This is a genomic window from Kribbella sp. WER1 (assembly GCF_054189145.1).
On the sequence record NZ_CM135186.1, the window covers coordinates 3085406 to 3199232 of the forward strand.

The 113827-nt window shown below is 69.6% G+C and carries 104 protein-coding genes and 1 pseudogene (2 of these 105 cut by a window edge); 44 read left to right on the forward strand and 61 right to left on the reverse strand.

The window, feature by feature from the left end; all coding sequences use genetic code 11:
- On the reverse strand, positions 1-723 hold the 5' portion of the coding sequence (locus tag ACXJJ3_RS15025; protein WP_458170653.1) for an acyl-CoA dehydrogenase family protein. Its footprint begins 441 nt before the window's first position; only the first 723 of its 1164 coding nucleotides appear in the window; it begins with the start codon at positions 721-723; its stop codon lies off the left edge, out of view.
- Between the two features lie 53 nt (positions 724-776).
- On the opposite strand from ACXJJ3_RS15025, the gene ACXJJ3_RS15030 reads away from it, so the two are divergent.
- A complete protein-coding gene (locus ACXJJ3_RS15030; protein WP_458170654.1) occupies positions 777-1178 on the forward strand; it encodes a MerR family transcriptional regulator in 402 nt (133 codons plus the stop codon).
- A 1-nt stretch (position 1179) separates the two neighbouring features.
- Here the strand turns inward: ACXJJ3_RS15030 and ACXJJ3_RS15035 are convergent, their stop codons facing one another.
- The 10 genes from ACXJJ3_RS15035 to ACXJJ3_RS15080 are packed head-to-tail and all read right to left on the reverse strand — an operon-like array spanning position 1180 to position 12587.
- The gene (locus ACXJJ3_RS15035; protein WP_458170655.1) at positions 1180-1482 is read right to left on the reverse strand and encodes a hypothetical protein; all 303 of its coding nucleotides are present in this window, start codon (positions 1480-1482) and stop codon (positions 1180-1182) included.
- Between the two features lie 18 nt (positions 1483-1500).
- Positions 1501-2118 (reverse strand): DUF6891 domain-containing protein, encoded by a 618-nt coding sequence (locus ACXJJ3_RS15040; protein WP_458170656.1) that lies wholly within the window; start codon positions 2116-2118, stop codon positions 1501-1503.
- A 9-nt stretch (positions 2119-2127) separates the two neighbouring features.
- A complete protein-coding gene (locus ACXJJ3_RS15045; protein ID WP_458170657.1) occupies positions 2128-2556 on the reverse strand; it encodes an SRPBCC family protein in 429 nt (142 codons plus the stop codon).
- A 10-nt stretch (positions 2557-2566) separates the two neighbouring features.
- A complete protein-coding gene (locus ACXJJ3_RS15050; protein ID WP_458170658.1) occupies positions 2567-2800 on the reverse strand; it encodes a hypothetical protein in 234 nt (77 codons plus the stop codon).
- A complete protein-coding gene (locus ACXJJ3_RS15055) occupies positions 2775-3509 on the reverse strand; it encodes a sirohydrochlorin chelatase (protein WP_458170659.1) in 735 nt (244 codons plus the stop codon). The genes ACXJJ3_RS15050 and ACXJJ3_RS15055 overlap by 26 nt, the downstream gene beginning before the upstream one ends.
- Positions 3506-4633 (reverse strand): uroporphyrinogen-III synthase, encoded by a 1128-nt coding sequence (locus ACXJJ3_RS15060; RefSeq protein WP_458170660.1) that lies wholly within the window; start codon positions 4631-4633, stop codon positions 3506-3508. Before ACXJJ3_RS15060 ends, ACXJJ3_RS15055 begins: the two co-directional genes overlap by 4 nt.
- Positions 4623-4943, reverse strand: coding sequence for a nitrite reductase small subunit NirD (gene nirD, locus ACXJJ3_RS15065; RefSeq protein ID WP_458170661.1), 321 nt, complete (start codon positions 4941-4943; stop codon positions 4623-4625). Before nirD ends, ACXJJ3_RS15060 begins: the two co-directional genes overlap by 11 nt.
- Positions 4940-9040 carry a nitrite reductase large subunit NirB gene (nirB, locus tag ACXJJ3_RS15070; protein ID WP_458171894.1) on the reverse strand — a complete coding sequence of 1367 codons (4101 nt, stop codon included), beginning with the start codon at positions 9038-9040 and terminating at the stop codon, positions 4940-4942. Before nirB ends, nirD begins: the two co-directional genes overlap by 4 nt.
- A gap of 23 nt (positions 9041-9063) precedes the next feature.
- Complete coding sequence (locus ACXJJ3_RS15075) at positions 9064-11223, reverse strand: molybdopterin oxidoreductase family protein (RefSeq protein WP_458170662.1); 2160 nt, start codon at positions 11221-11223, stop codon at positions 9064-9066.
- Positions 11220-12587, reverse strand: a complete 1368-nt coding sequence (locus ACXJJ3_RS15080) for an MFS transporter (RefSeq protein WP_458170663.1) — start codon at positions 12585-12587, stop codon at positions 11220-11222. The genes ACXJJ3_RS15075 and ACXJJ3_RS15080 overlap by 4 nt, the downstream gene beginning before the upstream one ends.
- Positions 12588-12735: 148 nt before the next feature.
- Between ACXJJ3_RS15080 and ACXJJ3_RS15085 the strand changes: the two genes are divergently transcribed.
- Both ACXJJ3_RS15085 and ACXJJ3_RS15090 read left to right on the forward strand, forming a co-directional pair.
- Positions 12736-14856 carry an MMPL family transporter gene (locus ACXJJ3_RS15085; RefSeq protein ID WP_458170664.1) on the forward strand — a complete coding sequence of 707 codons (2121 nt, stop codon included), beginning with the start codon at positions 12736-12738 and terminating at the stop codon, positions 14854-14856.
- A 10-nt stretch (positions 14857-14866) separates the two neighbouring features.
- On the forward strand, positions 14867-15304 hold the full coding sequence (locus ACXJJ3_RS15090) for a YdeI/OmpD-associated family protein (protein ID WP_458170665.1): 438 nt from the start codon (positions 14867-14869) through the stop codon (positions 15302-15304).
- Here ACXJJ3_RS15090 and ACXJJ3_RS15095 read toward each other — a convergent pair.
- Entirely contained in the window at positions 15291-18293 is a 3003-nt protein-coding gene (locus ACXJJ3_RS15095; RefSeq protein WP_458170666.1) for a helix-turn-helix transcriptional regulator, read from the reverse strand. The genes ACXJJ3_RS15090 and ACXJJ3_RS15095 overlap by 14 nt on opposite strands.
- Positions 18294-18387: 94 nt before the next feature.
- Here ACXJJ3_RS15095 and ACXJJ3_RS15100 point away from each other — a divergent pair, with 94 nt between their 5' ends.
- Positions 18388-19824: an Nramp family divalent metal transporter gene (locus ACXJJ3_RS15100; protein WP_458170667.1), complete on the forward strand. Its 1437-nt coding sequence runs from the start codon at positions 18388-18390 to the stop codon at positions 19822-19824.
- Here ACXJJ3_RS15100 and ACXJJ3_RS15105 read toward each other — a convergent pair.
- The 3 genes from ACXJJ3_RS15105 to ACXJJ3_RS15115 all read right to left on the reverse strand — a co-directional run bounded on the left by ACXJJ3_RS15105 (position 19811) and on the right by ACXJJ3_RS15115 (position 22632).
- On the reverse strand, positions 19811-20578 hold the full coding sequence (locus ACXJJ3_RS15105) for an aminoglycoside 6-adenylyltransferase (RefSeq protein WP_458170668.1): 768 nt from the start codon (positions 20576-20578) through the stop codon (positions 19811-19813). The genes ACXJJ3_RS15100 and ACXJJ3_RS15105 overlap by 14 nt on opposite strands.
- Positions 20579-20650: 72 nt before the next feature.
- Positions 20651-21583 carry a hypothetical protein gene (locus ACXJJ3_RS15110; RefSeq protein WP_458170669.1) on the reverse strand — a complete coding sequence of 311 codons (933 nt, stop codon included), beginning with the start codon at positions 21581-21583 and terminating at the stop codon, positions 20651-20653.
- A gap of 119 nt (positions 21584-21702) precedes the next feature.
- Positions 21703-22632, reverse strand: a complete 930-nt coding sequence (locus ACXJJ3_RS15115) for an SMP-30/gluconolactonase/LRE family protein (protein ID WP_458170670.1) — start codon at positions 22630-22632, stop codon at positions 21703-21705.
- Between the two features lie 121 nt (positions 22633-22753).
- On the opposite strand from ACXJJ3_RS15115, the gene ACXJJ3_RS15120 reads away from it, so the two are divergent.
- Positions 22754-24208 carry a three-helix bundle dimerization domain-containing protein gene (locus ACXJJ3_RS15120; RefSeq protein WP_458170671.1) on the forward strand — a complete coding sequence of 485 codons (1455 nt, stop codon included), beginning with the start codon at positions 22754-22756 and terminating at the stop codon, positions 24206-24208.
- Here ACXJJ3_RS15120 and ACXJJ3_RS15125 read toward each other — a convergent pair.
- Positions 24199-25101: an SMP-30/gluconolactonase/LRE family protein gene (locus tag ACXJJ3_RS15125; RefSeq protein ID WP_458170672.1), complete on the reverse strand. Its 903-nt coding sequence runs from the start codon at positions 25099-25101 to the stop codon at positions 24199-24201. The two genes, ACXJJ3_RS15120 and ACXJJ3_RS15125, sit on opposite strands and share 10 nt — an antisense overlap.
- Positions 25102-25162: 61 nt before the next feature.
- Between ACXJJ3_RS15125 and ACXJJ3_RS15130 the strand changes: the two genes are divergently transcribed.
- The 5 genes from ACXJJ3_RS15130 (at position 25163) to ACXJJ3_RS15150 (ending at position 31595) form a co-directional block, all read left to right on the forward strand.
- A complete protein-coding gene (locus ACXJJ3_RS15130) occupies positions 25163-25612 on the forward strand; it encodes an Lrp/AsnC family transcriptional regulator (RefSeq protein WP_458170673.1) in 450 nt (149 codons plus the stop codon).
- A gap of 65 nt (positions 25613-25677) precedes the next feature.
- Positions 25678-27444, forward strand: a complete 1767-nt coding sequence (locus ACXJJ3_RS15135) for an acetyl/propionyl/methylcrotonyl-CoA carboxylase subunit alpha (RefSeq protein ID WP_458170674.1) — start codon at positions 25678-25680, stop codon at positions 27442-27444.
- Positions 27445-27509: 65 nt separating this feature from the next.
- Positions 27510-28022 carry a GNAT family N-acetyltransferase gene (locus ACXJJ3_RS15140; protein WP_458170675.1) on the forward strand — a complete coding sequence of 171 codons (513 nt, stop codon included), beginning with the start codon at positions 27510-27512 and terminating at the stop codon, positions 28020-28022.
- 800 nt (positions 28023-28822) lie between these two features.
- Positions 28823-30730: a CASTOR/POLLUX-related putative ion channel gene (locus ACXJJ3_RS15145; RefSeq protein ID WP_458170676.1), complete on the forward strand. Its 1908-nt coding sequence runs from the start codon at positions 28823-28825 to the stop codon at positions 30728-30730.
- Positions 30731-30743: 13 nt separating this feature from the next.
- Positions 30744-31595 carry a peptidylprolyl isomerase gene (locus ACXJJ3_RS15150; protein ID WP_458170677.1) on the forward strand — a complete coding sequence of 284 codons (852 nt, stop codon included), beginning with the start codon at positions 30744-30746 and terminating at the stop codon, positions 31593-31595.
- 549 nt (positions 31596-32144) lie between these two features.
- On the opposite strand, the gene ACXJJ3_RS15155 is transcribed toward ACXJJ3_RS15150, so the two are convergent.
- The 3 genes from ACXJJ3_RS15155 to ACXJJ3_RS15165 form a co-directional block, all read right to left on the reverse strand.
- Complete coding sequence (locus ACXJJ3_RS15155; protein WP_458170678.1) at positions 32145-33326, reverse strand: glycoside hydrolase family 76 protein; 1182 nt, start codon at positions 33324-33326, stop codon at positions 32145-32147.
- A 115-nt stretch (positions 33327-33441) separates the two neighbouring features.
- On the reverse strand, positions 33442-34638 hold the full coding sequence (locus tag ACXJJ3_RS15160; protein ID WP_458170679.1) for a SpoIID/LytB domain-containing protein: 1197 nt from the start codon (positions 34636-34638) through the stop codon (positions 33442-33444).
- On the reverse strand, positions 34635-36002 hold the full coding sequence (locus ACXJJ3_RS15165) for an N-acetylmuramoyl-L-alanine amidase (protein ID WP_458170680.1): 1368 nt from the start codon (positions 36000-36002) through the stop codon (positions 34635-34637). Before ACXJJ3_RS15165 ends, ACXJJ3_RS15160 begins: the two co-directional genes overlap by 4 nt.
- A gap of 161 nt (positions 36003-36163) precedes the next feature.
- On the opposite strand from ACXJJ3_RS15165, the gene ACXJJ3_RS15170 reads away from it, so the two are divergent.
- Positions 36164-37000 carry a hypothetical protein gene (locus tag ACXJJ3_RS15170; RefSeq protein ID WP_458170681.1) on the forward strand — a complete coding sequence of 279 codons (837 nt, stop codon included), beginning with the start codon at positions 36164-36166 and terminating at the stop codon, positions 36998-37000.
- A 55-nt stretch (positions 37001-37055) separates the two neighbouring features.
- Here ACXJJ3_RS15170 and ACXJJ3_RS15175 read toward each other — a convergent pair whose 3' ends face one another.
- On the reverse strand, positions 37056-37958 hold the full coding sequence (locus ACXJJ3_RS15175; RefSeq protein ID WP_458170682.1) for a hypothetical protein: 903 nt from the start codon (positions 37956-37958) through the stop codon (positions 37056-37058).
- Positions 37959-37965: 7 nt separating this feature from the next.
- Complete coding sequence (locus tag ACXJJ3_RS15180) at positions 37966-38838, reverse strand: hypothetical protein (protein ID WP_458170683.1); 873 nt, start codon at positions 38836-38838, stop codon at positions 37966-37968.
- A gap of 103 nt (positions 38839-38941) precedes the next feature.
- Between ACXJJ3_RS15180 and ACXJJ3_RS15185 the strand changes: the two genes are divergently transcribed.
- Positions 38942-39832, forward strand: a complete 891-nt coding sequence (locus tag ACXJJ3_RS15185; protein ID WP_458170684.1) for a hypothetical protein — start codon at positions 38942-38944, stop codon at positions 39830-39832.
- Position 39833: 1 nt separating this feature from the next.
- On the opposite strand, the gene ACXJJ3_RS15190 is transcribed toward ACXJJ3_RS15185, so the two are convergent.
- On the reverse strand, positions 39834-41213 hold the full coding sequence (locus ACXJJ3_RS15190; protein WP_458170685.1) for an NAD(P)H-quinone dehydrogenase: 1380 nt from the start codon (positions 41211-41213) through the stop codon (positions 39834-39836).
- 31 nt (positions 41214-41244) lie between these two features.
- On the opposite strand from ACXJJ3_RS15190, the gene ACXJJ3_RS15195 reads away from it, so the two are divergent.
- Both ACXJJ3_RS15195 and ACXJJ3_RS15200 read left to right on the forward strand, forming a co-directional pair.
- The gene (locus ACXJJ3_RS15195) at positions 41245-41706 is read left to right on the forward strand and encodes a gamma-glutamylcyclotransferase (protein ID WP_325035746.1); all 462 of its coding nucleotides are present in this window, start codon (positions 41245-41247) and stop codon (positions 41704-41706) included.
- Positions 41707-41896: 190 nt separating this feature from the next.
- Entirely contained in the window at positions 41897-43504 is a 1608-nt protein-coding gene (locus ACXJJ3_RS15200; protein ID WP_458171895.1) for a phospho-sugar mutase, read from the forward strand.
- Between the two features lie 30 nt (positions 43505-43534).
- Here the strand turns inward: ACXJJ3_RS15200 and ACXJJ3_RS15205 are convergent, their stop codons facing one another.
- From ACXJJ3_RS15205 to ACXJJ3_RS15220, 4 genes are all read right to left on the reverse strand, one after another.
- Entirely contained in the window at positions 43535-43984 is a 450-nt protein-coding gene (locus ACXJJ3_RS15205; RefSeq protein WP_458170686.1) for a hypothetical protein, read from the reverse strand.
- Between the two features lie 174 nt (positions 43985-44158).
- On the reverse strand, positions 44159-45112 hold the full coding sequence (locus tag ACXJJ3_RS15210; protein WP_458170687.1) for a neutral zinc metallopeptidase: 954 nt from the start codon (positions 45110-45112) through the stop codon (positions 44159-44161).
- Positions 45113-45236: 124 nt separating this feature from the next.
- Positions 45237-46046, reverse strand: coding sequence for an alpha/beta hydrolase (locus ACXJJ3_RS15215; protein ID WP_458170688.1), 810 nt, complete (start codon positions 46044-46046; stop codon positions 45237-45239).
- 79 nt (positions 46047-46125) lie between these two features.
- A complete protein-coding gene (locus ACXJJ3_RS15220) occupies positions 46126-46686 on the reverse strand; it encodes a PH domain-containing protein (protein ID WP_458170689.1) in 561 nt (186 codons plus the stop codon).
- 46 nt (positions 46687-46732) lie between these two features.
- Here ACXJJ3_RS15220 and deoC point away from each other — a divergent pair, with 46 nt between their 5' ends.
- Genes deoC through ACXJJ3_RS15240 form a run of 4 tightly spaced genes read left to right on the forward strand, consistent with a single transcriptional unit; the run spans position 46733 to position 51010 of the window.
- The gene (deoC, locus tag ACXJJ3_RS15225) at positions 46733-47689 is read left to right on the forward strand and encodes a deoxyribose-phosphate aldolase (protein WP_458170690.1); all 957 of its coding nucleotides are present in this window, start codon (positions 46733-46735) and stop codon (positions 47687-47689) included.
- Positions 47690-47694: 5 nt separating this feature from the next.
- Complete coding sequence (locus ACXJJ3_RS15230) at positions 47695-49131, forward strand: aldehyde dehydrogenase family protein (protein WP_458170691.1); 1437 nt, start codon at positions 47695-47697, stop codon at positions 49129-49131.
- A gap of 19 nt (positions 49132-49150) precedes the next feature.
- The gene (locus tag ACXJJ3_RS15235) at positions 49151-49996 is read left to right on the forward strand and encodes an aldehyde dehydrogenase family protein (protein ID WP_458170692.1); all 846 of its coding nucleotides are present in this window, start codon (positions 49151-49153) and stop codon (positions 49994-49996) included.
- Entirely contained in the window at positions 49997-51010 is a 1014-nt protein-coding gene (locus tag ACXJJ3_RS15240; protein ID WP_458170693.1) for a S66 family peptidase, read from the forward strand.
- 221 nt (positions 51011-51231) lie between these two features.
- Here the strand turns inward: ACXJJ3_RS15240 and ACXJJ3_RS15245 are convergent, their stop codons facing one another.
- A complete protein-coding gene (locus ACXJJ3_RS15245; protein WP_458170694.1) occupies positions 51232-51825 on the reverse strand; it encodes a hypothetical protein in 594 nt (197 codons plus the stop codon).
- 17 nt (positions 51826-51842) lie between these two features.
- Positions 51843-52853 carry a serine/threonine-protein kinase gene (locus tag ACXJJ3_RS15250; RefSeq protein ID WP_458170695.1) on the reverse strand — a complete coding sequence of 337 codons (1011 nt, stop codon included), beginning with the start codon at positions 52851-52853 and terminating at the stop codon, positions 51843-51845.
- Between the two features lie 41 nt (positions 52854-52894).
- On the opposite strand from ACXJJ3_RS15250, the gene ACXJJ3_RS15255 reads away from it, so the two are divergent.
- Positions 52895-53434 carry an RNA polymerase sigma factor gene (locus ACXJJ3_RS15255; protein ID WP_458170696.1) on the forward strand — a complete coding sequence of 180 codons (540 nt, stop codon included), beginning with the start codon at positions 52895-52897 and terminating at the stop codon, positions 53432-53434.
- Here the strand turns inward: ACXJJ3_RS15255 and pepN are convergent.
- The 3 genes from pepN to ACXJJ3_RS15270 are packed head-to-tail and all read right to left on the reverse strand — an operon-like array spanning position 53421 to position 57106.
- Positions 53421-55859, reverse strand: a complete 2439-nt coding sequence (gene pepN / locus ACXJJ3_RS15260) for an aminopeptidase N (protein WP_458170697.1) — start codon at positions 55857-55859, stop codon at positions 53421-53423. The two genes, ACXJJ3_RS15255 and pepN, sit on opposite strands and share 14 nt — an antisense overlap.
- A 3-nt stretch (positions 55860-55862) precedes the next feature.
- Complete coding sequence (locus tag ACXJJ3_RS15265; protein ID WP_458170698.1) at positions 55863-56228, reverse strand: hypothetical protein; 366 nt, start codon at positions 56226-56228, stop codon at positions 55863-55865.
- Positions 56225-57106, reverse strand: coding sequence for a LysR family transcriptional regulator (locus ACXJJ3_RS15270; RefSeq protein ID WP_458170699.1), 882 nt, complete (start codon positions 57104-57106; stop codon positions 56225-56227). The genes ACXJJ3_RS15265 and ACXJJ3_RS15270 overlap by 4 nt, the downstream gene beginning before the upstream one ends.
- 82 nt (positions 57107-57188) lie before the next feature.
- On the opposite strand from ACXJJ3_RS15270, the gene ACXJJ3_RS15275 reads away from it, so the two are divergent.
- Together ACXJJ3_RS15275 and ACXJJ3_RS15280 are read left to right on the forward strand one after the other, a co-directional pair.
- Positions 57189-57932: a sulfite exporter TauE/SafE family protein gene (locus ACXJJ3_RS15275; protein WP_458170700.1), complete on the forward strand. Its 744-nt coding sequence runs from the start codon at positions 57189-57191 to the stop codon at positions 57930-57932.
- Positions 57929-58186: a hypothetical protein gene (locus ACXJJ3_RS15280; protein ID WP_458170701.1), complete on the forward strand. Its 258-nt coding sequence runs from the start codon at positions 57929-57931 to the stop codon at positions 58184-58186. The genes ACXJJ3_RS15275 and ACXJJ3_RS15280 overlap by 4 nt, the downstream gene beginning before the upstream one ends.
- On the opposite strand, the gene ACXJJ3_RS15285 is transcribed toward ACXJJ3_RS15280, so the two are convergent.
- Positions 58170-58670 (reverse strand): YkvA family protein, encoded by a 501-nt coding sequence (locus ACXJJ3_RS15285; RefSeq protein ID WP_458170702.1) that lies wholly within the window; start codon positions 58668-58670, stop codon positions 58170-58172. The genes ACXJJ3_RS15280 and ACXJJ3_RS15285 overlap by 17 nt on opposite strands.
- 21 nt (positions 58671-58691) lie before the next feature.
- Positions 58692-59525: an aldo/keto reductase gene (locus tag ACXJJ3_RS15290; protein WP_458170703.1), complete on the reverse strand. Its 834-nt coding sequence runs from the start codon at positions 59523-59525 to the stop codon at positions 58692-58694.
- Positions 59526-59581: 56 nt separating this feature from the next.
- Between ACXJJ3_RS15290 and ACXJJ3_RS15295 the strand changes: the two genes are divergently transcribed.
- The gene (locus tag ACXJJ3_RS15295) at positions 59582-60628 is read left to right on the forward strand and encodes a DUF5937 family protein (RefSeq protein WP_458170704.1); all 1047 of its coding nucleotides are present in this window, start codon (positions 59582-59584) and stop codon (positions 60626-60628) included.
- On the opposite strand, the gene ACXJJ3_RS15300 is transcribed toward ACXJJ3_RS15295, so the two are convergent.
- From ACXJJ3_RS15300 to ACXJJ3_RS15325, 6 genes are all read right to left on the reverse strand, one after another.
- Positions 60612-61016 (reverse strand): DUF3592 domain-containing protein, encoded by a 405-nt coding sequence (locus tag ACXJJ3_RS15300; RefSeq protein WP_458170705.1) that lies wholly within the window; start codon positions 61014-61016, stop codon positions 60612-60614. The genes ACXJJ3_RS15295 and ACXJJ3_RS15300 overlap by 17 nt on opposite strands.
- Complete coding sequence (locus ACXJJ3_RS15305) at positions 61017-62519, reverse strand: FGGY family carbohydrate kinase (protein WP_458170706.1); 1503 nt, start codon at positions 62517-62519, stop codon at positions 61017-61019. It abuts the gene before it with no gap.
- Between the two features lie 9 nt (positions 62520-62528).
- Positions 62529-63989: a mannitol dehydrogenase family protein gene (locus ACXJJ3_RS15310; protein ID WP_458170707.1), complete on the reverse strand. Its 1461-nt coding sequence runs from the start codon at positions 63987-63989 to the stop codon at positions 62529-62531.
- Positions 63986-64831: a carbohydrate ABC transporter permease gene (locus ACXJJ3_RS15315; RefSeq protein WP_458170708.1), complete on the reverse strand. Its 846-nt coding sequence runs from the start codon at positions 64829-64831 to the stop codon at positions 63986-63988. Before ACXJJ3_RS15315 ends, ACXJJ3_RS15310 begins: the two co-directional genes overlap by 4 nt.
- Positions 64828-65772: a carbohydrate ABC transporter permease gene (locus ACXJJ3_RS15320; RefSeq protein WP_458170709.1), complete on the reverse strand. Its 945-nt coding sequence runs from the start codon at positions 65770-65772 to the stop codon at positions 64828-64830. Before ACXJJ3_RS15320 ends, ACXJJ3_RS15315 begins: the two co-directional genes overlap by 4 nt.
- 87 nt (positions 65773-65859) lie before the next feature.
- Positions 65860-67224, reverse strand: coding sequence for an ABC transporter substrate-binding protein (locus ACXJJ3_RS15325; protein ID WP_458170710.1), 1365 nt, complete (start codon positions 67222-67224; stop codon positions 65860-65862).
- 127 nt (positions 67225-67351) lie between these two features.
- Between ACXJJ3_RS15325 and ACXJJ3_RS15330 the strand changes: the two genes are divergently transcribed.
- Both ACXJJ3_RS15330 and ACXJJ3_RS15335 read left to right on the forward strand, forming a co-directional pair.
- A complete protein-coding gene (locus tag ACXJJ3_RS15330) occupies positions 67352-68299 on the forward strand; it encodes a sugar-binding transcriptional regulator (RefSeq protein WP_458170711.1) in 948 nt (315 codons plus the stop codon).
- A gap of 6 nt (positions 68300-68305) precedes the next feature.
- Positions 68306-69091: a phosphotransferase gene (locus ACXJJ3_RS15335; RefSeq protein WP_458170712.1), complete on the forward strand. Its 786-nt coding sequence runs from the start codon at positions 68306-68308 to the stop codon at positions 69089-69091.
- Here ACXJJ3_RS15335 and ACXJJ3_RS15340 read toward each other — a convergent pair.
- Positions 69048-69485 carry a hypothetical protein gene (locus ACXJJ3_RS15340; protein ID WP_458170713.1) on the reverse strand — a complete coding sequence of 146 codons (438 nt, stop codon included), beginning with the start codon at positions 69483-69485 and terminating at the stop codon, positions 69048-69050. The genes ACXJJ3_RS15335 and ACXJJ3_RS15340 overlap by 44 nt on opposite strands.
- Positions 69486-69544: 59 nt before the next feature.
- Between ACXJJ3_RS15340 and ACXJJ3_RS15345 the strand changes: the two genes are divergently transcribed.
- The 3 genes and pseudogenes from ACXJJ3_RS15345 to ACXJJ3_RS15355 all read left to right on the forward strand — a co-directional run.
- Positions 69545-70144: a uridine kinase family protein gene (locus ACXJJ3_RS15345; protein WP_458170714.1), complete on the forward strand. Its 600-nt coding sequence runs from the start codon at positions 69545-69547 to the stop codon at positions 70142-70144.
- A gap of 96 nt (positions 70145-70240) precedes the next feature.
- Entirely contained in the window at positions 70241-70906 is a 666-nt protein-coding gene (locus ACXJJ3_RS15350; protein WP_458170715.1) for a hypothetical protein, read from the forward strand.
- A gap of 81 nt (positions 70907-70987) precedes the next feature.
- Positions 70988-71407 (forward strand): annotated as a pseudogene (locus ACXJJ3_RS15355) (DUF998 domain-containing protein); the annotation flags it as partial.
- 57 nt (positions 71408-71464) lie between these two features.
- Here the strand turns inward: ACXJJ3_RS15355 and ACXJJ3_RS15360 are convergent.
- The 6 genes from ACXJJ3_RS15360 to ACXJJ3_RS15385 all read right to left on the reverse strand — a co-directional run bounded on the left by ACXJJ3_RS15360 (position 71465) and on the right by ACXJJ3_RS15385 (position 78353).
- Positions 71465-72742 (reverse strand): thymidine phosphorylase, encoded by a 1278-nt coding sequence (locus tag ACXJJ3_RS15360; protein ID WP_458170716.1) that lies wholly within the window; start codon positions 72740-72742, stop codon positions 71465-71467.
- A gap of 2 nt (positions 72743-72744) precedes the next feature.
- On the reverse strand, positions 72745-73152 hold the full coding sequence (locus ACXJJ3_RS15365) for a cytidine deaminase (RefSeq protein ID WP_458170717.1): 408 nt from the start codon (positions 73150-73152) through the stop codon (positions 72745-72747).
- Positions 73130-74431 (reverse strand): ABC transporter permease, encoded by a 1302-nt coding sequence (locus tag ACXJJ3_RS15370; protein ID WP_458170718.1) that lies wholly within the window; start codon positions 74429-74431, stop codon positions 73130-73132. The genes ACXJJ3_RS15365 and ACXJJ3_RS15370 overlap by 23 nt, the downstream gene beginning before the upstream one ends.
- Positions 74428-75627 (reverse strand): ABC transporter permease, encoded by a 1200-nt coding sequence (locus ACXJJ3_RS15375; protein WP_458170719.1) that lies wholly within the window; start codon positions 75625-75627, stop codon positions 74428-74430. The genes ACXJJ3_RS15370 and ACXJJ3_RS15375 overlap by 4 nt, the downstream gene beginning before the upstream one ends.
- Positions 75627-77177: an ABC transporter ATP-binding protein gene (locus tag ACXJJ3_RS15380; RefSeq protein WP_458170720.1), complete on the reverse strand. Its 1551-nt coding sequence runs from the start codon at positions 77175-77177 to the stop codon at positions 75627-75629. The genes ACXJJ3_RS15375 and ACXJJ3_RS15380 overlap by 1 nt, the downstream gene beginning before the upstream one ends.
- A gap of 96 nt (positions 77178-77273) precedes the next feature.
- Complete coding sequence (locus ACXJJ3_RS15385) at positions 77274-78353, reverse strand: BMP family lipoprotein (RefSeq protein ID WP_458170721.1); 1080 nt, start codon at positions 78351-78353, stop codon at positions 77274-77276.
- Between the two features lie 264 nt (positions 78354-78617).
- Between ACXJJ3_RS15385 and ACXJJ3_RS15390 the strand changes: the two genes are divergently transcribed.
- Positions 78618-79799: an amidohydrolase gene (locus ACXJJ3_RS15390; protein ID WP_458170722.1), complete on the forward strand. Its 1182-nt coding sequence runs from the start codon at positions 78618-78620 to the stop codon at positions 79797-79799.
- Between the two features lie 383 nt (positions 79800-80182).
- Here the strand turns inward: ACXJJ3_RS15390 and ACXJJ3_RS15395 are convergent, their stop codons facing one another.
- From ACXJJ3_RS15395 to ACXJJ3_RS15410, 4 genes are read right to left on the reverse strand one after another with little or no spacing between them, the layout of a single operon-like run.
- The gene (locus ACXJJ3_RS15395) at positions 80183-81757 is read right to left on the reverse strand and encodes an acyl-CoA mutase large subunit family protein (protein ID WP_458170723.1); all 1575 of its coding nucleotides are present in this window, start codon (positions 81755-81757) and stop codon (positions 80183-80185) included.
- 55 nt (positions 81758-81812) lie between these two features.
- Complete coding sequence (locus ACXJJ3_RS15400) at positions 81813-83036, reverse strand: hypothetical protein (RefSeq protein ID WP_458170724.1); 1224 nt, start codon at positions 83034-83036, stop codon at positions 81813-81815.
- A gap of 30 nt (positions 83037-83066) precedes the next feature.
- On the reverse strand, positions 83067-83759 hold the full coding sequence (locus ACXJJ3_RS15405; protein WP_458170725.1) for a response regulator transcription factor: 693 nt from the start codon (positions 83757-83759) through the stop codon (positions 83067-83069).
- Positions 83756-85366 (reverse strand): ATP-binding protein, encoded by a 1611-nt coding sequence (locus tag ACXJJ3_RS15410; protein ID WP_458170726.1) that lies wholly within the window; start codon positions 85364-85366, stop codon positions 83756-83758. The genes ACXJJ3_RS15405 and ACXJJ3_RS15410 overlap by 4 nt, the downstream gene beginning before the upstream one ends.
- A 159-nt stretch (positions 85367-85525) precedes the next feature.
- Between ACXJJ3_RS15410 and ACXJJ3_RS15415 the strand changes: the two genes are divergently transcribed.
- The 5 genes from ACXJJ3_RS15415 (at position 85526) to ACXJJ3_RS15435 (ending at position 90708) form a co-directional block, all read left to right on the forward strand.
- The gene (locus ACXJJ3_RS15415; RefSeq protein WP_458170727.1) at positions 85526-86332 is read left to right on the forward strand and encodes an ABC transporter ATP-binding protein; all 807 of its coding nucleotides are present in this window, start codon (positions 85526-85528) and stop codon (positions 86330-86332) included.
- Positions 86329-87150, forward strand: coding sequence for an ABC transporter permease (locus ACXJJ3_RS15420; protein ID WP_458170728.1), 822 nt, complete (start codon positions 86329-86331; stop codon positions 87148-87150). The genes ACXJJ3_RS15415 and ACXJJ3_RS15420 overlap by 4 nt, the downstream gene beginning before the upstream one ends.
- Positions 87151-87176: 26 nt before the next feature.
- Positions 87177-88244: an ABC transporter substrate-binding protein gene (locus tag ACXJJ3_RS15425; protein ID WP_458170729.1), complete on the forward strand. Its 1068-nt coding sequence runs from the start codon at positions 87177-87179 to the stop codon at positions 88242-88244.
- A gap of 134 nt (positions 88245-88378) precedes the next feature.
- Positions 88379-89503: a glycosyltransferase family 4 protein gene (locus tag ACXJJ3_RS15430; RefSeq protein ID WP_458170730.1), complete on the forward strand. Its 1125-nt coding sequence runs from the start codon at positions 88379-88381 to the stop codon at positions 89501-89503.
- Positions 89500-90708, forward strand: coding sequence for a glycosyltransferase (locus ACXJJ3_RS15435; RefSeq protein WP_458170731.1), 1209 nt, complete (start codon positions 89500-89502; stop codon positions 90706-90708). Before ACXJJ3_RS15430 ends, ACXJJ3_RS15435 begins: the two co-directional genes overlap by 4 nt.
- Here the strand turns inward: ACXJJ3_RS15435 and ACXJJ3_RS15440 are convergent.
- Positions 90705-91538, reverse strand: coding sequence for an MBL fold metallo-hydrolase (locus ACXJJ3_RS15440; protein WP_458170732.1), 834 nt, complete (start codon positions 91536-91538; stop codon positions 90705-90707). The two genes, ACXJJ3_RS15435 and ACXJJ3_RS15440, sit on opposite strands and share 4 nt — an antisense overlap.
- Positions 91539-91728: 190 nt before the next feature.
- On the opposite strand from ACXJJ3_RS15440, the gene sdhC reads away from it, so the two are divergent.
- The 5 genes from sdhC (at position 91729) to ACXJJ3_RS15465 (ending at position 96228) form a co-directional block, all read left to right on the forward strand.
- Complete coding sequence (sdhC, locus tag ACXJJ3_RS15445; RefSeq protein ID WP_344199329.1) at positions 91729-92106, forward strand: succinate dehydrogenase, cytochrome b556 subunit; 378 nt, start codon at positions 91729-91731, stop codon at positions 92104-92106.
- 1 nt (position 92107) lies between these two features.
- Positions 92108-92530, forward strand: coding sequence for a succinate dehydrogenase hydrophobic membrane anchor subunit (locus ACXJJ3_RS15450; protein WP_458170733.1), 423 nt, complete (start codon positions 92108-92110; stop codon positions 92528-92530).
- 9 nt (positions 92531-92539) lie between these two features.
- Positions 92540-94282: a succinate dehydrogenase flavoprotein subunit gene (gene sdhA / locus ACXJJ3_RS15455; RefSeq protein ID WP_458170734.1), complete on the forward strand. Its 1743-nt coding sequence runs from the start codon at positions 92540-92542 to the stop codon at positions 94280-94282.
- Positions 94282-94986 (forward strand): succinate dehydrogenase iron-sulfur subunit, encoded by a 705-nt coding sequence (locus tag ACXJJ3_RS15460; protein ID WP_458170735.1) that lies wholly within the window; start codon positions 94282-94284, stop codon positions 94984-94986. The genes sdhA and ACXJJ3_RS15460 overlap by 1 nt, the downstream gene beginning before the upstream one ends.
- A gap of 129 nt (positions 94987-95115) precedes the next feature.
- Positions 95116-96228, forward strand: a complete 1113-nt coding sequence (locus ACXJJ3_RS15465) for a WD40/YVTN/BNR-like repeat-containing protein (RefSeq protein WP_458170736.1) — start codon at positions 95116-95118, stop codon at positions 96226-96228.
- Between the two features lie 6 nt (positions 96229-96234).
- On the opposite strand, the gene ACXJJ3_RS15470 is transcribed toward ACXJJ3_RS15465, so the two are convergent.
- Positions 96235-97368: a CdaR family transcriptional regulator gene (locus ACXJJ3_RS15470; RefSeq protein WP_458170737.1), complete on the reverse strand. Its 1134-nt coding sequence runs from the start codon at positions 97366-97368 to the stop codon at positions 96235-96237.
- Between the two features lie 125 nt (positions 97369-97493).
- On the opposite strand from ACXJJ3_RS15470, the gene ACXJJ3_RS15475 reads away from it, so the two are divergent.
- From ACXJJ3_RS15475 to ACXJJ3_RS15490, 4 genes are read left to right on the forward strand one after another with little or no spacing between them, the layout of a single operon-like run.
- Complete coding sequence (locus tag ACXJJ3_RS15475) at positions 97494-98405, forward strand: substrate-binding periplasmic protein (protein WP_458170738.1); 912 nt, start codon at positions 97494-97496, stop codon at positions 98403-98405.
- Positions 98406-98415: 10 nt separating this feature from the next.
- Positions 98416-99132, forward strand: a complete 717-nt coding sequence (locus ACXJJ3_RS15480; RefSeq protein WP_458170739.1) for an amino acid ABC transporter permease — start codon at positions 98416-98418, stop codon at positions 99130-99132.
- On the forward strand, positions 99129-99896 hold the full coding sequence (locus tag ACXJJ3_RS15485) for an amino acid ABC transporter ATP-binding protein (protein ID WP_458170740.1): 768 nt from the start codon (positions 99129-99131) through the stop codon (positions 99894-99896). Before ACXJJ3_RS15480 ends, ACXJJ3_RS15485 begins: the two co-directional genes overlap by 4 nt.
- Before the next feature lie 3 nt (positions 99897-99899).
- Positions 99900-101177 (forward strand): NAD(P)/FAD-dependent oxidoreductase, encoded by a 1278-nt coding sequence (locus ACXJJ3_RS15490; protein ID WP_458170741.1) that lies wholly within the window; start codon positions 99900-99902, stop codon positions 101175-101177.
- A 108-nt stretch (positions 101178-101285) separates the two neighbouring features.
- On the opposite strand, the gene ACXJJ3_RS15495 is transcribed toward ACXJJ3_RS15490, so the two are convergent.
- Positions 101286-101699, reverse strand: coding sequence for a DUF2000 family protein (locus ACXJJ3_RS15495; RefSeq protein WP_458170742.1), 414 nt, complete (start codon positions 101697-101699; stop codon positions 101286-101288).
- Between the two features lie 45 nt (positions 101700-101744).
- A complete protein-coding gene (locus ACXJJ3_RS15500) occupies positions 101745-102572 on the reverse strand; it encodes a M55 family metallopeptidase (protein WP_458170743.1) in 828 nt (275 codons plus the stop codon).
- Positions 102573-102594: 22 nt separating this feature from the next.
- On the opposite strand from ACXJJ3_RS15500, the gene ACXJJ3_RS15505 reads away from it, so the two are divergent.
- Positions 102595-103389 carry an AraC family transcriptional regulator gene (locus ACXJJ3_RS15505; protein ID WP_458170744.1) on the forward strand — a complete coding sequence of 265 codons (795 nt, stop codon included), beginning with the start codon at positions 102595-102597 and terminating at the stop codon, positions 103387-103389.
- On the opposite strand, the gene ACXJJ3_RS15510 is transcribed toward ACXJJ3_RS15505, so the two are convergent.
- The 7 genes from ACXJJ3_RS15510 to ACXJJ3_RS15540 form a co-directional block, all read right to left on the reverse strand.
- Positions 103361-103594 carry an SCO4848 family membrane protein gene (locus tag ACXJJ3_RS15510; protein ID WP_458170746.1) on the reverse strand — a complete coding sequence of 78 codons (234 nt, stop codon included), beginning with the start codon at positions 103592-103594 and terminating at the stop codon, positions 103361-103363. The two genes, ACXJJ3_RS15505 and ACXJJ3_RS15510, sit on opposite strands and share 29 nt — an antisense overlap.
- Positions 103595-106357 carry an AAA family ATPase gene (locus tag ACXJJ3_RS15515; protein WP_458170747.1) on the reverse strand — a complete coding sequence of 921 codons (2763 nt, stop codon included), beginning with the start codon at positions 106355-106357 and terminating at the stop codon, positions 103595-103597.
- Between the two features lie 182 nt (positions 106358-106539).
- Positions 106540-108075, reverse strand: coding sequence for an amino acid permease (locus ACXJJ3_RS15520; protein ID WP_458170749.1), 1536 nt, complete (start codon positions 108073-108075; stop codon positions 106540-106542).
- An 87-nt stretch (positions 108076-108162) separates the two neighbouring features.
- On the reverse strand, positions 108163-108882 hold the full coding sequence (locus tag ACXJJ3_RS15525) for a FadR/GntR family transcriptional regulator (protein WP_458170750.1): 720 nt from the start codon (positions 108880-108882) through the stop codon (positions 108163-108165).
- A 382-nt stretch (positions 108883-109264) separates the two neighbouring features.
- Positions 109265-110041, reverse strand: a complete 777-nt coding sequence (locus ACXJJ3_RS15530) for a 3-oxoacyl-ACP reductase (RefSeq protein ID WP_458170752.1) — start codon at positions 110039-110041, stop codon at positions 109265-109267.
- Positions 110042-110056: 15 nt separating this feature from the next.
- Positions 110057-111400: an aldehyde dehydrogenase family protein gene (locus ACXJJ3_RS15535; protein WP_458170753.1), complete on the reverse strand. Its 1344-nt coding sequence runs from the start codon at positions 111398-111400 to the stop codon at positions 110057-110059.
- Entirely contained in the window at positions 111397-113430 is a 2034-nt protein-coding gene (locus tag ACXJJ3_RS15540) for a gamma-glutamyl-gamma-aminobutyrate hydrolase family protein (protein WP_458170754.1), read from the reverse strand. The genes ACXJJ3_RS15535 and ACXJJ3_RS15540 overlap by 4 nt, the downstream gene beginning before the upstream one ends.
- A 124-nt stretch (positions 113431-113554) precedes the next feature.
- On the opposite strand from ACXJJ3_RS15540, the gene ACXJJ3_RS15545 reads away from it, so the two are divergent.
- On the forward strand, positions 113555-113827 hold the start of the coding sequence (locus ACXJJ3_RS15545; RefSeq protein ID WP_458170755.1) for a D-alanyl-D-alanine carboxypeptidase family protein. Its footprint extends 864 nt past the window's final position; the window shows 273 of its 1137 coding nt (coding positions 1-273); it begins with the start codon at positions 113555-113557; its stop codon lies off the right edge, out of view.

Consider the following 113827-nt stretch of genomic DNA (forward strand, 5'->3'; position numbering starts at 1 on the left):
GAGCGTCGCGAGGAACTGGCCGAACCCCTTGCCGCGCTGCCCGAGCAGGTTCGCCTCGGGAACCCGGCAGTTCACGAACGACAGCGGGTGCGTGTCGGACGCGTGCCAGCCGAGCTTGTCGTACGCCGCCTCGGCGCTGAATCCCGGCGTACCGGACGGCACGATGATCGTGGAGATCTCCGGCTTCCCGTCCGCGCGCTCACCGGTGCGGGCGGTGACCGTCACGACGCTGGTGATGCTCGAGCCGGAGTTCGTGATGAACTGCTTCGAGCCGTCGATCACCCACTCGCCGTTGTCGAGTACGGCGCGGGTCTTGGTGGCGCCGGCGTCCGACCCCGACTCCGGCTCGGTCAGCCCGAAGCCGGCCAGCTTGCGGCCCGCGACCAGGTCGGGCAGCCAGGTGGCCTTCTGCTCGTCGGTCCCGAACGTCAGGATCGGGTTGATCCCGAGCCCGACCGCCGCCTCCAGCGTGATCCCCATCGACTGGTCGACCCGCGAGATCTCCTCGATCGCGACACACAGACTGGTGAAGTCCCCACCGGCCCCGCCGAACTCCTCGGGCGCCGTCAGCCCGAACAGCCCGAGCTGCCCCATCTTGTGCACCACCTCGACCGGGAAGTAGTGCTTGCGGTCCCACTCCGCGGCGTTCGGCGCGATCTCCGCCTCCGCGAAGTCGCGAACGCTACGCCGGAACTCCTGATGCTCCGCGGACAACTCGTACATGAGGCACTCCTTCGTGCTTGACGCTTACGTAAACGTAAAGCAAGCTGAGCGACATGCACAATAGCCACGTGCAGACCTGGTCGATCGCGGAGCTGGCCGCCGAGTACGACGTCACCCTGCGCACGATCCGCTTCTACGAGGACCGCGGCCTGCTCACCCCCGAACGCCGCGGTACCACCCGCGTCTACCACCCCCGCGACCGCATCCGGCTGGCCCTGATCCTGCGCGGCAAACGCCTCGGCTTCTCCCTCGACGAGATCGCCAAGATCGTCGACATGTACGACGCCGAACCCGGCGAGGAAGGCCAACTCGTCTACCTCCTCGACCAGATCACCCACCGCCGCCGAGAACTCGAACAACGCCGCCGCGACATCGAGGAAACCCTCCAAGACCTGGCCGAAGTAGAAGCCCGCTGCCACACCGACCTCACCACCCTCCGCAACCGCAGGGCGTGACCTACCGCTCGAGCCGCACCAACCCGACATGCTCGGCCTCGGCCCGAGAGCAGTCGAACGCACCGCGCTCGACGACGCTTTCTGACGGTTGCGAGCGCCAGTCGCGATACGCCGTGCCGTCACCGGAGATCGCCGACCGGACCCAGGGCCGCCGGGTGCACGCCGCGCCGACGAAAGAGTAGATGGTGTTGTCCCAGCTGTCCGCGAGGCGGTTCATTCGGAGCCGGTCGAAGGTGCGGGCGTCGGCCGCGATCTCACCGAGTTCGGCGAACGTCCGATCCAGCTCCAGCGCCCAGGCTCTCAACAGCCTGTTCAGAGGGGGTCAGCTCCCCTGGGACAGACGCCGGCGCCAGTCGAGCGGACCCACCTGGATGCGCTGCTGCGAGGACCCGTTCCAGGTCACCGGGAGGGCGTGGGCCCGCAGTACGTCGGTCACCTGGCGGCCGACGGCGGTGACGCGGTCGTTCCACTGGGGTTCGGGGGCGTCGAAGGCGCCGTACGCGAGGAACAGTTGCGCGCCGTCCTCGGCGAGGCGTTCGCCGTCCTGCGAGTGGAAGAAGACGTAACCGACGGACGGGCGGTCGGACGGACGCTCGTCGAAGATCTCCGTCGATCCGCAGGTCTGGCAGCAGGTGAAGTTCATCCGCGCGACGATCCCGGCGGCGTCCAGTTCGGCGAACGCCGCCGCGACGTTGTCCGCATCGGTCCGCGCCGGCCAGCTCTCCTGCGCGGCGAGCCGTACCCGCCACAACTCGTCGACGAGTTGCTCGACCTGGCGGTCCGTCAGCAGTTCCTCGTCCTCGACGTACTCCGTCGCCGCCTCGACCACCTCGGCGCGATTCAGGAAGCCGGGCAGGATCCAGGCCAGGATCTGCTCCCTGACCCCCTCGAGCCCGTCCGGATCGTCCGTCGCCCGCCGCAAGTCCTCAGAGATCCCCACGCGCGCAGACTAGCTCTCCAGGATCTCTTTAGCGCGGTCCAGTGCGGCTACTTCGGAGATCATGGATTGCTGGACGGGTTTGGTCATCAGGAGTTTCTTGAGGCCGGTGAGTTCGGCGGTGAGTCTGAAGGTGACCTCGGTGCCTTCGTCGATCGGGGCGAAGCGGTAGTCGCCGGTGGGGCGTACGGGGCCGGCGGTGACCTCGAAGGCGAGGTGGGTGTCGGGTTCGTACGCCGTGACGCGGTAGTCGGCCGCGACCGGGCGGCCGGCGGGGCCGGCGATGCGTTGGTGGTAGGTGGCGCCGGGGCCGAGGGGGCCGTTGCGGGTGATCTCCTGGACGGCGGGGCGCCATTGGGGGTCGTTCTCGCCGTCGGCGAAGTACGCGAAGACGGCGGCTGGTGGCCGGTTGATCCGGACCGTGTGGACTGCCTCAGGCATCGTCCCCGCCCTAGGTGTTCTTGCGCCGCCCGAAGAGCCAGTACGCCGCGGGCGCGGCACCGACCGAGTTGAACACGGTGAGGACCAGCGCCCAGAGCGGCTTCGGTCCTCGCACCTGAGCCGCGGGCCGGCGCGCGAGGTCGGCGAGCGCGACGGCCTTCAGCACCGTCTCAGCCACCGCACCGAACACGATCAGCCGCTGCTTTCCAGGGCTCAGCTCATCCCACTTCTTTCTCCCGTTCACCCCTCCACGATGCTCCCCCGGCACCCGACAAGCAAGCACCGTACGGCGGCTCGGCAACTTCTGCGTACCGTCGTAGGGCGAGCGCGGCCAGCCGCCGGTCGGGCCCCAGCGGCGCCGTCACCGGGCGGTCGCCGGCGTGCCGGCGGACGAGGTCGTAGAAGAACCCGGGCGCCAGCAGGTACGTCGCGACCGCGACCCGGCCGGTGGTCCGCGCCAGCACCGTCGAGAGGTGACCGCGGGACACGTACCCGACCGTGACGGGGCGGTCGATGCGGTGGGCAAGGAGTTTCGCGGTCAGCTCGCAGTCGTCCCGCGCTCGGGGATCGGAGGAGCCGGCAGCCGCGAGAACAACCTGGTCGATCCGCGACAGGTCCCCCAGCCGGTCCGCGAGTACGTCGACCAGCACCGGATCGGGTCCCAGCGCACCGGCCGCGCGGACCTGTCGCGGGTAGCGCCGGGCCTCCGCCGCGACGTCGACGTACACGTGGTAACCGGAGCTGAGCAGCAGCGGTACGACGACCGCGTCCTGAGCGTCGGCCACCACTCGCCGTACGAGCGACGGCAACTCCGGCACCACCAGATCGACGAACCCCAACGAGATCGCCAACTCCGGCCGCAACCGCCCCATCCCCCGCACAATCTCACGCACGACCGCAAGCCCAGCAGGATCAGCCGTCCCATGCGCAACCACCACAAGATCAGGCGTCATCTGGGGAGGCCTGCTGGCTCGACGGCGAGGCGGTAGCCGCGGCGGACCACCGTGCGGATGAGTTCGGGGCGGCCGACCGCCGTGCGGAGGCGGTTGACGGTCACCTCGACGGCGTGGACGTCCTCGGCGCCGGGCAGGACCGCCAGCAGCTCCGGCCGCGACACCACGTCCCCGCCGGCCGCGACCAACGCAGCGAGCACGGCCCGCGGACCGGGCCCCAGCGGCAGTACGACGCCGTCCAGCACAGCCGCCCCGCCGCGGATCACCAGCTGGCCGAACTCCGTCTCGATCGACCGCGCGTTGTCGTCCGTGAGCCGATCCGTCACGATCCGGATCAACGCCCCCAGCCGGAACCGATCCGGCACCAACGGCTCCAGCCCGAGCGCCACGAACGGCCCGGCCGTCACCGGCCCAACGCACGCGTTCAGCACCCTCCCGGTCCGCAACGACGCCACCAACTCGTCGTACTGCCCGTTCAACGCCGCCGCATCAAGCATCGCCTGCGCCCCGGGCGCCGACGTATGCACAACCGCATCAACAGTCCCCCCACAAACCTGCGAGATCATCCGCTCGACCATCACCGGATCCGGCGCCGGCCCCCACCGATAGACCTCCAGCCCACGCACCGAAGCCCCGGCCGCCCGCAGCGCATCCTGCAACGCCGGATCCGACAACCCATGCAGCTGTACGACGATCTTCCGCCCGCCGACGCCCTGCTCCCGCAACCAGTCGACGACCTCCGCCGTCGTCTCCGACCGCGCCGACCAGTGCTCGACCAACCCGGCCGCCCGGATCGCCCCGCGCGCCTTCGGCCCTCGCGCGAGGATCCGCGCCTGCTCCAACGTCCCGAGCAGCTCCGCCGCCAGGCCGGCCGTGTCGGCCGCCTCGATCCACCCGCGGAACCCGACGGCCGTGGTCACCACCACATCGTCCGGCGGGTTCGCGATCACCCGCCGGGTCGCCTCGAGCAGCGCGTGATCGTCCGCGACCGGCACGATCTGCAGCGTCGGCGCGTGCACCACCTTGGCCCCGCGCCGCTCGAACGACGCGATCAGGTCCTCCGCGCGCCGGTGCGCGGTGACCGCGATCGTGCAGCCGCTGAGCGGCCCGGTCCTAGTCGTCACCCGAACCCACCAGCACCTGACCGTCGCGAACCGTCACCGGATACACCGGCAACGACACCTCCGGATCGTCCAGACACGCGCCGGTCCGCAGATCGAAGACCTGCTTGAACATCGGCGACGCCACCGTCGGTACGTCGCCGCGGCTGCCGACGATGCCCCGCGACATCACGTTCGCCCCGCTGTACGGATCCTGGTTGCCGATGGCAAATACCTCCCCGTCGTGGGTGCGGAACAGCGCGATCTGTACGTCGCCGAGCAAGGCGGCAACGCCCCGCTCCGGCAACAGTACGTCGAAAGCGCAGACGTTCACCGGCGTACCTCCAATCGTGGACCGGCCAGTAGCACCGGTTCCAGCTGCCCGCGTTCGGCCGGGGTGGCCGGGCGCGGCTGGTTGCGTTCGACGACGTACCGCAGGTCGGCGTCGGGCTGGTCCGGCGCGTTCACGAACGACACGAACCGGGCGAGCTTGTCCGGGTCGTCCAGCGTCGCGCGCCACTCGTCGACGTACGAGCCGACGTGCCGCGCCATCGCGGCGTCCAGGTCGGCGGCGATGCCGAGGCTGTCGTGCAGTACGACGTCCCGCACCTGGTCGAGGCCGATCTCGCGCATCCACACCGACGTCCGCTGCAACCGGTCGCCGGTCCGGATGTAGTACATGAGGAACCGGTCCACGGTCCGGAACAGCTCCTCGTCGGTCAGGTCGGAGGCGAGCAGTTCCGCGTGCCGCGGCGTCATCCCGCCGTTGCCGCCGACGTACAGGTTCCAGCCCTTCTCGGTCGCGATCACGCCGACGTCCTTGCCGCGGGCCTCGGCGCATTCGCGGGCGCAGCCGGAGACGCCGAGCTTGAGCTTGTGCGGCGAGCGCAGCCCGCGGTACCGCAGTTCCAGCGCGATCGCCATCCCGACCGAGTCCTGGACGCCGTACCGGCACCAGGTGGACCCGACGCACGACTTCACGGTCCGCAGCGCCTTGCCGTACGCGTGCCCGGACTCGAAGCCGGCGTCGACCAGCCGTCGCCAGATCGCCGGCAACTGCTCGATCCGGGCGCCGAACAGGTCGACGCGCTGCCCGCCGGTGATCTTCGTGTACAGCCCGAAGTCGCGCGCCACCTCGCCGATCGTGATCAGCCCCTCCGGCGTGATCTCGCCGCCGGGGATCCGGGGGACGACGGAGTACGTGCCGTCCTTCTGCATGTTCGCCATCACGTGGTCGTTGGTGTCCTGCAGCGTCGCGCGCTCGCCGTCGAGGACGTGCCCGGCCGGGTCGATGCTGGCCAGGATCGACGCGACCACCGGCTTGCAGATGTCGCAGCCGCGCCCGGTGCCGTGCCGTTCGACGATCTCACTGAACGTGCGCAGTTCGGTCACCCGGACCGCGTCGAACAGCTCGGCGCGGGACAGCGCGAAGTGTTCGCAGAGCGCCTTGCTGACCTCGACGCCGGCCTTGGTGAGCTCGGTGTTCAGCAGGTTCTTGACGATCGGCAGGCAGGAGCCGCAGCTCGTACCGGCCTTGGTCTTCCCGCAGACGGACTTGATGTCGGTACAGCCCTCGTCCTTCACCGCGCACCGGATCGTGCCCGCGGACACGTTGTTGCACGAGCAGACCGGGGCGTCGTCGGGCAGTTCGAGCTGGACCGGCCCGGCGCCTTCAGGGAGCAGGAAAGCGGCCGGATCGGCGCCGAGTTCACGGCCGACCATCGGGCGGAGTCCGGAGTACGCCGACGCGTCGCCGACCAGGATGCCGCCGAGCAGCGTACGGGCGTCGTCGGACAGCACGAGCTTCTTGTACACGCCGGCCACCGGGTCGGCGTACACGATGTCGAGCGCGCCGTCGGTCGTACCGAAGGCGTCGCCGAAGCTCGCGACGTCGACGCCGAGCAGCTTCAGCTTGGTCGAGGTGTCCGCGCCCGGGAACGTTGCCTCGCCACCCAAGAGGCGGTCGGCAACGATCTCGGCCATCGTGTAGCCGGGGGCAACCAGTCCCCAGACCCGGCCGTTGATGCAGGCAACTTCCCCGATCGCCCAGACGCCCGGGACCGACGTACGGCAGGCGTCGTCGACCACGACGCCGCCCCGTTCGCCGATCGCCAGCCCGGCGGCGCGTCCCAGCTCGTCGCGCGGACGGACACCGGTCGCGAACACGACCACGTCGGCCGGCAGATCAGGGCCGTCGGCAACTACCATCGCGCGGGCCGCGCCTTGCGAGGTGAGTTTCACCCGCTGGCAAGCGGTCTCGGTGCGTACGTCGACGTCGAGACCCTCGATCAACCGGGACAGCGCCGCGCCGCCACCCTCGTCCACCTGCAACGGCATCAGCCGCGGCGCGAACTCGACCACCTTCGTCGCGGCCCCCAGCGCCCGGAGCGCACCGGCCGCCTCCAGCCCGAGCAGACCACCACCGACAACCACGCCGCTGACCTGACGGCCCTCGCTCTTCAACCGCTCCACGTACACGCGCAGAGCCGCCACGTCGTCCACCGTCCGGTAGACGAAACAGCCCTGGGCGTCGTTGTTCTTGACCGGCGGCACGAACGCGGACGAACCGGTCGCCAGGACGAGTTCGTCGTACGTCACCTGCTCGCCGCGGGCGGTCGTCACGGTCTTCGCGGTGGTGTCGATCGCGGTGATCGTGACGCCCTTGCGGAGGTTCACGGCCGGGTCGTCCCACAGGTCGGGGTCGCCGAGCGACAGGTCCTGCGGGTCGCGGCCGGAAAAGTAGCTGGTGAGCGCGACCCGGTCGTACGGGAGCCGCGGCTCCTCGGCGTACACGGTGATCCGGTACTCGACGTCCTGGTCGCGCTGCCGGAGCGCCTCGACCAGGCGGTGGGCGACCATGCCCCCGCCGACCACCACCACGTGCTTGGCCTTCTTCAGCTCTGCCATCGTCGCCCTCCTGCTCGGGACGGGTTCGGTCTCGCCGCGCCGGAAGCGGTCGAGCAGTTCACCGACGGCGCCGGTGCAACTCCCACACCCGGTCGTCGCCCGCGTAGTAGCGGCAATGCCGGCCACACTGTCGGCACCCCCACGCCAGGCCGCCTCGATCGCGACCCTGGTAACGCCGTTACACCTGCACACGGTCGCCACCCTCTTCTTAGGCCCTTCATTGGCCCCACCAAGCAACCCGTCCGCCACGACAGGCGTCCCACGATCCGCCAACAACACCAACTCCGCCGCAACCTCCGGTGCCCCCACCACGACGGCAGCCCGCACAACCCCGCCCCGCAGCACGGCCCGCACATACCGCCCCTCATCCTCCAGCCGAACAACCTCACCAACCGCGCCCCGATCCCCCATCACCAACACATCCAGCCCACCAGCAGTAACCCGCAAAACCTCCACGCCATGAGCTGCCGCTGACGCGGAACCAGCCGCCCGGAGCCCTCCCAGACCAACCACTGGCGCGTCCCCCGGACCAATCGGCGGAGCGTCCACCGGACCAACCGTCAGAGCGTCCACCGGAGCGTCCGTCGGACCAGCCACCGGAGCAGCCGCTGGAACAGCCGCCGAGCCGCCCGACGCGGCCGCACCCGCCGCATGAGCGGTCGCTGGGTGAGCGGTCGCTGGGTGATGAGCTGCCGCATGAGGAGCTGCACCGTGAGCGGCTGCAGCCTGGAGCTGGCTTGCCAGCAGCTCTGCGTGCTCCCATGCGGACGCAACCGTTCCCGTCACCCCGCGCGGAAGCTCGGCGCAGTCGCCAATGGCGTAGACATTCGGATCGCTGGTGGAGAACGTGTCGTCCACGACGATGCCGGCGTGGACGGTCAGCCCGGTGGCCAGCTCGGTCCGCGGCGTAACCCCGCAGGCAACCACGAGCAGTTCACCGTAGACCTGGCGACCGCTCTGCAGGTGCAGGGCGTGAAACCGTCCGTTCTTCAGCTCGGTCCGCGCGAGCTGCGTGTTGAGCAGAACCTCGACGCCGAGCCGACGTACGGCGCGCGTGACACGCCGACCAGCCGACGGGCGGATCGTCTTGTGGAGCAGGGTTTCGCCGTCGTGGACCAGCGTGACCGCCACACCACGCTCCCGCAGCGCGCACGCCGTTTCAACCCCCAACACCCCGCCGCCCACCACAACAGCCCGCCGCGCCACACCCGCCGCCGCAACCACCGCCCGCGCATCCTCAACGGACCGCAGCGCCAACCCACCCTCAACCCCATCCGGTACCACCGGCGCCGCGCCAGTCGCAAACACCAACCGGTCGTACGGATACTCGCGCCCGTCTCCACCGACGACAACCCGCCGTACCCGATCCACCCCCACCGCACTCACACGCGCTTCATTGCCAACAGCAACCTCCACCCGACCGGCAACGAACTCCGTCAACCGCGACCGGTTGTACGACGGCTCGTCCCCCAGCACAGTCACGTCGTACGACGGCAACAACTCGGCCAGCCGCCGCCCCGCCATCCCGCCGCCGATGATCACCACCTTCACGCCGGCACCCCCGTCGCGCCAACCTCTGCCGCGCCGACCTCCGCCGCCGTCACCCGCACCGCGCAGGCCTTGAACTCCGGCATCCGCGACACCGGGTCCAGCGCATCGTTGGTGAGCTCGTTGACCGCCTCCGCCCCACCGAAGTGAAACGGTACGAAAACGGTGTCCGCCCGTACGTCCGCCGTGATCCGGGCCGGCAGCACCATCGACCCACGCGCCGTGGTCAACCGCACCGGCCGCCCGTCGCCGATCCCCAACTGCGCCGCCACCCGCGGATGCAACTCCGCGAACACCTCCGGCTCCGCCGCCACCAATTCCGGCACCCGCCGCGTCTGCGCCCCGCTCTGGTAGTGCTGCAACAACCGCCCGGTCACCAGATACAGCGGCGCCTCGCCCGTCAGATCATCCGCAACCGCCCGATGATCCGCCGCCACCACATGCGCCCGCCCGTCGCCGGTCGCAAACCCGTCCCCGAACAACCGCGGCGTCCCCGGATGCCCGACCCCCGGCACCGGCCAATACAACTCCTCCCCCGCCTCCAGCCGCTCCCACGTAACCCCCGAGTAGTCCGCCTTCCCCCCAGCACTAGCCAGCCGCAACTCCTCAAACACCACAGCCGGATCCATCGAAAACCCAGCCGCTGCGGAGCGGGTCGCTGGTGTGGAGCCGAGTCGTTCGGCCAGACCGGCGAAGATGGCGAGGTCGCTGCGGGCCTCGCCTGGCGGGGGGATTGCGGCGCGGCGGCGGAGTACTCGGCCTTCGAGGGAGGTCATGGTGCCGTCTTCCTCGGCCCATTGGGTGACGGGGAAGACGACGTCGGCGAGCATCGCTGTTTCGGAGGGGACCACGTCCGCGACGACCAGCAACTCCAGCGCGGTCAGCCTTTCCCGGACGGAGGCGAGGTTGGGCGCGGACACCAGCAGGTTGCTGCCGTGGACCATCAACGCCCGCGGACCCTCCGCCGTACCCAAAGTGTTGATCAGCTCGACGGCGCTCTTCCCGGAGTACGGCAAGTCGTCCGGGCGCACGCCCCACACCTGGGCGACGTGAGCACGTGCGGCCGGGTCCTCGATGCTGCGGTAGCCCGGCAGCTGATCCGCCTTCTGGCCGTGTTCGCGGCCACCCTGCCCGTTGCCCTGCCCGGTGATGCAGCCGTACCCGCTCCCCGTCCGCCCCGGCAGTCCGAGCGCCAGCGCGAGGTTGATGCAGGCCGTCACCGTGTCCGTGCCCTTGCTGTGCTGCTCGGCCCCACGCCCCGTCAGCACATAAGCGCCAGCCCCACCGTGCACCGGAGCAGCCGCCGCCAGTACGCGCGCCGCCCGCCGGATCGTGGCCGCCGGTACGCCGGTCACCCGCTCGGCCCGCTCCGGCCACCACGAGGCCGTCGAACGAATCAGCAGGTCGGGATCATCAACCCGCTCGCGAAGGAAAACGGTGTCCGAAAGTGTTTCCTGCAGTACGACGTGGGTGAGGGCGAGCAGCAACGCCAGGTCTGTTCCGGGCGTCGGCTGCAAGTGGATGCCGGCTCCCTCGTCCGTGAGACCGGCCGTGGCGGAGCGGCGCGGGTCGACGACCAGGAGTCCACCCGCGTCCCTCGCCCCCTGCAGATGCGCAACCGCAGGCGGCATCGTTTCCGCGATGTTGCTGCCGACCAGCAGTACGGCGTCCGCCCCGCCGATGTCCGCCAACGGAAACGGCAGCCCGCGATCGATCCCGAACGCCCGGTTCGTCGCGGCCGCCGCGGACGACATACAGAACCGCCCGTTGTAGTCCACGTTCGCCGTCCGCAGCACGACCCGCGCGAACTTCCCCAACGCATAAGCCTTTTCGTTGGTCAGCCCACCGCCGCCGAACACCGCGACCGAGTCCCGCCCGTGCGCCGCCTGCAACGCCGTGATCCGCGCGGCGACGAAGTCCAGCGCGTCGTCCCAGCTGGTCTCCTCAAGCGAACCCGCCGCGTTGCGAACAAGCGGCACGGTGAGCCGGTCCGGCGCCGTGAGTACCTCGGCAGCCGTCCAGCCCTTGCGGCACAGCCCGCCGCGGTTGGTAGGAAAGTCCCGCGGCTGCACCTCCACCGCACCCGGCCGCGAGACCGGGTGCAGCGTGGTGGCGCACTGCAGCGCGCAGTACGGGCAATGGGTCGGGACTGCTGTCATACGCGCTCCCGGCTGAGCGGGCCGCCCTTGCGCAGGTAGCAGAAGTACGTCACCGCGAGGCAGACCACGTAGAACCCGCAGAACACGTACAGCGCCGGAATCAGCGATCCGAAGTGGCTCGTCGACATCGCGAACCCGCGCGGCACCAGGAAACCGCCGTACGCCCCGACCGCCGACGCGATCCCGATGCAGGCCGCGGCCTCCCGCCGGGCGCGGCCCGGATCGTCGGCCGTGGTGAGCCGGAACACCGCCGGGATCATCCGGTACGTCGACCCGTTGGCGATCCCGCTGGCCACGAACAGCACCAGGAAACTCGCCAGAAACGCCGGAAAACTTTCCGAACGCAGCGCGAAAATCGCGGAAACAATGCCGATCCCCATCACCACGAACGAGCAGACGGTGACCCAGGCGCCGCCGACCCGGTCGGCGAGCTTCCCGCCGAACGGCCGCGCGACCGACCCGACCAGCGCTCCGAGGAATGCGTAGTGCGCCGGCGTGACGTCCGGGAACGTCGTCTTGATCAGCAGCGGGAACGCCGCCCCGAACCCGATGAACGACCCGAACGTCCCGATGTAGAGGAACGAGATCACCCACGTGTGCGGCCGCTTCGCCGCGGCGATCGAGGTCCGGAACGACGAGTTCGCCACCGACAGGTTGGCCATCGCCTTCCACGCCCAGACCGCGGCCAGCACGATCAGCGGCAGCCACATCAGCCCGGACCGGTTCAGTGTCAGCCCGGCGCCGGCGACGATCACGATCGGCACCAGCAGCTGTACGACCGCAACCCCGAGGTTCCCGCCGGCCGCGTTCACGCCGAGCGCGAAACCCTTTTCCTTCTCCGGGTAGAAGAAGGAAATGTTGGTCATGCTGCTGGCGAAGTTCCCGCCGCCGACCCCGGCGGTCGCCGCCACCAGCGCCATCAGCCAGAACGGCGTGTCCGGCTGCGTCATGAAGTACGACAGCCCGGCCGTCGGAATCAGCAGCAACAGCGCGGAAACCGTCGTCCAGTTCCGTCCGCCGAACCGCGGTACGGCGAACGTGTACGGCAGCCGGAGCGTCGCGCCGACCAGGCTCGGCAGCGCGACCAGCCAGAACAGCTGGTCCGTGCTGTACGTGAAGCCGGCCTTCGGCATCGACACCACGACGATGCTCCACAGCTGCCACACCGAGAATCCGAGGAACTCGGCGAAGATCGAGGGCCATAGGTTGCGCCGCGCGACCGCCCGGCCCTTCCCGGCCCAGAACGTGGCGTCCTCGGGATCCCAGACGTCGATCCAGCGCCCGCGCCGCGGGGCCTCGACCGTGCCGACCGCGCCACTGCCCTCGCGGGTGGCGACAGCCGCTTGTCCTGCCTCGAGCGTCATCGCAAGTCTCCGATCATCCGACCTCACTGATTAGGCCTGGACGTTATGACCGGGGTGTTTCCGCGTAGTCATCTTGTTGTTACGCCGCCGAAACGGCTCCCGCACACCTGCCGGTGCGGGCTGAGAGATCCCGGGTACTGTGCCGGTTGTGAAGCAGCGGTGGATGTGGAGGGCGGGGATCGCCGCCGTACTGATCGTCTGGCTCGTCCTGGGCGCTGTCGGTGGACCGGCCGTCGGCAAGCTCAGCGAGGTCCAGCAGAACGACAACGCCAACTTCCTCCCGAAGAAGGCGGAGTCCACGCTGGTCGCCGACGCGGCCGCCAAGTTCGTCGATTCGAAGGCGCTGCCGTACTTCGTCCTGATCGAGCGCGACACCCCGATCACCGAGGCCGACAAGGCGAAGGTCGCCGCGTTCGTGGCCGGCGTACCGGCGCTCGACCTCGGAAACGGCAAGAAGGTCGGTGACTACCTGGTCGCACCGCTCGGGACCCCACGACCGTCCGACGACCACAAGGCGCTGCTGCTCACCGTGCAGATCGACGGCGACCGCGCCGACGAGGTCGTCGGCCAGGGCGAGACCGTGCTGTACGCCGTCGCGAAAACGCTGCGCGCCGACATCAAGGACACGCTGACGCCGACCGGGATGCAGGTGTACGTCACCGGTCCGGGCGGGGTGTTCGCGGACTTCGTGGTGGCGTTCAGCGGGATCGACGGGATCCTGCTCGGCGTCGCGCTCGCGGTCGTGTTCGTGATCCTGCTGATCGTGTACCGCAGCCCGATCCTGCCGATCGCCGTACTGCTGACCGCCGTGTTCGGGCTCGCTCTGGCCGCGTCGGTCGTGTACCCGCTGGCGAAGCACGGCGTACTGCAGCTGAACGGGCAGAGTCAGGGCATCCTGTTCATCCTGGTCGTCGGCGCCTCGACGGACTACGCGCTGCTGCTCGTCTCCCGTTACAAAGAGGAGTTGCACGACTACGAGAGCAAGTTCCAGGCGATGCGGGTCGCGTGGCGGGCGTCGATCGAGCCGATCGCGGCCAGCGCGGCGACCGTCATCCTGGGGTTGCTCTGTCTGCTGCTCTCCCGGCTCGGCAGTACGAAGGGTCTCGGGCCGGTCGGCGCGCTCGGGATCGCCGGCGCGTTCGTCGCGGCGATGACGTTCCTGCCCGCGATCCTGCTCGCGTTCGGGCGGCGGATCTTCTGGCCGTCGGTCCCGCACGTCGACCACGTGCACTCCCGCGACCAGGTCGGCGGACGCCGGCTCTGGGGCCGGGTGTCCGGGCTGGTCGGCCGGCGGTCGCGGCGGGTCTGGGCGATCACCGCGCTGGCGTTGCTGGCCTGTGCGGCGTTCCTGCCGACGTTCAAGGCCAGCGGAACGTCGCAGGAAGACCTGTTCCTGAACAAGGTCGAGTCCGTCACCGGCCAGGAGCAGCTCGGCAAGCACTTCGACGCCGGCGCCGGTACGCCGGTCGAGATCCTCACCCCGGTGGCGCTCGCGGACCGCGTCGTACAGGCCGCGACCAAGGTCGACGGGGTCGGCGCCGCCTCCGCCTCGGTCGCTCCCGGCGTACCGCCGAAGGTTGTCGACGGCAAGGTCCTGGTTCAGGCGACGCTGAAGATCCCGGCCGACTCGCCGGACGCGACCACGGTGGTGAAGCACCTGCGGGCCGATCTGGACCAGATCAGCCCGGACATCCTGGTCGGCGGGAACACCGCGATCAACCTGGACGTCCTGGACGCCGCGCAGCGGGACCTGAAGGTGATCATCCCGACCATCCTCGGCGTGATCTTCGTGGTGTTGATGCTGCTGCTCCGCTCGCTGGTCGCCGCCGTCCTGCTGGTGATCGCGAACGTGCTGTCGTTCGGCGCGACGGTCGGCGTCAGCGCGCTGATGTTCAACCACGTCTTCAAGTTCCCGGGCGCGGATCCCGGGATCCCGCTGTACGCATTCGTCTTCCTGGTTGCCCTGGGCATCGACTATTCGATCTTCCTGATGACCAGAGTTCGCGAGGAGTCGCAGGAGCAAGGCACCAGACCGGGGATCCTGGTCGGGCTCGCGGTCACCGGCGGCGTGATCACGTCGGCCGGCGTGGTGCTGGCGGCAACGTTCTCCGCGCTGGCGGTGCTGCCGATCCTGTTCCTGGTGCAGATCGCGTTCATGGTTGCCTTCGGCGTCCTTCTCGACACGACCGTGGTCCGCTCGCTGCTCGTCCCGTCACTGGCACACGACATCGGCAAGAAGGTCTGGTGGCCGAGCAAGCTGGCGTCCTAGGCTGCCCGACATGGAGACGTTCGAGGCAAGCATCCTGGTGAACGACGGCGGCGCCTGGGTCGAGGTGCCGGACGCGGTGGTCACGGCGTTGGGCGGCGGCGGGCGGATCCCCGTCCGCGCGACGTTCGACGGCGTGGCCTATCAGGGATCGATCGCGTCGATGGGCGGCTGTATGGCGCTGGGGATCCTGAAGAGCATCCGGGCCGAGCTGGGCAAGGGCGACGGCGATCCGGTGACCGTGACGGTCGAGCGAGACGCCGGCGAGCGGACGGTCGACGTACCGGGAGATCTCGCGGCCGCGCTCGCGGAGGCCGGCGTACGGGAGGCGTTCGACAAGTTGAGCTACAGCCATCGGCGCGAGCACGTGCAGGCGATCAACGAGGCGAAGAAGCCGGAGACGCGGGCGCGGCGGATCGCGAAGGCCGTCGAGATGGTCACGACTTCCTGAGCGACGCCAGCTCCGTACGGTTGGCGACACCAAGCTTCGCGTAGACGTGAGCGAGGTGCGTTTTCACCGTGCCCCGGCTGATGAACAGCCGCTCGCCGATCTCCGGGTTGCTGAGGCCCTCGACCGCCAGCGCGACCACCTGTTCCTCGGTCGGCGTGAGGCTGGCCCAGCCGGACGACGGGCGACCGCGTGCTCCTCGGGTACGCCGGGCATACGCAACCGCCTCGTCCAGCCCGAGAGGCGGCTCATCGGACTGCGGAAGGACGGGATGATCAGCCGGTACGCCGTACCCGATGTCGGCCCGCGCTTGCGCTGCCGCGGCGGCCAGGCGGGCCGCGTCCGTCGGCCGGCTGGTGTGATTCGCCAACAGGGCAAGGGATTCCAGGCTGTCGACGAGGTACGTCCGGAGGCCGTGGTCGACGCGGATCGTCAGCGCTTCGTGTAAGAGTTCGGCCGCCTTGTCCGGGCGTTCGGCGAGCGCGGCGCGGCCGAGCTGGTCGAGCGCTTCGGCGAGGACGCGCGGCAGGTTGTACCTACGGGCGAGGTCCACGGCCCGTTCGAGCAAGTCGGTCGGGTCCTCACCGAGGGCACGTCGGGCGGCGGCCACGGTCGGCAGCAACATCGCGGGCGCGAACGTCCCGGCGAGCGGGCTGTCCGGCGCGGTCTCGCGGGCGAGCCACTCGACGGCAGCGGCGTACTCGCCGGTCCAGTACGAGATCACGCTCATCACCTGACCGAGATTCGGTACGACGGAGCCGGACGTCTCGGCGAGTTCGATCAGCGGCCGCATCAGCGCGCGGGCCTCCTCGGGGCGACCGGTGCGCGCGAGAACCGAGGCGAGCTGGCCGCGGGCCGAGCCGACGCGGTGGAAGTCGGCGAGCGGTTCGGCCGCGGCCAGGGCGCGTTCGGCGAGCTCGACGGCCTTGCGCGGTTCGCCGGTCGACATCAGGCTCTCGGACCAGGTGGTGAGGACGGTCGACGCGATCCCGCGTTCGCCGCTGGAGATCAGGCCGGCCGCGGCGCGGTCGAGCAGCGGGTGGAGGTCGTCGTGCCGGTCCCACAGCGATAGCAGCACGCATTGCAGGCCGACGTTCGCGTTCCGGGCATGCTCGTTGCCGATGCCGTCGGCGAGCTGAACGCCTTCGACGGTGAGGTCCCAGGCCTTCTGCAGGTCGGTGAAGAACAGGCCGACCGCGCTCATCGCGAGGAACAGCGACCGCAGCCGGTCGTCGCGCAGCTCGGTCGCGAGGGCGAGTCCACGGCCGGCGGCGTCGTACCCGAACGGGTCGACGGTGTCGGCGATCGTTGCGTAGCCGTAGTACAAACGGGCCTGGAGCAACGTTCGGTCTTCCGGGGCGCGATCGATCGCGCGGCGCAGGTAACCGATGCCCTCGGCACCGGTCGCCTGCAGGTTCCACAACCAGCGAAGCGCGGCGGCGAGCCGGCGGCCGCGGTCCGGGTCGTCGGCGGCGAGACCGTGGTCGAGGGCGGAACGGTAGTTCTCGCGATCAGGCTCGATCAGCGCGCGCCAGGCGTCGCGATCGCTGTCCAGCAACGGTTCCGCGGCCTCGGCGACGCTCAGGTAATAGTCGAGATGCCCGTCGCGGACGTCGTCGTCGGTCTGCCGGGCGGCGGCGTACTCGCGGATCGTCTCCAGCAGCCGGTAGCGCCCGTCCTCCGCCACCACGAGCGATTTGTCGACAAGCCGCGCAAGGATGCCTGGTACCGCGTCGCCCACCGCGGCCGCGGCGTCGAGCGTGAACCCGCCCGCGAACACGGCCAGCCGCCGGAACGCGTGCCGCTCGTCCTCGTCGAGCAGGTCGTAGCTCCACTCGATCGACGCCGCCAACGTCCGCTGCCGCGCGGCGACTCCCCGCACGTTCTTCGTCAACAGCCCGAACCGGTCCTCCAGCCCCGCCTCGATCTGCATCGGCGTCAACGTCCGCCCCCACGCCGCGGCAAGCTCCAATGCCAACGGAATCCCGTCCAACCGCCGGCAGATCCCCCGAACCGCCCGCTCGGCTTCCTCCCCGTCCGCCGACGCGTCCGATCGTTCGAGGAAGAGGACTCGGGCTTCCTCAGGTGCGAGAGCGGGGACTCGCCAGACGGCTTCGCCGGGAAGGTCGAGGGGTTCACGGCTGGTCGCGAGAACAGTGATGTCCGGGCACCCGACCTGCAACGCCGTCACGAATTCGGCCACCCCGTCGACGATCTGCTCGCAGTTGTCCAAGCAGATCAGCGCCCGCTTGTCCCGCAACTGCCCGATCAACAGCCGATCCCCCGGCTCGACCAGCAACCCGACAGCCCCGGCCACTACCTCCGGGAGCTGCGAACTGTCGGTCACCGCCGACAAATCCACCCACCACACACCGTCCGCCCACCGCTCGGCCACCTGCGCGGCGGTCTGCGCCGCCAGCCGCGTCTTCCCACTCCCACCCGCGCCGGTCAGCGTGACCAACCGGCTCCCCGCGAGCTGCGTACGAAGCGCCGCCACCTGCGTCGAACGCCCGACGAAACTGGTGAACATCACCGGCAGGTTGTTCGGCACGTCGTCCAGCGACCGCAGCGACGTACCGGTCCCGGTCAGCTCGAAGATCCGCTCCGCCGGCCCCAGATCCCGCAACCGATGCACCCCGAGATCCACCACACCCGCGACACCGGTTGCAGTTGTTGCGGTGAGCAACGTTTGCCCCGGGTTCGCGATCGCCAGCAGTTCCTCGGCATGCCGCACCGCCGGACCGGCCGCCATCCCGGTGTGCAGCGCGATCCGGAGCAGCTCCCCGGCGGGTACCAGCGCGGCCGCTTCCCGGAGCACCCCGGCCGCGGCGATCGCCTCGGCCACCGTCGCGTACGCGAGCACCGGCCACCCGGCGTCCCGCCGTACCAGCTGCTCCCCCGGCAGCTCGCCGGCCAGCCCCGCGAGCCGCGCGTACGCCGGCGCGCTCGCGGTCCCGGCGTACGACGCGGTCAGAATCGTCACCCCACCCATGGGCGCCAGTCTGCCACCGGGCTGTGTCGGGTCGCCGTTGTCGACTGTATACGTTACCCTCCGAGAGCAGGGGGTCGAGACCGTGAGGAGCCTGATGACAGACACCGCACCGACCGACCACGGACACTTCGCGCTGCCGACCAAGAACCTGCCCGCGCCGCAGGTCCGCGATCTTCCCGAGCCGCCCGCGAGCACCTGGAAGATCATCGGCCCCGGCATGGTCGGCGCCGGCGTCGGGCTGGCGTCCGGCGAGTTCATCCTCTGGCCGTACATCTCCAGCCAGGTCGGCCTGGTGTTCCTCTGGGGCGCGGTCGTGGGCGTCGTCGTCCAGTGGTTCCTGAACATGGAGATCGAGCGCTACACGCTGGCCACTGGTGAGACAGCGTTGACCGGCTTCAACCGGTACGGGAAGCACTGGGGCCTGTTCTTCGCGATCATGACGTACTTCGCGAACCTCTGGCCCGGCTGGGCGACCAGCTCCGCGAGCATGCTCACCTACCTGTTCGGCGGCGGCGATCCGCGCTGGATCGCGATCGGGATGCTGCTGGTGATCGGCGCGATCCTGACCCTCGCGCCGGTCGTCTACGTGATGCTCGAACGGCTGATCGCGGTGAAGATCGCTGCCGTCGCGCTACTGGTCGTACTGGCGCTGGTGTTCGCGATCCGCGGCAAGACGTACAGCGCACTCGGGCACGCGGTCACGCAGCCGCAGTTCCCGGCCGAGCAGCTCGGGTTCGCGCTGGTGATGGGCGCGATCGCATACGCCGGGGCCGGCGGCGGGCAGAACCTCGTCCAGAGCAACTGGATCCGCGACAAGGGCTTCGGGATGGGCCTCCACGTCCCGCGGCTGACCTCACCGGTGACCGGCGAACCCGAGGCCGACCCGACCGCGAACGGCTACACGTTCCCGCCCGACGACGCGAACCTCGCGCGCTGGCGCCGCTGGTGGCGGTTCGCGAACATCGAACAGGCCGCGACGTTCGTGGCGATCACCGTCCTGACGATCGCGTTCACGTCGATGCTCGCGCACGCCACCCTCTTCGGGAACGCCGGCGTACAGAACAGCATCAGCTTCCTGAAGCTCGAAGGCACGACCCTGCAGACGATCGTCGGCGGCTGGTTCGGGTACCTGTTCTGGGCAGTCGGCGCGTTCTCCCTCTTCGCCGCGGCGGCCGGCATCGTCGACTACACGTCCCGCCTCGCCTCGGACATGATCAAGTCCCGCTACCTGCGGACGTCGAAGATCACCGAGTCGAAGCTCTACTTCTGGCTCGTCTGGGGTCTCGTTGCCTTCGGCATCATCGTTCTCCTGGCCGGCCTCACCCAACCGCTCGTCCTCCTGGTCATCTCCGCCTGCACCGCCGGCACCATGATGTTCATCTACTCCGGCCTGCTCTGGTGGATGAACTCCCGAGCCCTCCCCGACGCCATCCGCATCACCACCTCCCGCACCGCCGTCCTCCTCTTCTCCTTCCTCGCCTTCGGCTTCCTCGCCGTCTTCACCGCCCTCGACCAACTCAAAAAGCTCTGAGAAACGCGACCGCCGCCTCCTCGGCAGCAGTACGCCGTACCACCTGATCGCCACGCACCTTCCGGTAGACGCCGACGGCCGCCCGCAGCGCCCGCAGGCAGTCGTCGGGGTCAGCGGTCGCGACCGTGGCACGCAGCTCCGGCACCAGTTCCGGCGCCAACGTCTCGAGCCGCCGTACACCGGCCGGCCGCGACGTCCGGCCGAGCGTCGCCAAGGGCGCGATCGCCGACCCGCGCAGCGCACCAAGGGCCTCGATCGCCTCGAACAACTCACCCCGCGCGATCTTCACCGCGGTGTAGTGCACCCACACCCAGAACCGGTCTTCGATCCATTGGGGATCCGGCTGCGGCCACGACGGCTCCGAGTCCGCCCGTACCTTGTCCACGGTGTCGTCGCGCTGCCACAACACGACACCTTCCTCGACTCGCGTCCGCAACCCGTCCGGCGTAACGAACTTGAGGTCCACATGCACCAACGGCGGCCCGTACAACGCGATCAGCAACCGCGGCTCCCCCACGTGCTCCCCGGTGAAGCTCGACAGCAACGGCCCGACCCGCGCCGCAAACTCCTTCGCCTCAGCCAGACAGTCCGGCTGCCCCTCCTCCGTACACACGAGCACCAGATCGAGATCGGAGTACTCATCACTGATCCCCGAGGCAACCGACCCACCGGCGATCACCGCCAGCACCCGTGGGTCCTTCGCCGCCTCGCGCAGTACGCCGTCCGCCACTTGCCGCAGATGCTCCGGAATCATGCCCACCAGTCCTCCCAGGATCAGGTCAGCAGGCCATCATCTCGTACTGCGCACCACAACAGCGACCTCTTTTCAGCCCCGGGAGAGGACGCTGCCCGGCCGCGCGGCGTGAAACGGCACGGTCGAGCGGCAGTCGGCGATCGTCGTCCCACCGCCCGACCAACTCCAGAGCCAGCCGACCCGGTCGGTCGAACCGTCCTTCAGCGAGAACGACACCGGTCTGCCGATCTTCGCCGGGTCGTCGGAGCGAGTCACGACACCGGTCGCCATCGCCACCGGACCACCGACCGCGAGACAGTCGATCTTTCCTTCGACGTATGCCGCGCCGTGCCGGGTGCCGAAGCGGAAGTCACCGGTGACGTCCTTCGGCCCACCGCCGGCCGGGATCGCGGCCGCCAGGTCGAGCCGCACCGTGCGGTCGTCGACCGCGGCCCGCACGACCTCTCCGCTGCCCGGGGCGCCAACCGGTGCGGCCACCCGGCGGGTGTGGTCGACCGAGAAGCCGCCGTCGGTCAGCGCGAGAACCGGCGCGGTCCCCTGCAGAAGGTCCACCGGTGCGCCGAAGAAGCCCCACATCCAGCCGATCCGGTCCGAGCGCCCGCCGTCGTACACGGTGAGGCTGACCGGCTTCCCGACCATCTCCAGCGGTACGCCGGGATGGTCCGCGGCCTCGATCACGCCGGTCACCACGGCAACCTCGTCGACAGCCGTCAGACTGGTCAGCCGACCCCGGAAATCGGCCAGCAACCGGCCGTCCGGCTTCCGGTGCACGACGTGGAAGATCCCGGACGGACGGAACGGATCCGTCGCCGTGCCGTCGATCTCGAACCGCACCGGGTCCCCGGCGTACGGCCCCCACTCCGGCCCGAGCGTGCCGCCGCCTCCGCCGGTCACGCTCATCAAGTCGTGCCGATGGCTGCTGTCAGCGACCGATGGCGCGGCGGCACCGAGCGACAACGCCACGACAGCAGCCAGACTCCCTGCCAGCACACGCCGGAACCGCATCCGCACTCCTCGATCAGGGCCCGCCTGGCGCAGGTCGACGAGATCGAGCCTTCCAGGCAGCGCCTCGGCGGCACCTCCCTCTGGCGGGCGAACCTGGTCCCCCGCCAGAGGGAACCCGTTCAGGCACGAGGGCCGTAGGCCTCGGGGGCGCCGTTGGCGGTGGTGAAGAGGGAGTAGACGGAGGTAGTGGCGGTGAGGAAGAGGCGGTTGCGTTTGGGGCCGCCCCAGGTGAGGTTGCTGACGGTTTCGGGTACGAGGAGTTTGCCGAGGAGGGTGCCGTCGGAGTGGTAGATGTGGACGCCGTCGGCGGCCGAGGCCCAGACGCGGCCCTGGGTGTCGAGGCGGATGCCGTCGAAGATGCCATTGCCGCATTCGGCGAACAGGTCGCCGCCGGTGAGGCGGTCACCGTCGACGGTGAAGACGCGGATCGTGGCCTCTTCGGAATCGGTGATGTAGAGCAACGACTCGTCGAGGGAGAAGGCGAGGCCGTTCGGACGGTTGAAGTCGTCGGCGACGCGGGTCAGGATGCCGTCGGGCGAGACGCGGTAGACGTGGCAGCCGCCGGTCTCGATGTCGCCCTTGTAGCCCTCGTAGTCGGAGTCGATGCCGTACGCCGGGTCCGTGAACCAGACGGATCCGTCGCGCTTGACGACCACGTCGTTCGGGCTGTTCAGCCGCTTGCCGTCGTACTCGTGCGCGAGCACCGTGATGCCGCCGTGGTGTTCGGTGCGGGTCACGCGGCGGTTGCCGTGTTCGCAGCTGACCAGCCGGCCCTGGGTGTCGCGGGTGTGGCCGTTGGTGTTGCCGGCCGGGTGCCGGAAGACGGAGACCTGGTACGACGTCTCGTCCCAGCGCAGGATGCGGTCGTTCGGGATGTCGCTCCAGAGCAGGTACCGGCCGGCCGCGGAGTACACCGGGCCCTCGAGCCAGCGGCCGCCGGTCCACAGCCGTTCCAGCCGGCTGTCGCCGCGGAGGCCCGCGAACCGGTCGTCGAGTTTCTCCCAGACCGCCGGAGCGGTGCCTGCCAACGGCTCGAGAATTCCGGTCATCTCGTCTCCTCCTGGTTGGACCCTTGGGACGGAAGGATATGCGTGGCGCCGCATACGGGGGCTTCAGGTCCGGCGCCGCAAGTGACCGTCATGTGGAGACATCCTCTTGAAGCTTGACACCGTGCGTGAAGAGAAGGCGATCGAGAACCTGACCTCCAGGCTCACCACCACGTTCGCCGACATCCATACTCCCGAAGACATCGAGAACGCGATCCGCAGCGCCCGCGAGTCCTTCGCCGGCGACCCGGTCCGCGACTATGTACCGATCCTGGTCGAACGCATCGTCCGCCAGGAACTCACCCCGAGGCCCGACCCGGCCGGCCAGTCCGCGGCCGACGAACGCCAGGCGATGTGGACCAGACCGGCCGTCGCCCTGGAAACCGGCAAACACGCCGCCCCGACCACCGAAGCCGCGGGCGACGGCGCAGGCGACGGAGGCGGTCCTGGAGAAAACGTTTTCGGAATGTTCCGAAAGCGTTTCCCGATCGCCCTGCCTGCCGCTGTCGCCGGCGTCCTCGTGCTGGCGACCGTCACCACCGTCCTCGTGGTCCGCAACGGCAACGACGCGCAGGCGAACTCCGGCCTGATCACGGTTTCCGGCGTGATCGGCTCCGAGAAGCGCGCGTACTTCGAGGACCCCGACGTCAAGGCCGCGCTGGCCAAGCACGGCTTCGAGGTCAAGGTCGACACCGCCGGATCGCGCGAGATCGCCACCACTGTCGACCTCGGCAAGTACGACTTCGCGTTCCCGTCCAGCAGCACCGCGGCGGAGCGGATCCTGCAGCCGACGTCGGGCCGCCCGGCGGTCAGCGGCAAGAAGTACGCGGTGTTCTCGTCGCCGATGGCGATCGCGACGTTCCAGCCGATCGTCGACCTGCTGTCCGCGAGCGGGATCGCCCGCAAGGTCAACGGCACCTGGTACTTCGACGTCCGCAAGTACGTCGACCTCGCGAAGGCGAACTGGCGCTGGACGAACATCCGCGGCAACACCACGTACCCGGTGAACAAGCGGATCCTGATCACCACCACCGACCCGCGCACCTCGAACTCGGCGGCGATGTTCCTGTCGATCGTCACGTATGTTGCCAACCACAACAGTGTGGTGCAGAGCGCGGCGGACGAGCAGAAGGTGCTGCCGCTGGTCGCGCCGCTGTTCGTGAACCAGGGGTACACCGACAACTCCAGCGAGGGCCCGTTCGACGACTACCTCTCGCTCGGCATGGGCAAGTCGCCGATGGTGAACATCTACGAGGCGCAGTTCGTCGAGGCCGCGGTGGAGCACAAGCTGAAGCCCGGGATGGTGCTGATGTACCCGTCGCCGACGGTCCAGTCCAAGCACACGCTGGTCTCGCTGAACGCGAACGGCGAGAAGCTCGGCGGACTGCTCTCGACCGACCCCGACCTGCAGCGGCTCGCCGCCCGGCACGGTTTCCGGACCGCGGACGAGTCGCAGTTCGCGAACGTGGTGAACCAGCGCAACATCCCGGTCGCGAAGGACGTGATCGACGTCGCGGACACCCCGACGTACGACACCCTCGAGCAGCTGCTGGACGCGGTGTCGAAGTCCTACCGCTGAACGTTCGTCAGCCAGGACCACAGCGTCGTGGTCGCGGTGACGAACAGCCGGTTGCCCTTCGGGCCGCCGAACGTCAGGTTGGACACGACATCCGGTAGCAGCAGCTTGCCGATCAGAGTGCCGTCCGGGTCGAAGCAGTGCACGCCTTCGTGCGTCGCCGCCCAGACCCGGCCGGTGCTGTCCGACCGGATGCCGTCGAACATGCCCGCCGTACACGGCGCGAACACCTCGCCGCCGGTCAGCTTGTCCCCGTCGACGTCGAAGCGACGGATGTGCTTGCCCGGCGTGTCGACGACATACAGCTGCGACTCGTCGAGGGAGAACGCGAGCCCGTTCGGCCGGATGAAGTCGTCCGCGACCACGGTCGGCGTGCCGTCCGGGCCGATCCGGTAGACGTGGCAGCCGTCCAGCTCCTGCGCGGCGGCGTACCCCTCGTAGTTCGACGTGATCCCGTACGGCGGGTCCGTGAACCAGATCGACCCGTCGCTGCGTTCGACCACGTCGTTCGGGCTGTTGAGCCGCCGGCCGTCGAGGTGCGACGCGAGCACGGTCAGGCTGCCGTCGTACTCGGTCCGGACGACGCGGCGGTCGCCCTGCGAGCAGCTGATCAGCCGCCCGGCGCGGTCGATCGTGTTGCCGTTCACGTAGCCGGACGGCTGCCGGAACACGCTGACCTGCCCGGACAGCTCGTCCCAGCGGAGCATCCGGTCGTTCGGGATGTCGCTGAACACCAGACAGCGCCAGGCGGCGGAGTACGCCGGTCCTTCGAGCCAGCGGCCGCCGTCGTACAGGCATTCCAGGTACTCGTCGCCCGCGACCGTCCGGAAGCGGTCGTCGAGCACTACCGGCTCGGCCCGGAGCCGCGCCGGCGCGGGGTTGATCGTCACGGTCATGATCTGAATGTAGTCTTGCGCAGGACCATCTAAACAGAACAAGATTTGGCATGTGACGCAAATGACCATAGACGATGTGGATCGCGGCTTGCTCGCCGCGCTGCAAGACGACGCCGGCCAGTCGTACGCCGCGCTCGGCGAGGCGGTCGGCCTGTCGGCCGGGTCCGCGCACGAGCGGGTCCGGAAGCTGAAGACCGCGGGCGTGATCCGGCGGACGACCGTCGACGTCGACCCGGCCGCGGTCGGCCTCGGCGTACTGGCGTTCGTCCTGCTGGAGTCCGACGCCTGGATGGGTGACGAGCCGACGATGGCCGCGCTGCGGAAGGTCCCGGCAGTCGAGGAGGCGCATGTCATCGCCGGCCCGGCGTCGGTGCTCGTGAAGGTGCGGACGGCAACCACCGAGGACCTGCAGGCGACCCTCCGCGCTCTCCACCAGGTGGACGGCGTGACCAGTACGCAGACAGTCGTGGTGCTGGAGACGTTCTTCGAGCGACGACCCACCGTGGTGTGAGCAACACCCTGTCCTCCTGGACGGCCGGTTGACCCTAGACTCGGGCCAGCCGAAGGGAGTCAGCTGTGTCCGACAGCAAGCAGATCACCAAGGTGCTGGTCGCGAACCGGGGCGAGATCGCCGTCCGGGTCGTCCGGGCCGCCGCCGACGCGGGGCTCGGAAGTGTCGCGCTGTACGCCGACCAGGACCGGGACGCGCTGTTCGTCCGGCTCGCCGACGAGGCGTACGCGCTGGACGGGTCGACGCCCGCCGACTCCTACCTGAACATCGCCAAGATCCTGGACGTCGCGGCCCGCTCCGGCGCGGACGCCGTCCACCCGGGCTACGGCTTCCTGGCCGAGAACGCCGACTTCGCGCAGGCCGTCCTGGACGCGGGCCTGATCTGGATCGGCCCGCCGCCGTCGGCGATCGACTCGCTCGGCGACAAGGTCAAGGCCCGGCACATCGCGGAGCGGGTCGGCGCGCCGCAGGTCCCCGGGACGCCGGACCCGGTCGCGGACGCGTCCGAGGTGGTCGCGTTCGCCGCGGAGTTCGGGCTGCCGATCGCGATCAAGGCGGCGTACGGCGGTGGTGGTCGCGGGATGAAGGTCGCGCGCAGCATGGAGGAGATCCCGGAGCTGTTCGAGTCCGCGACCCGGGAGGCGGTCAGCGCGTTCGGACGCGGCGAGTGCTTCGTCGAGCGGTACCTGGACAAGCCGCGGCATGTCGAGACGCAATGCCTGGCCGATGCCCACGGCAACGTTGTGGTGGTGTCGACCCGGGACTGCTCGCTGCAGCGCCGGTACCAGAAGCTGGTCGAGGAAGCGCCGGCACCGTTCCTGTCGGACGAGCAGCTGGAGATCCTTTACACGTCGTCAAAGAAGATCCTCCGCGAGGCCGGGTACGTCGGCGCCGGGACGTGCGAGTTCCTGGTCGGGCAGGACGGGCTGATCTCGTTCCTCGAGGTGAACACCCGGCTGCAGGTCGAACACCCGGTGTCCGAGGAGGTCACCGGGCTGGACCTGGTCCGGGAGATGTTCCGGATCGCTCAGGGCGAGGAGCTGGGGTACGACGACCCGGCGGTGTCCGGGCACTCGATCGAGTTCCGGATCAACGCCGAGGACGGCGGGCGCGGGTTCCTGCCCGCGCCGGGGACGCTGCTGTGCTGGCACGCGCCGTCGGGTCCCGGCGTACGGCTGGACGGCGGGTACGACCAGGGCGAAACCGTACCCGGGGCGTTCGACTCGCTGGTCGCGAAGCTGATCGTCAGCGGCCGCGACCGGACGCAGGCGCTGGAGCGGTCGCGACGGGCGCTGCGCGAGTTCGTCGTCGAGGGCATGCCGACGGTGATCCCGTTCCACGCCTCGGTGGTGTCCGACCCCGCGTTCGTCGGGACGGACGGGTTCAAGGTGCACACGCGGTGGATCGAGACGGAGTACGACAACCAGCTCACGCCGTACGACGGCCCGAGGGCCGAGGCACCGGAGGACGCCGACCGGGAGAAGGTCACGGTCGAGGTCGGCGGCAAGCGGATCGAGGTCGTCCTGCCCGGCGGGCTCGGCGGGGTCGCGCCCACGACCGGCGCGAAGAAGAAGCCGGCCCGGCGCGCGGGCGGTACGAAGAGCTCCGCGGCCTCGGGTGACTCGCTGACCTCGCCGATGCAGGGCACGATCGTGAAGATCGCCGTCGAGGAAGGCGCCACCGTCGCCGAGGGCGACCTGATCGTGGTCCTCGAAGCGATGAAGATGGAGCAACCGCTGAACGCCCACAAGTCCGGCACCGTCACCGGCCTCACCGCCGAGGTCGGCGCCACCGTCGCCGCCGGCGCCACCATCTGCGAGATCAAGGACTGAGCAGGAGGAGTGCCAGTGGTCGCCGAGTTCGCCGATCACTGGCACGGGACGAGCAGACGGGGCTGATGACAGTGCCAGCTCCGTCCGCCGATGCCAGCGGCACGTCGCCGCCAGTCGAGCTCTCCTCGAGGCCATACGACGATCCTGATGTCCAGCTGCTGGTCCGAGCCCTCCATGCCGAACAGCTCGCTACGTACGGCTTCGCGGATTCACCCGATCTGGAGACTGCCGACGACTATGCGGAGCCGACAGGTCTGCTCCTGGTCGCCTGTTCGCCGTCCGGTCGACCTGTGGGCTGCGGTGGCTGGCGTACCTACGATCGAGCGACGAGTACCGCTGAAGTGCGCAAGATGTTCGTCACCACGGAGCACCGCAGTCAGGGTGTAGGGCGCGAGATCCTGAGCACTTTGGAACGCCACGCGATCGCTCATGGCGCCCGACGGATGCTGCTGGAGACAGGCGCACTGAACCATGCGGCGATACGGCTCTACCTGGCGTCCGGGTATCAGGCGATCCCGCCGTATGTGCCTGGTCGTCGGGAACTCAACCGGGCGTTCCGCAAGACCCTTGGCGCCTGATTTCCGTCTCACCTGACGCGAGCCATCTGCTGGATCTCGCCGGGTGCAGACGTGCCCAGCCGGTCTGCGGGCCGAGCCGACGAGCGGTAGTCCCCCGCCGACCTGCAGTCGAGCACCACCCGGCGCCAGCGCGTCGCCGTCGCGCCCCGATCCGCGCACCCGCCGAAGGCAGCACAGACAGCCCGCCCGCCCAACGGGGACTCCCACCCGCACCACGCCACCACCCGCACCCCGCCGCGCCCGCACCCGGCGCTAGCACCTCCGCCTCTCACCACCTCCTGCGCACCCGCCGGAGGCGGTGACGGACAGGCGCCGCGCAGCGGTGACCTTTCCAGCCGCACCACACCACCTGAACCCCGGCGCCAGCACCTCCACGCCGCACCACCTCCTGCGCACCCGCCGAAGGCGGCAACAAACCAGCCGCCGCGAAGCGGCGACCTGTCCGCGCACCACACCACCACCCGTACCCGCGCCAGCACCTCCGCCTCTCACCACCTCCCGCGCACCCGCCGAAGGCGGCAACAGATCAGCCACCGCGAAGCGGTGACCTCTCCACCCGCACCACACCACCCGCACCCGACGCCAGCACCCGCGCCACAGCACCACCTGCACACCCGCCGAAGGCGGCAACAGGTCAGCCGCCGCGAAGCGGTGACCTTTCCAGCCGTAGGACGCCATCTCCTGCACCCGCCGGAGGCGGTGACGGAACAGGCGCCGGGGAGCGGTGTCCTTTGGGGGCGGTTGGTGGGGTTGGGGTTGTGGGATAGTGCGCGGGTTGGGTTGGACGTGAGGAGCGGGGTATGTGGCGGGAGCGGGCGCGGTACTGGTTCGACAGCACGATGTCGCGGGGCACGCCGGCGTTGATCGCCTGGCTGGGGTTCGCCTCGGCCCTGATGGTGCTGGTGATGTCGCTGCTGGTGATCGTGCTGGTGCCGAGGGACGTCGTCCAGCACGGGGGCTGGACAGAGATGTTCTGGATGGCCCTGCTGCGCGCCATCGACACCGGCACGATGGCCGGTGACCAGGGCAGTCCGCTGTTCCTGTTCCTGATGTTGCTGATCACGATCGGCGGGATCTTCGTCGTGAGTGCGTTCATCGGGGTCATCACGACCGGCCTGGACGCGAAGATCGAGGACCTGCGGAAGGGCCGGTCGCGGGTCGTCGAGCGCGGGCACACCGTCGTACTGGGGTGGTCGGAGCAGGTGTTCACGGTGGTCGCGGAGCTGGTGCAGGCCAACCAGGACCAGCGCCGTACCTGCGTCGCGATTCTCGCCGACAAGGACAAGGTCGAGATGGAGGACGAGCTCCGCGCGCGGATCGGTGACCACGGGAAGACCGTCGTCGTCTGCCGGACCGGGAACCCGCTGCGCCCGGCCGACCTCGACCTGGTGAACCTGTCCGCGGCGAGCTCGGTGATGGTGCTGCCGCCGGCCACCGACGACGCCGACATCCAGGTGATCAAGATCCTGCTCGCGCTCGGCGAACGCGCCCGCCGCGCCGACGGGCCGCATGTGGTCGCGGCGCTCCGGGAGTCCGACAACCTGGCGGCGGCGCAGCTGGCGGGCGGGCCTCGCACCGAGCTGGTCGGCGGTGACGACCTCGCCGTACGGCTGATCGTGCAGGCGCACCGGCAGTCCGGGCTGTCCGCGGTGTGCATGGAGCTGCTGTCGTTCGGCGGCAACGAGTTCTACCTGCGCAGCGATCCGGCCGCGGTCGGGCAGCCGTTCGGCGAGGCCAGCCGCGCGTACGACCAGGGCGTCCCGGTCGGCATCCGGTACGCCGACGGGCGCGTCGTACTCAACCCGCCCGTGGACGCCGTACCGGGCGCCAACGACGAGCTGATCCTGCTCGCCGAGGACGAGGCGCTGATCCGCCGGTCGACCGTCCCGGTGCGGATCGTCGAGGACGCGATCGCGGTGTGTGCCGAACCCGAGCCCTGCCCGGCCCGAACGCTGATGATCGGCTGGAACAAGCGCGCCCCGAAGATCCTCGAGCTGCTCGACGACTTCGCCACCTGCGGCTCGCACCTGCAGATCGCCGGCGCCGACGAGCCCCGGCCCGGGACCTACCAGAACCTGACGATCGGTACGACGGCCTGCGACCCGACCAACCGCGGCGCGCTGGAGGCGCTCGACGTCGGCGGCTACCAGCACGTGATCATCCTGGCCGCGGACGCCCTCGACGAGCAGCAGGCCGACGCCCGGACGCTGCTCACGCTGCTGCACATCCGCGACCTCGAGCAGCGGCTGAAGGCGCCGTACTCGATCGTCAGCGAGATCAACGACGACGCGAACCGGGAGATCGCGCAGGTCACCGAGGCCGACGACTTCGTGGTCAGCGAGAAGCTGATCAGCCTGCTGCTCACCCAGCTCAGCCAGAACCTGCACCTGGCCGAGGTGTTCACCGAACTGCTCGGTCCGGAAGGCGCCGAGATCTACCTGAAGCCGGCCGCCGACTACGTCGTCCCTGGAGCCGCCGCGAACTTCGCGACCGTCGCGGAGGCGGCGCGCCGGCGGGGCGAGACGGCGATCGGGTACCGGCTCGCGAGCGGGTTCCACCGGCCGCCGGGGTACGGCGTGATGCTGAACCCGGCGCGGGACGCCGAGCTGACGCTGACCGCGGCCGATCGGGTGATCGTGCTCGCGGACCTCGGATTGACAGACAGTTCTCAGGTTGACGCTGTAAGTTCCGTCCAGGCATCCGGTTGAGGAGGATTACTGCATGTCCAAGAAGACCCACCAGCAGCAGCTGGCGGCGCGGAAAGCGAAGCGGCAGGCCGAACGGGACGCGGAACATCGGCGGCAGCGCCGGAATCTCGCGGTCACGGTCGCGGCGGTCGTGACGGTGGTCGTGGTCGTCGTCGGGGCGTTCGTGGTCTTCGGGGGCGGCGGCGACAACCAGCCGGCGGCCGGCAGTACCGAGGCCGCGCCGGACAACAAGCCGTCGAGCATCCCGACCGCGATGTTCCCGGCGCCGAAGCGGGCGACGCCGCTGGCTGCCGAGGTGAACTGCACGTACAAGAAGAGCGCTGAGCCGGCGGCGAAGAAGGTGAACCTGCCGGCGGACGGGAAGACGAAGGCTTCCGGGACGTCGAAGGTCAGTCTGAACACGTCTATCGGTGATCTGCAGCTGACGCTGGACAGTGCGCTGGCGCCTTGTGCGGTGAAGAACTTCTTGAGTCTGGTCGGGCAGAAGTACTTCGACAACACGAAGTGCCATCGGTTGACCGTTGGCGAGGGGCTGCAGGTCCTGCAGTGCGGGGATCCGACGGGGACCGGGTCCGGCGGGCCGGGGTACAGCTTCGCGGACGAGGTGTATCCGACGTTGAAGTACGGTCGCGGGATGCTGGCGATGGCGAACTCCGGGCCGAACACGAACGGGAGCCAGTTCTTCATCGTGTACGGCGATGCGTCCGGGTTGACGGCGCAGTACACGGCGTTCGGGACGATCGACGAAGCCGGGCTGAAGGAGATCGACAAGGTCGCGGAGGCCGGGGTGACACCGCAGAACGGTCCGCAGGACGGGACGCCGATCACGCCCGTCGACATCAAGACAGCTACAGCTGCCGCCTGAAAAACCAAACCGCGCCGCCCGTCCCCTCCGGGGCCGGGCGGCGCGGTGTTGTATGTGATGCCCTGCCGCGGGATTGCTCCCCGCACGCAGGTGCACCCGTGGGTGCTGCACGTGCGCGGCGTCCTCGTCGAGCGCGGGGAACTGTACAGCACGTGCGCAGAAGTGCTACCCGCGCAGCGGGTGTGTGGCAGCCGCCGTACGCACAACAGCTGCACCGCGAGTGCTGCCCGCACAACACGTGGACGGCGGGCGCAGCCCGCACAACAACCGCACCGCAGGTGCTACCTGCACAACACGTGGACGGCGGGCGCAGCCCGCACAACAACCGCACCGCAGGTGCTACCTGCACAACACGTGGACGGCGGGCGCAGCCCGCACAACAACCGCACCGCAGGGGCTGTCTGCGCAGTAGGTGGATGGTGGGGGCTGCCCGGGCGGCAGCTTTGCTGCGGGTGTTGCCCGGGCAGCGGGTGGGTGGTTCCCGCACACGGGTGGGTGGCGGGTGGCCCGGCGCTCACCAAGGTCAGCCTTGGCGAGGTGGCTGTCGTGTTACGCGAGGAGGGTGTAGCGGGAGCGGGGCCAGGAGAGGAGGGCGTGGATTTGGGTTATGCCTGATTGCTGGAGGAGTTCTACGGTGCCTTCGCGGAACTTGTAGAGGTTGGTGGCGGGGTCTCGGGTGGTGTTCCAGTTGTAGTCGGCGTAGGACTGCATCGCCTTGCGGTAGCGGGGGTCGGGGCTGACCGAGTCCAGGATCAGCAGGTTCTTGAACCAGATCGAGTTGAACGCGGCACCCTGCTTCGCGAGCATCTCGGGTGTGTTGTAGAACGCGAGTGACGCGTTCGCGACCGACTTCGCGTCGCGCAGGTAACGCGCATCACCCGTTGCCTTGAACAACAACACTCCGGCGCCGAGCATCACGCCCTGGTTGTAGCTCCACTGGGTCTTCTCGACGTTCCCGGCCAGGTCGATGTGGTCCCAGTACAGGCCGTTCGGCGCGAGCATGCAGGTCTGCGCCCACTGGTACATCTTCTTGGACCAGCTCAGGTACGACTTGTCCCGCGTCAGCAGATAGAGGTGCGCGCCGAGTTCCGCGCCCGGGCCGTTGGAGATCGTGTTGCGGTCCTGGCTCCACGGCGCCTGGGTCCAGTACACGCCGCCGGCGCACGGGTGCGACGGGTCCGTGTCCCAGCCGTGCACGGTCAGCGCGAAGATGTCCTTGGCGCGGGCGAGCGCGGCGGGGTCGCCGGTCCGCTTGTACCGCTGGATCAAGTTCAGGCCGATCCACTCGTTGTCGTCGTAGAACTTGTCGCCGCCCTGGCCGTTCGGCGGCCGGACGTACGAGTCGTACCCGGTCGGCGTGGTCCCGGCGTTCCAGTAGTACTCGTACGCCGCGATCCGCCGGTCCGCCTCCGCGGATCCGGCCCGGCCCGCGCCGGGTGCTCCGGCCAGGTCCTCGGCCGCGATCGCCGCCTGCGAGTACGGCCAGACGTACGAGTACGCGTTGGACTGGGTGTTCGGGTACTCCTCGAGCAGCAGGCCACCCTTGCCGGCGTCGAAGTACTTGTTGATGGCGTCGTACGACGCCCTGGCCCGGGCGGCGGCGGTGGGATCGGCACCGGCCATGCCCTCGGTGTCCGCGGCGCTCGCGGTGGACATGTTCAGCGCTCCGAGGACCGCGACCGCGAGAACTCCGGCGGCCAGACGTGTTGATATACCAAGCTTTCTGCGCATCGACCTGCTCCTCCTGGGCGGTGGTTGACAGCGATGTCACGTTCTAACCGGCGCATGGAGGGCCCGTCAATGGTTCAGCCTCCGACTCTTCGGAAGCCTTGGTTGGCATATCAGGTCAGCGCGCCGGGAAGCTGATCCAGGCCGAGCGCAGGTGCAGCCGGATCCGGACCTGGTCGGCGGTCAGCACCCGGGACCCGCGGGACCCGACGGCCTGCACCGTGACCGCCCGACCGCCGCCCGGGCCGACGCCGGTCCGCTTCAGCACCCGGACGAACCGGATCGACCCGACGTTGAACACCGCCTGCATCTCGGCGGCGCTGCGGGTGACCCTCCAGGTGACGTTCGGGTTCCCGTTCCGCGGGTACGCGTCCCAGCCGTCCACCTTGGTCACCTGGTACGCCGCGTCGCCGGCCGCGGTCGCCCCGCCGTTCGACGACGAGAACTCCGCGATGATCGGCTTGCCGTTGTACAGCCGAATCTGCCCGGCGGTGGCCGCGATCGCGTTGTTGGTCGACGTCTCCTCGTCGTCGTACCCGCCGTACACCTGGCAGGACGTGGTGTCGCAGAGGTCGTACGCCCGTCCGCTCGCGCGGTCCCGGTGGTAGACGGAATAGGTGCGCGCGGCAACGGCCTGGGCCTGCAGCGCCGCGGGCCGCCAACTGGTTACGGCCTCCCGCGGTACGACGCCGCGCAGGTACGACTCGAGCGGCAGCACGTTGACGGTGTCGAGGTGTGCGCCGGACACGTCGATCGCCCGCAGCGCCCCGCGGTACCGGCGGACCGCGCCGCTCGGCAGGATCAGCCCGATCACCGCGGCGCCCTCGAACTGCGCCATCCCGGTGAACGTCTTGTACAGCGTCCATTTCTTGGTCGACGCGTCGTACGAGCTGAGCTTGGTGCCGTGCTCACCGTTCGGGTCGATCGACCACTGGTCGATCGTCGATGCCTTGGGCAACGGATACACCTTGCCGGTGGCAAGCGACCGGACCGCGAGCCCGTTCACCACGCTGACCCGGACGCCGTCGGTGGTGTCGGCGCTGATCCGGACCCGGATGCTGCCGGTCGCCTTCCCGGTGGTCGTCCGCGGATAGTAGAAGTCGAGGATCTGGTTGACCGACTTCCCCGCCAGCGCGGCCCCTTGGGCGCCGTACTGCGACAGTCCGCGGCCGTGCCCGAACCCGCGCCCGGTGATCGCGGTGTCCGGCGCGGCCGCCGCGGCCGGTGTGATCTCGCGAGCGAAAGCAGGCGCGCTCACCGCCGTCGACACCATCGTCGATGACAGCGCGACCGCCGCGATCACACGTTTTCTCATAGATCCCTCCCGTAGACGACCTGGACCTGCCGGGTGCGGCGGTCCCAGACCAGCCAGCCGCGCTGGAACTTCTGCCGGACCCCGCCCTGCACCTGGTACGCGTCGGTGATCGGCAGCCCGAGTCGCGCACTGCCCGCGCCGAGCCGCCGGTACCTGGTCCGGAACGCGCCGGCGGTCGAATGCGGGCCGGTGGCAACGGAGTAGAAGACGTCCCGGGTAGCGAAGTACGTCGCCCGCCCGGTCCGGGTCGGGTGCTCGCCCCAGAACGGCTGTCCGATGTTTCGGAAACCGAGTTTCCTGGCATACCGGTAGATCGGGGTCGAGAAGCTGCCGGCCATCAACGTGTTCACCCGTTGCCGCAGCCAGCCGAGCTTCTTGTACAGCTCGGTGCCGGGACAGTCCGTCGCCTTCGTGTCCCGGTGTCCGGAAACCGTGTGCAGACTTTTTCCGTCCAGCCGGATCGTCGACGACGGCGAGCGGTAGTTGGCGTCCAGCTTCCAGGCGATCACCCGGGCCGTCGACTCGAGCATCGCGGCCGGCGGCGCCGTCTTGTCGAAGTTCCCGATCACCGCGACGCCGAACGAGTTCGCGTTGTACGACGCGGTGTGCGCGCCGAGCACCGGCAGCTGCGCGCCGCCCGCGCGGCCCTCGAAGATCCGGCCGAACCGGTCGACGAGGAAGTTGTACCCGAGGTCGCACCAGCCGCGGCTCTTCACGTGGTACGCGTACATCGCCCGCACCATCCCCGCGACGTCCGTCCGGGTGTAGTCGTTGCGGTCCGCGGTGTGGTGCACGAACGCCGCCAGCACCGTCGTCGTGTACTTCGGCCGCACGCACGACGCCCCGTTGTACGACCGCAGCCGCTCGTCGGCGCCCCACCGCCGCCGGCTGACCATCAACGGCATCGGGTACGGCGACCCGCTCGCTGGCGCACCGACCGTGCCCAGGTCCGCGTCCGAACTCAGCACGCCCGGCTGGATCAGCACCACCTTCGCGCCGGAAACCGCCGTACCGGTCTCGCCGACCGCACTCGCCTGGACACCGGTCGCATTTCCGACCCATAACGGTTCGGTGCCCGCACGCTGAATTCCTTCAGGCACCAATGGATCGGGCCCGTGGTCGTCCTCGACAGATAACGATTGCCAATCGGTCCATTTCCCGTTCTGCTCGACCCGCACCTTCGCGGTGACGTTCCGCACACCTTCCGGCCACGTGATGCCGACCATTCCGTACGGCGCGGTGGCGGCCTGGACGGAGGGTCCGTCGAGGGAAATCTCCTGGTAGGAGGGGTTGTCGGCGGGGTGCAGCGGGACCAAGGCGGTCGCGGTGAGTACGAGCGGGAGCAGTCGCGCGGTCTTGCCCATAGGCGGCCTTCCGGCGGGGGTGGGACAGACGCTGGGCGGCGCGCTCCTCGATTATGCGTCGCCGGTGACCGCTTTCCCGGGATTGCATCACCCTGCGTGGCGGCGGCCCGCTTGTGGCATTCGATAGGGTTGCCGGAAAGGACCCCCGAGAGAGGCCCGTCATGGAATTCATCCTGATCATCGCGGTCGTGGTGATCGCGGTGCTGGCGTACAACTCCTACCGCCGGACCAAGCTGCAGAACCAGAAGCAGCACGAGATCACCGCCGCCGAGCTCGACGCGGTCAAGCGGACCGCCGACGAGGACATCACCCGCTTCGGCGAGGAGCTGCAGGACCTCGACCTGGAGATGGTCGGCAAGGACCTCGGGGACGGCGCCCGGCAGGACTACCAGCGCGCGCTCGACTCCTACGAGTCCGCCAAGCAGGCGATCGGCCAGGTGACCCAGGCCGACCAGATCAAACACGTGATCGAGATCCTCGAGGACGGCCGGTACGCGGCCGCCTGCGTGAAGGCCCGGGTGAACGGCGAGCCGCTGCCGCAGCGCCGCCCGGCCTGTTTCTTCAACCCGCAGCACGGCCCGTCGGTGGTCGACGTGATGTGGTCGCCGCCGGGCGGCGCGCCGCGCGAGGTGCCGGCCTGTGCGGCCGACGCGGAGCGGGTCCGGGCCGGCGCCGAGCCGGACGTCCGCAAGGTCATGGTCGGCCCGCAGCGGGTGCCGTACTGGGAGGCCGGCCCGGCCTACTCGCCGTACGCGCAGGGTCTGTTCGGCGGCGTCGGCGGTGTGCTGACCGGCATGTTCATCGGCACCGCACTCGGCGGCATGTTCGCCGGCGGCGGGTACGGCGACTACGCGGCCGGCTACCAGGACGGCATGGCCGACGGCGGCGACAACGGTGGCGATGGCGGCGACTTCGGCGACGGTGGCGGGGACGGCGGAGACGGCGGCGGTTTCGACTTCGGCGACTTCGGCGGCGGAGACTTCGGCGGCGACTTCTAGGCAGCAACGGCAAAGGCCCCGGTGACCAGCTGGTCACCGGGGCCTTGTCGTCACCTCATTCGCCGAACAGCGGCGGGGTGCCCTCGGCGGTGTTCAGGAAGTACACCGGGTCCTTGAAGCTGCCCGGGATCTTGCCCAGCCCGCGGATCACGGTCGCCGCACCGTTGGCGTGCCCAACGGCGTACAGGTAGGCCGAACCGCTGTCCTTGTCGACCGCGGCGAGCAGGGTGCTCTGGGTGCCGCACTTCTCCGCGACCAGGTACTCGAAGCCCTGCCAGGTCGAGGTCCGGACCTTCTTCACGACCGGCGCCTGCTTGATGTTCGCCGGCACGTGGATCGTGTACAGCGCACCCCCGTAGGTGTTTGCCAGGAAGGTGTCGTACGTCGCGGTCTCGCTGATCAGCGTCATCGTCTTGACCGCCGAGTAGCCGGTGTACCGCGAGGACAGCTTGTGGTCGGCGTCGTACCGGTAGAGCACGCCGTCGCCGCGCAGCTTGTACGAAGCGCCGCGAACGGTCTTGCCGCCGTAGAACGTGTCGTCGATCGCCTTGTAACCGTTGTAGCCGCCGCCAACGGCCTTCAGAGAGGTGAACGGCTTGCCGGTCGAGTCGGTCCCGTACCCGCCGGAGTACAGCGTCGAGTTCAGGATCGCGTCGCCGTACCACGAGGCTTCGCCGGCGATGCCGATCGTCTCGGTCCAGGTGGACAGCACCTTCGCGGATCCGGCCGGGAACATGTGCGGGCCGGTCGACCGCTTGACGGTGATCGGGCTGCCCGCGGTGATCGCGGCGTTCGCCAGGTCGCCGCCGGACGTGACCGAGCCCAGCCACATCTGGCAGGCAGCGGTCGCGCCGGTGGACGTCGTCGTGGCGGCGTGAGCGGGGGCGGCGGACGCGAGGGCGGCACCGCCGAGCAGCAGGGCCGAGGCCGCTGCCGCGCATGTGCGCTTGAGTTTCATACCTGACTTACTCTCCGTTTCGGTTGGGTGCGTCGTCGCGGACCCAGCGAGAGATCACCGGGTCCTTGTAGGTGCCGGGGACCTTGCCCAGGCCCTTGATGACGGCGGCGCCGTGGCTGACCGCGTAGAGGTACGCGGCGCCGGTGTCCTTGTCGATTGCCGTGAGCAACGTGCTCTGGGTTCCGCAGCGCTCCGCGACGAGCGTCTCGAAGCTCTGCCAGGTCGAGGCCCGGACCTTCTTCACGGTCGGCTGCAACCGGGTGTCGGCCGGGATGTGGATCGTGTAGAGCGCGCCACCGCGGGTGGTGGCCAGGAACGTGTCGTACGTCTTGGTCTCGGCGATCAGCGTCATCGCCTTCACCGACGCGAACCCGGGGTACTGGCGGACGTTCTTCCAGCTCGTCCAGCGGAACAGCACGCCGTCGTTGCGCAGCCCGTACCGCGCGATCCGGGTGGCCGGCGAGCCGTACGTCGCCTGCTCGAACATCGTGAACTTGTCCCAGCCGCCGCCGACCGGGTTCTGGTAGTCGTACAGCTCCCCGGTCATCTCGTCGTACCCCCACGAGACCTGGTAGAGCCGGGCGCCGAGGACGACGTAGGCGTCGTTCGAGCCGGCGTCCCAGCGCCAGGTGGAGCTGATCCGGGCGGCGCCGGCCGTGAACAGGTGCGGGCCGGCCGTGGTCTTGGCGGTCGGTGGGTTCGAGGCGGTGATCGTGGTGTTCGGCGCGTCACCGCGGCTTGTCAGCGGCTGGAGCTGCAGCTTGCAGGTAGGGGTCGGAGCAGAAGTCGGGGTGGCGTGTGCAGGCACGGTCACAAGCGCGCCGAGCAGCACGGCGGCCGCGGCGGTGGCGGTGGCGGTGGCACGTTTCGGGCTCTTCACAACCTGCACGATGCGGTCTCGACCGGAAAAGTTACCGGCAACTTTCCCGGAGTCGGTGGTATCGAGATGAAGGAGACACGTTTCCGGAAAGGAGCTGTCCGGCATGAGCCTGACCCGGACCTCGGCGGTCGCGGCGTCCGCCGTACTCCTCGGCGCCCTCGCGTCGACACCGGCGTCCGCCACCACGACCACCACCACGACGGCCTGCACGATGACGGTCGGATCCGTCACGCCCGGCGGCGACATCGGCTACTCGAACATCACGGCCGGGTGGCCGGTCACCGCGAAGCAGTTCACCGGCGTACACATGTTCACGCCCGGGATCACCAAGCTGAGCACGACCTGGATCCGGAACCCGAAGTCGTCGTCCGGCGACCTGGCCTCCGGCGAGGTAGTGCTGAACACCAGCCTGTACGAGGCCTGGTACGGCACCGACAAGACCGGGAAGCCGATCACCGGCTTCAGCAACTCGGGCAAGAACTTCCAGGGCTACGTCTACGACGAGCAGACGTCGTACCGCGCGGACCACCTGCTGGTCGACACGTACCGGCTGCGCGGCGACGGCGTGCTGTACCGCTTCGAGCGGCACTGGACGGACTTCCCGTACGACACCACGACCCGGTTCAACGGGTTCTCCGCCGTGAAGACGATGGCGCTGATCAGCTCGACGCCGGCGTACGACACGTTCCTCGCGAACACCCGCGGCGGGGCGCTCTACACGATCCGGATCCCCCGCGCGGCCGGCAAGCAGCCGATCGTGACGAAGATCCGGACCTCCACCTGGCAGACCTTCGAGAGCCTGGTCGCCCAGCGCTGCGGCACGCAGAGCATCCTGCTGACCGCGATCGACAAGGACACCGGTACGGCGTACCTCTACGCGGTCAGCCACGGCGCGACCGTGATCAAGGGCCTGGGCAAGGTCCCAGGCACCTACAAGGACCCTGTGTACTACCTGTACACGTCGGCGAGCGTTCCCCCGCTGAACGGCGACTGACTCAGTTGCGGAGGTGGAGCCGCCGGGCCGCCTCCGCGATCGAGCCGGAGATCGACGGGTAGACCGTGAACGACTGGGCGACCTGGTCGACGGTCAGCCGGGCGCCGACGGCCAGCGAGATCGGGTGGATGAGCTCGCTGGCCCGCGGTGCGACGACCACGCCGCCGACCACGATGCCGGTGTTCGGGAGGCAGAACAGCTTCACGAAACCGTCCCGGACGCCCTGCATCTTGGCCCGGGCGTTGTCGGACAGCGGCACCTTGACGACCATCGCCGTACTGCCGCCGGCGTCCACGACCGCCTGCGAGAGGCCGACGGTGGCGATCTCCGGGGCGGTGAAGACGTTCGCGGACACCGTTGACTGGTCCAAGGGCGTGACGGCGTCGCCGAGCGCGTGCGCCATCGCGATCCGGCCCTGCATCGCGGCCACCGAGGCGAGCATCAGTACGCCGGTGCAGTCGCCGGCCGCGTAGACCCCGCGGGCGGTCGTCCGGGACACCCGATCGACCTGCACGAACCCGCCGTCGGTCAGCGACACGCCCGACTCGACGAGATTCATGTCGTCGGTGTTCGGCAGCGATCCGACCGCGAGCAGCGCGTGCGACCCCTCGACCTTCCGGCCGTCGGTCAGCGTCACCACGACCCCGTCGCCGTGCCGCTTCACCGACTCCGCCCGGGACTTGCTCAGCACGGTCAGCCCGCGGCGCTTGAACACATCCTCCAGGACGGCCGCCGCGTCCGCGTCCTCCCCCGGCAGCACCCGGTCCCGCGACGACACCAGGACGACGTCACTGCCGAGCGCGTCGTACGCGCTGGCGAACTCCGCGCCGGTGACGCCGGACCCGACCACGATCAGCCGCTCTGGCAGCTCCTCGAGCTCGTAGACCTGCTCCCAGGTGAGGATCCGCTCGCCGTCCGGCTCGGAGCCCTTGAGGATGCGGGGCCTTGCCCCGGTGGCGATCAGCACCACGTCGGCGTCCAGCCGCTCGTCGCCGACCACCACGGTCTCGGGACCGTCCAGCCGGCCGCGGCCCTGGATCACCCGTACCCTGTCCCGATCCAGCCGGCGGCTGATCCCGGAGGACTGGGCGGCGGCCAGCGCCTTCACCCGTTTGTTGACGACGGAGAGATCGACACGCACGGAGTTGGCGGGATCCTCGTCGCCGTCGTCCAGCCGGACACCGAGCTCGCCGGCCTCCTCCACCTCGGTCATCACCTCGGCGGTGGCGATCAGGGTCTTGCTCGGAACGCAATCCGTGAGCACCGCGGAACCGCCGATTCCGTCCGAGTCGACAACCGTTACCTCCCCACCGAGCTGGGCAGCCGCACTGGCCGCTTCGTACCCACCTGGACCGCCTCCGATGATCACAACTCGCGCCACGGGAGGCCATTCTTCCGTATCCTGTTTTTCCGTGACCCTGTACGCCGCGTTTGCGTCGAATCTGGACCCGAACCTGATGGCCGAGCGGTGCCCGTACTCGCCCCTGCGCGGGACCGGCTGGATCACCGGCTGGCGGCTCACCTTCGGCGGCGAGGAGCTCGGCTGGGAGGGGGCGATGGCGACCGTGGTCGAGGACCCGGCCGACCCCGCGAACCAGGTCTTCGTCGCGCTGTACGACGTCCACCCCAAGGACGTCGAGCGCCTCGACGAGTGGGAGGCCATCGACCAGGGCGTGTACAGCAAGATCCAGGTCCGGGTGCAGACCCTGGACGGCGAGCAGCTGGCCTGGATGTACGTCCTGAACGCCTACGAGGGCGGCCTGCCGTCGGCCCGCTACCTGGGCATCCTCGCCGAGGCCGCAGAGGCAGCCGGCGCCCCCGACGACTACGTGGCGGACATCCGTTCCCGTCCCTGTCAGTCGTCGGGTCATTAGGTCCTGTCTGGTGATCCAGCGCCGTAGCGAGGAGGTGCTCGGTGCGGTAGCTCGGCGTGCGGGGGCGAAGGTCTCGATGCGGAGCATCGTGGCCTTTGCACCCGTGCGGCGAGATGCCGTGCCGAGTGCCCCGCAGTAGGCGCTGGATCACCAGACAGGGCCTTAGAGTGCCCATGTGAACCAAGACCTGATGGCAGCGGCCGAGGCCTGGCTGCGTGAGGACCCCGACCCCGACACCCGTGCGGAGCTCACCCGGCTCCTGGACGCCGGGGCCACCGACGAGCTGGCCGACCGCTTCTCCGGCACCCTGGAGTTCGGTACGGCGGGTCTGCGCGGCGCTGTCGGCGCCGGGCCGAACCGGATGAACCGGGTGGTCGTGATCCGCGCCGCCGCCGGGCTCGCGGCGTACCTGAAGGCGCAGGGGCTGACCGACGGCCCGGTGCTGATCGGGTACGACGCGCGGCACAAGTCCGACGTGTTCGCCCAGGACACCGCGGCGGTGATCCGCGGCGCCGGGCTGGACGCCGTACTGCTGGACCGGCCGGCCCCGACGCCGGTGGTCGCGTTCGGGATCCGGCACCTGCACGCGGTCGCCGGCGTGGTCGTGACCGCGTCCCACAACCCGCCGCAGGACAACGGCTACAAGGTGTACCTGGGCGACGGCTCGCAGATCGTGCCGCCCGCGGACGCCGGGATCGCGGCCGCCATCGCCGCCGTCGGCCCGCTGGCCGAGGTACCGCGCGGGGACGACTGGCAGACGGCCGGCGACGACCTGCTGGACGCGTACCTGGACCGGATCGCGCAGCTCGTCCCGATGGACGCCCCGCGGGAGTTGAAGGTCGCGTACACGCCGCTGCACGGGGTCGGGCGCGCCCTGGTGGAAAAAGCGGTCCAGCGGGCCGGGTTCGCCGTACCGCAGGTGGTCGCGACGCAGGCCGACCCGGACCCGGACTTCCCGACCGTCTCGTTCCCGAACCCGGAGGAGCCGGGCGCGATCGACGCCGCGCTGGACCTCGCGCGGGAGATCGGCGCCGACATCGCCGTCGCCAACGATCCCGACGCCGACCGGTGCGCGGTCGCGGTCCCGGACGCGGGCGGCTGGCGGATGCTACGAGGCGACGAGCTGGGCAGCCTTCTCGGTGAATTCCTGCTCCCTGGGTCCCAGGGTGTCGCCGCCTGTTCGATCGTGTCGTCCTCGCTGCTCGGGAAGATCGCGGCGTCGTACGGCGTCCGGTACGTCGAGACACTGACCGGTTTCAAGTGGATCGGCCGGGTCCCGGAGCTGGCCTTCGGGTACGAAGAAGCGCTCGGGTACTGCGTGGACCCGGACACGGTGAAGGACAAGGACGGCATCTCGACGCTCGTCCGGGTGCTGCAGCTCGCGGCGCAGGCGAAGGCGGCCGGGCGGACGCTGGTCGACCTGCTGGACGATCTCGCGGTCAAGCACGGCCTGCACGCGACCGACCAGCTGTCAGCGCGGGTGGAGGACCTGTCGCTGATCGCGCAGGCAATGGACCGGCTGCGGGCGACGCCGCCGACCACGCTCGGCGCGTACAGCGTGCAGCGGATCGACGACCTGAGCCAGGGGTCCGAGTCGTTGCCCCCGACGGACGGCCTGCGCTACACGCTGTCCGACGGCGCACGCGTGGTCGTACGCCCGTCGGGTACCGAGCCGAAGCTCAAGTGCTACCTCGAGGTGGTCGTGCCGGTGACCACGGACGTGGCCGCGGCACGGATCGAGGCAGCGGGCGCGTTGGCAGCCATCAAGACAGCTCTGGCTGCCGCGGCAGGTATCTGAGCCGGAACACCTGGCGGGTGGTTCCGGGGCTCAGCGAGCAGCAGCTGCCGCCTCGGCGGCCTCGGCGTGCAGAGAGCTCTGCAGCGACGAGTGCAGGATGCGGAGCGTGCTGGTGGACTGCATCAGCGCGTCCCGCTCGTCCGGGTTCCGGTTCGCCAGCGCCGAGATGTCGTTGATCGCGGCCTCGATCCGGGCGATCCGGTCGGCGACCGTCCCCTCCTGGCTGCTGGCCTTGCGGATCGCGTCGGACGTGACCGTCCAGACGTCTTCCTTGTCGTTGGTCCGCCGGGACATGTCCACCATCTGGCTGAGCGCCTGCAGGTCGTGGTCGACCTGGGTGCGCTCCACCGGCGCGGTGATGCCGACGGTCGCCTGCCGCAACCGGGTGACGTGCCCGGACAGCTCCGACCAGGTGCAGCGACCGCTCTTGATCTTGTCCAGCACCTTCGCGTACTCGGTGTTGAACTCGTCGTAGTTCACTCTGACTCCTGCCGTTCGACGATCGACTCAGAACTCTAGGGCCTGCGCACTCCGAACAAGTAACCACACGATCGCAGATCGTGCAGGTGTCGCCAAAACGCAACAGCCGCCCGGTACGCCAACGCGTACCGGGCGGCTGAGTTACGTGCTGCGAGTCGTCAGCTCACGTCTGGATCAGGCGACGTAGGCGGACGACGAACGGAAGGTGTTGCAGTTTCCGGCGACGGTGTAGCTGTGCTTCGCGTTGAAGCCCGAGGTCACCCAGAACGCGTGGTTCTTCAGCGAACCGTGGTCCCGCGCGCCGCCCGGCTGGTCACCGCTGTGGCTGACCACCCAGTTGTACTGCGTCATGAAGCCGCCGCTGAACGGGTAGTTGCGCTTGTTCGCGCCGTCCACGGCACCGCCCAGGCAGGACGCCTGCAGCTCACGACGACGGCTCTCCTCGAGCCGTCCGGCGTAGGTGCTGATCGCGGCCGTCCGCTGGAACGACGAGCTCAGGATGCCGGTCATCCACTGCACGTGGTGGCCGTACTCGTGCGACAGCGTGAAGGTCGCGTACGCCCGCGCCATCGTCGGGCTCTGCTTCCAGTAGTTGATGATCTGGTACGCCGGGATGTAGATCGTCTGCGTACCGTTGTAACCGCAGAAGAACGCGGTGTCGGTGACGACGCCGCAGTACGAGTTGACCGAGCGGCTGTTGTGAACGACGAGCTTCGGGGCGACCTTGTAGTTCGCGCCGGCCTGCTTCAGCGGCAGCGCCCAGGAGCCGTACAGGCACTTGAACAGGTTGTTCTCGTACGCAACGACACCGTTGAAGGTGCGCAGGGAGACGTTCAGCTCCTTGCACTTCGACGTCGGGATGGCGCCGGTCTTGTACAGCCGGTTGTACTGCACGACGTTCGTCGCCGACGACTTCGTGGTCAGGCCGTCGCCGGCCGGCGGGTTGCCGATCGCGTACGCCGTGCCGTCGACCGGCGCGGACGGGGTCGCGGTCGCGGCCGTCGCGGCAGTGGTCGCCGTGCTGGAGGTCTGCGCGGCCTGGGCGTTCGGCAACGCCAGGGCGGCCAAGCCGGCCAGGGCGCCGACGGTGGCCACGCCACGCAGGGTGTAGCGGGAGAGGTTGACCATGAGCTCCACTCTCGATGTGTCTAAGGGACCTGTTGGACCAATCCTGGGGTGCACAGGGGTTCACCCGGGCTGGAACACGGGCTAGGACGCGGCGATTCGCGCCACAGTTCCGTTGAGTTGTGTCTCAGCCGGCAAGTTTCGCACCCAGGAATCGCAGGTGGTCAGGCAGCATGCGCCGCCAGTAGCCGCCGGTGTGCAGTCCGGGCTGCTGACCGCCGTCGGCGTGCAGTTCGGCGCGCAGATCGTGGGCCGCTCCCGCGAACGGATCGTCCCGCCCGCAGTCGATCCGGACGGCGGCCTGCTGGAAGCCGCTCGCCCGGCCCAGCACCTGGTTGCGTTCGAAGTCGGCCTCGCCGTCGAACGCCCCCGGCTGGACGTCGGCGTACCGGTGCCAGAGCGCCGGGCTCATCGCGCCGGCGGCGACCGGCGGGACCTTGCGCTGCAGCACCTGGAGCAGTGCGCCGTACCCGCCCATCGACCAGCCGAGTACGCCGTACCGGGCGGTGGTCAAACCACGGGCCGTGAGCAACGGAAACAGCTCCTGCTCGATCATCGCGCCGGCATCGGTACCGTCCGCGCGACGGTGCCAGTAGCTGTCCGATCCGCCGTCGACGGTCGCCACCGCGTACGCCGGCGTACCGGCGCGGACCGCGGACGTCAGGTAGCGATCCAGGCCGAGGTCGTTGACGGCCGAGCGATGGTCACCGCCCCGGCCGTGCAGCGCGAGCACCACCGGCAGCCGGGCCCCGGCGGCGTACCCGTCGGGGTAGATGACGCTGTAGCCCACCTGGGTACGGCGGGCTCGCGAGGCGAAGGTCCCGGACACGACCGGACCGGCGGGTACGTCGGGGACCACGCCGTCCGGGCCGGTCAGCCCGAGCAGTTCGTGGACCCGTCCGCGACCGGGTACGGCACCGGCCTCGAGAGCGGTCACTCCGGCAACGGCAGCCACCGCGGCGGCCGCGCCGGTACGTAAGAACGTACGGCGAGTCAGCAACAGCTCAGCACCCGGGTCAGCGCAGGAAGGCCGCGACGACGGCGAGCACGGCCAGCACCGCGATCACGATCAGCTCCGGGCGGGCCCAGGCGGTGACCACGTCGCCCTCGGAGGTGGCGGCGTACCGCTCCATATGGTTCTCGATGCGGTTGACCACGATGTCGGCCTTGGAGATCGAGCTGTCCGCGGCGAGCTTGCGGCCGCCGACCCGTTGCTTGCGAAGATCGCGCATGACCAGTTGGACGCCGGGCGCGCGGTAGCGGTTCGCCTCGGTGTGCACCCGGAGCAGGTCGGTGACGTCGGCGCCGGTCACCTTCGACCACGGGATCCGGTAGTCGCGCAGGTGGTTGCGGAGCAGCAGGTGGTCCGGGTCCAGCGTCACCGACGGCCGGATCAGGCCGACGTACGCGAGCGTCATGAAGATCGCGATGATGCTGCCGACCAGGACGCCGGTCGCGGTCCGCCACTCCAGGACCACGTCGAGCAGGCCGAGCGCCCCGATCACCAGCACGATGGTCCCGGTGATCCGGTTCGACGCGGACAGGTACTGCTCGCTCTCCGGCGATTTCGACTTCACCAGCACAACGTAACCGGCTCTCCGATTCGGCACTAGACTGCCTTGGGTGACCACACTCGACAGCGGCGTCGACACCCTGGCCGACGTGACCTCCTCGGAGGACCGGCTGCGCCGGTTCCTGCTCGGGCTGCCGGGCGTCGACCAGGTCGGCGCGGAGGCCCGTGCCGCCACCCTGAGCACCCGGTCGATCAAGACCACCGCCAAGCAGTACGCGCTGGACCTGGCGATCTCGATGATCGACCTGACCACGCTGGAGGGGCAGGACACCCCCGGCAAGGTCCGAGCCCTGTGTGCGAAGGCGAAACGGCCCGATCCGGCCGACCCGAGCGCGCCCCAGGTGGCCGCGGTCTGTGTGTACCCGGACCTGGTCGCCACCGCCAAGCGCGAGCTGCAGGGCTCCGGGATCAACGTCGCGAGTGTCGCGACCGCCTTCCCCAGCGGGCGTTCCAGCCTGGCGATCAAGGTCCAGGACACCAAGGACGCGGTCGCCTCCGGTGCCGACGAGGTCGACATGGTGATCGACCGCGGCGCGTTCCTGTCCGGGCGGTACGCGATGGTCTTCGACGAGATCGCCGCGATCCGCGAGGCCGCGGGTGACGCACATCTCAAGGTGATCCTGGAGACCGGCGAGCTGGTCACCTACGACAACGTCCGGCGGGCGTCCTGGCTGGCGATGCTGGCCGGCGCGGACTTCATCAAGACCTCCACCGGCAAGGTGTCCCCCGCGGCCACGCTGCCGGTCACGCTGGTGATGCTGGAGGCGGTCCGCGACTACCACGAGGCCACCGGGCTGCACATCGGCGTCAAGCCGGCCGGCGGGATCCGGACCGCGAAGGACGCGATCAAGTACCTGGTCACGGTGAACGAGACCGCCGGACCGGACTGGCTGGACCCGGAACTGTTCCGCTTCGGCGCCTCCAGCCTGCTGAACGACCTGCTGATGCAACGCACCAAGCTGGCCACCGGGCACTACCCGGGCCCCGACTACTTCACCTTGGACTGACAGGCATGAGCAGATTCGAGTACGCCCCCGCGCCCGAGTCCCGGGCGATCGTGGACATCAAGTCGTCGTACGGGCTGTTCGTCAACGGGCAGTTCGTCGACGCGACGGACGGCAAGCCGTTCAAGACCGTGTCGCCGGCCTCCGAGGAGGTCCTGGCCGAGGTCAGCGAGGCCGGGCCGGCCGACGTCGACAAGGCCGTGCGCGCGGCCCGGAAGGCCTTCGACAAGGTCTGGGGCCCGATGAGCGGCAAGGACCGGGCGAAGTACCTGTTCCGGATCGCGCGGCTGATCCAGGAGCGGTCCCGCGAGCTCGCCGTCCTGGAGTCGCTGGACAACGGCAAGCCGATCCGCGAGTCCCGCGACGTCGACATCCCGTTGGTGGCCGCGCACTTCTTCTACTACGCAGGCTGGGCCGACAAGCTCGAGTACGCCGGGGTCGGCGACGACCCGCAGCCGTGGGGTGTCGCGGGCCAGGTGATCCCGTGGAACTTCCCGATGCTGATGCTGGCCTGGAAGATCGCCCCGGCGCTTGCCGCGGGCAACACCGTCGTACTGAAGCCGGCCGAGACCACCCCGCTGACCGCGCTGGCGTTCGCGGAGATCTGCCAGCAGGCCGAGCTGCCGCCGGGCGTGGTCAACATCGTCACCGGCGCGGGCCGCACCGGTCAGGCGCTGGTCGAGCACCCGGACGTCGACAAGGTCGCGTTCACCGGGTCGACCGCGGTCGGCCGGGCGATCGCGAAGTCGGTCGCCGGGACGCACAAGGCGGTCACGCTGGAGCTCGGCGGCAAGGCCGCGAACATCGTCTTCGAGGACGCCCCGATCGACCAGACCGTCGAGGGCATCGTCAACGGCATCTTCTTCAACCAGGGCCACGTCTGCTGCGCCGGTTCCCGGCTGCTGGTCCAGGAGAGCGTGTACGACGAGGTCCTCGGCCGGCTGAAGCGCCGGATGGAGACCCTGCGCGTCGGCGACCCGCTGGACAAGAACACCGACATCGGCGCGATCAACTCGGCCGCCCAGCTGGCGAAGATCCGCGAGCTGTCGCAGATCGGCGAGGACGAGGGCGCCGAGCGCTGGTCGCCGGAGTGCGAGCTGCCGCCGCAGGGCTACTGGTTCCCGCCGACCGTGTTCACCGGCGTCTCGCAGGCGCACCGGATCGCCCGCGAGGAGATCTTCGGCCCGGTGCTGTCGGTGCTGACCTTCCGTACTCCGCAGGAGGCGGTCGAGAAGGCCAACAACACCCCGTTCGGCCTGTCCGCGGGGATCTGGACCGACAAGGGTTCCCGGATCCTCTGGATGGCGAACCAGTTGCGCGCCGGCGTCGTCTGGGCGAACACGTTCAACCGCTTCGACCCGACCTCGCCGTTCGGCGGCTACAAGGAGTCGGGTTACGGCCGCGAGGGCGGTCGCCACGGTCTGGAGGCCTACCTTGCCCACTAAAGAGACGCAAAGGCTTGAAGTGCGCAAGACCTACAAGCTCTACATCGGCGGCGCCTTCCCGCGCAGCGAATCGGGCCGGTCGTACGTCGTGAACAATGCCAAGGGCAAGTTCCTGGCGAACGCGTCGCAGGCCTCCCGCAAGGACGCCCGGGACGCGGTCGTCGCGGCCCGCAAGGCGTTCAACGGCTGGCACGGGCGGACGGCGTACAACCGGGGTCAGGTGCTGTACCGGATCGCCGAGGTGATGGAGGGGCGGCACCAGCAGTTCAGCGCCGAGGTCGCCGCCGGCGAAGGCCTGTCGATCTCGAAGGCCCGCGCGGTCGTGGACGAGGCGATCGACCGCTGGGTCTGGTACGCCGGCTGGGCCGACAAGATCGCCCAGGTCGTCGGCTCGTCGAACCCGGTGGCCGGCCCGTACTTCGACTTCTCATTGCCCGAGGCAACCGGTGTGGTCGCGGTGCTCGCCCCGCAGGACTCGTCGCTGCTCGGGCTGACCTCGGTGATCGCGCCGGCGATCGTCTCGGGCAACACGGTCGTCGCGGTCTCGTCGTACGAGCGTCCGCTGCCGGCCGTCACGCTCGGCGAGGTGATGGCGACCTCCGACGTACCGGGTGGCGTGGTGAACCTGCTGACCGGGTCCGCGTCCGAGATCGGGCCGTGGCTGGCGTCGCACCAGGACGTGAACGCGATCGACCTGTGCGGGATCGAGGACCCGCAGGAGGCGACGGCCCTCGAGGTCGCCGCGGCCGACAACCTCAAGCGGGTACGCCGTCCCGCCGAGGAGGACTGGTCCGCGGACCAGGGCCTGTCGCGGCTCACGCAGTACCTCGAGCTGAAGACCGTGTGGCACCCGATCGGAGTCTGAGTGCTGAAGCCAGGTGACCGGGTCGCGATCGTCTCGCCGTCCCGGGGGCTGCCGGAGATCTTCCCGGGGCCGTACGAGCTGGGACTGCGTCGGCTGCGCGAGGACTTCGGGCTGGAGCCGGTCGAGTACCCGACGACCCGCCGGATGGGCGCGACGCCCGCGGGGCGGGCCGCCGATCTGCACGCGGCCTGGTCGGATCCGTCGATCCGGGCGGTGTTCGCGAGCATCGGCGGGGACGACCAGATCACGGTGCTGAAGCATCTCGACCCGGCCGTTTTCCAGGCGGACCCGAAGCCGTTCTTCGGTTACAGCGACAACACGAACCTGCACAACTTCCTGTATTCGCTGGGCTTGCCGGGGTACTACGGCGGCAGCGTGATGGTGCAGTTCGGCCGCGGCGGCGCGATGCACCCGGACACCGAGCGGTCGTTGCGGGCGGCAATGTTCACCGGCGGCTCGTACGACCTGACGCCGGCGACCGGGTGGACGGACATCGACCACGACTGGAACGTCGCGGCCAACCTGGAGACCGAGCCGGAGCTGTTCCCGGGCACCGGCTGGCTGTGGAGCGGGTCCCGCGCGGTGACCGGGAAGCTCTGGGGCGGGTGCGTCGAGATCCTCGACTGGCAACTCGCCGCGAACCGCTGGATGCTGCCGACCGCGTCGTACGACGGGGTCCTGTTCTGCGAGACCAGCGAGGACATGCCGTCCGCCGAGACCGTGTACCGGATCCTCCGGAACATGGGCGAACGCGGGCTGCTCGAGCGCTTCGACGCCGTCCTGTGGGGGCGCCCGAAGTCGCGGTCGCTGTTCGCGGAACTGACGCCGGACCAGTCGGTCGCCTACGTCACCGACCAGTACTTGGCGGTCGACCGGGCGCTGGCGGAGTACAGCCCGGACGCGGTCGTGGTGAAGGGCCTCGACATCGGCCACACCGACCCGATGCTGACGTTGCCGTACGGCGGCCAGATCCACCTCGACCCGGCCGCGCAACGCATCACGGTCACCTACTAGCGCCTCCCCCGAGCGTCGAGCTCACGCTCCGTCCCCACGCCCCCGCGCCCCCACGCCCCAATCCCCCACCGCCCAACTGGACGGCATCGGGGTTGACCCCTGACCTTGTGGGTTGGCCCCTTGCATGCCGGTAGGCGAACCCACCATCTCAGAGGCCAACCCCTCAAGTGGCACAGGACCAGCCGCCCCCGCCTGTCGCTGGCTCGGGTGCTGCCTACGGCCTAGCGGACCAGCGTTCGGGTGAGGGCCGGGTTCGGGTCGGGATAGCAGGCGACCGGGGCTGTGGTGGTGATGAACTTCCACTTGATCTTGGCCTGCAGGGTGAGGCCTGGGTCGTCGTAGCTGGTGCCCTTCAGCTTGGTCTCGATGACGCCGGGCCGGCCTGCTCGCAGGCGGATGCTGAGGGTGGGGAGCTGGAAGGTCGCGCCGCCGGGGATCGGGCCGGACACCTTGACGACGGCGGTGTTTCCCTCCAGCTGAACGGATGGAGTGGAGTTGAGGCCCGAGCCACCGATCAGTTGTGAGCTGAGGTACGCCGCGTTGGCGGGGACCGGGATGCGCAGCGTGAGGTCGCGGACCTCCTGGAGTTTGAAGCCCTTGACCTCGGTCGGGAGGGTGCCTTGCTGGGAGTGGACGGCGATCGTGAAGCGGGCGTTGGCGCGGACGGTGGCGGGCGCCTGGGCGTCGACGCCCTGGCGGAGCGAGATCGTGTGCTTGCCGAACTTGGTGTCGGCGCGGCACGCGTACGTGGCGACCGGCTGGTCGGCGGGGGCGAGTAAGGCGAGGATCACCACAAGACTGCGGTAAGTAGCCATACGACTACTCTATGCAGTCACCTGCCGAAGAGGAACCACCCGCCGGCACCGGCCGCCACGAACAGCACCGGTACCGCGAGCAGGAACCACGCCCGCAGTCGGCGACGACGGCGTACCGGCGGGTCGGTGGCGACCGTGGTGTCCAGGTCGTCCTCAGTGATCGTGGTCCGCTCGGCCGCGCGCAGCGGCGCCTCCTGCTCCAGGCGGTACGCCTCGGCCTCCAGCCTCTCGGCCAAGGAGTCGGCGCGATCCCAGCGGTCGGCGACCCGGTACGCGAGGGCCCGCGCGAACACGTCGTCGAGCTGGCCGACCGAGTCGTGCAGCAGCGGGCGGAGACTCTGCGGCGGCAGGTCCGGGTCGCGGTTCAGCACGTCGCCGATCGAGGCCGCGGAGTACGGCGGATGGCCGGTCAGCAGTGCGTACGTGACCGCGCCGACCGCGTAGATGTCGGCGCGTTCGTCGAACCCACCGTCGCCGCGCCCCTGCTCCGGCGCCATGTACGACGGCGTACCGACGGCCTGTGTGAGGCCGGACGCCTCCGCGGCGCGTTTCGCCAGGCCGAGGTCGGCGAGCACGATCCGGTGCGTGCCACCGCCGGCCTCCTCGCCCGCCCGGAGCAGCAGGTTCGCCGGGGTGACGTCGCGGTGGACGACGCCCTCGCCGTGCAGCGCCGCTACCGCGCGGGCCAGGTCGGCGCCCCACCAGAGCGCGTCGACCGGGTCGAGCCGGCCCTGCCGCAGGACGTCGGCCAGCGTGCCGCCGCCGACGTAGTCCATCACGAAGTACGGCCGGCCGTCGTCGAGCTTGCCGAGGTCGAAGACCCGCACGACCCGGTCGCTGGAGATCCGGCGCATCAGCCGGGCCTCGGACAGGAAGCGTTCGCGCACGTCGGCCCGCGACGCCCAGTTGTCCGCCAGCACCTTGACGGCGACGTCGACGTCCAGGTCGTCGTCGTACCCCCGCCAGACGGTGGCGAACGCGCCAGCGCCGATCTTGTCCCGTAACCGGTACCGCCCGATGACATCCATCCCGGCTATTCTCTGCTACAACCAAGCTCAAAAGGGGGAGCATGACCGAGGAGTTGGAAGAACTCGCGTCCCGAGCCGCTGCCGGGGACCAAACGGTGCTTCCACAACTTCTGCAGGCGATCCGGCCGCAGGTGCAGCGCCGGGTGGCGAAGTTCCTGCCGTACCGGGAGGACGCCGAGGAGGCGGTCCAGGACACGCTGCTCCAGGTGGCGAACAAGGTGCACACGTTCCGCGGCACCGGCAGCTTCGCCGGCTGGGTGACGATCGTGGCCACGAACCAGGCCCGGCAGACGTACCGCACGCTCAAGCGCCGCTCGGTCGAGCAGTCCGCCGAGGTCCTCCCCGAATCGGTCGACCCGCGCACCACGTCGGTGATCGCCGGCTCCCGCCTGGATCTGCTGGAAGCCCTCGAGGCCCTCGAGTCCAGCCACCCGCAACTCGTGCAGCCGCTCGTACTGCGCGACCTCGGCGCGTTGTCCTACGCCGAGATCGCCGACGAGCTGGACGTCCCGCTCGGCACCGTCAAGGCCCGGATCCACCAGGCCCGCAAGGCCGTGGCCGAACGCCTCACCGTCCGCTGAAGGTCCGCCGGACCGCGAGCGCCCGGCGCAGGTCGTCGAGGTAGTCCGCGGTCTGCCGGCGGATCCCCGACACCACGCTCGCGTCCGCGATCAGCGCCTCGGCGGGCGCGACCTGCTCCGGCTCGATCGCGAACCGCGGGGCCATCCGGTGCGCGGTCAGGCCGAGCACCATCCCGGACCGGATCGCGCCGGTGCCCGGGATGTCGGTGAAGAACCGGCGGACGTACGGCGCGGTGAGTGCGGCCTGTCCCGGATGCCAGAAGCCCTCCGCGGCGGCGAGGAGTTCCTTCACGCCGACCGACGGGTCGGTCATGATCCGCGTCCAGGCGGCCTCCTTGCCGTCGGGCAGCGCGGCGCGACAGCGGGCGGCGTGGTTGATGCCTTCGGTGGAGCGGTCCCGCGCCAGCTCGGCGTCGATCTCCGCGGCGCCGTACCCGCCGAGCCGGACCAGCCGCAGGACGAGCGACCAGCGGAGGTCCGTGTCGATCTCCAGACCGTCCGGAGCAGCGCCGTCCAGCCAGGAGGTCAGCAGTTCGACGTCGTCGCTGGTCGCGATCAGGCCGCGGGCCGTCACGAGCTGCAGGCTGCTGCCCGGCGCGGTGGTCGCCAGCTTGTCGCGTAGGGCGTCGGCCACCGGGACGCGGTAGGTGTCGTAGTCGAGGTAGCGGCCGAGGACACGGTCCTCGAGCCATTGGACGAGCGACCCGACGGCGATGTCGCTGTCCTCGTGCGGGAGCGCCGCGGTGAACAGGTCGAGCGCACGCCGCGGGTCAAGCTCGGCGTCCGCGACCGCGTCCCGGACCGAGTTCCAGATCACCGCGCGCGTCGTACCGTCCGCGATCGTCGGCAGCACGTCCGGCAGCCTGCGCAGGCTGAGCTCGTCGAGCCGGATCTTCGCCCAGGTGTCGTCGCCGGCGTCCGGCACCACCACATCGTTGCCCAGCGCAACGTCCACCGCGTCGCCCGTCAGCGCCACGTCCACCGCGGCGGTCGATCCGTCGGCGTCGAACCCGCCGACGCTCAGCTTGTGCAGCCGCCGGGACGCGTCCGGGCTCGTCCGGTGCAGCGCGACCCCGGACTCCGCGCGTACGGCGGTGATCGTGTCCACGCCGGACGTCCGCAGCCACTGGCCGGACCAGCTGTCCAGGTCCCGGGCGCCGGCCTCGGTCAGCTTCGCGATGAACTCGTGCAGATCGGCGTTCCCGTACTCGTGTGCGTTGAGATGCGCGGTGACGCCTTCGAGGAACACGTCGTCCCCGAGGTACTTCGCGAGCTGCTTGAGGACCGCCGCGCCCTTCGCGTACGAGATTCCGTCGAAGTCGTCCAGCGACTGCCGCGCGTCCTTCAGCGTGTCCGGCGCGACCGGATGCGTCGAGCTGCTCTGGTCGGTGACCAGGCCCCACCACTTCCGGACGAACGCGAAGTCGGTCCAGTTGCCGCCGTAGCTGGTCGCGTCCTCGGACACCCGGTGCGCCATGTACTCGGCGAACGACTCGTTCAGCCACATGTCGTTCCACCACTTCATCGTGACCAGGTCGCCGAACCACATGTGCGCCATCTCGTGCACGACGATCCGCGCCCGGGTACTGCGTTCGGCCACGGTCGCCGGTCCGCGGAACAGCAGGCTGTCGGTGAACGTCACGCAGCCCGGGTTCTCCATCGCGCCCATGTTGAAGTCCGGGACGAACACCTGCCAGTACCCGCCGAACGGGTACCGGATGCGGAACAGCCGGTGGTACTCGTCGAACGCCTCGCGGGTGGTGCGGAACAGGTCCTCGGCGTCCTTGTCCAGGTGCGCGCGCAACGACTGCCGGCAGGCTAGTCCGAGCGGGATCCCGTCGTGCTCCCCGGTGATCTGGTGGTACGGGCCGGCCACCAGCGTGACGAAGTACGTCGACAGCGGCTTGGTCTCGGCGAGCGTCCACTCCCCCGGCGCGGTCCGGGTGGCCGCGCCGTTGCCCAGCACGACCCAGTCCTCGGGACACTTCACGGTGACGGAGTACGGCGCCTTGAGGTCGGGTTGGTCGAAGCACGCGAAGTACCGCGGCGCAGACTCCAGCGACGACATCGCGTACGTGTAGACCTGCCCGTCCGCGGCGTCGACCGAGCGCACCAGTCCCTCGCCGTCCGCGGAGTACAGCATCGTCGCGGTGACGACGAGCTCGTTCTCGGGCTGCAGGTCGGTCAGCGGGAACCGGCCGCCGTCGAGCGCGGCGGGGTCGAGCGTCCGCCCGTTGAGCTCGACGGCCAGCGGCCGCTCGGGCTTCACGTCCACCCAGCTCGTACTGCCTGTGGCCCCGAACCGGATCCGGCTGGTCGTGACGAACGTGTCGCCCGGATCGGTCAGGTCGAACGCGACCTGGTACGACCGCAGGCTCAGGTCCGTCGCCCGCTGCCGGGCCTCGTCAACAGTCAACGCGCGCATGCGCTATCCCTTCCGCGCCGTCGTCGCCGCCAAAGCTGCGACCGCGCGTACTTCCTCGTGCGGACTGGTCTCGAGGATCGTGGTGATGACCGGCAGGTCGGCAGGTTCGGCCAATGTGGTGAGAACGTTCAACGCGCTCACGTGGTCGAACCCGGCGCGGATGTCCTCGCTCGCTTCGACAGGTGGCCGCGACAGGATCTCGAGCGCCACCTGGCGTACGTCGGCCGCCAGCGGCTCGAGCGGGTTCCCACCACTGAGCTGCGTGTACGCCGCCGCGACCTGATACATGTTCAGCGCCCGGCAGACCGTCGGCACGTTCGGACTGCGCAACAACGCCTCGAACGCCTGCAGGGGAATGTCCGCGCTCATGCCTGAACGCTAGCCGCCGCGTGCAGATGCTCCGCCAGCAGGTGCGCCGCCTCGGGCGCATCGGCCGCGTAACAGACCAGGTGATGCCGCGTCGACCACGCGTCCTGCAGCGGGCAGATGTCCACCTCGGCGCTCGGGTCGACAGCACGCCGCGGCACGACGGCCAGCCCGGCGCCCGCAGTCGCGAGCGTGATCAGCGCGTGCAACGTCGGTACCAGCGTGCGGTACCGCGGCGCCGGCGCGTGCGGGCCGAGGCGGTCGTCCATCCACTCGCTGAGCGGCGAGTTCCGGACGAGCCCCACCAGCGGATGCTCCGCGACCTCGGCGTACGCGATCGAGGCCCGGCCGGACAGCGTGCCGCCCGCTTGGCCGATCACGACCAGCGAGTCGTCGGCGAGCCGTTCGGTGCGCAGCGGGGTCGGCTCGTCGTCGAGGATCACGCCGAGATCCGCCTCACCGGCCGCGAGCAGCCGGACCATCCGGACGGTCCGCCGCTCGCTCACGTTCACGTCGTACTCCGGATGGTCGCGCAGGAAGGTGGCGAGCGCGAGCGGGACCAGCTGGTGCATCGCGGACCCGCCCGCGACCAGGCGGATCGGGGCCGAACGCGGGACGGCGTACGACGCGACCGCGCTGTCCAGGCGGGTCGTCTCGGCCAGCACCTCGCGCGCATGCCGGGCCAGCGTGGCACCCGCCGGGGTCAGCCGGACACCGCGCCGTTCGCGGACCAGCAGCGGTACGCCGGCCTGCGCCTCCAGCGCTCTGACCCGCGCGCTGGCCGAAGGCAGACTGAGGTGCATCACCCGGGCGCCGGCGGTGATCGAGCCTTCCGCCGCGACGTGTGTGAACAGCCGGAGATCGTCGAGGTCATACCGCATACCTCCAGCCTACGTCTCAGCCTGAGGCTGGCTACGGGGATCGCGCATTGTGGAGTGTTCGCGGAACCTGGATCCTCGAAGGGTGCTGCTGATCCTCCTGGCCGGTGTCGCGGCCGGCGCGCTGAACGCCGTCGGCGGCGGCGGGAGCTTCGTGGCCCTCGCCGCGCTGGTCGGCGCCGGGATGCCGCCGGTGACCGCGAACGCGACCACCACCGTCGCGCTGCTCCCCGGGAACGCGACCAGCGCGTGGGTCTACCGGCGCGAGCTCGAAGGCTTCCACCGGCCGTCGCCGCTGCGGCTCACGCTCGCCAGCGTGTGCGGCGGCGCGATCGGGGCCGGGCTGCTGCTGGTGCTGCCGTCGGCGTCGTTCGACGCGGCCGTGCCGTGGTTGCTCGCGTTCGCGACCCTGGTGCTGGCCTTTGGCAAGCGGCTCACCGCGGCGCTCCGGCTCGGGCAGGCCGGCCCGGCGTCGATCCTCGCGGGGCAGTTCCTGCTGGCGGTCTACGGCGGGTACTTCGGCGGCGCGGTCGGGCTGATGATGCTCGCCTTCTGGACCGCGACGACCACGCTCGACCCGGCGCGCGGCAACCCGCTGCGGGTCATCCAGGTCGCCGCGGTCTACCTGACGGCGGCGGTGATCTTCGTGTTCGCGGCCGACGTACTGGCGCAGCCGTGGCAGTTGGTGGCGATGCTCGCGGGCGCGATGATCGGCGGGTACACCGGAGCGCACCTGGTCCGGCGGCTGCCGGCCGGCGTACTGCGGGGGCTCGTGCTGAGCACCGCGGTACTGATGACCGGGTTGTTCTTCGTGCAGGCGTTCGGATGAACCGGGCGCGGATCGCGATGGCGTACCAGGCCTGCGAGGTCGCGGACCTGGCGGCCGCGGTGGCGGAACTGGAGGACCCGGTGGAGGCGGCTACGCAGGCGGCGCGGGTACTCGCCGCGGCCCGGGAGTTGGTTGCCGCAGCCAACCGTCTCGACGGGTGCGGCAGGCCGGACGACACGCTGCAGCGGTTCGCGTACGAGCATCCCGAGGAGGCGGCGGAGGACGTCGCCGACTGGCTCAACCGCCGTCGGTAGCCCGGCGGCCCTGCGGCGGCGGTTGCTGCGGGAGCTGCTCGCGTTCCTTGCGCAGGTAGAGGCCGGCGGCGGTGGAGACGCTGGTGAGCAGCCACATGAACACGCCCGCGTCGTCGGTGACACCAATGATCGGCAACAGGTCCGGGATGATGTCGATCGGCGACACCAGGTAGACGATCGCGATCAGCCAGAGGAACGTCCGGTTCCGCGGCAGGTCGGTGTAGGTGCCGCGGCGGACGTCGCGGAGCAGCCGCGGCAGGGCCTGCGCGCGCTCGAACACGTTCCCGACCGGGACCGGCTCGCCGCGCGCGATCTTCTTCCGGCGCACGGCGCGACGGCGCAGGACGCCCAGCGCGCCGAGGCCGACGCCGATCACCAGCAGCCCGGCGCCGACACCCACGGCGGGCAGCCCGACGACGTCGCCGTCACGGAACAGCAACGTCAACAGCCCGATCAGCCCGAGCACCCCACCGATGTAGACCATTCCCCCACTGTAGAGGGCAGTTCAGCCGACCGGGCTCAACGCAGCGAGCCGGGCCAGGTGGTCCGCGGTCAGCTCGAGGCCGGCGGCGGCGACGTTCTCCTCGAGGTGCGGCACCGAACTGGTGCCTGGGATCGGGAGCATCACCGGCGAGCGGTGCAGCAGCCAGGCCAGCGACAACTGTGCGGCGGTGGCCCCTATTTCGCCCGCGATCAGGCCGAGCAGCTGCGACGCGGCATGATCACCGTGCGCGATCGGCACCCACGGGACGAACGCGATCCCCTCTGCGGTGCAGTAGTCGAGAACCGCCTCATGCCTACGGTCCGTCAGGTTGTACCGGTTCTGGACGCTCACCACGTCGACGTACCGCCGGGCCTCGACGAGCTGCTCGACCGTCACCTCGGACAGCCCGACGTGCCGTACCTTGCCCTCGGCAACCAGTCCGGCGAGCGCGGCGAGCTGGTCGGCGTACGGGACGGCGGGGTCGACGCGGTGCAGCTGGAGCAGGTCGATCCGCTCGACGCGGAGCCGGCGCAGCGAGAGTTCGGTCGCCTGCCGCAGGTACTCCGGGCGGCCGCACGGCGTCCACTCGCGCGGTGACGGGCGGGTGTGGCCGACCTTGGTGGCGATCAGTACGCCGTCGTACGGGTGCAGCGCCTCGGCCAGCAGTTCCTCGTTCGCGCCGACGCCGTACGCGTCCGCGGTGTCGATGAAGTCGACGCCGAGCTCGACCGCGCGGCGGGCGACCCGGATCGCGTCCGCGCGGTCCTCGGCGGGGCGGTAGCCGGTCAGCCGCATGGCGCCGAAGCCCAGCCGGTGGACGTCGAGTTCGCCGATCTTGATGCGGGAGTTGTTCATGGGTGACAGCGTCCGGCGCGAGGACGGCGTACCGGAAATGATTTAGTCTGAGCTGAATGCTGACCTTGACCTTCACCGTGGCGGACCTGGCCCGGACGCGGCTCGCGATGTCCCCACTGTGGGAGGTCGTCGCGAGCGTCCGGCTGCTCAGGTCGGCGCGGCCGCACCCGTTCCACCGCACGTGGGTGGGCGCGGCGCGACGGCGGCTGGACGGGGTCGAGCTGGGGTTGCTGTTCGACCTGGTCGATCCGGCGGTGTGGTACCTCGCCGACTTCCTGACGCCGCCGCCGAAGAGCCCGGTGCCGGACCTGGAGACCGACCTCGGCGCGCTCCGCCGGGTGCCGACCGAGCAGGTGCGGGCCGACCTCGACGTGCTCGCGTACGCCCGCCGGACCCCGCTCGGCTCCCTCGCCGAGGCCCGGATGCCGCGCCGCCTCCGCAGCCCGCGCCCCGGCGAGCTGCCGTCGGCCGCGGTCGCCGAGCTGTACGCCGACCCCGCGGGCGGGATGGTCGAGCTGGCGGAGCAGGTCGAGCGGTACTGGGAGCTGGCGATCGCGCCGTACTGGGGCCGGATCCGCGCCCTCCTCGACGGCGACCTCCTGTACCGCGGCCGCCGCCTCGGCCAGGCGGGTCCCGCCGGGCTCTTCGACGACCTTGCGACCGGCGTGAGCTGGCGCGACGACGTACTCTCCATCCGCCACCGCCGCTTCCACGGCACCCGCCAACTCACCGGCGAAGGCCTGCTCCTCACCCCGTCCGCCTTCGTCTGGCCATCGGTCTACTCGAGCACCATCCCACCGTGGCAACCCACGCTCACCTACCCCGCCCGCGGCATAGCCACCCTCTGGACCATCCCCACCCCCACAACCCCCGCAGGCCTGGCAGCAGTCCTGGGCCGCTCAAGAGCCGCTCTATTGGTTCACCTCGACACCCCACGCTCCACCACCGACCTGGCAGCCCGCACCAACCTCACCCCCGGCGGCACCTCCCAACACCTCACCACCCTCCGCCAAGCGGGCCTCGTCACCTCCCACCGCGCCGGCCGAGTAGTCCTCTACTCCCGAACCCCCACAGCCGAGTCGCTCCTCACCGCCGCGATCTGAACCCGGCAACCCCGAGCCCGAGGAAGCCGAGGGCGATCACGGCGAGGACCCCAGCCATCCAGTAGTCGAAGCCGTAGTCGGCCGCCTGCACCCGGGTCGGCTCCTTCCGGTCGTAGACGACGTCGATCGTTTCGCCGGGATCGGCGGCGTCGTACCTCGAGGTGTCCGAGGTGATCGTATCCCCGCCGAGCGTGCGGTAGCGGACGGTGATGTACGGCGATCTGCCATCGTGCACGTGCACGACGAGTCCGCTGACCTGCTCGCCGCGCTGCTTCAGCAGGTAGGTGTCGTGGACCTGGAAGTAGGCGATGGCGGTGAAGACGAGCGCCGCGAGCAGGAAGGCGGTGCTGCGGACGCGGCGCTCGAAGCGAGGTTCGCCGGCGGCCACCTACTGGTTGTACGGCTGGGAGAGGAGCGGGCGGGTGCTGGTCAGCACCTGCGCGTAGTTGGTGCGGATCGTCGCCGCGTCGACGGTGACCGGCGGCTCCGCCTTGCCGACCGGGATGTTCCAGCTGGGTGGGGTGGGGGCGCCGGAGAGGGCCCAGGCTGCTTGGCGGGCGGCGCCGAGGGCTACGTATTCGGCTGGTTCGGGAAGGACCACCTCGGCGCCGAGGAGGGCGGGGGCCAGGGCCTGTACGGCGCGGGAGCGGGCGCCGCCGCCCAGGAGGAGGACGCGGTGGACGGGGACGTTCTGGTCGCGGAGGGCGTCGACGGCGTCGGCCAGGCCGCAGAGCAGGCCTTCGACGGCGGCGCGGGCCATCGTGGCGGGCTCCATCGTGGCGCGGGTCAGGCCGTAGATCAGGCCGGTCGAGTGCGGGAGGTCCGGCGTCCGTTCACCGTCCAGGAACGGGAGCAGGACCAGGCCGTCGGAGCCGGGTGAGGTGATCGCGGCCTCGTCGAACGCGGACAGCTCCAGGCCGAGCATCTGCGCGGTCGCGGACATCACGCGGGCCGCGTTCAGCGTGCAGACGAGCGGGAGGTACTCGCCGGTGGCGTCCGCGAACGCTGCGACCAGGCCGGTCGCGTCCTTCGTCGGATGCGCCGACCGCGCGAACGCCGTACCGCTGGTGCCGAGCGAGACCGCGACGTCGCCCGGCTGCAGGTCGAGCCCGAGCGCGGCGGCCGCGTTGTCACCGGTACCGGCCGCGATCGCGGCGCCGAACGCCGTCTGCCCGACGATCTCCGCCGGTCCGGCCACCCGTGGCAACTGCAACTGCCGGCCGAACGCGAGCTCGACCAGATCGGTCCGGTAACTCTCCGCCGTCGGCGACCACCACCCGGTCCCGGAGACGTCGCCCCGATCGGTGGTGATCCCCTCGACCCCGGACCGATCAGCCGCCAGCCGATGCGTCATCCAGTCATGCGGTAGGACCACCGCAGCAGCCCGCCGCACAGCGTCCCGCCGCATCGCGGCGACAGCCGCGGCGTCGCCGGCAGCACCGCGACCGTCGGCCGCGTCACCGCCGGGCGCGTGGCGCGCGGCTTCGTCTCGCAACCAGCGGAGCTTGGTCACCGTGAAGGACGGGACGGGTACCGAGCCGATCGCGTCGGCCCAGGCCTCCGGGCCGCCGAGTTCGGCGATCAGCTCGGTGGTGGCGTCGGCCGAGCTGGTGTCGTTCCACAGGACGGCCGGGTGGACGACCTCACCGGCTTCGTCCAGCAGGACCATGCCGTGCTGCTGACCGCCGACCGCGATCGCCTGCACGCCGTCGAGCAGCCCGTCGGACGCGGTCTCCCACGCCTTCCACCACTCGGCCGGATCCACCTGCGTGGCGTCGGGGTGCGGCGCCCGGCCTTCGCGGACGACCGCGCCGGTCTCGGCGTCGCACACCAGAACTTTGGTCGCCTGCGTGGAACAGTCCACCCCGGCGACCAGCTTCGGCTCAGTCATGCCCCCACACTAGAGCGCTTCCAGCGTGGCGCGGGCGCCGATCTCGTGCAGCGACTGCAAGGCAGCCTTGTACGGCGTCACGAACCGCTCGTCGGACCCGAGGTCCCCGAACAGGTCGGGATCCGAGATGAACACCAGCGGATCCTCCCGGTTGTGCTGCGCGCGTTCGACCAGCTTGTCGCGGAGCCGGTCGACGACCTCGATCGGCTCACCCTGCTCGTCGACGGCCTCGGCGTACCGCGCCCAGGACGCGACCACGAGCACCGACCGGGTGATCTCCCGCCCGGCGGCGAGCTGCTCGCGGACGACCGGCAGCAGCCACTTCGGGATCCGGTCCGAGCTTTCCGCGCACAGCCGCGCCAGTGTGTCCCGTACTTCGGGGTTCGCGAACCGTTCGATCAGCTGGTGCTTGTACCGATCGAGATCCACCCCGGGCACCGGCGGCAACGTCGGCGTACCCTCCTCGTCCATGTAACCGTGCAGGAAGTCCACGAACAGCGTGTCCCGACACACCTCGTGCGCATACCGGTACCCGGACAGGAACCCGAGGTACGCCAGCGCCTGGTGCGACGCGTTCAGCAGCCGCAGCTTCATCAGCTCGTACGGCTCGACGTCCTCGACGATCTGCACCCCGACGTCCTCGTACGGCGGCCGCACCCCGCCGAAGGAATCCTCGAGCACCCACTGCGTGAACGGCTCACACACCACCGGCCACCCGTCCTCGACGCCGAACCGCTCCAGGAGCGCCTCGCGGTCCGCGTCCGTGGTGACGGGGGTGATCCGGTCGACCATGCAGTTCGGGAACCGCACCTCGTTCTCCAGGAACTCGGCCATCACCGGGTCCTTCAGCCGCGCGAACCCGGCGATCATCTTCCGTGCGACCTGCCCGTTCCCGGGGATGTTGTCGCAGGACATCACGGTGAACGGCGGTACGCCGGCGTCGCGCCGCCGGCGCAGCGCCTCGACGATGAACCCGAACGCACTCCCCGGCGTGGCACCCGGTACGAGGTCCGCGGCCAGCGCCGGGTCGGACGCGTCCAGCTCGCCCGTCACCTGGTTGACGTGGTACCCGCCCTCGGTGATGGTCAGCGACACGATCCGGGTCGCCGGATCCGTCATCCGGTCCAGCACGGCCTCCGGATCATCGGGCGCGAACAGGTACCCCACGATCGACCCGACCACCCGCGGCTCGAGGGTCCCGTCCGGATGCTTGACGACCAGCGTGTACAGACAGTCCTGAGCCTCCAGCACCTCGGCCATCCGCCGGTCGTTCGGCAACACCCCCACGCCGACGATGCCCCAGTCGAGCCCCTTGCCCTCGGACATCAGCCGGTCGAGGTACATCGCCTGGTGCGCGCGGTGGAAGCCGCCGACCCCGAAGTGCACGATCCCCGGCGTCACCGCCGTACGGTCGTAGTCAGGTACGCCGACGTTGCCGAGGACATTGAGATTGGTTGCCGTCAACTTCACTTGACCGCCCCCAGCGACAGGCCCTGGACGAGCTTGTCCTGGGCGGCGAACCCGGCGATCAGCACCGGCAGCGACACCACGATGGACGCGGCACAGACTTTGGCGAGGAACAATCCTTGACTGGTCACGAACCCAGTCAAGAACACCGGCGCCGTCTGCGCCACTGTGCCGGTCAGTACGCGGGCGAACAGCAACTCGTTCCAGCTGAAGATGAAGCAGATCAGCGCGGCCGACGCGATCCCCGGCGTCACCACCGGCGCGACCACCGAGCGCAACGTCCGGGTCAGCGAGGCGCCGTCGACCGAGGCCGCCTCGAGAATCTCCACCGGCACCTCGGACAGGAAGCTGCGCAGCATCCAGACCGCGATCGGCAGGTTCATCGACGTGTACAGGATGATCAGCAGCCAGATGTTGTCCAGGAACCCGACCGACTGCGCGAACAGGTAGATCGGCAGCAGGCCCGCGACCACCGGCAGCATCTTCGTGGACAGGAAGAAGAACAGCACGTCCGTCCACTTGCGCACCGGCCGGATCGACAGCGCGTACGCCGCCGGGAACGCGAGCAGCAGGACCAGCGCGGTGGACAGGATGCTCGCGGTCAGCGAGTTCGCGATCGACGGCCACGGACCGCTGCTGAAGAACGACCGGTACCCGTCCAGCGTCAGCGGTGCCGCGATGTCCGGCGGGTTCTTCGCCGCGTTCTCCTCGGAGTGGAACGAGGTCAGCAGCATCCACAGCACCGGCAGCACGAACAGGATCCCGACGATCCACGCCAGCCCGCTCAGCACGAACCCGCCGCCGCGGTTCTTCTTACCCGTGACGATCGTGACCTGCCCGCTCATCGACCCGTCTCCTCTCGGAACAGTGTGGACACCGACCGCAGCGCGAACGTGGCGATCAGGATCGTGCCGATCACCACGATCACGCCGGCCGCGGACGCCCGGCCGTAGTCGTGCGCGGTGTAGAAGGTCTGGTAGATCGTGTACGGCAGGTTCGCCGTACCGAGGCCGCCCGAGGTGATCGTGAACACCGCGTCGAAGTTCTGGACGACGTAGATCGACCCAAGCAGCGCGGACAGCTCCAGGTACTGCCGCAGGTGCGGGAGCGTCATGTAGCGGAAGATCTCCCACTGGTTGGCGCCGTCGATGCCCGCCGCCTCGATCACGTCCAGCGGCCGGCTCTGCAGCCCGGCCAGCAGGATCAGCATCATGAACGGCGTCCACTGCCAGACCAGCGCGAAGATGATCGACCACAACGGCTGGTTGCTGATCCAGTCCGGCTGTGGCGCGTTCTCGCCGAAGATCCACTTCAGGACCCCGTTGAACAGGCCGTACGTCGGGTTGTAAAGCGCGTGCTTCCACAGCAGCGCGGCCGCGACCGGGACGACCAGGAACGGCGTGATCATCATCGTCCGGACGGCACCGCGACCGCGGAACTTCCGGTCCAGCAGCAGCGCGATCAGCAGCCCGAGGACCAGGCTGAGCAGCACCACGCCCGCGGTCAGCAGGATCGTCACGAAGATCGCGTTCCGGGTGTTCGAGTCGGTCACCACCCGGCGGAAGTTCGCGAACCCGGCGAACCCGCGCTCGTCGGGGTAGTACGCGTTCCAGTTCATGAACGACACGACGATCGTGACCACGAACGGCAGCTGGGTGACGACGATCATGAAGATCAGTGCCGGCAGCAACGGCGCCCGCCGCGCCCAGTCGCCGGCCTTGCGCATCATCGTGCCTTCGGATCCGGCCGTCACCGGGGCCGGTCGCGCTTGGGTTTCGGTACTCATCGACGTCCTCGCTTCGCTCCGGGCGCCGATGAGGCACAAGACACGCTGTGTTTGATGATGAACTCGCTTCGCTCGTTCATGACGCCCTCACTTCGCCATCCGCGAGCGATACCGCTCGGCGACGTCGTCTGCCAGTTTCTGCCCGTGTTTCAGAGCGTCGTCGACGCTCGTCTTCCCGGCGATCGCCGAACTCACGTCCTGACTGATCTGGGTCCCGAGGTCCGGGAACTCCGGGATGTCGACGAACTGGATCCCCGGCGCCGGCCGCGGCTGGACCCCCGGGTCGTTCGGGTTCGCGTGCTCGATCGCGTTCTTGGTCGGCTCCGCGAACGCGGCCGCCTCCTTCAGGTACTCCGGGTTCTCGTACGTCGAGGCCCGCTTGCCCGCCGGAACGTTGGACCAGCCAACCTTCTGACCGACCAGGTTCTCGTAGCCCTTGCCGGACGCCCAGGAGATGAACTTCCAGGCGTTGTCCTTCTTCTTCGACGCCTGCTGGATCCCCCAGGCCCACGCGTACAGCCAGCCGGAGCTGTCGGTCTTCACCACCGGCGCCGGGGCGTAGCCCATCTTGCCCTTGACCGGCGAGTTCGGCGCCTCGAGCGAGCCGGCCGCCGAGGTGGCGTCGTACCACATCGCGACGTTGCTCTGGATGGTGTTGTTCAGGCACTCGGTGAAGCCGGCCTGCGGCGCGCCCGCCTCGCCGTGCGCGCGGACCAGGTCGACGTAGAACTTGGTCGCCTCGGTGAACGCCGGCGAGTCGACCTGCGGCTGCCAGTCCTTGGTGAACCAGGTGCCGCCGAAGGTGTTCACGACCGTGGTGAGCGGAGCGAACAGCTGACCCCAGCCGGGCTGACCGCGCAGGCAGATGCCGCGCATACCGGGCTTGGCGTTGTCGACCTTGGCCGCGATGTCCGCGACCTGCTGCCAGGTCGGCTTGGCCGGCATCTGGATGCCCTTGGACGCCAGGATGTCCTTGCGGTACATCAGGAACGACGACTCGCCGTAGAACGGTTCGCCGTAGATCTTGCCGTCCTCGCCGGTCATCGACTGGGTCATCGGCTTCAGGATGTCGCTCTGGTCGAACGACGGGTCCTTGGCGATGTAGTCCGACAGCGGCGCGATCCACTTGGACTTCGCGTAAATCGGGATCTCGAAGTTGCTCACCGACGCGACGTCGTACTGACCCGCCTGGCTGGAGAACTCCTGGCTGATCTTGTCCCGGACGTCGTTCTCCGGGAGCACGGTGAAGTTCACCTTGATCCCGGTCTGCTTGGTGAAGTTGTCGGCGGTCAGCTTCTGCAGGTCCACCATCTGCGGGTTGTTCACCATCAGCACGTTGATGCTGTCGGCGCCACCGCCGCCGACCCCACCACCCCAGCCTGCACACCCGGTGACCGCGGTCATCACCAGCGCGACCCCGACCGCTCCGATGCGTTTGCGCCTACTCAGCACATCTGCCTCCGCTCATTTGAGCACGCGTCCGCTCACACCATGAGTAGACCGGTAAGGCACTTGACCTGTCAAGAGTCTGTGCAACACTTGGGTCCGGTGGTGCTCATATGAGCGGGGAGGGTTTGTGATGGAGACCTTCGGGCCGGCACAGCTGGTGCTGACGGCGTCGATCGCGCGCCGGTACTACGTCGACGGACGGTCGAAGGTGGAGATCGCCGACGAATTCCGGCTCAGCCGGTTCAAGGTCGCGCGGCTGCTCGACCAGGCGCGCAGCAGCGGGCTGGTCCGGATCGAGATCAGCCACCCCGGCGCCATCGACCTCGACCTGTCCGCCCGCCTGCAGGAAGCGCTCGGCCTGCGCCGCGCGATCGTCGTCGACACCCCCGAGGTGGACGAGCCGGCGCTGCGGACCCAGCTCGGGAAGGCCGCCGCGGACCTGCTGTCCGAGATCGTCACCCCCGACGACGTCCTCGGGCTGGCCTGGGCGCGGGCCGTGACCGCGATGACCGAGCAGCTCACGTCACTCGCCCCGGTCCCGGTCGTCCAGTTGACCGGCGCGCTCACCCGCCCGGACGTCGAGGCGAACTCGGTCGAGCTCGTCCGGCACACCGCGCGACTCTCGGGCGGTCCGGCGTACCTGTTCTACGCCCCGCTCGTCGTCCCGGACGCCGCCACCGCGCGGGCGCTGCGGCAGCAGCCCGAGGTCGCGGAGGCGATCAGCCACTTCGACTCGGTGTCGAAGGCAGTCGTCGGGCTGGGGTCCTGGGCCGCCGGCCAGTCGACGCTGTACGACGCGATGGACGAGAAGGCCTGCGAACAACTCCAGCGCCGCGGCGTGGTGGCCGACATCTCGGGCGTGTTCGTCGACGCGGACGGGGCCGCCGTCCAGAGCCGCGTCACCGACCGGGTGATCGCGATCAACGCCGAACAGATGGACAAGATCGACGAGGTAATCGCGATCCCGTACGGCCTCGCCAAGGTCGACGCGGTCCGCGCCGCCGTCCGCAGCGGGCTGGTCAACGCGATCGTTACCCACGCACCCCTGGCGAAGGCGCTGCTGAACGAGACAAACTAGCGCGCGATGCCTGACGAGACATTGCTGCTCGGCGGGACTGCGAACCGCGGGTTCGTCGTGCGGATCGGAGACACCGTCCGACGACCGCTGCGCGCCAGTAGTACGGCGACGCACGCGCTGCTGGAGCACCTCGAGCGGGTCGGATTCGAGGGCGCGCCGCGACTGCTGGGCATCGACGAGCAAGGACGCGAGGTGCTGTCGTACCTGCCCGGCGAGACGGTGCAGCCGCCGTACCCGGCGTGGTCGATGACGGATGCGGCGCTGGACAGCGTGGCGGTGCTGCTGCGGGAGTACCACCAGGCGGTGGCGGATTTCCGGCCGGCCGGGCTGACGTGGGCGGAGCCGGTGCCGGCCGACTACGTGACCGGGCTGATCAGCCACAACGACCCGAACCTCGACAACGTGGTCTTCCGCGACGGCGCCGCGACCGCCCTGATCGACTTCGACCTCGCCGCGCCGGGGTCGGCACTGTGGGACGTGGCCACCGCCGTACGGCTGTGGGCCCCGCTGCGCCCCGAGGCGGACATCGACGACGTACGCCGGGGTCGCTCACTGCAGCGCTTCCGCCGCTTCGCCGACGCGTACGGGCTGACCGAGGCGGATCGCGGGCGGCTGGTGGACGCGGCGGCCGACAACCACGTCTGGTGCATGGACTACGTCCGCCGAGGCGCCGAATCCGGCCACCCCTGGTTCCACCAACGCTGGACCACCGGCGAGGCCGAGCTGACCGACCGCACCAACACCTGGTTCAAGACCCAGACCGAGTCCCTTCACCAGGCCCTGCTGCACTGAGCTCCCGCTCCGCCTCAGCCACCCCCTCGTAATACTTCTCCTGCAGCCTCTTGATCCACGCCGGCACGAAGGCGACCACAAAAGGCGGCATCGGCGACGAATCCCCCGTGTCGAACAGGAACGACAACGCGCACGACGCGACCATCAGTCCGGCCACCAGGATCCAGCCGGTGCGGCAGATCCACGGTCCGTCGTCAGCGAGCAGCCCGCGCCGAGTGACCGCTCCGATGCCGAACAACACCCCCGTGAGCAGGAACACGATCGCCATGCTGATCAGGAAGGGGCGGTCGGCCCCCGCGTAGCTGCCGTGCCCGCGGAGGGCGGTCCAGGCGGCGGCGAGCGACGCGAGCGCGATCAGCGCGTAGACGGCTGCACCCAGCTTGAGCTTTGGCATATCTGGTTATCGCGCAGGGGGATTGGCTGTTACCACGGGGAGTGGACGAGAATGGGCCGGTGCGTTCACGGGTGGTGTTGCTGGCGGGGCCTTCGGGGGCGGGGAAGTCGCGGCTGGCTGAGCAGGTCGGGTTGCCCGTCGTACGGCTGGACGACTTCTACCGGGACGGGGACGACGCCGCGATGCCGCGGTCGCCGCTCGGCATCGTCGACTGGGACGATCCGCGATCCTGGGACGGGGACCGGGCGGTCGCGGCGCTGGAGCGGTTGTGTACGACAGGATCCGCGGAGCTGCCGATCTACGACATCGCCGCGGACGGCACCGTCGGGCACCGGCCGTTCAGCATCGGCTCCGCGCCGCTGATCGTTGCTGAGGGCATCTTCGCGGACCGGATCACCGGCGTACTGGCCGAACGCGGCCTGCTGGCGGCCGCGATCTGCGTCTACCACCACCGGATCGTGACGTTCGCGCGCCGCTTCCAGCGCGACCTCCGCGAGCACCGCAAACCGCCGCGCACCCTGCTCCGTCGTGGTCTGCTACTGCTCCGTGACGACCCCCAGGTGGTCGCCCGCTGCGTCGCCGCCGGCTGCGAACCCCTGCACCCGAAGGCCGCCCGGGCCCGGATCGAGACCCTTCTCACCACGACAACCTCCCGCTGACACAAGATTGTTCGCCTGAAGTTAACCAACTTCTGTTGGTATCGGTGCCGATCATCGGATGCACTCGGGGGGCGAGTGGCCGAACGGAGAGGGACCGTGACACGGAGACCTGCCCTTGGTGGTGCCGTTGCAGTAGCCGTGCTGTTGCTGGGTGTGACGGCGTGTGGGGGCGAGAGCGGTAGTTCGGCGACGGCTGCCGAGACGCCGGCCGCGAAGCACTCGGCGCTCACCGGTACGGCGGGCAAGACCGCGAAGAGCACGCTCGCCGACCTGGTCGTGCTGCCCCGCGGGTTCGTCGCCGACCCGGGCAACCCCACCGGCGCGTTCACGACGACGTCGTACCTGAGCACCTGGTCCGCGGACCCGGCGCTGGACCGCGCGCTGCTGCTGAACGCCGGCTTCGTCGAGGGGTACCGGGCGACCCGGCTCAGCCCCGACAAGAAGAAGCGCTTCACCGTGCAGCTGTTCAAGACCGCCTCGTCCGCAAAGGCCCAGGCCCTGCAGAACGGCCTCTGGAAGCAGGACGCCCACGACCACCCGTTCGCGGTGCCGAACGCACTCTCCGACGCGAACGTCGAGTACGACGGCGCAGCCGACCGCTCCGTGGCAACCGCCGAGGCCAGCCTCACGGTCGGCGCGCTGGTCGTCGAGCTGACCGTCCGCGAGACCGCCGCCCTGGGTACGACGCTCACCCCGGACACCGGCCTCGTCACCACCCTCGCCAAGGACCAGCGCACCCGCCTGACCGCGGCGTCGAACTGAGTCGCCCAGGCGCTACCCACGACCGGTCGTCTGCGCGATCGTCCGGCCGGCCGCGCGGTCCTAGTGTCCTGAGTCGGAGGCATGAACAATCGGGCGGTGCGCGCGGGCGCGATCAGCTGGATCGTGGCGGCGGGACAGTTCTTCGTGCTGATGGTCGTGGTGCAGCTCGCCTGGCGGACGCCGTACAGCTGGGCCTCGAACAACATCAGCGACCTGGGCAACGTCCGTTGCGGGGACTTCGGCGGGCGGTATGTGTGCTCGCCGCTGCACGCCGTGATGAACGTGTCGTTCACGGCGTGCAGCGGCGTACTGATGATTCTCGGCGCGCTGCTCACCCGTCCGGTCTGGCCGCGGACCGCGGTCAGCCGGCTCGTCCGGGTGTTGCTGGCGGTAGCGGGCGCCGGGTGGATGGTGGCCGGGTTGTCCCCGGCGGACGTCGACGAGAACCTTCACGTGCTGGGCGGTGCGGTCCCGATCTTCGTGTTCGGCAACCTTGCCCTGCTGCTGACCGGGTTCCTCAGCAGCGGTGCATTGGCGCGGGTGGCTGATTCTCGCGGGTCAGGCGGTGATCCGGTCGATCACCAGCGGGCCGGGACGGTAGGAGTCCGCGACCGCCACGGCGTCGGCGAGCGACTCCAGGGCGCGGTCGATGCGGGTCGGGTCGTCGGTGTGCAGGGTGAGCAGCGGCTGGCCCTCCTGGATCCGGTCGCCGGGCTTGGCGTGCAGTTCCACACCGGCCACCGGTGACACCGGGTCCTCCTTGCGGGCGCGCCCGGCGCCGAGCCGCCACGCGGCGACACCGACCGCGAGCGCGTCCAGCTTGGACAGTACGCCGGACGCCGGCGCCGGTACGACGTGCTGCTCGGGCGCGACCGGGAGGACCGCGTCCGGGTCGCCGCCCTGGGCCGCGATCATCGCCCGCCAGGCGTCCATCGCCGTACCGTCGCGGAGTTTGTCGGCCGGGTCGACGCCGGTGACACCGGCCGCGGCGAGCATCTCGTTGGCCAGGGCAACGGTCAGTTCGACCACGTCCGCAGGTCCGCCACCGGCCAGTACCTCGACGGATTCCCTGACCTCCAACGCGTTTCCGGCGGTGCGGCCGAGCGGGACCGACATGTCGGTGAGCAGGGCAACGGTCTTCACGCCCGCGTCCGTGCCGAGGGCAACCATCGTCTCGGCGAGTTCGCGGGCGTCGGCGAGGTCCTTCATGAACGCGCCGGTGCCGACCTTCACGTCCAGCACCAGCGCGCCGGTGCCCTCGGCAATCTTCTTGCTCATGATCGAGCTGGCGATCAGCGGGATCGCCTCGACGGTGCCGGTCACGTCGCGGAGCGCGTACAGCTTCTTGTCCGCCGGGGCCAGGCCGTCGCCGGCGGCGCAGATCACCGCGCCGACGTCCTCCAGCTGCCGCATCAGCTCGTCGTTCGTGAGTGCCGCGCGCCAGCCGGGGATCGACTCCAGCTTGTCCAGGGTGCCGCCGGTGTGCCCGAGGCCGCGGCCGGACAGCTGCGGTACGGCGACCCCGCAGGCCGCCACCAACGGTGCCAGCGGCAACGTGATCTTGTCGCCGACGCCGCCGGTCGAGTGCTTGTCGGCGGTCGGGCGGGACAGCTTGCCGAAGTCCATCCGCTCGCCGGACGCGATCATCGCGGCGGTCCAGCGGGCGATCTCGCGGCGGTTCATGCCGTTCAGCAGGATCGCCATCGCGAGCGCGGACATCTGCTCGTCGGCGACGCCGCCCTTGGTGTAGGCGTCGATCACCCAGTCGATCTGGCCGTCGCTCAGCTCGCCCCGGTCGCGCTTGGTACGGATCACGTCCACAGCGTCGAAGCTCATGACTACTCCTCCAGGAACTCAGGTCCGAACGCGTCCGGCAGCAGCTCGCGCAGCGGCCGGATCCCGCTCGTGGTCTCGATCAGCAGCGCCGGCCCGCCGTGCTCGTGCAGCAACTGCCGGCAGCGCCCGCAGGGCGTCAGCAGGTGCTCGTGCCGGTCCACACAGGTGAACGCCACCAGTCGCCCGCCGCCGGTACGGTGCAGCTCGGACACCAGCCCGCACTCGGCACACAGGGTGATCCCGTACGACGCGTTCTCCACGTTGCACCCGGCAACGATCCGCCCGTCGTCGGCGTACGCCGCCGCACCCACGGGGAACCCGGAGTACGGCGCGTACGCGCGGCGCATCACCTCGACGGCCGCCGCCCGCAGCGCCGGCCAGTCGAGCTCACTCGGTGACGTAGGGTTCACCGTCGGCCTTCGGCGCTCTCACCCGGCCTACCAGTCCGGCGACCGCGATGATCGTGGCGACGTACGGCGCCATCAGCAGCAGGGAGCCCGGGATCGGGGTCTGGATGATCTGGAGCTGGGACTGCAGCTGGGTCGCGAAGCCGAAGAACAGGGCGGCGACGGTGGCGCCGACCGGGTGCCAGCGGCCCATGATCAGCGCGGCCAGTGCGATGAACCCATTGCCCGCGGTCATCTCCTTGCTGAACGACCCGGCGTACCCGACGGTGAAGAACGCGCCGCCCAGCCCGGCCAGGACGCCGGCCGCGAGGACCGCGGAGTACCGGATCCGCTTGACCTTGATGCCGACCGTGTCGGCCGCCTTCGGGTGTTCGCCGACCGCGCGGATCCGCAGGCCCCAGCGGGTCTCGAACAGCACGAACGTGACCACCGCGACGGCCAGGTACATCAGGTACACCAGGATCGTCTGCCGGAACAGGATCGGCCCGATGAACGGGATGTCCCCGAGCAGCGGGATCTTGATCGCGGACAGCACCACCGGCGTGTTCAGCTGATCCGCCTTCGGCTGCATGAACTGGTCGAACAGGAACCCGGTGATACCGGTCGCGAAGACCACCAGCACGACCCCGAGCACGACCTGGTTGACCAGATACTTGATCGAGAACACCGCCAGCAGCGCCGCCATCACCACACCGGTCGCGGCCGCCGCGGCCAGCGCCGCGACCCCGCTGTGCGTCGTACTCGACACGATCGCCGCGGTGAAGGCGCCGACCAGGAACTGCCCCTCGATCGCGATGTTGATGACGCCGGCCCGCTCGCACATCACACCGGCGAGCGCGCCGAGGATCAGCGGGGTCGCGAAGTTCAGCGTGCCCTGGAACTGGTTGGCCAGCGGGAAGGTCTTCCCCGCCGAGGCCCAGCACAGGAACGCGCCGATGAAGCACACGCCGAGGACGGCGGCCAGCCAGCCCGCGTACCGCTGCGGGACCCGCTGCCGCACCGACGGTACGACGTACGCGACCGCGGCCGCCGTACCGAGGATGCCGAGGATCAGGCCGACCGGCTGCGCGGGCAGCCCGAGCAGGTTGTGCTGCAGGTCGCCCGAGACCAGCTGGAACGTCGCCTTGCCGGACTTGGTGAAGATGGCCAGCCCGAGCCCGATCAGCGCGAACACCAGCATCACGCCGCCGACTCGCTGCCGCCGGGTCCGCTCGGCCGGCCCCTCGATGATCTCCGGCTTGGACGCCGCCGCAGGTACGGCGTCCGGGGTTGTCTCGCTCATCCGTTCCAGCCTTTCGCAAGCACTGCGCCGGCGCCGCGGTCCTTCGGCAGGAACCGGAAGACCGAGCGCACCAGCGCCGGAGCCGCGACGAACAGCACGATCACGGCCTGCAGGACAGTGGTCAGGGTCAACGGCGTCTGGGTGATCAGCTGCATCTGCAGACCGCCCGCATTCAGCGCGCCGAACAGCAGCCCGGCCAGGACGGTGCCGATCGGCGTACCGCGGCCGAGCAGCGCGACCGTGATCGCGTCGAACCCGACCGACGCCGCGACCCCGTCGGTCAGCGGCAGGTCGGTGCCGAGCACCTGCTGTACGCCGGCCAGACCGGCCAGCGCACCGGCGACGACCATCGCGATCACGTACGCCCGGCCGACCGACATACCGGCGGTCCGGGAGGCGTCCGCGTTCGCGCCGACCGCGCGCAACTCGAAGCCGATCGTCGACCGGTTCAGCAGCCACCAGACGAACACCGCCGCCAGCAGCGCGAGCACGAACCCGAGGTGCAGCCGGGTGTCGCCGAACTTCGGGAACTGCGCGTTGCCGTCGACGATCGGGGAGATCGGGTCGGTCCGCCCCGGCCGCTGAAAGGTCTTCGTGGTCAGCAACCACTGCAGGAGGTACAGCGCGACGTAGTTCAGCATGATCGTCACGATCACCTCGTGGGCGCCGGTACGGGCCTTCAGCAGGCCGACCACACCGCCCATCAGCGCACCGCCGACCAGGCCGGCGACGATCGCGACGATCAGGTGCAGGACCGGCGGCAGGTGCCAGGCAAACCCGACGTACCCCGCGAGGATCGCGCCGCCGATCAACTGGCCCTGGGCGCCGATGTTGAACAGCCCGGTGCGGAACGCCAGCGACACCGCCAGGCCGCCGCAGATCAGCGGTGTTGCCTGGGTCAACGACTCGCTGATCGGGGTGACCCCGCCGAGCGCGCCGGACAGCAGCGCCTGGTATGCGTTGCCGACCGCGCTGCCGGCCGCGGAGATGGTGTCCATCGGCGCGGCACCGAAGTAGCCGGCCGCCTTCTGGACCTGCTGGTCGCCGATGATGATCAGGACCGCCCCGACCACCAGCGCCAGCAGGATCGCGCTCAGCGACACCAGGCCCTGGATCGCCCACGACGGCAGCCCGGACCGTGCCGGCTCCCCCTTGGCCGGCGCCGGCGCGGGCGCGGCCGTTGTCTCAGTGCTCATCAGATGGTTCCCAACGTGGTCGGGTTCTCGATCGCCGTCTCGTGTGCCTCGGACTTCGAGGCGCCGGCCATCATCAGGCCGAGCTCGTCGCGGGGCGTGTCGGCCGGTACGACGCCGACCACCTGGCCGCGGTACATGACCGCGATCCGGTCCGCCAGCGCGGCGATCTCGTCGAGTTCGGTGGACACGATCAGGACCGCCGTACCGTGGTCGCGTTCCTCGACGATGCGGTTGTGCAGGAACTCGATCGAGCCGACGTCCACGCCGCGGGTCGGCTGTGAGGCGACCAGCAGCTTCAGCGGCCGGGACAGCTCGCGGGCCAGTACGACCTTCTGCTGGTTGCCGCCGGACAGCGACGACACCGGCAGGCCGATGCCCTGCGTACGGATGTCGAACTCCTGCACCCGGGCGGTCGCGTTCTTGTCGATCTCGTCGGTCCGCAGCGCCAGCCCGTTGCCGAACGGCGCCTCCCGGAACAGGTCCAGGATCAGGTTCTCGGCGACCGTGAACGAGCCGACGAACCCGTCGTGCGCGCGGTCCTCCGGGACGTACCCGATACCGGCCTCGAGCCGGTGCCGGGTGGACTTCGTCGTCAGGTCCGCCCCGTCAAGAAAGATCTGCCCGGCCGCGATCGGGGTCAGCCCGAGCAACGCCTCGGTGAGCTCGGTCTGGCCGTTGCCCTGGACACCGGCCACCGCGAGGATCTCCCCGGCCCGGACCTCCAGGTCCACGTTGTCGACGGCGGTGAACCCGCGCTCGTCGATCACGGTCAGCCCGGTGACCCGCAGTACGGTCTCCTTCGGCTCCGCCGGGGCCTTGTCCACGACCAGGTCGACCGCCCGGCCGACCATCAGCTCGGCGAGCTCCTCCTCGGACGCGGACGGCTCGGCCTGGCCGACCACCTTGCCGCGGCGGATCACGGTGATCTTGTCCGCGATCGCCTTCACCTCTTTGAGCTTGTGGGTGATGAAGACGATCGACGTACCGCTCTCCTTCAGCTGCCGCATGACCGCGATCAGGTCGTCGATCTCGGCCGGGGTGAGGACCGCGGTCGGCTCGTCCAGGATCAGCACCTGGGCGTCGTTGGCGAGCGCCTTCAGGATCTCCACCCGCTGCTGGACGCCGACCGGAATGTCCTCGACCAGCGCCTCCGGGTCGACCGCCAGCCCGTACCGGTCGGAGAGCTCGGTGACCCGGGTGTGCGCCTTCTTGCGGTCCAGGATGCCGGCCTGGCGGGTGTTCTCCCGGCCGAGCATCACGTTCTCGGCGACGGTGAACACCGGGACCAGCGTGAAGTGCTGGTGGACCATACCGATACCGTGCCGGATCGCGTCGCTCGGCGAGGTGATCCGCACCTTCGCGCCGTCGATCACGATCTCGCCCTCGTCGGGCTGCAGCAGCCCGTAGAGCATGTTCATCAGGGTGCTCTTGCCGGCCCCGTTCTCACCGAGCAGGCAGTGGATCTCGCCCGGCTCGATCACCAGGTCGATGTGGTCGTTGGCGACCAGCGAGCCGAAACTCTTGGTCAACCCGGAAAGCTCGAGGTGCATACGGGCAGCCTCCCCTTCAGACGGCGAGCCAGGAAGGCTGGACCTTGTGGGTCCGCCTTACCTGGCTCGCACCGTACTACGCAAATGTGTGGCGGATCAGGACGCCTTGGGCTGAACCTTCGACTCGATGACGATCTTGCCGCTGACGATGTCGGCCTTGATCGTGTCCAGCTCGGACTTCACGTCCGCCGGGATCTTGCTGTCGAAGTCGTGGAACGGCGCGATCGCCGTACCGCCGTTCTGCAGGGTGCCGGTGAACTGGGTGTTGTCGAACTTGTTGTCGAGCACCGACAGGACCGCGTCCTTCACGGCCACGTCCATGCCCTTCTCGACGCTGGTCAGCAGGGTGGAGCAGTACTCCGCGGCGCTCACGCAGCCATCGGTGTCGACCCAGATCGCGTTGACCTTGCCGTTGCTGGCCTTGGCCGCCTGCAGGCCGCCGAGACCCGACGGGCCGGCCACCGGGAACAGGATGTCCGCGCCCTGGGTGATCAGGTTCTGCGCGTTGTTCTGGCCCTTGGCCTTGTCCTCGAAGTCGCCGGTGAACAGGCCCTTCTGCTTCTGGTCGTCCCAGCCGAGCACCTGGACGTTCTTGCTCTTCTGCTGGTTGTAGTACCGCACGCCCTGCGCGAAGCCGTCCATGAAGATCGTCACGGTCGGGATCTGCAGGCCGCCGAACGTACCGACCTTGCCGGACTTGGTCATCGCGGCGGCCAGGTAGCCGGCCTGGAAGCTGGTCTGCGCGGTGTTGAACAGCAGCGGCTTCAGGTTCGCGATCGGTGCCTTCGGCGCCGAGTCGACGATCGCGAACTTGATGTTCGGGTTCGCCTTGGCGGCCGCCTCGGTGGCGTCCTCGAGCTTGAAGCCGACGGCGACGATGACGTTGCACTTGGCACTCACCATCGCGGTCATGTTGGTCGTGTAGTCGTTGTCCGACTTCGACTCGGCCTTGACCTCGGTCAGGCCCTTCTCCTTGACCGCGTCCTGCAGGCCCTTGTAGGAGGTCTGGTTGAACGACTTGTCGTCGAAGCCCCCAGAGTCGGAGACCATGCAGGCCTTGAAGTTCTTGTTGGCGGTGCTGCCGCTCGAGTTGCTGTCGGTCGGCTTGCTGCCACAAGCGGCGACGGCGAGCGTCAGTACGCCCACGATCGCCGTTCCCCGCACGTACTTCTTCACCGGACGTCTCCTTCGTCGACCAGAATCCTTTAACAGGTACGCCTTCCCCCACGTACCATCCGCAGACTATAGGGCGCTGTCCGTCTTTCTTTGAACGTCGAGCAGGCCTCGATACCGGAAAGTGACCGGCGTTTGCGTCACATTTCGACAACTTCTCCGGCACGGTCACGGGCTGCTGTGCCGAGATCACGGTGTGCACGCTCCGTGGTTACGCTCACGTTCCGTGGTCGGCGCGCTGGGTGAACGGGGTGGCACAATCGCGGGATGACTCATCAGCTGCTGGTCGCCGACGTCCTGGCCCGGGTCGAGGCGGTGCGCGAGGACATGGTCGCCGTACGTCGTGACCTGCACGCGCACCCGGAACTCGGCTGGCACGAGGTACGGACGACCGAGCTGCTGGAGAAGGCGCTGGTCGCGGCCGGGCTCTCGCCACGGGTACTGCCGACCGGGACCGGGCTGATCTGCGACATCGGCGCCGGCGACTCGTGCGTCGCGCTCCGGGCCGACATCGACGCGCTGCCGGTGCCGGACGGGGCCGACGTACCGTGGCGGTCCGTCGTCGACGGGGTGGCGCACGCGTGCGGGCACGACGTCCACACGTCCGCGCTGCTCGGGGCTGCCTTGGTGCTGGCCGGGATGGCCCGCGACGGGCAGCTCGACCGGCGCGTCCGGGTGATCTTCCAGCCGGCCGAAGAGGTCATGCCCGGCGGTGCGCTCGGAGTGATCGCGGCCGGCGGGCTGGACGGCGTACGCCGGATCTACGGCCTGCACTGCGACCCGCGGCTCCAGGTCGGCCAGGTCGGGCTCCGCGTCGGGGCGCTGACCGCGGCCGCCGACCGGCTCCTCGTCCGGCTCACCGGCCCGGGCGGCCACACGTCCCGCCCGCACCTGACCGCCGACCTCGTCTACGCACTCGCCACCCTCGTGTCCGAACTCCCCGCCGCCCTCTCCCGCCGCGTCGACCCGCGAGCCGGCATGTCCCTCGTCTGGGGCCGCATCACCTCCGGCTCCGCCGCCAACGCGATCCCGTCCCGCGGCGAGGCCGAAGGCACCCTGCGCTGCCTCGACGTGAACGCCTGGCGCCTCGCCGAGGAACTCATCCCGTCGCTCGCCGCACAACTGGTCACGCCGTACGGCGTCGAGGTCGACACCGAGGTCACGCACGGCGTACCGCCGGTCATGAACGACACCACCGCGATCAGCGTCCTCCAGAACGCCGTCCAGCAAACCCTCGGCACCAGCGCCGTAGCCCCCACCGACCAAAGCCTCGGCGGCGAAGACTTCGGCTGGTACCTCGAACACGTCCCCGGCGCCATGGCCCGCCTCGGCGTCCGCCCACCCACCCAAGAATCCGCCCCCGACCTCCACACCCCCGGCTTCACCCCCTCCGAAGAAGCCATCACCCTAGGCACCACCGTCCTAACCTCAACAGCCCTCCTGGACTGACACCTCCGCGAAAGGACGCCGCTCCGCGACGACCGCCGCCTCCGGCGGGTGCGCAGCACGGCGAAGGCGCCGGCGGCAGCATCAACTGGCGAACGGCTCGGTACGTGTTCGTCGAGTCGTGGATTGTGGTCGGATTTCGGCGCCTTTTCTCACGACTCGGGGCAGGGGGTGCCAACCATTCGCCACGACTCGGCGGCGGCAGTCGTTATACAACCCGTCAGTGGGGCGACCGCAGCGCGCCGAAGGAGTCGGACCCGGCTGCGCCCCCACCTGCGAAGAGCCCCACTCACCACAGCACCCCTGCGCGACCGCCTCCACCCGGCGACACCTCCCCGCGCACCCGCCGGAGGCGGGGAACCAGCAGGTGCCGCGGAGCGGTGGGGTCAGAAGGTGTCGGCGGGGATGTAGACGCCCCAGACTTCGCGGAGGGTGTTGCAGACTTCGCCTACGGTGGCTCGGGACTTGAGGGCCTGTTTCATCGGGTAGAGGCAGTTTTCGTTGCCTTGGGCAGCCTTCTTGAGCGCGGCCAGGGCTTCGTCGACGGCGGGCTGGTCGCGGGTGGCGCGGAGGGTGGTGAGGCGGGCTACCTGCTGGGCTTCGATGGCGGGGTCGACGCGGAGGGGTTCGTACGGTTCCTCGTCGGCGATCTTGAACTTGTTCATGCCGACGACGACGCGTTCGGCGGAGTCGATCTGCTGGGCGATGCTGTACGCCGAGCGTTCGATCTCCTGTTTCTGGAAGCCTTGCTCGATCGCGGCGACGGCGCCGCCGTACTCCTCCACCTGGTCCATCAACGAGACCGCGGCGGCCTCGACCTCGTCGGTCAGCGACTCGACGACGTACGAGCCGGCGAAGGGATCCACGGTCGCGGTCACGTCGGTCTCGTAGGCGAGGACCTGCTGGGTGCGGAGCGCGAGGCGGGCGGCCTTCTCGGTCGGGAGCGCGATGGCTTCGTCGTACGAGTTGGTGTGCAGGGACTGGGTCCCGCCGAGGACGGCGGCCAGGCCCTGGATCGCGACCCGGACGAGGTTGACCTCGGGCTGCTGGGCGGTCAGCTGGACGCCGGCCGTCTGGGTGTGGAAGCGCAGCATCAGCGACTTGGGGTTCTTGGCGCCGAAGACGTCGCGCATCACCCGCGCCCAGATCCGCCGCGCGGCCCGGAACTTCGCGACCTCCTCGAGCAGCGTCGTCCGGGCGACGAAGAAGAACGACAGCCGCGGCGCGAACTCGTCGACGTCCAGCCCGGACGCGACCGCGGCGCGGACGTACGCGATCCCGTTCGCGAGCGTGAACGCGATCTCCTGCGCGGGCGTCGCACCGGCCTCGGCCATGTGGTACCCGGAGATCGAGATCGTGTTCCAGCGCGGGAGCTCGGCCTGGCAGTACGCGAAGATGTCGCTGATCAGCCGCAGCGACTCCTTCGGCGGGTAGATGTAGGTGCCGCGGGCGATGTACTCCTTGAGTACGTCGTTCTGGATCGTGCCGGTGAGCTTGTCACCGGAGACGCCCTGTTCCTCGGCCACCAACTGGTACAGCAGCAACAGCACCGAACCCGGCGCGTTGATCGTCATCGACGTCGACACCTGGTCGAGCGGGATCTTGTCGAACAGCACCCGCATGTCGTCGATCGAGTCGATCGCCACCCCGACCTTGCCGACCTCGCCGTGCGCGATCGGGGCGTCGGAGTCGTACCCCATCTGGGTCGGCAGGTCGAACGCCACCGACAGCCCCATCGTGCCGTGGTCGATCAGCTGGTGGTACCGCTGGTTCGACTCGGCCGCGGTACCGAACCCGGCGTACTGGCGCATCGTCCAGGGCCGCTGGGTGTACATCGTCGGGTACACGCCCCGGGTGTACGGGTACTGCCCCGGCTCGCCGAGCTGGGTCGCCGGGTCGAACCCGTCCAGCGGCCCGTACACCGGCGCGAACTCGAACCCCGACTCGCTGCGATGACTCATCCCCCCAAGGTATTCCGAACCACCACCTCACTGGTATGACCTCGGGCACTCCCGGTCACGCGTCCCGACGGAACGCGAGCGCCTCCGAGGACAGATGTTGATACACGTCACACGCCAGATCGGTCAGCGTGTCGGCGAGGGTCTGGTCCGACAGGCGGCCGTGTGCCATCACGCAGAGCTGGGCCTGGCGGGCCGACTGGAAGATGAAGTGCGCGCGGAGCGCACGCCGGTCGTTCGCGAGAAAACCGGTCAGCTCGGGCGTCAGCAGCACCTTGGCGAAGTCCGGGCGCGGCGTGCCGGTGGCGAAGAGCTGGTCGTACGCCGGGTCGCCGGTCAGGTACTCGTCGTCGAACCGCGGGATCACCCCGGCGGGCGCGAGCGCCTTCGGGACCGTCATGCACACCGGCCACAGCGTCGGTACGTCGATCTTGACCACGACCGCCCATTTCTTCTCCCGCCACAGCTCCGAGAAGTGCTCGTAGCGTTCGAGGTGGTGCCCGCGGTGGTCGAGCTGCTGCAGGAACGCGATCGCCCCGGTCGGCGACTCGCCGAGCAGCGCCGGCGGCATCGTCGAGATCGGGCCGTCGCCCGGCCCGCCTCCCTCGAGCGCGAACGCCGGGATCAGTTCGAGCAGCCGCCCCGCGAAGTCCGCCAGCGCGCCGAGCTCCGGCGGCGTACTCACCTTGCCGTCGCGCCAGACGACCAGGGTGGCGCCGTCGATCGCGAAGTGCGGCGGTTCGGGGTCGTCTAGCAGCAGTTCCATCACCCGCGGGTTCACCACGTCGTGCGCGAACTTCAGGTCCGCGCCCTCGACCCGGAACCGCTCGTTGAACTGCCCGCTCTCGAACTCGATCCCGTGCCCGCGGACCACGTCCTCCGGCGCAGATCGCCGTACTGTCAGCGCCGGCAGCGCGCTCGGCAGCTCGACGACGGCGGCCGCGCAGATCCCGCTCCGCAGGCCGCTCGACCCGGTGGACGAGGACTGCGGCAGGTCCGGCGTGTAGTACCAGCTGAACTGCATCAACAGCCCGGGCCGGCCCGCGATCGTGTTCCCGGACAGCAGATCCTGGACGTCGTGACTGGTGCCGTCGGAGAACGGCGTACCGTGAAAGCGGTCCAGCAGCCCGTCCGACCCGGTCGTGTAGCGCCAGCCGTTCCGCGTCCCCCACCAGCTGATCAGGTTCTTGTCCCGGTCCCGTTTGGTCTTCCGGCTGCTCCGCCACCACAGCAGCGCGCCGAGCACGACCGCCACCGCGACCACGATCCCCAGAGTTCGCATACCACCAACCAAGCACAGCCCGGGTGCGAGTCAGCGGAGCCGGGCGGAATAGCGGTGTTCGGGACGACCGGTGGCACCGTACGCGAGGTCGAGCTCGACCAGCCCTCGCTGGACCAGGATGGCCAGGTACCGCTGCGCGGTGGGCCGGCTGACACCGAGCGTCTCCGCCACGTCCGCCGCACCGACCGACGTCGTCGCCCGGGCCACCGTGTCGAGCACCCGCGCCATCGTGGCCGGCAGCCGGCGCCGTTGGCGGGCATCGGCCGCCGGTGAGCGGAGCATGCTGTACAGCGTGTCGACGGTGTCCTGGTCGGCCTCCCGGGTCTCGCTCAGCCGGAGCCGCCAGTGCTGGTACGCCTCGAGCTGCTCGCGCAACGCCGGAAACGCGAACGGCTTCACCAGGTAGTAGATCGCACCCAGCTGGATCGCCGCCCGGACCGACTCGATGTCGCGTGCCGCGGTGATCAGGATGAAATCCGGTACGCCGGTCCCTGACGACCCGGCCGGTTCGGCGGCGAGCTGCCGGACGAGATCGAGACCGGTCCGGTCCGGCAGGTACATGTCGAGGAGCAGGAGGTCCGGAGCGGCCGCGCTCACCGACTCGTACGCCTCCGCCGCCGAGTGCGCCTCACCGACCACGACGAAACCCGGCACCTTGGCAACGCTCCGGGCGTGCGCGTGCGCGACGTGGAAGTCGTCGTCCACGATCAGGGTCCGAATCACGACACCGTCTCCTTCGCCCTGGTCCACAGCGGCAGCCGAACCTCGAACCTGGCCCCAGCAGGCGACGTCGCCGCGATCGTCCCGCCGGCCCGCCGTACCAGCCGGTGCACCAGTGCGAGGCCGACGCCGCGCCGCATCCCGCCGTCCCGCGGCTCCTTGGTGGAATACCCGTCCAGGAACACGTCGGCCAGCCGGTCAGCCGGGATCCCCGGGCCGGTGTCGGAGACCACCAGGCGGACCTCGGACGTGCTTCCGTCCAGCTCCACCGTCACCCGTCCGCGGGGATGCGACGACGCCGCCGCACCGGACACGGCATCGACGGCGTTGTCGATCAGATTGCCCAGCACGGTCAGCAGCGGCGTGTAGTCGAGGTCGCCCGCCGGCAGTTCGCTGCCCGGTGCGAGCCGTACCTCGACGTCCCGCTCGGCGGCCACCGTCGTCTTCGCGATCAGCAGCGCCGCGACCACCGGTGGCGCGATCCGGGACCGTACGACGTCCGCCGCCAGCGACGACTGCCCGATCACCTCCTCGGCGTACGCCGTCGCCTCCTCGACCTCGCCGATGCCGAGCAGCACCGACAGGACGTGCAGGCGGTTCGAGTACTCGTGTTCCTGCGCCCGGAGCGCCGTGGTCAGCGCCTCCACCGAGTCGAGCTGACGGACCAGGGCCTCGAGCTCGGTCCGATCCCGGATCGTCACCACCCAGCCCGCGCTCCGGCCGGCCACGATCACCGGCATCCGGTTCAGCACCAGAAGATTGTTGTCCGTGACAACCACTACGTCGCTGCCCGCCACCACGCCGGACAGCAGGTCACGCAACCGTCCCGCCGGGACGAGTTCCGGGAGCCGTTGGCCGAGCTGTGCGGCCGGGAGATCCAGCAGCCGGCGGGCCTCGTCGTTCAGCACGTTCACCCGGCCGTCCGGGTCGAAGGCGATCACCCCTTCCCGGATGCCGTGCAGCATCGCCTCGCGCTCCTGCACCAGCCCGACGATCTCGGCGGGCTCCAGGCCGAAGGTGACCCGCTTGATCGCGTGCGCCAGGATCAGCGACGCGGCGACGCCGATCGCGAGCACCAGCGCGGTGTAGAAGACGACCGGCCAGACCACCTGGCTGACCCGCGCCGAGACGTCGCTCTCCCGGATACCCACCGAGACCTCGCCGATCGGCGTACCGGCCACGTTGCGGACCGGGACCCGGGCGTTCGCCGACCGGCCCAGGCTTCCGTTGTCCACGCCGGTGTGGACCTTGCCGTCGAGCGCCACCACCGGCTCCTCGATCCGTTGGCCGATCAGCGCGGCGATCGGATGCGTGTACCGCACGCCGTCCGCGCCGATGACGACGACGTACGACGCGCCCGTGTCGGCGACCACGTGATCGGCGGCCGCGCGCAGCTCGGATCGGACGCCGGGATCGGTCATCGCCTGCGCGACCAGCGGCAGGTCCGCCACCGAGGTGGCGATGCCGGCGGCCCGTTCCTCGGCGTTCCGGTCGGCCGTCTCCCGCGTCACCGACACGTACAGCGCCAGCCCCGCCGCCATCGTGAGCCCGACGATCGCAAGGACGGCGAGCAGTATCCGGGACGCCAGGGTGGCCCGTTGGAATCTCACGTTCCACTTCCTTCCGGGCGGCTGCGATCACCCCAGAGTGGCTGAGAAGAACGCACAAAACCACGGCTATCGCGACTAACTTGCGCAACGCGGACAAGGGTTCCGGCCGTTGCCGCCTGCTTCCTAGTGTGACGCCACTCACGACTGAAGGAGCAGACCATGACGGCCATCGAGCTTCGCGGGGTGACCAAACGGTTCCGCACCGCCGACGGCGGGACCTACACCGCGCTGAAGGACCTGGACCTGACCGTGGCCGACGGCGAGTTCTGCGCCGTCGTCGGTCCGACGGGTTGCGGCAAGTCCACCACGCTGACGCTGGTGTCCGGGCTGGAGGAGCCGTCGGCGGGCGAGGTACTGGTGGCGGGGCAGCCGGTGACCGGCATCAACCCCACGACCGGCTTCGTCTTCCAGCAGGACGCGGTGTTCCCGTGGAAGAACGTGCTGGACAACGTCGCCGCGGGACCGCTCTTTCGCGGCACCCCGAAGGCCGAGGCGCGGACCCAGGCCCGGGACTGGCTGCGCCGGGTCGGGCTGGCCGGGTTCGAGGACCGGTACCCGCACCAGTTGTCGGGCGGTATGCGCAAGCGGGTGGCGCTGGCCCAGTCGCTGATCAACCAGCCCCGGATCCTGCTGATGGACGAGCCGTTCAGCGCCCTCGACGTACAGACGCGTTCGATCATGTCGACCGAGCTGCTGTCGTTGTGGGACCAGACCAAGCCTGCCGTCGTCTTCGTCACGCACGACCTGGAGGAGGCGATCGCGCTCGCCGACAAGGTCGTCGTACTCACCGCCGGTCCGGGCACGGTGAAGGCCGAGTTCGCGATCGACCTGCCGCGGCCGCGGGTCGTCCAGGAGATCAGGTTCGACCCGTCGTTCGTCGCGCTGTACGGGCACATCTGGGAGGCGCTGCGCGCCGAGGTCGCCGAGGCGTACGCCCGCAGTACCACGATCGAGGTGGCGGCATGAGCCGCGGACGGCCGTGGACGCCGCGCCGCCGGCTGGTCCTGGCGCTCCGGATCGGCGTACTCGTGCTCTGGCTCGGCGGCTGGGAGATCGCCGCGCGGACCAAGCTGATCGACCCGTTCTTCTTCGGCCAGCCGAGCGCGGTGTGGTCGCAGATCGTCACCTGGATCACCCAGGGTACGGCGCAGGGCAGCCTCGGCGAGCAGATCTTCGTGACGATGGAGGAAGCCGTGATCGGCTTCGTCATCGGCGTCCTGGCGGGCGTCGTGGCCGGGATCGCACTCGGCCGGAGCCGGCTGCTCGCGGACGTACTGGCGCCGTACATCAAGGTGATGAACTCGATCCCGCGGATCGTGCTGGGCTCGCTGTTCCTGGTGGCGTTCGGGCTCGGCCTCACCTCGAAGGTGCTGCTGGTGATCGTGCTGGTCTTCTTCGGCGTGTTCTTCAACGCCTTCCAGGGCACGCGGGAGGTCGACCGCAACCTGCTGGCCAACGCGCGGCAACTGGGCGCGTCCCGCTGGCAGGTCACCCGCCAGGTCGTGCTGCCGTCGGCCTTCACCTGGATCCTCGCCAGTCTGCACGTCAGCTTCGGCTTCGCGATCATCGGCGCGATCGTCGGCGAGTTCCTGGGCGCCGAGCGCGGCCTCGGAATGCTGATCAAGACGGCCCAGGGCAACTTCAACCAGAGCGGCGTACTGGCCTGCATGGTCCTGATGGCCGTGGTGGCGCTGCTCGCCGAATTCCTGATCACCCGGCTGGAGCGCCGGCTGCTGCGCTGGCGCCCCGCGCAACTCGGCGACGCCGAGCCCGCCGCGGTCTGAACCACCCACCACAGAAGGAGAAAGTCATGAAATCACGTACCGCGGTGGTCACCTCGATCGCGTGCGCCGTCGCCCTCGGCCTGGCCGGCTGCGCCAACAACGCCCAGGGCGGCTCCGGACAGGTGGTCGCCGGATCGAGCTCCAGTGCGAGCGGCGAGAAGGTCACGATCATGGTCGGTGGACTGGACAAGCAGATCTACCTGCCGTTCATGCTGGCCAAGCAGCTCGGGTACTACGACAAGGCCGGCGTCAACGTCAGCCTGATCGGCGAAGGCGCCGGCGTCGACGCCACCACCGAGATGATGGCCGGCAAGGTCCAGGGAACCGGTGGGTTCTACGACCACACGATCGCGTTGCGGGCGCAGGACCAGAGCGCCGAGTCGGTGGTGTCGATGCTGCAGGTCCCCGGCGAGGTCGAGCTGTGCCGGTCGGACCTGAAGGGTACGGTCACCAGCCCGAAGGACTGGAAAGGCCGGCATCTCGGCATCACGGACGTCGGCTCGTCGACCGACTTCCTGACCCAGTACCTCGGGACCCAGAACGGCATCGACCCGTCGCAGACGACGCGGATCGGCGTACAGGCCGGCAACACGTTCATCGCGGCCATGCAGCACAAGCAGATCGACTGCGGCATGACCACCGAGCCGACGGTGTCGAAGCTGCTCGCGGACAAGACGGCGTACATCATCGAGGACATGCGGACCGCGGCAGGCGCGAAGAAGTCGCTCGGCGGCACCTATCCCGCCACCTCGCTGTACATGCAGACGAGCTGGGTGCAGTCGCACAAGGACGTCGTACAGAAACTGGTCAACGCGTACGTCGCCACGCTGAAGTGGATCCAGACGCACACCGCCGCCCAGATCGCGGACATGATGCCGCCGGACTACTACGCCGGTGTGGGCAAGGCGTCGTACACGGCGGCACTGAACAGCGAGAAGGGCATCTTCAACCCCAGTGGCATCATGCCCGCCGACGGGCCGAAGACCTGCCTGGCCGTGCTGGGAGCGTTCAACCCCAAGGTCAAGGGCAAGGCGATCGACCTCTCGAAGACCTACACGAACGAGTTCGTCCAGGCGGCTCAGCCGCTCAGCTGAGCGGCCGGACCTGGATCGGCCGCCGGGTGGTCACCAAGTGGTCACCCGGCGGCCCTTGAGCCGTCGACAGGCCATCGACGCCGTGTCACGAGAGTGTCGCCCAGGGTTCATGAGCGGTGAGGAACCTTCGAAGTGTGCGAATCGTGATGGTGGCCGAGACCTTCCTGCCGCAGATCAATGGCGTGGCGAACACGGCTCGCCACGTCGCCGACCGGCTCCGCGCCCGCGGGCACGAGCTGCTGATCATCGCCCCCGGACCCGGCCCGGACACGTACGGCGACGTCCCGGTGCTGCGCGCCCGGAGCTTCCGGACGCCGGGGTACAAGGAGTACCCGGTCGGCCTGCCGGACCCGTCGATCGAGCGTGCGATGGCCGACTTCAAGCCCGATCTCGTGCACCTCGCGTCGCCGTTCATCATCGGCGCGTACGGGCTGCGCGCGGCGCGGCGGCTCGGCGTACCGACGGTCGCGATCTTCCAGACCGACATCGCCGGCTTCGCCCGCCAGTACCCCTGGTACGCCGCCGCGGACCGCGGGATCTGGCGCTGGGTGAGCCGCACGCACTCCCGCGCCGACCGCACCCTGGCGCCGTCGACTTCGGCCGTCGAGGCGCTCGTGCAGCGGGGCGTCCCGCGGGTGTACCGCTGGGGCCGCGGCGTGAACCTCGACCTCTTCGACCCGGCGAACCGCGACGAGCAGTGGCGCCGGGAGATCTCCCCGGACGGCAGGCCGATCGTCGGGTACGTCGGCCGGCTGGCCGCGGAGAAGAAGGTCCGCAGGCTCGCCGAACTGACCGACCTGGACTGCCGGATCGTGATCGTCGGCGACGGGCCGGACCGCGCCTCCCTCGAGAATGCGTTGCCGACGGCAACCTTCCTCGGGATGCGCCGCGGCACCGACCTGGCGGCGATCTTCGCCGGGCTGGACGTGTTCGTGCACACCGGCGAACACGAGACGTTCTGCCAGACGATCCAGGAGGCGCAGGCCTCCGGCGTCGCGACCGTCGGCCCGGCCGCGGGCGGCCCGCTGGACCTGATCCACCCTGGCGAGAACGGCCTGCTGTTCGAACCCGGCGTACCCGGATCGCTGCGGGACGCGGTGAAGACGTTGCTCGATCACCCGACCGCCCGCGGCCGGATGGCGGCGAGCGGCCTGCAGCGGGTGCAGTCGCGGACCTGGCCGGCCGTCGTCGACGATCTCGTGGACCGGCACTACGCCGAGGTACTCCGGGACGCCGCCGCAGTCCGGCACGTCGCATGAACGGGCTCAGGATCGCGCAACTGGCGAACTTCGTCGGGCCGACGTCCGGCGGGATGCGGACCGCGATCGAGCACGTCGGCCAGGGGTACGTCGAGGCCGGTGCCGAGCGGATCGTGATCACGCCCGGCGAGAAGGACGTGGTGGTCGAGACCGAGCTCGGCACGGTGGTCCGGGTGAAGGCCCCGAAGGTGAGCGGCGGGTACCGGCTGATCACCAACCCGTGGACGGTGATCGACCTGCTGAAGAAGTTCGGGCCGACCACGGTCGAGATCTCGGACAAGTCGACGCTGCTCCCGGTCGCCCGCTGGGCCCGGCGCAACGACATCGGCACGGTCCTGTTCAGCCACGAGCGCCTGGACGCGATGCTCGCGCTGGGCGCCGCGCGTCCCGGTCAGCTCGGCGGCAACGACGTACTGCGGCCCGGCCGGATGCTCGGCGGGGCGAACCTGCGGCAGGCGTGGTGGGGCGCCGACGGCGTGAAGTACAGCCAGCTGCACATGGTCGCGACCGTCGCCGCGCTGTACAAGATCCTCGGCCGGACGTACGACGCGGTCGTGGTGACCTCGCGCTACGCGGCCGCCGAGTTCGACGAGGTGACGACGCCGCTGGTGCGGATCCCGTTGGGGGTCGACCTGGAGACGTTCCACCCGTCGCTGGGTTCGCCCTCGGACGACGGCGTACTCAAGCTGGTCCACGCCGGGCGGCTGTCGCGGGAGAAGAGTCCGCACCTCGCGGTCGCCACGGCGGCCGAGCTGCACCGGCGCGGCGTGAACCTGCGGATGGACGTGTACGGCACCGGCCCGCACCTCGACGAGTTGCTGGAGATCGCCGGTGACGCGCCGGTGCACTTCCACGGGTACGTCGACGGCCGCCGTACCCTCGCCAAGCACCTCGCCGAGGCAGACATCGCGCTCTCCGTCTGCCCCGGCGAGACCTTCGGTCTGGCGGTCCTGGAGGCGCTGGCCGCCGGTACGCCGGTGGTCACCGCGAACACCGGCGGCGCCCGCGAACTGGTCGACGAGACCTGCGGCCGCTGGGCCCCGGCCAACCCCGCGGACCTCGCCGACGCCGTACTGGCCCTCGCCGACCTCCCCGGCCGGCGGGCGGCGGCCCGCCGCCGCGCCGAGCTCTACCGCTGGCAAACCTGCGTCGACCGGATGCTCACCCTGCACAGCCGCCTGGCCCACGCCCGCCTGGCTGCCTAGGTCAGGTGGTCGTAGTCGCCCCGGACCCAGGCGGCATGCCGGTCCGCCGACCGCCGGACGACAGCCTTCGCGTCCACCGGGATCGAGGCGCCGAAGTTGTTGTACAGCCGGTCGTACTCGAACGGATCCAGCGAACGCGCCACCCGGTCCACGACCGCGCCGGACAGCGGGATCCGGTTCGGGTAGCTGCGCATGAAGCTGACCGATGTCCGGTCCGGGTTCGCGAAGATGGTGTCGCCGGACAGGATCACTCCCTTGCCGTCGGCACCGTTCGCCCAGTGCACCACCGCACTGCCCGGAAAATGCCCACCCGGTTGCAGAACGGTCACACCCGGTAGCGGCGTGAGCTCCCCCGACCAGGTCCGGATCACCGGGTCCTGCCGCGCGACCCACTCCTTGTCCGCCTCGGCCACATACACCGGTACGCCGCCCAGCCGACGGCTCCACTCGACCTGAACGCCGTACATGTGTGGATGGCTGGCGATGATCGCCGTCACCTCACCCAGCTCCCGCACCCGAGCGACCGCGTCGTCGTCCACGTAGCCGATCGGATCCCACAGCAGATTGCCCGCGGTCGTTGTCAACAGCATCGACTGCTGACCGATCCCGACCGGCGGCTTCGACCGGATGCCGTACAGGCCGGGCTCGACCTCGTCGATCGTGACCTCGGTCCCGGCCAGCTCCTCGAGCGTCGTCCAGTGCTGCCCGTCGGCAGGCACCCACTGCCGTTCGTCGTTGCAGATCGCGCACACCGCGACCTGCTCGGAGTGCTCGACCGCACACGTTGCACAGATCCAGAAACTCACCGTGTTCTTCCCCTCATCAGTCATGCCGGAAGTCAACGAACTCAAGTGAAGTTGAAGTCAAGGCCAACCGTCGAGGGCCACTCCGGGCCGGTGCGGATGGGCCATCGACGCGACGGATCTCACACCTGTCTGGACCTTTCGGCCGGTACGGCGGGATTAGCATCGAACCGACCTGGATTCCGCCAGGTTTCTTCGGTCCGATCGGAGGACGGGTTTGCCCAGCAAACCAGCCGGCACGCTCTACCGCGGCCGGGAGGGCATGTGGTCATGGGTCGCACACCGGATCACCGGTGTCGGGATCTTCTTCTTCCTGCTGGTGCACGTGCTGGACACCGCGCTCGTCCGGGTCTCGCCGCACGCCTACAACGAGGTGATCGGCACCTACAAGAACCCGGTCGTCGGGCTGCTCGAGGTCGGGCTGGTGGCGGCGATCCTGTTCCACGCCTTCAACGGCGTCCGGCTGATCCTGGTGGACTTCTGGGCCAAGGGCCCGCGCTACCAGCGGCAGCTGATGATCGGCGTGCTGGTGCTCTGGGTGGTCCTGTTCGTGCCGTTCGTGATCCGGCACCTGAGCCACGTGTTCGGAGGCTGACATGACCGACATCGCCGCACCGCGGAGCAGCAGCCGCCGGACCAAGACCAACTTCGAGCTCTACAGCTGGCTGTTCATGCGGCTGTCCGGGCTCGCCCTGGTGATCCTGGTGCTCGGGCACCTGTTCGTGAACCTGATGCTCGGCGGCGGGATCACCGCGCTGGACTTCGGGTTCGTGGCCGGCAAGTGGGCCAACCCGCTGTGGCAGGTCTGGGACCTGCTGATGCTGTGGCTGGCGATGCTGCACGGCTCGAACGGCCTGCGCACGATCATCAACGACTACGCCGAGAAGGACCAGACCCGGTTCTGGCTCAAGGCCCTGCTGATCACCGCCGCGCTCGTGGTCGTGGTCCTCGGCACCCTGGTGATCTTCACCTTCGACCCCTGCCTCGACCCCAACTCCACGTTGTCGGTCTGCAAATAAAGGATCTTGATGCAGCAGCACCAGTACGACGTCATCATCGTCGGCGCGGGTGGCGCCGGAATGCGCGCGGCCCTCGAGTCGAGCAAGCGGACCCGGACCGCCGTCCTCACCAAGCTGTACCCGACCCGGTCGCACACCGGCGCGGCCCAGGGCGGCATGTGTGCCGCGCTGGCGAACGTCGAAGAGGACAACTGGGAGTGGCACACCTTCGACACCGTCAAGGGCGGTGACTTCCTGGTCGACCAGGACGCCGCCGAGGTGATGTGCAAGGAGGCCGTCGACGCGGTCCTCGACCTGGAGAAGATGGGGCTGCCGTTCAACCGGACGGCCGAGGGCAAGATCGACCAGCGCTTCTTCGGTGGGCACACCCGCAACCACGGCGAGGCCGTCGTCCGGCGCTCCTGCTTCGCGGCGGACCGTACCGGTCACATGATCCTGCAGACGCTGTACCAGCAGTGCATCAAGCAGAACGTCGAATTCTTCAACGAGTACTACGTTCTCGACCTGCTGATGACCGACGGCAAGGCGAGCGGCGTGGTCGCGTACGAGCTGGCCACCGGCGAGCTGCACGTGTTCAACGCCAAGTCCGTGATCTTCGCGTCCGGCGGCTTCGGCAAGGTGTTCCGGACCACGTCCAACGCGCACACGCTCACCGGCGACGGGATGGGCATCGTCTGGCGCAAGGGCCTGCCGCTGGAGGACATGGAGTTCTTCCAGTTCCACCCGACCGGCCTGGCGGGTCTCGGCGTACTGCTGTCGGAGGCGGCCCGTGGTGAGGGCGGCATCCTGCGGAACAAGGACAACGAGCGCTTCATGGAGCGGTACGCGCCGACCGTGAAGGACCTGGCACCGCGGGACATGGTCGCCCGGGCGATGGCGAACGAGGTCCGCGAGGGCCGCGGCTGCGGTCCGGACGGCGCGTACGTGATGCTCGACCTGACGCACCTGGAGCCGGCGCACATCGACGCGAAGCTCCCGGACATCACCGAGTTCGCGCGGACGTACCTGGGCGTGGAGCCGTACACCGAGCAGATCCCGGTGTTCCCGACCGCGCACTACGCGATGGGCGGCATCCCGACCAACATCAAGGGCGAGGCGCTGGCCAACAACGACGACGTGATCCCCGGCCTGTACGCCGCGGGTGAGGTCGCCTGCGTCTCCGTGCACGGCGCGAACCGGCTGGGTACCAACTCCCTGCTGGACATCAACGTGTTCGGCCGGCGCGCCGGGATCGCGGCCGCGGAGTACGCCGAGACCGCCGCCTTCGAGGAGCTTCCCGACGACCCGTCGGCGTACGTCGTCGAGCTGGTCGAGGGCCTGCGGAACTCGACCGGCGAGGAGCGGATCGCTGCGATCCGGTCCGACCTGCAGGCGACGATGGACCTGAACGCGCAGGTGTACCGGACCGAGGGCTCGCTGAAGCAGGCGCTCACCGACATCGAGGCGCTGAAGGCCCGGTACGCGAACGTCGCCGTCCAGGACAAGGGCAAGCGGTTCAACACCGACCTGCTCGAGGCCGTCGAACTGGGCTTCCTGATCGACCTGGCCGAGGTCCTGGTCGTCGGCGCGCTGGCCCGCAAGGAGTCCCGCGGCGGGCACTTCCGCGAGGACTACGACAAGCGCGACGACGTGAACTTCATGCGGCACACGATGGCGTACCGCGAGGTCGATGCGGACGGCAACGAGACGATCCGGCTCGACTACAAACCGGTCGTCCAGACCCGCTACAAGCCGATGGAGCGCAAGTACTGATGGACGTCAAGGTCAAGATCCTCCGGTACAACCCCGAGGTCGTCGACGAGGCCGAGTGGAAGACGTACTCCGTCACGCTCGAGCCGACCGACCGGGTGCTGGACGCGCTGCACAAGATCAAGTGGGAGCAGGACGGCACGCTGACGTTCCGGCGGTCCTGCGCGCACGGCGTCTGCGGCTCGGACGCGATGCGGATCAACGGCCGGAACCGGCTCGCCTGCAAGACCCTGATCAAGGACCTGAACCCGGACAAGGAGATCACCGTCGAGCCGATCAAGGGGCTCGCGGTGCTCAAGGACCTGGTCGTCGACATGGACCCGTTCTTCGAGGCGTACCGCTCGGTGATGCCGTTCCTGGTCACCAACGGTCACGAGCCGACCCGGGAGCGTATCCAGTCGCAGGCCGACCGGGACCGCTTCGACGACACCACCAAGTGCATCCTGTGCGCGGCGTGTACGACGTCCTGCCCGGTCTTCTGGTCCGACGGCCAGTACTTCGGCCCGCAGGCGATCGTCGGCGCGCACCGGTTCATCTTCGACAGCCGCGACGAGGGCACCGAGCAGCGCCTGGAGATCCTGAACGACGCCGAAGGCGTCTGGCGTTGCCGGACCACCTTCAACTGCACCGACGCCTGCCCCCGCGGCATCGAGGTGACCAAGGCGATCCAGGAAGTGAAACGAGCGCTCATTTTCCGCCGGGTCTGAGCCTGCGCTTCCCGCACGGTAAGATTCTGCCGCCGACCTGACCCTGCTGCGCGGGGGAGATCTCTGCCTTGGGGGGTGACAGTGGAGCCGCGCCTGCGTGAGCTGTCCGACCGCTTCTACCGTCGCTCGGTGGAGCTGTTGGAGCGCTGCGGCCTGCCCCGGAGCATGCCGCCGTTCCTGGTCGTCGGGGTGCTCGCCGCGATCACGTCGATCGTCGTCGCCGTCCTGCACCTGTCGACGCCCGAGGCGGCCGCGGACAAGCCGCCGCTGGTCTCGCCGGCCGTCGCCGGTCCGCCCGGTACCGCGGTGGTGACCTCGACCCGCGCGCAGGTGCTGTCGATGACGATGGCCACCCGGAACCGGTGGGCCGCCGGCTGGTCGGACTGCACGACCGGCCCGGGCTGCAAGTACGCCGCCGTGGTCGACCGCGACGGCGTCCGGGCCACCGCGCCGACCTGGGCAGTGCCGTACGTGACGCTGCAGACCGGCACCGAGGCGATCGCGGTCGCGCCGCCCGTCGAGGGCACCCTGGACGGCAGCGCGTCGATGATGTTCCGGCTGACGTACGACGGACCGCAGCTGACCAAGCTCCGGTACCGCGTGCCGACCCCGACGTTCAGCCAGGGCGAGGTGCTGTCCGACCAGATCGTGCCGGGCCGGATCGTGGTGGTGAACCCGGAGGACTCGACGGTCCGCGTCCTCCAGGGCCGCGGCACCCGGTCGCCGATCTGCGACGGGACGGGCCGCTGCTGGATGCTCAGCGGGATCGGCCGGACCGACATCGTCTGGACCGACGACGGCGGCAAGACGTGGGGCGCACAGTCGCTGGACACCCACAACCAGCTCGGCAAGCTCGCGGTCAGCCCGGACGGGCACACTCTGGTCAGCACCACGGTGGTCGTCACCGACACCGGGCAGCAGGTCGCGAAGATGGCGATCTCCACCGACCGCGGAAACCACTGGACCGCCGTACAGAACCCGCCGCTCAGCCTGAGCACGTCGCCGGTCGCGTTCGACGACGGTACGGCGTTGATGATCGGCGGACCGCCCGGCGCCCGGCCGCGGGTGTACCGGATCAGCGAGGGCGCCGCGAAGCTGAACGGCGGGTATCCGGGCGACCTGGCCGACCTGTCCGGTGACCAGCGGCTGCTGTACGGGCCGGAGGTGCCGAAGCGGCGTACCACCGAGGTCGTGCTGAGCACCGACAACGGGACCACCTGGACGAAGTTCGCGCCGCGCTAGTTCGAGCTAGTCCAGCTGGGACGCCAGGCAGGCGAGGTAGAGCGTGAGCGTGGCGCGGTGGTCGCGCCACGAGGTGCCGGTGAGGCGCTCGATCTTCTCCAGGCGGTAGATGAGCGTGTTGCGGTGGATGTGCAGGGCCTCCGCCGTCCGGACGAGATTGCAGCCGGACTCGCACCAGGCGATCAGCGTGTCCCGCAGCTCCGGCCAGTCCGAATGCGCCGCGAGCTCGCCGGCGACGACGCTCACCAGCCGACCCCGCGCCCGCGGCCCGACCGCCGCCAGCACCTGCTGACTCCGCAACTCGTCGATCAGGTACGCCGTCTCGCCTGGCGCGCACTCCTTCCCGAGCCGCAGCGCGTCGACCGCATCGCCGTACGCCGCCCCCAACTCCACAATCCCGGCAGCAGCCCCACCCACCCCCACCCGAGCGGTGAACCCATAACAGTCCCCCACCGCCCGAACCACCCTCTCCCCCAACCCCCGCCGCCGCACACCTCCAGCGCGCAGCAGCGTGGGGAGGACCGCGAAGCGGCTTGCGGGTAGGGCTGCGACCAGGTCCGAGGGCCCGAAGGTCTGCCTGAGGGTGCGGAGAAGCTCCGGCCGGACAGCAACCCCGTCAACAGGTTCGGCCACCTCGACGATGATCACCGTCCGCGGCACGGTCAGGTCGAAGCCCAGCTCCTTCGCGCGAGCCACCAGGAACGCCGGATCGACCACGTCGGCGTCGAACGACCCGATGTCCCGGACCAGTTCCTCCAGCGCGCGCTCCCGGAGCAGCCGCGAGCGGACCTCCATCGACTCCTGCAGCAGGATCTCGGTCTGCCGCCGTACGACAAGGCCGAACCGCCGGACCTGCCGCGGCGATCCGGTGATGCCGACCGTCCCGACCGCCTCGCCGTCGATCACGATCGGCAGCGTCATCCCGGGCTTCACCCCGCGCAGCCGCGCCGCCTCCGCCGCCGTGTGCCAGGCCGCCTGCTGCGACGCCAGCACCGCCACCGACGCCTCGTGGAACGACCCGACCCGGGCCGGGTCCCCGCTGCCGATCACGATCCCGCGGTCGTCGGTGATCAGCACGTTGTACCCGATCACCTCGGAGGTGTCGCGGGCGATCTGCTGGGCCAACGGAGCAGAGAGCATCTTGGACGAAGCGTACGACGCAACACCCGAAACCTGAACAATTCATGGACGACTCGTCCAATGACGCCGCCGGACCATCTCCCTAGCCTGGAAGTGATCGGGGTGAGGCCACGGAAAGGCACGTCATGTCGAGAAGACTCGTTACTGCGTTGTTCGCCGTCGCGCTGGCGGCCGGTTCGCTGACCGCCTGCGGCGGTTCCAAGCCCCCGGTCTCGGACGCGGCCGCCGCGCTCGGCACGCTCGAGCCGGGCGTCCTCAAGGTCGCGATCCAGCCGTACGCGCCGTACACCTCGATGGTCGGCGACAAGATGGCCGGCCTGGACGCCGACATCCTGAACGCGGTCGCCGGGAAGCTCGGGCTGACGGTGAAGCCGGAGCTGACCGACTTCGCCGGAATGCTCGCGAGCGTCCAGTCGCGCCGCGTCGACATCACGATCGGCGGCGTCGCCTGGACCGCGGAACGCCAGAAGGCCGGGCTGTTCACGGATCCGCCGTACTACTCGCCGCCCGCGATGGCCGTCCGGTCCGGTGAGCACTACCGGACCGTGCAGGACCTGCAGGGCAAGGACCTCGGCACGGTCGAGGGGTACGTCTGGGTGAAGTCGATCCAGGCCGTGCCGGGCGCCAAGCTGCACGCGTACCCGGACGGCAACGGCGTCTTCGACGACCTCGGCGCCGGCCGGATCAACGTCGGCTTCCTGGATCCGCTGCTGGTCCTCGCCGCGCAGAAGGAGCGCCCGGATCTCAAGGTCGAGACGCAGTACCTGACGCCGCCGTCGGCCGCGGACCTGAAGGCGCACCCGGCGTACCAGTACTTCCAGCCGTACATGACCGCGTTCTACCTGCCGAAGCAGTCGACCGCGCTCGAGAAGGCGATCTCGGAGCAGATCCGGGCGATGTACCACAACGGCGAGCTGACCAAGCTGATCCAGAAGTACGGCGGCGACCCGGACCAGTTCCTGAAGCCCGCGCCGGGGATCGCCAAGTCCCGGCAGGGCGTCGACCGTCCGGCCGGCTGGCAGCCCCCGTCGATCTGAGGAGAGCGCGATGTTCCAAGTTCCCTGGGGCGACTACGCGCCCGCGCTGCTGGACGGTCTGGTCCGCACCGTCCTCTACACGATCGCGAGCTTCGCCGGGGCCGCCGTCCTCGGCCTCGCGCTCGCGCTGCTCCGGGTCGCCCGGCACCGGGTGCTGCGGATCCCGGCCGCGATCTACACCGAGGTGTTCAAGAACATCCCGCTGCTCGCGATCATCTTCGTCACGTACTTCGGCCTCGCGTCGGCCGGGCTCCGGCTGGACGTGTTCAGCGCGGGCTGCGTGAGCCTGATCGTGTTCTACGCGGCGTACCTGTCGGAGATCTTCCGGGCCGCGATCTCCGGCGTCCACGACGGTCAGCAGGAGGCGTCCGAGGCGCTCGGCCTCGGCCGGATCAGCACGTTCGCGTACGTCGTGTTCCCGCAGGCGTTGCGGTCCGCGCTGCCCGGGACGAACACGATGCTGGTCGACCTGCTCAAGTCCACGTCGTTGCTGGTCACGATCTCCGCGGCCGAACTGATGTCCGAGGGCCGGCTGATCACGTCCGCGACGTTCCGCGCGCTGGAGGTCTATTTGGTGATCGCGGCGATCTACTTTGCGCTCTGTTACCCGCTGTCGCAGGGTCTGCTCTGGCTGGAACGGAAGATCCGCGCGGGCGTCCCGCTGACCCCGAGGCGCCGGCGCCGGTTGCGGGCCGCGCGCGCCTTGCTGGAAGGAGGGGCGGCATGAGTGTCACGGCGCTGAGCGATGTCGTGGTACGCATCGAGAACCTGAACAAGTCGTTCGGCGGGCGGCTGGTGCTGGACGGGGTCAGCCTGACTGTCCGGCACCGGAAGATCGTCGCGATCATCGGGCAGAGTGGCGGCGGGAAGACCACTTTGCTGCGCTGTCTCAACCTGCTGGAGCAGCCGGACGAGGGCTTGCTGGAGGTGGCCGGCGAGACGATCTTCAGCGGGTCGTCGGTGCAGTGCCGGGACCTGGCGCGGTTGCGGCAGTCGGTGGGGATGGTGTTCCAGAAGTTCAACCTGTTCCCGCATCTGACCGCGGTCGAGAACGTGATGCTCGCGCAGCTGCGAGCCGGTGCCTCCGAGAAGGACGCGTTGGAGAAGGCCGTTGCCTTGTTGCGGCGCGTCGGTCTGGGGCATCGGGCGCTCGCCTATCCGGAGCAGATGTCGGGTGGCGAGCAGCAACGGGTCGCGATCGCGCGGGCGCTGGCGTTGAAGCCGTCCGTACTGCTGTTCGACGAGCCGACCTCGTCGCTCGACCCGGAGTCGACGGCCGAGGTACTGCGAGTGATGCGGGAGCTGGCCGACGACGGGATGACGATGGTGCTGGTAACCCACGAACTGCCGTTCGCACGGGACGTCGCGGACTGGGTGGTGTTCGTCGACGGCGGCCGGATCGTCGAGCAGGGCGCGCCCGCCGACGTACTGGGGAAGCCGCAGGAGCTGCGGACCCGGACGTTCCTCGCCTCCTACGCGGCAGGGCAGTAAGGGATGCGCGTCCTGGTGATCGGCGGCGGGGTGATCGGGCTGTGGTCGGCGGTCGGGCTGGCGGAGGCGGGGGCCGACGTCACGGTGCTGGACGCGGGCCCGCAGGCCGGGTTCGCGTCGCCGGCCGCGGCCGGGTGGGTCGTACCGGCGTTGTCGGCGCCGTTGTCCGGTCCCGGCGTACTGCTGCACTCCGCGCGGCAGGCGCTGCATCGGGAAGCCCCGTTCAGCGTGGCGCCGCGGCTGACGTCGACGTTGTTGCGGTGGATCGTGGGGTTCGTGCGGAGCAGTTCGGCGGAGCGGTACGCCGCTGGGTTGCGGGCCGTGCTGGACCTGGGGGCCGGGTGTGTGGACGACTTCGCGCGGTTGCAGGACCGGGCCGAGCTGGAGCTGCAGCAGACAGGGCTGCTGATGACGGCGGTGACGCAGGCCGGGTTGGACGAGGTCGCACAGCTGGCGGAGGCTACGACGTCGGCCGGGTACAAGGGCGGGTACGACGTCCTGGACGGCGCCGCTGCTCGATCGCGCGAACCTGCGTTGGGCCCGGCTGTTTCCGGCGCGGTGCATGCGGTCGACGAGGTGCAGGTGCGGCCTGAGCAGGTACTGCGTGCTCTGCAGGAACAGCTTGTCCTTGCGGGCGGACGACTGATCAACGCGACGGTCAGCCGGCTGCGCCCCGGGTGGGAGGTGGAGACCAGCGTCGGACGATTCGCGGCGGATCGGTTGCTGGTGGCGGCGGGTGCCTGGACGACCGAGTTGCTGGCGGTACTCGGCGTACGGATTCCGTTGCTGGCAGCAACCGGATACAGCATCACCACCCCCGGCACCGGACGCGCCCCGCAGGTCGCGGTGAAGCTCGTCGAACCGAGCATCGCGGTGACCCCGTTCGCCGACGGCGTCCGAATCGCGGCCCGCCTCGACCTCGGCCGACCCGGCGGCCCGATCACCGAACGCCGCCTCACCACGATCCTCGACCGCACCACCCCGTACTTCGCCACCTGGCGCCCCGGCCCCTCCACCGCCACCTTCGCCGGCATGCGCCCCGCAACCCCCGACAGCCTCCCCCTGATCGGCCCCATCCCCACCCACCCCGGCCTCTACGTCGCCACCGGCCACGGCATGCTAGGCCTAACCCTCGCCCCCGGCACCGCCCGGCACGTCGTACCACTGATCCTGGACAACACCCGCCCGGCGGAACTGCGGCCCTTCGCCCCTGAGCGCTACCTCAGCGGCGCTTGGCGACCCAAGGCGCCGCAGCAACCGTTCCCGGCGCCGCCCATTTGAGGGGTTAACGCCTGAGAGGTGGGGTTACCGATCCGCACACCGACCGCAAACGCAGCATCTCAGGCGTTAACCCCTCAAACGATGCGGCCAGTCCCGAGTGATACGTGCTCAGTGGTGCTTGGTGGCGCCCTTGAGGGTCTTGTCGATGGCGTTCTTCGGGCCGTAGAAGGCGATCCCGACCAGGTCGAGCTCGGCCGTCGGGACAGCCTTCACCGCTGCACGGTTGTCCTGGTCATTGCCGGTGGCAAACAATTCCTGGGTGAACACCGAGTGCTCGATGCCGCGCCCGAGGGCGCGCTCGTGGGCGGTGGTCATGAACTCCTTCGACCCCTCGAACACCATCACCGGCTGGCGGAACATCGGGAGGTACTCGGTCCCGTCGGCATCCTCGTAGGGCTCACCAATGATCTCGGGGTGCGTCCCGGCAATCCCGCTGACCAGAAACGCGGTCACGTTCAACCGCTGCCAGACAGCCAGGTCGTCCCGCAGCAGCACGGCAATCTTCGTATCGAACTTTTCCACAGCTCGAAGACTGCCGGTTCTGGGCGGTGCAGGTCTTGTACGTTTTTAGCAGTAAGGAGGATTCGAGGTGACGGAGGAGCAGACGCGGAGGAACAGGTTGAACATTCGGTAGAGCTGGAGCATGTCGTCGGTGACGACAACTGTGCGGTCGTCGCGACGGGTGACGCCGGGGATGGCGGTGAGATGAGAAGCAACCGAGGCGGACTGCCAGCGGACGGCGAGGGCGCGGGAGCCGGCGGTCGGGTCAGGGGTGGTGAGAGTGCGGAGGGATTCGGTGGTGGTTGTCTCAATTGCCGCGCGGGCCTCTGCTACGGGGACCAGTTGGGCGGCGAAGCGGTCTTTGGCTTGTTTGACAGGGACGGTCGCGACCATGGGGTCCCAGGCCTTCATTTCGTCGCAGGCGGTGTCGTCGCCGGTGAGGAGGGCTACTGGCACGCCGTGGGCTGCGGCGGCTGCGTGGAAGAGGCCGATTTCGCCGGTGAGTTGGTCGTCGAGCCAGATGTCTTCGATCTCATGGCCCATGAAGCTGTGGCTGAGGACGCCGAGGATTCCGGCGCGGGCGTGGTAGCCGATGCAGAGCGCCGCGTCGTGCTCCGGCGTCAGCCCCTCCATCATTCCCATCGGCTTCGGGCGACCCTTGATCAGGACGGCGCGCGGGTCGAGCAGGTCCGGCAGCAGGTTGCGCATCGGGCCGTGCGCATCGTTCACGAGTACTTCGGCGGCGCCGGCGGCGTATGCGCCGCGGACGGCGGCGTTCACGTCCTCGGTCATCAGCACCCGGGCGCGCTCGTAGTCCCGCCCAGGCGGCTGCACGTCCTCCGCGTCGACGACTCCGGTGACGCCTTCCATGTCCGCACTCACATAGACCTTCACACCCAGAGCGTATGTTCTAACCATGAGCAGCGGCGCCGAGGTTCGGGCGTGGCGGCCTGGGGTGCCCGGGGTCGTCGAGGTGTTGCATGCGCATTTTCCGTCGCATGCGTATCCGAGTCACACACACGACGCGTGGACGGTGCTGATCGTCGACGAAGGGGCGGTGCGGTACGACCTGGATCGGCACGAGCACGGGCTGGCGCAGGCGCAGGTGTCGTTGTTGCCGCCGCATGTGCCGCACGACGGGCGGTCGGTGCGGCCGGGAGGTTTCCGGAAGCGGGTGTTGTACCTGGCGCCGGAGCGGCTCGATCTGGGGTTGATCGGGGCCGCGGTCGACCAGCCGGAGTACGTCGACCCGTTGTTGCGGCAGCGGATCCATCAGCTCCATCGGGTGCTCCGGGACGGCCGGGAGGACCTGGAGGCCCAGAGCCGGCTGCTGCTCATCGAGGAGCGGCTCCAGCAGCATCTCGCGCGGCGGGGTGTTGGTGTGGCGGACACCCGTCAGGGAGCCGGTGTGGCGGGGCGGTTGCGGGAGTTGCTGGATTCGCGGGTCGCGGACGGGGTGAGTTTGGAGGAGGCAGGGCGGATCATCCAGGCGCATCCGGTGCACCTGGTGCGGGCGTTCAGCCAGGAGTTCGGGATGCCGCCGCACCGGTATCTGACCGGTCGCCGGGTCGACCTCGCCCGGCGGTATCTGCTGGACGGTCGGCCGGCGGCCGAGGTGGCGACGTTGGCAGGGTTCTATGACCAGTCGCACCTCAACCGGCACTTCAAGAAGGTGCTCGGCGTCACACCGAGGAGTTTTGCGACTCCTTAGCGGCTTCCTTGTAGGCGCGGACACCCCAGGTGCCGAGCAGCGCCGCGATCGCGAAGTTCACGATGATCAGGATCGTGTGCGCCACGTAGTACCCGGTCGGGCGGTCCTCGGTGTCCATCAGCGCCTTGATGAACCGTGCGTACGTGATCACGTTCCAGGCGGCGATACCGAGCAGGACGACTGCGTGTTTCCGTTCGAGCTTCACCTAGCCATTGTGACCAGGCCGGTCCACCGTCCGGAGCAGCTGGGTCCGGTTCGCGACCCCGAAGCGCCGGTACAGGCGGGTCAGCTGCGACTCGACGGCCTTCACCGACAGGTACAGCGCGGCCGCGATCTCGCGGTTCGTGGAGCCGTCGCGGACCATCGACACGATCTGCTGCTCGTTGTCGGTCAGCTCCGACGGCTGCCGGCTGCGACTCGGTACGTCGAGCCGTGCCAGCTCGGTCTCCGCGACCTCCCGCCAGCCGGGTGCGCCGTACGCCTCGAACTGCTCGATCGCGTCCAGGAACGCGGTCCGGGCGACCGAACGGCGCCGGGCCTGGCGGGCGATCCGGCCGCGGGTCAGCTCGCCGCGGGCCAGGTCGAGCGGGTAGACCCGGTCCCCCGCCGTACCGATCGACTTCTCCAGCAGCTCCAGCGCCGCGGCCGGGTCGCCCTGTTTGGCGACCAGCAGCGCCTCGGCGCGGTTCAGGCCGAGCTTCACCACGACGCGGTCCAGGTTCTCGGCGCGGGTCCGGATTTCGGCGATCAGCGCGGCCGCGTCGTCGAGCCGGCCGGCCGCGACCAGTGCCTCGGCGTAGTCGGCGTGCCAGGGGATGATCGCCGGGTCGAACGGCATCGCGTTCTCGCCGGACTCGGCGATCGCGTCGAACGCCTCGACGGCCCGCTGCGGGTCGCCGGCCAAGACGCCGATCAGCCCGTTCGCTGCCAGCGCCGGGCCGGTCCACTCGTCGTTCCCGACCAGCCGGACCTCTTCGAGCGCTGCCTCGGCGAGCTGCCGCGCAAGCGCCGCCGTACCGCCGGCCCATTCGGCGCGGCTGGCGATCACCAGGCCGACCTCGGCCTCGTCGCCGATGTCCTGCATCAGCTGGTAGCACTCGTGCCCCGCGGCGAGCGCGTCGGCGCCGCGGCCGCTGCGCTCGTAGATCGCGGTCGCGGAGATCAGCACAGATGCCAGCCAGCGCATCGCGCCGTGGTCGCGGACCTCGTCGGCGAGCGCGTTGATCGCGGTGATCGCCTCGGCGGTCCGGCCGCGGAACAGCTCCTGCATCGCGGCCATCTGGCGGGCGTTCACGGTGGTCCGGGTGAGCGGCAGGCCCTTCGCGAGCTCGGCGGCCTGCTGCAGCAGCGCGTCCGCGGACTCGCCCGCATCCCGGACGACCAGCACCGAGCTGGCCGCGCTCAACGCGTCGACGACCGCCTCGGTGTCACCGGCTTCACGCGCGAGCTGCTCGGCGATCCGGGCGTCCTCCTGCGCGGCATCGAGGCTGCGGTCGAAGTAGTGGCTGTTGGCCCGCTCGATCCGGACCCGTGCCTCGAGCGCCTTGTTCCCGGCCGCTGCGTCGAATGCCTCGGCCAGCAGCTCGACCCGGCGCTCCCGGTCCGGCCAGACCGCGTCGGCACACAGCAGCAGCGCCGGCACCTTGGTCTCGGGCTTGGTTGCGACCTGCGCGGCGAGCTGGGCCATGTCGGCCGACTCGGCCGGGTGACCGGCGGCGACCGCGTCGTCGGCGGCCCGGGTCAGCCGGCGGGCGCGCTCGTCCGGGTCGCTGATCGGCGTACGTTCCGCGCTCAGCCGCCAGAGGTTCGCGGCGGCGCCGGGTGCGCCACGACCGGCGGCGACCGTGGCCGCCTCCTCGATCGCGGCGGCCAGCTGCCCGTCGGCCTCCTGGGTCGCGAGCGCACGGTGGGTCGCGTTCTCGACGGGTTCGTCGACCACGGCGGCGAGCTTGGCGTGCGCGCGGCGACGGTCCGCCGACGTCGCCTCGGCGTACACGAACTCCTGCAGCAGCGGATGCGTGAAGCGGAGCCGTTCGGCGGAGACGTCGATCAGGCCGAGTGTCTCGGCGGCGGCCAGGTCGGCGTCGATCGGGCGGTCCAGCGACCGGGCGAGCTGGGTCGTGGTCGGGCGCGGCGACGACGCGGCGTGCAGCAGCAGCTCGTGCGTGTCGGCGGACATGTCGGCGAGGCGCTCGCTGAGCAGCGTCTTCAGCCGGTTCGAGACCGGGAGCGGGTCGTTCGGCGAGACGCTCTTCGGATGCCGCAGTACGGCGCGGCCGAGCTCCAGCGCCATGAAAGGGTTGCCGGCGCTGGCGGCGAAGATGCGGCGCGCCGTGCGGACCGGGAGCGGGCTGGACAGCCGCTGCCGCAGCAGCCCGAGTACGTCGGGCTCTGTGAGCGGCGGCACCTCGAGCTGCAGGACCGGCTCCGGGCACGCGGCAGCCATCACCGGGAGGTCGCCGTCGGCCACCTGCTCGGTCGCCAGGACGCGCACGCCCTCGGACAACCGGCGAGCACAGAATGTGAGCACTTCGAGGCTGGACTGGTCGACCCACTGGATGTCGTCGACGACGATCAACACCGGCCCTGTGGTGGCGAGGCGACGGAGCACGTGGAGTACGGCGAGGCGGACGGCGAGCTCGTCACGGACCGTGTCCGGCGCGCTGGCCTTCAGCAGCGCGACCTCGAGCGGCTGGCGGAGGTGATCCGGCAGCACCTGCCAGGCGAACTCGAGCTGGCTGGAGAGCAGGTCCAGCAGCGTGACATACGGCAGGCCGGCCTCGGAGTTGGACGGTGCGGCGCTGAGCAGCCGGCAGCCCTTGCGGCCGAAGTCGGCGACCAGCGCCCGGCCGAGGGCAGACTTTCCGATACCGGTCGGGCCGTAGAGCAGCACGCTGCCGCTGGTCTCGAGCTGCTTTGTTGCACGCTCGACCAGTGCGGCACGTCCGACCAGCTCGTCGTCTGTCATCCAGCTCCTCGAAGGATTACCTTCGCCGATTATCACAGTCGATGGGTGCTCGACACGGCGAGTGTCACATGAGGAAAGTTGCTGGCCACTATCCTGTCATCGACTACTGCCCAGTTCCGAGCAGTCAGGACGGCACGATCGTGCCGGGGCACCCTTGGGCCCCCGGCACGTCGAGACAGCTGTCAGATGGATTCCAGGTCGCGTTCGATCGCGGCCAGTTCCGCCTCGGTGCCCTGCACCTTCGGCCCGGTGAACCAGCGCCGGGCGGACAGGAACCAGTACGCCGCCGCGAACCCGAGCACGACCAGTACCGCGATCGGCGTGTAGTTGAACGTGCTACCGGTGACCGGGCTGACCTGCGGCAGCATGAACAGGATCGTGATGAAGACGACCCACACGATCGCGACGATCCCGATCGGCCGGCTCCAGCGACCGAGGTGCCACGGGCCGCGCTGGAACCGGTCGCCCTGCAGCAACCGCAGCAACGTGGGCAGTACGTAGGCGATGTAGAGGCCGATCACCGCGATCGACGTCACCGCGGCGTACGCCGTCGCGTTCCACAGGTACGGCAGACCGAGGACGAACGCGCCGCCGGCGGCCAGCCAGATCGCGTTGGTGGGCGTCCGGGTGCGGTGGTTGATCTTGTGCCAGAACGCCGAGCCGGGCAGCGCGCCGTCCCGGGAGAACGCGTAGATCATCCGCGAGTTCGCGGTCACCGACGACATCCCGCAGAACAGCTGCGCGCCGATCACCACCAGCAGCAGGATCTTCCCGGTCACCGCGCCGGCCGCGTCGATAAAGATCTGCGCGGGCGGTACGCCGGTCGAACTCTTCAACGCACCGTCGTAGCTCTGGATCGCGAACGTCAGCCCGATCAGCAGCACCCACCCGGCGGCCAGCGACACCAGGATCGACATCACGATCCCGCGCGGGCCGGAGATCGCGGCGTTCTGCGTCTCCTCCGTCATGTGCGCGGAGGCGTCGTACCCGGTGAACGTGTACTGCGCGAGCAGCAGGCCGAGCAGTGCGACGTAGAAGGTCGAGCCCCAGCCGGTGTTGTTCACGAAATGCCCGAACACGAACGACGCGGACTGGTGCTTGCTCGGGACGACGATCAGCACGACGACGATCGCCAGTACGCCGACGATGTGCCACCAGACGCTGATGTCGTTGAGCTTCGCGACCAGCTTCACGCCGAACGAGTTCAGCAGCCCGTGCACCAGCAGGATGATCCCGAACAGCAGGATGGTGTGCCCGGGGGTGGCGCTGAAGCCGAACTGGAGGTCGAGGAATGCGTTCAGGAAGAACGCCGCGCCGAAGTCGATGCCGGCCGTCACCGCGACCTGGCCGAGGAAGTTGAACCAGCCGGTGAACCAGGACCACGCGGCGCCGTTCGATGGTGCGAGTTTCGCGGCCCAGTAGTAGAGGCCGCCGGCGGTCGGGTAGCTGGAGCAGACCTCGGCCATCGCGAGGCCGACGAACAACGTCATCAGCCCGACGATCGGCCAGCCCCAGACGATCAGCACCGGGCCGCCGGTGTTCATCCCGAAGCCGTACAGGGTCAGGCAGCCGGACAGGATCGAGATGATCGTGAAGGACACCGCGAAGTTCGAGAAGCCGGACATCGTCCGGGACAGTTCCTGGGCGTAGCCCAGCTGGTGCAGGCGTTGCTCGTCGTCAGTCATCGGGGCGGCGGATTCGGCACGGTCGTTGCTCACTGCTGGCCTCCTGACAGTGGCGCCTCAATGGTCTCCCCCCAGACCTTTAATTCATTGAGGCAGCCGGTCGGGGCACGTGTCAAGGAGTCAGTCGAGAAAGCCGTGCAGCAGTACGGCGGTGCCTTGCAGATGCTCCTGCATGGCACGGCGGGCGGCCTCGGGGTCCGCGCCGAGGATGGCGCCGACGATCGCCGCGTGCTGTTCGTTGGAGTGCTGGATGTTGCGTTCGAGCAGCGGGATCGCGTCCAGGAGCTCGTTCAGGCGCATGCGGACGTCGGCCATCGCGGACGTCAGCGACGGCGAGCCGGTGACCTCAGCGATCGCCAGGTGCAGGCGGGAATCGAGGCGGCGGTAGTCGGTGAGCGAGGCCGCGGCGTTGTCGGCCAGGCAGCGTTGCAGGTGGTCGCGTTCGGCGGTGGACAGCGCGCGGGACGCGGCGGCCTCGGCGGCGCCGGTCTCCAGGACGAGGCGGAGCGTGAGCGCGTCCTCCAGCCCGTCACCGAGGTCCCGCGCCAGGCGTTTGGCCGGCGTACGACGGGGTTTCGGGAGCTGCTCGTTGACGAACGTGCCGCCGTACCGGCCGCGGCGCGACTCGACGTACCCCGCCTCGGTGAGCGCGTGGATCGCCTCCCGGAGCGTGACCCGGCTGACGTTCAGCCGGGCCGCCAGCTCCCGCTCCGGCGGCAACCGGTCGCCCGGCACGACGACCCCGAGCTTGATTGCCTGCAGCAACCGCTCGACCGTCTCCTCGAACGGGTTCCCGGCCCGCACCGGCCGGAACACCGCATCATCCGCCTGAACGACCATGAACTCAGCCTAAGGCCACGCCACACCCCACCAGACTCCGCGGACAACCACCCGACGCCATCAGCCCGAACGACCCCACCCCGCCACACCGCCAGCCCGAACGACCCCACCCCGCCACACCGCCAGCCCGAACGACCCCACCCCGCCACACCGCCAGCCCGAACGACCCCACCCCGCCACACCGCCAGCCCGAACGACCCCCACCCCGCCGGCCCGCCGCCCCGCCGGCCCCTCCCCGCCGCCCTCTCCGCCATTTCAGGCGTTCACGTCTCAGCTTGGTCCTTCACCCCTCGCATGCGGTGTGTGAAGGGACAAAGCGATGGGTGAACCCCTCAAATGGGGACTGCTGGGAGGGGTTGGGGACGCGCAGTGCAGGGGTTACTCAGAGCGGGGTGACGTAGGCGCCGGAGATTCCGCCGTCGACGAGGAACGTGTTGGCGGTGATGAAGGAGGAGTCGTCGCTGGCGAGGAAGGCGACGGCGGCGGCGATTTCCTCCGGTTCGCCGAAGCGGCCCATGGGGACGTGGACCAGGCGGCGCTGGGCGCGTTCGGGGTCCTTTGCGAACAGCTCGGTCAGGAGCGGCGTGTTGACCGGGCCCGGGCAGAGCGCGTTCACCCGGATCCCCTGGCGCGCGAACTCGACGCCGAGTTCCCGGCTCATCGCGAGTACGCCGCCCTTCGACGCGGAGTACGAGATCTGCGACGTCGCCGCGCCCATGATCGCGACGAACGACGCGGTGTTGATGATCGAGCCTCTGCCCTGGCGTTGCATGTACGGGATCACCGCCTTGCAGCACAGGTACACCGAGGTCAGGTTGACCTCCTGCACCTTCCGCCAGGCGTCCAGCCCGGTGTCGAGGATCGACGCGTCGTCGGGCGGCGAGATGCCGGCGTTGTTGAACGCGATGTCGACCGCGCCGTACGTGTCGAAGGCCTGCTGGAACAGGTTGTCCACCGCGGCCGGATCGGTGACTTCGGTCGCCACGAACAGCCCGCCCGCCTCGTCGGCGGCGTTCTTTCCGGCGGCCGGGTCGAGGTCGCCGATCACGACGTGCGCGCCCTCCGCGGCCAGTCGCCGTACCGTGGCCAGGCCGATGCCGCTGGCGCCGCCGGTGACCACCGCGACGCGACCTTCGAGCCGGTGAGCGTTGACGTCCATTCCTCAGTCCTCCCGTTACGACTCTGCGATGAAGATGTTCTTGGTCTCGGTGAACGCGGCGAGGGCGTCCGGGCCGAGTTCCCGGCCGAGGCCGGACTGCTTGTAGCCGCCGAAGGGCGTCGAGTACCGGACCGACGAGTTGGAGTTGACCGAGAGGTTGCCGGCCTCGACCGCACGCCCGACCCGGATCGCCCGCCCGACGTCCCGCGTCCAGATCGACCCGGACAGCCCGTACTCGCTGTCGTTCGCGATCCGCACCGCGTCCGCCTCGTCCTCGAACGGAATCACCGCCACCACCGGCCCGAAGATCTCCTCCCGCGCCGCCCGCTCGTCCGGCGGCGCCAGCACGGTCGGCGGGAACCAGAACCCCGGGCCTTCCGGCGCACTGCCTTGAAATGCAGGGTTCTGGACATACGACGTGACCCGCTCCAGCTGTGCCTTCGAGATCAACGGACCCATCTCGGTCGCCGGATCGTTGGGGTCGCCAACCTTGAAGCCCTGGACGGCCGGCTCGAGCAATTCCATGAACCGGTCGTACGCCGACCGCTCCACCAGGATCCTCGACCGCGCGCAGCAGTCCTGCCCCGCGTTGTCGAACACGCCGTACGGCGCCTGCGCCGCCGCCTGCTCCAGGTCCGCGTCGGCGAACACGACGTTCGCGGACTTCCCGCCCAGCTCCAGCGTCACCCGCTTCACCTGATCGGCACACCCGGCCATGATCTGTTTCCCGACCGTCGTCGACCCGGTGAAGACGATCTTGCGGACGGCGGAATGCGTGACGAAACGGTTTCCGACAACGTTTCCCTTGCCTGGAACGATTTCCAGGACACCCTCAGGCAGTCCGGCTTGCAGGGCCAGCTCGCCCAGGCGGATCGCGGTGAGCGGCGTCAGTTCGGCGGGCTTGAGGACAACGGTGTTTCCTGCGGCGAGGGCAGGCGCGAACCCCCAGCCCGCGATCGGCATCGGGAAGTTCCACGGGACGATCACACCGACCACGCCGAGCGGCTCCTGGAACGTCACGTCGATGCCGCCGGAAACCGGAATCTGCTTTCCGAAAAGGCGTTCCGGCGCCGCCGAGTAGTAGGTCAGCACGTCGCGGACGTTGCCGGCCTCCCAGCGGGCGTTGCCGATCGTGTGCCCGGCGTTCTCGACCTCCAGTGCGGCCAGGTTCTCCAGGTCCGCGTCCACCGCGTCGGCGAACCGCCGGAGCAGCCGGCCGCGGTCCGCCGGCGCCACGTTCCGCCAGGAATCAAACGCTTTCCGGGCCCGCGCGATCGCCGCGTCCGCGCCCGCCTCGTCGGCGAGCTCGATCGTCCGCACCACCTGCTCGGTGGCCGGATTGAGTACGTCGTACGTCATCTGGTGCTCCTGATCAAAGCGGTGAACAGCCGCAGGTCGTCGGGGGTTTCCTCCGGGTGCCACTGCACGCCCAGCGCGAACTCCCTGCCGTCCACCTCGGCGGCCTCGACCGTGCCGTCGTCCGCGCGGGCGGTGACCTTGAGACCGGGCGCGACCACGTCGAGGGCCTGGTGGTGGTAGCAACTGCCGGTCGCCTGCTCACCGAGGATGCGCGCGGTGAGCGTGCCGGGCTCGATCTTCACGCCGACTCGTCCGAAGACTGCCGGCGCGGGCCGGTGCCCGTCGTGCGCGACCACGTCGGGCAGGTGCTGCTGCAACGTCCCGCCGAGCGCCACGTTCAGCATCTGCAGCCCTCGGCACACGGCCAGCAACGGCAGCTCACGGTCCAAGGCTTCGCGGATCAGGACCGTTTCGTGGTGGTCCCGGTCCGGCCTGGTGTCGACGGTCTCGGGATGCGGCGTCGCGTCGTACGCCCCGGGATCGACGTCGCAGCCGCCCGCGATCACGAGACCGTCCAGCAGACCCAGTACCGATGGGTCCGTGCCCACAGGTGGTAGTAGCAGCGGCACCCCTCCGGCCGCAACCACCGCGTCGAGGTAGACCTTCGGCACCAGAGCGGCTTCGCGGTGCCAGATGCCCCAGGTGGCCGGTTCGAGGTACGTCGTGATCCCGATCCGCGGCCGTTCAGAGGCGTTCGAAGCCACGGACCCGCTCCCAGTCGGTGACGGCCGCGTCGTACGCGTCGAGTTCCACGCGGGCGGCGTTGCCGTAGTGGTCGACCATCTCGTCGCCGAACGCCGTCCGGGCGAGCTTCGAGCGGTGAACAACGCGGACGCCTCACGCAGCGTGGACGGGACGTGCTCCTTGTCGGACTCGTACGCGTTGCCTTCCAGCAGCGGCTCGAGTTCCAGCTCCTGCTCGATGCCGTGCAGGCCGGACGCGATGATCGCGGCGACCGCCAGGTACGGGTTCACGTCGCCGCCGGGGAGCCGGTTCTCGACCCGGAGCGAGTCGCCGTGGCCGACCACGCGCAGCGAACACGTGCGGTTGTCGAGCCCCCACGCGACCGCGGTCGGCGCGAAGCTGCCCTTCGCGAATCGCTTGTAGGAGTTGATGTTCGGCGCCAGCAGATAGGTGAACTCGGACAGGCAGGCGAGCTGCCCGGCGATGAAGCGCTCCATCAGTTGGGAGAACCCATGATCGCGATCACCGGCCAGCACCGGATCCCCGTCGACGGCACGGAAGCTCAGGTGGATGTGGCACGAGTTGCCCTCACGTTCGTCGTACTTCGCCATGAACGTGAGGCTCTTGCCGTGCTTCGCCGCGATCTCCTTCGCACCGGTCTTGTAGATCGAGTGGTTGTCGCAGGTGGCCAGCGCCTCGTCGTACCGGAACGCGATCTCGTGCTGGCCGAGGTTGCACTCGCCCTTCGCGGACTCGACGTACATGCCGGCGCCTTCCATCCCGTTCCGGATGTCGCGCAGCAACGGCTCGACCCGGGAGGTGCCGACGAGCGAGTAGTCGACGTTGTACTGGTTCGCCGGGACGAGGTCGCGGTACCGCTTGTCCCAGGCGGCCTCGAACGTGTCGTCGAACACGATGAACTCGAGCTCGGTCCCGACGTACGCCCGCAGCCCCCGCTCCGCCAGCCGGTCGAGCTGCCGGCGCAGCACCTGCCGCGGCGACGCGACCACCGGCGTACCGTCCAGCCACTGGACGTCGCACAGCACCAGCGCGGTCCCCTCGAGCCACGGGACCAGCCGCAGCGTGTCCAGGTCAGGCGCCATCACCATGTCGCCGTACCCGCGCTCCCAGGAGGACATCGCGTACCCGTCGACGGTGTTCATGTCCACGTCCACGGCCAGCAGGTAGTTGCACCCCTCGGTCCCGTGCTTCAGCACCTCCTCCAGGAAGTACCGAGCCCCACACCGCTTCCCCTGCAACCGCCCCTGCATGTCCGTGATCGCCACCAGCACGGTGTCAACCACACCGTCCGCCACCAGCCGCCGCAACTCCTCAACACCCAACACGACCACTCCCGGGAGCCTATTGGTCTGTTTCCAGTCCATTGACTCAGCCAACCGAACCGCTGTCAACCCGAGGAGCGAGACCCTCCTGTGACATCTGGACCGGTTGGCAACTAGAGTGCGGCCGATGCGTTTGCTTCTGACGGCGTGCGCTACCACCGCGCTGGTGGTTGCCGGGCCTCTGACAGCGAGTGCCGTCGACCAGGGTCCGCAGGGGCCGGTCGGGGGTGAGTTGCTGACGGCGAAGCCGACGGTGGTCGCCGACGGGGCGGCGCCGCCGGCCGTGCAGGCGTCGGCGTACGTGGTGGCCGATCTGGACACCGGGCAGGTGCTGGCGGCGAAGGCGCCGCATGCCCGGTTGCGGCCGGCGAGCACGCTCAAGACGTTGACCGCGCTGGTG

What these genes read in the sequence shown, in the direction of transcription:
- ACXJJ3_RS15110 (WP_458170669.1), bottom strand. Translation starts at nt 21,583, where the DNA reads ATGCGGTTCCGGCGTGTGCTGGCAGGGAGTCTGGCTGCTGTCGTGGCG.
- ACXJJ3_RS15200 (WP_458171895.1), top strand. Translation starts at nt 41,897, where the DNA reads ATGGCAGCGGCCGAGGCCTGGCTGCGTGAGGACCCCGACCCCGACACC.
- sdhA (WP_458170734.1), top strand. Translation starts at nt 92,540, where the DNA reads ATGCAGCAGCACCAGTACGACGTCATCATCGTCGGCGCGGGTGGCGCC.
- ACXJJ3_RS15140 (WP_458170675.1), top strand. Translation starts at nt 27,510, where the DNA reads ATGACAGTGCCAGCTCCGTCCGCCGATGCCAGCGGCACGTCGCCGCCA.
- ACXJJ3_RS15105 (WP_458170668.1), bottom strand. Translation starts at nt 20,578, where the DNA reads ATGATTCCGGAGCATCTGCGGCAAGTGGCGGACGGCGTACTGCGCGAG.
- ACXJJ3_RS15485 (WP_458170740.1), top strand. Translation starts at nt 99,129, where the DNA reads ATGAGTGTCACGGCGCTGAGCGATGTCGTGGTACGCATCGAGAACCTG.
- ACXJJ3_RS15150 (WP_458170677.1), top strand. Translation starts at nt 30,744, where the DNA reads ATGTCCAAGAAGACCCACCAGCAGCAGCTGGCGGCGCGGAAAGCGAAG.
- ACXJJ3_RS15080 (WP_458170663.1), bottom strand. Translation starts at nt 12,587, where the DNA reads ATGACGCTCGAGGCAGGACAAGCGGCTGTCGCCACCCGCGAGGGCAGT.
- ACXJJ3_RS15090 (WP_458170665.1), top strand. Translation starts at nt 14,867, where the DNA reads ATGGAGACGTTCGAGGCAAGCATCCTGGTGAACGACGGCGGCGCCTGG.
- ACXJJ3_RS15335 (WP_458170712.1), top strand. Translation starts at nt 68,306, where the DNA reads ATGCCTGACGAGACATTGCTGCTCGGCGGGACTGCGAACCGCGGGTTC.
- ACXJJ3_RS15340 (WP_458170713.1), bottom strand. Translation starts at nt 69,485, where the DNA reads ATGCCAAAGCTCAAGCTGGGTGCAGCCGTCTACGCGCTGATCGCGCTC.
- ACXJJ3_RS15175 (WP_458170682.1), bottom strand. Translation starts at nt 37,958, where the DNA reads ATGAAACTCAAGCGCACATGCGCGGCAGCGGCCTCGGCCCTGCTGCTC.
- ACXJJ3_RS15185 (WP_458170684.1), top strand. Translation starts at nt 38,942, where the DNA reads ATGAGCCTGACCCGGACCTCGGCGGTCGCGGCGTCCGCCGTACTCCTC.
- ACXJJ3_RS15265 (WP_458170698.1), bottom strand. Translation starts at nt 56,228, where the DNA reads ATGAGCGCGGACATTCCCCTGCAGGCGTTCGAGGCGTTGTTGCGCAGT.
- ACXJJ3_RS15270 (WP_458170699.1), bottom strand. Translation starts at nt 57,106, where the DNA reads ATGCGGTATGACCTCGACGATCTCCGGCTGTTCACACACGTCGCGGCG.
- ACXJJ3_RS15515 (WP_458170747.1), bottom strand. Translation starts at nt 106,357, where the DNA reads ATGACAGACGACGAGCTGGTCGGACGTGCCGCACTGGTCGAGCGTGCA.
- ACXJJ3_RS15440 (WP_458170732.1), bottom strand. Translation starts at nt 91,538, where the DNA reads ATGACTGATGAGGGGAAGAACACGGTGAGTTTCTGGATCTGTGCAACG.
- ACXJJ3_RS15125 (WP_458170672.1), bottom strand. Translation starts at nt 25,101, where the DNA reads ATGACCGTGACGATCAACCCCGCGCCGGCGCGGCTCCGGGCCGAGCCG.
- ACXJJ3_RS15420 (WP_458170728.1), top strand. Translation starts at nt 86,329, where the DNA reads ATGAGCCGCGGACGGCCGTGGACGCCGCGCCGCCGGCTGGTCCTGGCG.
- ACXJJ3_RS15375 (WP_458170719.1), bottom strand. Translation starts at nt 75,627, where the DNA reads ATGAGCACTGAGACAACGGCCGCGCCCGCGCCGGCGCCGGCCAAGGGG.
- ACXJJ3_RS15210 (WP_458170687.1), bottom strand. Translation starts at nt 45,112, where the DNA reads ATGGTCAACCTCTCCCGCTACACCCTGCGTGGCGTGGCCACCGTCGGC.
- ACXJJ3_RS15315 (WP_458170708.1), bottom strand. Translation starts at nt 64,831, where the DNA reads ATGAGCGGGCAGGTCACGATCGTCACGGGTAAGAAGAACCGCGGCGGC.
- ACXJJ3_RS15290 (WP_458170703.1), bottom strand. Translation starts at nt 59,525, where the DNA reads ATGAACAACTCCCGCATCAAGATCGGCGAACTCGACGTCCACCGGCTG.
- ACXJJ3_RS15285 (WP_458170702.1), bottom strand. Translation starts at nt 58,670, where the DNA reads ATGGTCTACATCGGTGGGGTGCTCGGGCTGATCGGGCTGTTGACGTTG.
- ACXJJ3_RS15425 (WP_458170729.1), top strand. Translation starts at nt 87,177, where the DNA reads ATGAAATCACGTACCGCGGTGGTCACCTCGATCGCGTGCGCCGTCGCC.
- ACXJJ3_RS15145 (WP_458170676.1), top strand. Translation starts at nt 28,823, where the DNA reads ATGTGGCGGGAGCGGGCGCGGTACTGGTTCGACAGCACGATGTCGCGG.
- ACXJJ3_RS15370 (WP_458170718.1), bottom strand. Translation starts at nt 74,431, where the DNA reads ATGAGCGAGACAACCCCGGACGCCGTACCTGCGGCGGCGTCCAAGCCG.
- ACXJJ3_RS15255 (WP_458170696.1), top strand. Translation starts at nt 52,895, where the DNA reads ATGACCGAGGAGTTGGAAGAACTCGCGTCCCGAGCCGCTGCCGGGGAC.
- ACXJJ3_RS15480 (WP_458170739.1), top strand. Translation starts at nt 98,416, where the DNA reads ATGTTCCAAGTTCCCTGGGGCGACTACGCGCCCGCGCTGCTGGACGGT.
- ACXJJ3_RS15130 (WP_458170673.1), top strand. Translation starts at nt 25,163, where the DNA reads ATGACCATAGACGATGTGGATCGCGGCTTGCTCGCCGCGCTGCAAGAC.
- ACXJJ3_RS15450 (WP_458170733.1), top strand. Translation starts at nt 92,108, where the DNA reads ATGACCGACATCGCCGCACCGCGGAGCAGCAGCCGCCGGACCAAGACC.
- ACXJJ3_RS15415 (WP_458170727.1), top strand. Translation starts at nt 85,526, where the DNA reads ATGACGGCCATCGAGCTTCGCGGGGTGACCAAACGGTTCCGCACCGCC.
- ACXJJ3_RS15530 (WP_458170752.1), bottom strand. Translation starts at nt 110,041, where the DNA reads ATGGACGTCAACGCTCACCGGCTCGAAGGTCGCGTCGCGGTGGTCACC.
- ACXJJ3_RS15390 (WP_458170722.1), top strand. Translation starts at nt 78,618, where the DNA reads ATGACTCATCAGCTGCTGGTCGCCGACGTCCTGGCCCGGGTCGAGGCG.
- ACXJJ3_RS15095 (WP_458170666.1), bottom strand. Translation starts at nt 18,293, where the DNA reads ATGGGTGGGGTGACGATTCTGACCGCGTCGTACGCCGGGACCGCGAGC.
- ACXJJ3_RS15030 (WP_458170654.1), top strand. Translation starts at nt 777, where the DNA reads ATGCACAATAGCCACGTGCAGACCTGGTCGATCGCGGAGCTGGCCGCC.
- nirB (WP_458171894.1), bottom strand. Translation starts at nt 9,040, where the DNA reads ATGGCGGGGCGGCGGCTGGCCGAGTTGTTGCCGTCGTACGACGTGACT.
- ACXJJ3_RS15460 (WP_458170735.1), top strand. Translation starts at nt 94,282, where the DNA reads ATGGACGTCAAGGTCAAGATCCTCCGGTACAACCCCGAGGTCGTCGAC.
- ACXJJ3_RS15360 (WP_458170716.1), bottom strand. Translation starts at nt 72,742, where the DNA reads ATGAGCTTCGACGCTGTGGACGTGATCCGTACCAAGCGCGACCGGGGC.
- ACXJJ3_RS15170 (WP_458170681.1), top strand. Translation starts at nt 36,164, where the DNA reads ATGGAATTCATCCTGATCATCGCGGTCGTGGTGATCGCGGTGCTGGCG.
- ACXJJ3_RS15395 (WP_458170723.1), bottom strand. Translation starts at nt 81,757, where the DNA reads ATGAGTCATCGCAGCGAGTCGGGGTTCGAGTTCGCGCCGGTGTACGGG.
- ACXJJ3_RS15490 (WP_458170741.1), top strand. Translation starts at nt 99,900, where the DNA reads ATGCGCGTCCTGGTGATCGGCGGCGGGGTGATCGGGCTGTGGTCGGCG.
- ACXJJ3_RS15160 (WP_458170679.1), bottom strand. Translation starts at nt 34,638, where the DNA reads ATGAGAAAACGTGTGATCGCGGCGGTCGCGCTGTCATCGACGATGGTG.
- ACXJJ3_RS15330 (WP_458170711.1), top strand. Translation starts at nt 67,352, where the DNA reads ATGGAGACCTTCGGGCCGGCACAGCTGGTGCTGACGGCGTCGATCGCG.
- ACXJJ3_RS15380 (WP_458170720.1), bottom strand. Translation starts at nt 77,177, where the DNA reads ATGCACCTCGAGCTTTCCGGGTTGACCAAGAGTTTCGGCTCGCTGGTC.
- ACXJJ3_RS15305 (WP_458170706.1), bottom strand. Translation starts at nt 62,519, where the DNA reads ATGACTGAGCCGAAGCTGGTCGCCGGGGTGGACTGTTCCACGCAGGCG.
- ACXJJ3_RS15280 (WP_458170701.1), top strand. Translation starts at nt 57,929, where the DNA reads ATGAACCGGGCGCGGATCGCGATGGCGTACCAGGCCTGCGAGGTCGCG.
- ACXJJ3_RS15115 (WP_458170670.1), bottom strand. Translation starts at nt 22,632, where the DNA reads ATGACCGGAATTCTCGAGCCGTTGGCAGGCACCGCTCCGGCGGTCTGG.
- ACXJJ3_RS15155 (WP_458170678.1), bottom strand. Translation starts at nt 33,326, where the DNA reads ATGCGCAGAAAGCTTGGTATATCAACACGTCTGGCCGCCGGAGTTCTC.
- pepN (WP_458170697.1), bottom strand. Translation starts at nt 55,859, where the DNA reads ATGCGCGCGTTGACTGTTGACGAGGCCCGGCAGCGGGCGACGGACCTG.
- ACXJJ3_RS15250 (WP_458170695.1), bottom strand. Translation starts at nt 52,853, where the DNA reads ATGGATGTCATCGGGCGGTACCGGTTACGGGACAAGATCGGCGCTGGC.
- ACXJJ3_RS15505 (WP_458170744.1), top strand. Translation starts at nt 102,595, where the DNA reads ATGAGCAGCGGCGCCGAGGTTCGGGCGTGGCGGCCTGGGGTGCCCGGG.
- ACXJJ3_RS15045 (WP_458170657.1), bottom strand. Translation starts at nt 2,556, where the DNA reads ATGCCTGAGGCAGTCCACACGGTCCGGATCAACCGGCCACCAGCCGCC.
- ACXJJ3_RS15525 (WP_458170750.1), bottom strand. Translation starts at nt 108,882, where the DNA reads ATGGTCGTTCAGGCGGATGATGCGGTGTTCCGGCCGGTGCGGGCCGGG.
- ACXJJ3_RS15230 (WP_458170691.1), top strand. Translation starts at nt 47,695, where the DNA reads ATGAGCAGATTCGAGTACGCCCCCGCGCCCGAGTCCCGGGCGATCGTG.
- ACXJJ3_RS15475 (WP_458170738.1), top strand. Translation starts at nt 97,494, where the DNA reads ATGTCGAGAAGACTCGTTACTGCGTTGTTCGCCGTCGCGCTGGCGGCC.
- ACXJJ3_RS15165 (WP_458170680.1), bottom strand. Translation starts at nt 36,002, where the DNA reads ATGGGCAAGACCGCGCGACTGCTCCCGCTCGTACTCACCGCGACCGCC.
- ACXJJ3_RS15100 (WP_458170667.1), top strand. Translation starts at nt 18,388, where the DNA reads ATGACAGACACCGCACCGACCGACCACGGACACTTCGCGCTGCCGACC.
- ACXJJ3_RS15470 (WP_458170737.1), bottom strand. Translation starts at nt 97,368, where the DNA reads ATGCTCTCTGCTCCGTTGGCCCAGCAGATCGCCCGCGACACCTCCGAG.
- ACXJJ3_RS15400 (WP_458170724.1), bottom strand. Translation starts at nt 83,036, where the DNA reads ATGCGAACTCTGGGGATCGTGGTCGCGGTGGCGGTCGTGCTCGGCGCG.
- ACXJJ3_RS15295 (WP_458170704.1), top strand. Translation starts at nt 59,582, where the DNA reads ATGCTGACCTTGACCTTCACCGTGGCGGACCTGGCCCGGACGCGGCTC.
- ACXJJ3_RS15245 (WP_458170694.1), bottom strand. Translation starts at nt 51,825, where the DNA reads ATGGCTACTTACCGCAGTCTTGTGGTGATCCTCGCCTTACTCGCCCCC.
- ACXJJ3_RS15435 (WP_458170731.1), top strand. Translation starts at nt 89,500, where the DNA reads ATGAACGGGCTCAGGATCGCGCAACTGGCGAACTTCGTCGGGCCGACG.
- ACXJJ3_RS15535 (WP_458170753.1), bottom strand. Translation starts at nt 111,400, where the DNA reads ATGACGTACGACGTACTCAATCCGGCCACCGAGCAGGTGGTGCGGACG.
- ACXJJ3_RS15075 (WP_458170662.1), bottom strand. Translation starts at nt 11,223, where the DNA reads ATGACAGCAGTCCCGACCCATTGCCCGTACTGCGCGCTGCAGTGCGCC.
- ACXJJ3_RS15320 (WP_458170709.1), bottom strand. Translation starts at nt 65,772, where the DNA reads ATGAGTACCGAAACCCAAGCGCGACCGGCCCCGGTGACGGCCGGATCC.
- ACXJJ3_RS15055 (WP_458170659.1), bottom strand. Translation starts at nt 3,509, where the DNA reads ATGACGCCTGATCTTGTGGTGGTTGCGCATGGGACGGCTGATCCTGCT.